Source organism: Afipia sp. GAS231, assembly GCF_900103365.1.
GTDB lineage: Bacteria > Pseudomonadota > Alphaproteobacteria > Rhizobiales > Xanthobacteraceae > Bradyrhizobium.
This window is the reverse complement of sequence record NZ_LT629703.1, coordinates 5,049,978-5,163,883: the sequence shown is the minus strand read 5'-3', so window position 1 is coordinate 5,163,883 and position 113,906 is coordinate 5,049,978. Positions and strand designations below refer to the sequence as shown.

Sequence of the window (113,906 nt, the reverse complement as noted above, 5' to 3'; positions counted from 1 at the left end):
TTGACCGAGGTCGTCACCGCGATAGCGCCGATGCCCAGCAGTACCCGAAGCTTCTGCTCAGCGAACACTTTGGTAACGACGGACTCGTTCTTGGCAGCGGGAGGCGCTGTCGCATCGTCGATATTGTTGCGGATATAGATGCCGATCGGCCCGATCAGCACGCCGAACAGGAACGGAATGCGCCAGCCCCAGGATTCCAGATCGGCTGATGTCATGGCCGAGGTGAGCCAGACGCCAAATCCCGACGCCAGCAATCCGCTCAGTCCCTGGCTGGCGAATTGCCAGCTTGCGACGAAGCCGCGCCGGTGCGGCATATGCTCGACCAGAAACGCGGTCGAGCTGCCGAACTCGCCGCCGGCGGAAAAGCCCTGCAACAGACGTGCGAGGATGACCGCGATCGGAGCGAGAATGCCGATGGTCGAATAACTCGGCATCAGTCCGACCGCCAGCGTGCCGAACGTCATCATGACGATCGAAACCATCAACGACGCCTTGCGGCCGAAGCGATCGGCATAGGCGCCGAGCACGACGCCGCCGATCGGACGCGCCAGATACGACAGGCCGAACGTGCCCAGCGTCAGCAGCAGCGACGCGGTCTGGTCCTCATTCGGAAAGAACGCTTTCGACACATAGATCGCGAAGTAGCCGTAGACAGCGATATCGTACCATTCCAGCGCGTTGCCGATCGACGTCGCGACGATCAGCTTTGTAACGTCCTTTTGCTTCGACTCGGAAGCTACCCCTCGCACTTCGGCTTCTGACAACGCCATCTACGATCCCCTTTTCCATTCCATGTCGTCGCGCCGCATCCCGCTAGCCGTTGCGCGGCGTCTCGCCGAGATCCCAGAACAGCCCCGCCATGATCGCCAGAGCTTCCTCGGTCAGCGGCAGCAGAATGTGTTCGTCGGGCGCGTGCTGCGAACACCCGGGATAGGAATGCGGCACCCAGATCGTCGGTAGCCCAAGCCCTTCGGCGAACACGCCATTGGGCAGCGAGCCGCCGATATTCGGCAGGATCGCCGGCGGCTTTCCGGTGGTCTTGCGGATCGAATTCGCCGCCCAGTTCACCCAGGGGCTGTCGACATCGGTTCGCGAAGCGCCAAACCGCTGCTGGCCGGAGACTTCGACCATCGCAAAGCCATTGGCGTGCAGGTAGTCCCTGACGGCATCGACGACCTTTTCGTATTCGGTGCCGACCACGAAGCGAAGCTGCAGCACCGCGCGCGCGCGTCCCGGGATCGCGTTGGCCGGCTCCTCGATATTGCCCGACGACATCGCCAGCACTTCCAGCGTGTTCCAGGCATAGACGCGTTCGGCGGCCGTTAGATCATCCTCGCCCCAATTGTCGGAAAGCTGCGGCTCATCCGGCGTCGGCTTCACCTCCACTTCGGCCAGAACCGAGCGAATCTGGTTCGTGATGCGCGGCGGCTTCATGATTTCAAGCTTCATCCGCCCGCGGTGATCGACCAGCGCAGCGATGGCGTTGGCCAGGATGGTCGCGGGGTTGGCGAGCAGGCCGCCCCAATTGCCGGAGTGATTGCCGCCTTCGCGCAGGTTGACATCGAGCGCAATGCGGACGCCGCCACGGCAGCCGAGGAAGACGGTCGGACGATCCGCCGATAGCCGGGGACCGTCGGAAGCCAGCAACAGGTCGGCCTTCAATTCCTCATGCAAGGACGCGCAGACCTGCGCCAGATCCGGCGAGCCGATCTCTTCAGAGGTCTCGATGATGAACTTGGCGTTGAAGCCGAGCTTGCCGCCCCTGGCGTCGTGCACCATGCGCAGCGCCGCCATGTTGATGCTGTGCTGCCCCTTGTTGTCGGCGGTGCCGCGGCCATAGACCCGCTCGCCTTTGGTCGTGGTCCGCCATGGGTCGAGATTATCCCGCCATTCGCCGACCATGCCGCCGACGACATCGCCGTGGCCATAGGAGAGCACGGTCAGCAGCGACGGATCCTCGCGATAGTCGGCCAAGAGATAGGGTCCCTTGCCGATCGGCGATTCCACGATCCGCGTCGTAAATCCCATTTCCTCGAATGCCGGCGTCAGCCCCTCGACGAGATAGGCGCGCATCGGATCGCCCGGCAGCGGTTCCTGGCTCTGCGTCCTGAATCCGACCCTGCGGTTCAGCTCAGTGATGAACGCGCCGGAATGAAGATGCTCGCGCGCTTTCGCAATCGCGTCGGCTCTGGTCGCCATGGTCTTTTCCTTGGTACTCGTGATTGTAGGGGTGCCAACCTATCGGGATAAATCGCCCGCTGGAAGTGGCTGGCGAGCGGCCGAATGGGCCTTGCTAAAATCGCCCGGAATGCAACAATTTCGCCGTGCAGCCCGGCGTCCGATCGGGCGAATATTTGGGGAGGCCGTCCATGAAAACGATCCTGCGTGCGTCTGCGATCTGTCTGTTGTTTGCCGGTTCGGCCATGGCGCTCACCGGTGAGCGCATGGCAGAAATGCCGCTCGACAAGATGACGCCGGCCCAGCGCGCGGTGGCCGACGCCATCATGTCGGGTCCGCGCAAGGGGATCGGCGGCCCGTTCAACGCCTGGCTGCGCAGCCCCGAATTGGCAGACCGGCTGCAGAAGGTCGGCGAATATATCCGCTTCAACACCTCGCTCGACAAGCGCATCAACGAGATGGCGATCATCATGACCGCGCAACATTGGGGCTCGCAATATGAGTGGTTTGCCCACGCCCCGCTGGCGATCAAGGCGGGCCTCGACCCCGCCATCGTCGCCGCGATCGGCGCCGGCAACAAGCCCGACAAGATGAAGGACGACGAAGCCATCGTCTGGGAGTTCACCACCCAGCTTCGCAGGGATCACGGCGTCGACGACGCGATCTATGCCCGGGCGCTCGAAAAATTCGGCGAACAGGGCATCATGGACCTGGTCGCGGTCAACGGCTACTACGACGTGGTCTCGATGACGCTCAACGTCGCCCGCGTCGCCCCGCCGGCCGGTGAGCAAATGCCGTTCAAGCAGGCCGGGCGCTAGGCTGCTATTCTCACCCTCGTCGCGCGGCGCCGCCGCGCGACCGTCCCTTAGAAGTTGCCACCTATGACAAAACAGATCCGGCTCAACGCCTTCGCCATGAACTGCGTGGCGCACCAGTCGCCGGGGTTGTGGACCCATCCGCGCGACCGCACCCTCGACTATAACCGCCTGCCCTACTGGATCGACCTCGCCAGGACACTGGAACGCGGGCGGTTCGACGGGCTGTTCCTTGCCGACGTGCTCGGCGTCTATGACGTCTACGGCAACAGTCCGGACGCGGCGTTGCGCAATGCCGCGCAGACGCCCTCGAACGAACCGCTGATGCTGATCCCGGCGATGGCGGCCGTGACCGAGCATCTGGGCTTCGGCGTCACCAGCAATCTGTCCTTCGAGCCGCCCTACCCGTTCGCGCGCCGCATGTCGACGCTCGATCACCTCACCAACGGCCGCATCGGCTGGAACGTGGTGACCGGCTATCTCGACAGCGCCGCGCGCGGCGCCGGCAAGGACAAGCAGACCGCGCATGATGACCGCTACGACATCGCCGACGAATATATGGAGCTGGTCTACAAGCTCTGGGAAGGCAGCTGGGAAGACGACGCCGTGCTGCGCGACCGCGCGCGCGGGATTTTCGCCGATCCGTCGAAGGTGCATCGCATCGAGCACGAGGGTAATCATTACAAGCTCAACGCCATTCACCTCAGCGAACCGTCGCCGCAGCGGACGCCGGTGCTGTACCAGGCCGGCACCTCGCCGCGCGGGCGGCAGTTCGCCGGCCAGCATGCCGAATGCGTGTTCATGTCGGGACCGTCGGCCAAGATCATCGGCCCACGCGTCGCGGCGATCCGCGCGCAGGCCAAGGAGAACGGACGGAATCCAGCCGAGATCCTGATGTTCAGCATGATGACGATCATCCTCGGCCGCACCGAGGCTGAAGCGAAAGCGAAGCACGCCGACTATCGCCGCCATATCAACCCCGAAGGCGCGCTGGCGCTGATGTCGGGCTGGACCGGCGTCGACTTCTCCGGCTACGACCTCGACCAGGAAGTGCGCCACGTCCAGAACGATGCCGGCCGCAGCGCGATGGACAATGTCACCCGCGGCGACCCGGACCGGGTCTGGACCGTGCGCGAGGTCATCGAACATGTCGGCATCGGCGGCGCCGGGCCGGTCGTGGTCGGCACGCCCGAAAAGGTCGCAGACGATATCGAGAACTGGTTCGAACAGACCGACGTCGACGGACTTAATGTGCCGTTTGCGGTCTCGCCCGGCGACTTCGAGGACATCACCGAGATGCTGGTGCCGGAACTGACCCGCCGCGGGATTTACAAGGACGCCTACGCTGAGGGGACGCTGCGCGAGAAATTGTTCGGCGCCGGGCGGGCGCGGCTGACGGAGCAGCATCCGGCGAGCCGGTACCGGCCACATGCGGCGGCGAAGGCGGCGGAGTAGGATGGCCGCCGTCCCGTCATTGCGAGCGAAGCGAAGCAATTCATTCTTTCTTTGCGTGGCAAGATGGATTGCTTCGTCGCTTCGCTCCCTTGCACAAACGCTTTTGCGTTTGTTGCAGGCAATGACGGCGGAGGAAGCCGTCAATTCACCGCGTTGTTGACCACCACCTCGATCAGCTTGGCGCCGGGGCGGCTGAAGGCCGATGACAGTACCGACTTCAACTGGGTTGGATCGGTGACGCGCGTGGCTTCCAGGCCGAGCGATTTGGCCAGCGCCGTGAAATCGACCGGCGGGTCTTTGAAGTCCATGCCGACGTAGTGATCGTCACCGTGGAAGGCGAGCAGGCGCTGCTTGATGATGCGGTAGCCGCCGTTGTTGACGATCACGAACGTCAGCGGCAGGTTTTGATTGGCAGCGGTCCATAGCGATTGGATCGAATACATCGAGGAGCCGTCGCCGGAGTAGCACACCACCGGCCGGTCCGGATTGGCGAGGCTGACGCCGACCGAGGCCGGCAGTCCCCAGCCGATGCCGCCCGAGGCCAGCGCGTGATAGCCGTAGCGGTCGCGGTGCGGGCGCAGCGCGATGATCTGTCGCGACGAGGTCAGGCCCTCGTCGACCAGGATGGCATTGTCAGGCATCGCCTCGATCATCTGCAGCGCCAGCCAGTCCGGATCGATCGGCGTGGTGGTGGCGGATTTCGAGATATGATCGACCACCATCTTGCGTTTGGCAGTCCAGTTCTTCGACGCCAGCGCCGCCAATCCCTGCTTGGCGCGGGTCTCCAGCGCACTGCCGCCGGCTGCCTTCAACGCCGGGATCAGCGCGCGCAGGGTCTCCTTGACATCGGCCTTGAGCGCGATGTCGACGCCGTAGTTCTTGGCGAGGTCGTGATCGACGAGACCGACCTGAACGATCGACATCCCGTCCGGCAACGGATCGACTTCGCTGTAGACCGACATCCGCAGCGGATCGCCGCCGACGGCAATGATGAGGTCGTAGGGCGTCAGCGCATCGCGGGCCAGTTTCTGGATCCGCGCCAGCGCGCCCATGAAGCACGGGCTTTCAGACAGGAAATGCGCGCCGAACGGCGTCGACGACTGGTAGGCCGGACAGCCCAGCGTCTCCGCGAACTCGGCGGCTTCCTTCAGCGCGTCGCTCTTGACCACCTCGTCGCCGACGACGATCACCGGCCGCTCGGCCTTGAGGATGCGCGCCGCGAACGCCTTCAACGATTCGTCCGACGGCCGGACCCGGGTGTCGACGCGGGTCGAACGGCCGAGCTCGATGCCGGCTTCGGCATTGAGGATGTCGCCCGGCAGCGAGATGAATACCGGACCGGTCGGCGGCGTCATCGCGATCTTGGCGGCACGGCGCACGATCCGCGGCAGATCCTCCAGCCGCGTCACCTCGACCGCCCATTTCACCAGCGGCTCGGCCATCCGCACCAGCGGCCCGAACAGCACCGGCTCCTGCAGGCCGTGGCCCTGCTCCTGCTGGCCCGCGGTGAGGATCATCGGCGTGCCGGTAAAACTCGCATTGAACAGCGAGCCCATCGCATTGCCCAAGCCGGGCGCGACATGGACGTTACAGGCGACGAGCTTTCCGGAGGCTCGGCTGAAACCGTCGGCCATGGCGACGACCAGGCTTTCCTGCATCGCCATCACATAGGTGAGGTCGGGATGGTCCTTCAGCGCGTGCATGATCGGCAGTTCGGTGGTGCCGGGATTGCCGAACAGATGGGTAATGCCCTCGTCCTTCAGCAATGCGAGAAATGCCGAGCGCCCGGTGATGCGGTTCTTCATGTCTCCTCCACGCCCGTTGGCTCGTTGGTCTCTCGGGGCACGGCATCATCACCAAACTCGCGTCGCGGGCAACTGTGCCCGCACTCATGGCTGCCCTGCAGCTTGCTTCGCCACCCCCGCTCCCCTACTGTCGGCGCCGGCTGGAAGTTGCGGAAATCCTCACCGACCATCGCGGATAGCGCCGATGCCCTATGACGAGAAGCTGGCCGCGCGGATTCGCGCACTGCTGTCGGACGTGAAGGATGTGTCCGAGCGGAAGATGATGGGCGGCGTTTGCTTCATGGTGCAGGACCGCATGTGCTGTTCCGCCAGCGGCAAGGGCGGAATGCTGGTGCGTGTCGGTCCGGACGCGCAGCGGCTGGCATCGAGCGAACCGCACGTCACGCCGATGCAGATGGGCGCGCGCACTATGAAGGACTTCGTACGTGTCACCGCCGAGGGCTATCGGACCGACGCTGCACTGAAGAAGTGGATCAAACGCGGCCTCGATTTTGTGGCGGCGATGCCATCGAAGCCGCCCGCACGGAAAAGGGCATCAGCCAAGGCGGCGCCGAAGCGCGTACCGATGGCGCGCTAAATATCATCGCGCTTCTAGAACATCCCTTCCCGCTCCGACGCCTTCTTCTTTTTCGAGCGTTGCCAGACCACGCCCGGAAAGCCTTTCAACGGCACCAGCGGTTCGCCGGTCCAGGCCCACTCCTGCAACTGCTCGATCGCGATGTGATAGAGCGGCTGGCGGCCGGTGCGGCCCGAGAACAGCGCGCGGGGAATGTTGACCATATGCGGCGACCGGCTGCGCTCGTAGATGACGGGCGTGCCGCACTGCGCGCAAAAGCTGCGCGTGGTCTTGGTGGACTTGTCCTCAAAGCGGGTGAGGCTGTTTTCACCCTTGGTGATGCGGAAGCGCTTGCGCCAGCTTCCGACATAGGTCGCGTAGACCGCGCCATGGGCACGGCGGCTCGATGGCGAATGATCGTGCCAGGCCCAGCGCGCCGGCACGTCGATCTCGAAGGCGACCTTGCCGCACAGGCATTGGCCCGCGGCGGGTTTGCCGGCGGAGACGGCTTTGGATTTCTTCTTGGCTGGTTCGGGTTCGTCTTCGGGAAGCATGTTGGCTTGTCCTCAGGTTTCGTCAGTCTCCGTCATTCCGGGGCGCGAAGCGAACCCGGAATCTCGAGATTCCCTGATGCGCAATTGCGCATCTGAGGTTCGATGCTTCGCATCGCCCCGGAATGACGGAGAGAGAGTTACGCCTTCTCCAACTCGCCGTGCTCGGGATAATCCGTATACCCCGCCACATCCCCACCATAAAACGTCGCGCGATTATACGGCGTCAGCGGAAAACCCTGCTGCAGGCGGCGTGGCAGATCGGGGTTGGAGATGAAGATGCGGCCGAACGCGACCGCGTCGGCATGGCCGTCGCGGATCGCGGCATCGGCGGTTTCGCCGGTGAAGCCGCCGGCGGTGATCAGCACGCCTTTCCAGATCGGGCGGAACAGCACCATCGCCGACGGCACGTTCTGATGGTTGACCTCGGCGCGTCCGGCGCCGGAGGAGCGCGGCTCGATGAAATGCAGATAGGCAAGCCCGAGCGGGTTGAGCTGCTGCACCACGTGGGTGTAGAGCGGCATCGGATCGGGTTCACCGGAGCCGTTCGCAACGCCATAGGGCGACAGCCGCACGCCGACACGATTCGAACCCCAGACTTCGACCACGGCGTTCGTGACTTCCATCAGGAAGCGCGTGCGGTTCTCGATTCCGCCGCCATATTGATCGGTGCGCAGGTTGGTGTGCGACTGCAGGAACTGCTCGATCAGATAGCCGTTGGCGCCGTGGATTTCGACGCCGTCGAAGCCGGCCTTCAGCGCGTTCTTCGCCCCTTGCCGGTAGGCATCGATCACATCAGGGATTTCCGAGGTCTCCAACGCGCGCGGGGTCTCGTAAGGCGCCGACTTGCCGTCCGCCGTTCCGGTCTTGAGATCGGCGATCGCGACCGCCGAGGGTGCTACCGGCAGCGCGCCGCCAGGCTGGAACGAGGAATGCGAGACGCGGCCGACGTGCCAGAGCTGCAGGAAGATCACGCCGCCCTTGGCGTGAACGGCATCGACCACCTCGCGCCAGCCGGCGATCTGCGCATCGGTATAGATGCCGGGAACACCGGGGCTGCCGAAGCCGGTTGCCATCACAGGCGAGGCTTCGGCGATCAGGAGCCCGCCCGGCGTCGCGCGCTGGGCGTAATATTCCGCGTTCAGCGGCCGCGGCGTCAGCGAAGGTTTTGTCGCGCGCATCCGTGTCAACGGCGCCAGCGCCAGACGGTGCTTGAGTTGATACGGACCGACCTTGAGTGGCGAAAACAACGCTGGAAAATTCATGACTGCCCCGGAACTCCCGTGAATGTACGGATATGTAACTGGCTCACCTTGTTCGTAAAAGGCTTATGGTTCAAGTACGACGCGTTTTCTTCAAGCGAGCCGGGACCACTTCGCTCGAAAACGCTATTGGTGGCAATCTCGTATGCCAAGATCAGAGAGCACGTCATCCATGCAGAAATCGAGCGCCCGACCGCTTCCCTCCCTCAGCGTCCGCATCGATCTCGATACCGAGGGCCGGATCGGGCCGGGCAAGATCGCGTTGCTGGAGAATATCCGTGAGCACGGCTCGATTTCGGCCGCCGGCCGCGCCATGGACATGTCCTACAAGCGGGCGTGGGATCTGGTCGACGAAATCAACCGCATCTGCCGGCAGGCGGCGGTGGAGCGGCAGACCGGCGGCAAGAACGGCGGCGGCGCGGTGCTGACGCCGTTCGGCCTCTCGCTGGTCGCGCGTTATCGCAAGATCGAGCGGGATGCCGCCAGCGCCGTGCGCAAGGAACTGCAGGCGCTGCGCAGCGAGATCGGCAGCGCGAAGAAGCGGGTGGGAAGGTAGGAGACGGTCGGCTCCCTCGCCCCGCTCTTGCGGGGAGAGGGTTGGGGTGAGGGGCTCTCTCCGCTGGCACTACTCAATCGATAGGCCTGTACCCCCTCACCCGGATTTTCCGCTGCGCGTAAAATCCGACCTCTCCCCGCAAGCGGGGAGAGGTTAAGAGGCACCTAGCCGGTCTTGATCCAGACCGCCTTGACGTTGAGATACTCCTCGACGTGCTGCTTGCCGGACTCGCGGCCGTAGCCGCTCATCTTGTAGCCACCGAACGGCACTGCCGGGTCCATCGCCTGGTAGCAATTGACCCAGACCGAACCGGCGCGCAGCGACTTGGCGACCTGGTGCGCCTTGCTGACATTGGTGGTCCAGACGCCGCTGCCGAGCCCGAAGGTGGTGGCGTTGGCGCGCTTGATCAGGTCGTCACTGTCCTTGAACGAGATCGCCGAGATCACCGGGCCAAAAATCTCTTCCTGGGCGATCCGCATGTTGTCCTGCACGTTGGCGAACACCGTCGGCGGCACGAAATAGCCCTTCGACAGCGCGCCTTCGGTCAGCGGCGCACCGCCGGCCAATGCTTTCGCGCCTTCCTTCTGGCCGATCGACAGATAACCGGAGACGCGCTCCATCTGCTGCGCCGAGACCAGCGGGCCGATCTGCGTGTTGGGATCGAGGCCATTGCCGACCTGCAGCTTCTTGCCGAACTCGGCAACGCGGCCGACGAATTCGTCATAGATCTTGCTCTCGACGAACAGCCGCGTGCCGGCGCTGCAGATCTGCCCGGAATTGGCGAACACCGCCATCGCAGCCCCCGGCACCGCCGCGTCGAGGTCGGCATCGGCGAACACGATGTCCGGCGACTTGCCGCCGAGTTCGAGCGAGACGCGCTTCAGATTGCCGGCGGAAGCGCGGACGATGGATTGGCCGGTCATATGCGAGCCGGTGAAGGCGACCTTGTCGACATCCGGATGCGACGCTAGCGCCGCGCCCGCGGTCTCGCCGTAGCCCGGCACCACGTTGACGACGCCGGGCGGAATGCCGGCTTCCATGCAGAGTTCGGCGAGCCGCAGCGAAGTCAACGGCGCTTCTTCAGCGGGTTTCAGCACCACCGTGCAGCCAGTCGCAATCGCGGGGCCGATCTTCCAGACGCTGGCACCGAGCGGACCGTTCCACGGGATGATAGCGCCGACGACGCCGACCGGCTCCTTCAGCGTGTAGGAGAAGATTTCGCCCGGCAGCGAATTCTCGATGGTCTCGCCATGCAGTGCGGTGGCCTGGCCGGCGTAATAGCGCAGCATGCCGAGCACGCGCAGCTTGTTGCCGCGGGTGCGGCTGATCGGCGCGCCCATGTCGAGCGTGTCGAGCTGCGACAATTCCTCGAAATTCTTTTCGACGATATCGGCCAGCCGCAGCAGCATTGCCTGGCGCTCGAACGGCTTGACCTTGCTCCACGGCCCCTCGAAGGCGCGGCGGGCGGCGGCGACCGCACGGTTGATGTCCTCGGCATCGCCCTCGGCGACGGTGGCGAGCAGTTCGCCGGTGGCCGGATTGTGCGTCTCGAACTTCTTGCCGGACGCGGCATCGACCCATTTGCCGTCGATCAGCATCTTCTTGTAGGAACCATCCGCGTAAGGATGACGCGTCATCGGTATAGCTTGCGTAACAGCCATGTTGGCACTCCCTGGGGTCGGCATCGTTATATTTCAAGTAATATAGCGTTGGGCCGGAATCGTAAAGCAGACCGGCCCTTCGGCGCAAGCCGGAAACGAGGACCTGCCATGTCGGTTCGCGCATGGTAGGGTCGGATAGCTGCTCAAAGAAGACATCAGCTATTTGTCAGGAGGAAGACCGATGCCCCATCCCGCCATGTCGCCCCATCATGTTGCCGTGATCACCGGAGGCGCGTCGGGAATCGGCCTCGCGGCCGCCATGCGCTTTGCCGGATCAGGCATGCGGGTTTGCATTGCCGACATCGGCGCCGAGCGGCTCGCAGAAGCCGGCGCCAAACTGGCTGCCGCCGCCAAAGGCGGCGCTGCCGATGTCATGACCGCCGCTGTGGATGTCAGCAAGTTCGAAGAGGTCGCGGAGCTGGAGGCTTCGGTACGGAAGAAATTCGGCGGCACTGACATCTTGATGAACAATGCCGGCATCGGCCCCGACAGCAACAGTTTTGGGCGGCTGGAAAACTGGCAGCGCATCCTCAACGTCAACCTCTGGGGCATCATTCACGGCACGCAGGCGTTCGCGCCGAACATGATCGAGCGCGGCCGCGCCGGGTTGATCATCAACACCGGCTCCAAGCAGGGCATCACGACGCCGCCGGGCAATCCCGCCTACAACGTCTCCAAAGCCGGCGTGAAGGCGCTGACCGAGGCGCTGCAGCACGAGTTGCGCAACAAACCAGGCTGCCGCATCAACGCGCATCTGATGATCCCCGGCCATGTTTTTACCGGATTGACGGCGCGCGGCCGCAGCGAAAAACCCGACGGCGCCTGGACGCCGGAGCAGACCGTCGATTTCATGATCGAACGCATCGACGCCGGCGACTTCTACATCCTGTGCCCCGACAACGACGTGCCGCGGCACCTCGACGAGCGCCGCATGGCCTGGGCCGCCGGCGACATCATCGAAAACCGTCCCGCATTGTCGCGCTGGCATCCGGATTATGCGGAAGCTTTCGCGAAGTTCGTGAAGGGGGAGTAGCTGCCGTCAGTTCACCCGCATCGCCACCTTGGGCGCCGGCTGCGCCACCTACGAAACTGGTCCTTCAGACCATCCCGGAACAACGATCACGTTATTCGGCAGGCGATTCGCTGCCGTGATTGCCCATGACGATATTTTGTCGCACAACGTCGAAGTGATCCACCAGGGAAATGTACTGTCATGAAGCAGGCTTTTGGTATTCCGGTTCCACAAACCCTCGAGGATGTCTGCGATCCCTCGCGGCTGGCGCTGCTGGTCTATGACATGCAGGTCGGCATCGTCAGTCAATTGAAGGGCTCCGGAGCCGTCAGCGCGCGGGTGGCGCAGGTGCTGGTGTCCGCCCGCAATGCCGGCGTGCGCACCTTCTTTACCCGGCATATGTCGCTACCCCTGGAATTGATGGGCGCGTTTCAGTACCGGATGGCGATGGCATGGCAGCGCCTCGACGATCCCGCAAAGGTCCAGCCGTGGTTCCTGCGGGACTCTCCGGGATTTGCCATCGTCCCCGAACTCACGCCGCGCCCGAGCGAGGCAATCTTCGACAAGCTCGCGATGTCTGCCTTTGAAGGCACCCCGCTGGAGATGGCGCTGCGCGACTGCGGCATCACGGCGGTAGCCATTGTCGGCATCGCGACCGAGATCGGAATTGAGCCGACGGCGCGGCACGCGGCCGACCTTGGCATCATCCCCGTCATTATCGCGGACGCCTGTGGCGCCGGTCACGAAGAAGCGGCGCAACGCTCGCTCGAATCTCTGAAATTTGCCGGTGACGCCATCATCACGGACACGGACGCATTCTGCGGCGTGTTGAAACGGCCGAAGTGAATCAGCAGGAAACAGATTGAACGAATTTGTTCACATCGTTGCACTCTCCATCGGTATCAGCCTGACGGCGACATTCGCAGCTGCGGCGATCAGCCTGCCTGCGGGAGCCGCGCTTGCGATCTTTCCGTTTCGCGGCCGAAGGGCCGCCGTCGTTTTGATCAACGCGTTCTTCGGGCTGCCTCCTGTCGTGGTCGGCCTCGTGCTTTATCTGACCCTTTCTCGTTCTGGACCATTGGGTTTTCTGCAATTGCTGTTCACCCCCGCCGCGATGATCATTGCACAGGCCGCACTGGCAACACCGATCATCACAGCGCTGGTTCACCGCGCCAGTGAACGGGCCTGGGCACGATATGGCGACGAGTTGACCTGCGACGGTGCGTCGCGGTTTCAGGCCATGCCACAGATTCTCGCGATCATCCGGGCAGACCTGCTGACGGCAGTCCTCGCGGGATTTGGCCGCACTGTTTCCGAGGTCGGCGCGGTGATACTCGTTGGCGGCAATATTCGAGGACTCACGAGGACCATGACGACGGCAATTGCGCTGCAAACCAGCCAGGGCGACCTGCCATTGGCCCTGGCCCTCGGCGCGGTGCTGGTTGGAATCAGCATTTCGATCAGTGCCACCATGTTTGCATTGGCCGGCACTGCAAGAACCGCAGGGAGCGATGAAGTATGATTCCAAATCGATGGGCGCTTGCCTTCTTCGCTACTGTTCTTGCGATCGGACCGGGTTGGAGCGCGGACAGCGCCACTGTTCTGGCGTCCACGACGTCGGTCGAGGCCTCCGGATTGCTGGCGAATATCCTGCCGCAGTTTACCGCCAAGACCGGCATCACCGTCAACGTCGTCGCGCAAGGCACCGGAAAGGCACTCGACACCGCGCGCCGTGGCGACGCCGACGTGTTGCTGGTGCACGACCCGGAAGCCGAGCAGCAGTTCATGGATGAGGGCCATGGTTCGGTTCGACGCCAGATCGCCTGGAATGATTTTATCATCGTCGGACCGTCCGCCGATCCGGCGCGCGTTCGCGGCGGCAATGACAGCGTCAAGGCACTGAAGGCTATCGCCGCGGCGCAGGCACCATTCGTTTCCCGGGGCGACAAGAGCGGCACCAATGCCGCCGAACTGCGCCTTTGGAAAAGTGCCGGTCAAAGTCCCGATACGCTTGCGAAGGAAAAATGGTATCGCGACGTTGGCGGAGGGATGGGTCAGGCACTCAATGCTGCCAGCGCCATGAACGCCTACACGCTGTCCGACCGCGGGACATGGCTCAGTTTCAATAACAAGGGGTCGCTTGTCATCGCTATCGAAGGCGATGCGCGTCTGCTCAACCGGTACGATGTCATCGAGTTGAATCCGCAGAAGCATGCGGGCTCGAAGCTCGATGCAGCCAAGGTTTTTGCCGATTGGCTGGTGTCGCCGGACGGTCAGCAGGCGATCGGTGCATATCAGGCCAATGGCGAAAAGTTGTTCAATCCGTCCGCCGCAGCGCCAAAATAGGGCTGAGGCCTGCAAAACCCTCACATGCGCGCTGCCGTAGGGTGGGCAAAGCGAAGCGTGCCCACCATTCAGTTCAGCGATACCGGATAGAATGGTGGGCACGGCGCTGCGCGCCTTTGCCCACCCTACGAAGCTTTCATTCCGGGGCGATGTGCAGCATCGAACTACGATGTGCAATTGCACATCGGAGAATCTCGAACTTCCGGGTCTGGTCCTTCGGACCATCCCGGAACGACAGCCAGCTACGACGGCGAAATCTTCACAGCGTCTCTTGCTTGTGGCCGCACTGCTTGCAGGCGAACTTGACCCGGGTGGCGCCTTTTTCGGCCTGCAGGCGGTTGGGCGCGCCGCATTTGCCGCAGGTGGTTTCGATCCTGGTGTTGCCCTGTTTGATGGTGAGGGCTTTCTTTTCCATGGTCTCGCGGATCAGGCGCTCGGCCTCCTCGCGCATCGCTTGCTTATCCATCGGCCGCACCTGTCATAGAGAGCGTCCGCTGCGCTCCAATACAGGCACCTAACACAGATTGGGGCCGGCCGTCACGCCGCTTCCGGCGTCAATGCCAGCAGGCGCCGCACCAGCGCCAGTGCGGTCTCGGTGGCCGGATCGGCGGAAATAACGGGAACCGCGAGCGCCAGCACGTCGACCGGATCATGCGACAAAATGATCAGATGGGTGGCATTGCCGGCCTTCATCAGGGAAACCACGCGCTCGACCGCGGGATCGGACGCGGCCAGCCCCCAGGGCGCGTCGGGGCGGCGCAGCACGCGGCGCGCGGACAGGAAATCGCGCAACAGCGGCGGATCGTAGGCAGCGAGATCGCCTTCACGATAGCGCCGGGCGCTTTCGAACATCGGGTGGCGCGCAAGTTCCGCGATCAGTTCGTCACGGGTCCGGGCGGAGGACGCCGCGACCGAGTTCAGCACGCCCGGCACCTCGGCCTCGAACAGCGCCCGTAACGTATCTGTCATCAATCCGATCGTCAGCACGCCCGCGATCGCAATTGCGCTGAAGCGCATGATCTGTGCAGCATCGACATCATCAGAGACGCAAGCGGCGGCCGCGCCCAGCAGCGCCGAACTCATCAGCCGCAACGCCGCCAGCAAGATGCCTTGCCGCCGGGTCTCGGCGCCACTGCCCGCAATCAGCACGGCGGTGACAACCAGCAGCGCGCCGAGGGCACCGAGCCTGACCGGGATATCGGGCACCAGCGCCCGAAAGTCGGTGACGACGAACGGGATCGCGATCACCGCGCCCGCCACGAGGCGGCCGATGCTGCGGTTTTCGGAAGCCAGCAGCGAATTGCGGTTCCGCATCGCCAGCAACCACGCGCAGCAGGCAAAGCCCGCCAGTTGAAGCGCCGCCAGGAGGACGGCGAAAGGTCTGGCGAAACTCTCCGGCCCAAAGATGCAGCCAAGACCGATCAGGACGGCGCCGGCCAGCGCCGCGATCTTGAGGATGCGCGGTGCATGGCGCCGCAAGATGCCTTCGGTAACGACCAGCGCACCCAGCGGCACCAGAGCAGCCGGAATCGACGACAGACGATCGAGCCAGTCGCTGCCGCTCCACCACGCAATGCCGCGCGTCAGAAACAGGACGGCCACAACGCCGAGCAGAAACAGCAGGCGGAGGGTCAAGGGACTGCGCGGATCGCGCCGATGCAGCGCGAACATCGCAACGCCAAGGCCGAGCGCGCCGCAGAGGTTGACGATGGAATCCGCGATCACGCCCGATGTCATCGGCCACCTCGCCACGGCCGCAAGCTGCCGAACGCGCGCGTGTCGTCCATCCAATGCATCAGGGGAAGCACCAGCCGCTGCAACGCCAGCACGGCTGACGCCGCCAGCAAGGCCGGCAGCGAACCGGCCGGCACGTCGCGCTGCAGATAACGGCGCGCGCCGGCGAGGTCGATGCGGCCGAGCTGCAGCAGGTCGTCGCCCCTTCCGTAATCGAGCTCGCGGGCGCAGAACGCATTATATTGCTCGTCGCGGTGCTTTGGCGCGGCGTGATAGGTTTTCTTCAGCGCATCCGATCCGCCGGTATAGGCGTCGGTGATGACGAAGCGTTGCTCGTCGAATCCGGCCTCGTCGCCGACGCCGAACACGGCGCGGTGGTTTTTCATGATTCCACGCGCCAGCTGCAGGTGGGCAAAACTTTGCCGCACGGCCGCATCCGGCGACGGAAACACATCCGTGAACGTCTCGCAGACCATGCCGGCCACGGCTGGCACCTGCGTCACGTTCGAGATCCATTTCGCCCGCAAGCCGTCGCGGGCAAACAGCACCAGCGTGGTCAGGCCATAAAGCACCCACGACAGCCCCTGCCCCTGCACATCAGGATCGACCATGACGAGGCCGAGATGCGTGACCTGCTCCACCTCACCGTCGAGTTCGACGTCCATGACCGACAACGCGTTGAAGGCAATCGGGCATCCCGTCCCTTCTTCAGAGATGAGCGTGACGATGGCGCGCGACAGCCGTTTGCGCTCGCCGGAGAAGATACCGTAAGTCAGGCTGCCGGCCGGCAGCGTCTTGCCGGCAATGGTGCGCAGATCCGCGACTAGTTCGTCGAGGTCTTGCTGCGACAGCGACAGGCCCGGACTTTCGACGATCCGCGTCGTCATGCCGGCATGGGTGCGCAAGGTGAGATCGATGGTTGGCTGCGAAAACGCTTTCAGCCAGAACGCCACATGGCCGGGCACACGCCCGATCGCGCCGCGGAGCCGCGCCAGGCCCGCGCTGCGACGCATCGCCGAAATGCCTTTCCCAAGAGATGCCATGCCACTTGCCTTTATACAGGCAAGCGTTGTGCGCGGCGCCTGTTAAGGAGCCATGAGTGCGGCGAAACAGGGTTGCGAAAGGGTAAAAGATGTTTGAACGGCGGCGTCGGAAAGCCATCGCCGGACAAGCGAACGGCGGATGCGCAATGCACCCGCCGCCCACCTTCGCCAGCGCCACGTCACAGGTTACGCGGCCTTGGAAACTTCCATCAGCAGGCGTTCGGCCTTGGCATCCTCGATGCGGTTCACCATCCGGCCGCTCTCATGCATGTCGCGGATGGTCTTGGTCAGGGTGACGCAGGATTGAATCAGCATCACGATGCCCATCGAGAGATAGCCCTTCATCCAGAGGTCGATCGGCAAATAGAACACGCCGAGGGCGACCATGAAGGCGGAGGCGGAGAACGAAACGTAAGTGAAGGTGACCCAGGCGTTGCTGTGGGGTTGGACATTCTGGTTCATGACAATCTCCTGTTGTTGAAGGTTGGGTTGATCAGTTTCGGGTTCAGGCAGCTTGCGTGCGTTTGGCATTCAGCCGCGCGAGCACGTCATCGGCGGTTGATTTGAGCCGCGGTCCAAAACCCTGTTCCGCGAGCTTTTCGGCGGTCGCCAGCGGGCCGCTGGCGGCATCGAGTTCGACCAGGGCCTCGTCGGCGGCCTGGGCTTCGATCTGCCGTTCGCGAAGACGCTTCAAAGTGCGTTCCGCCTCGGGCAGCGTGGCTTCGTAAGGCCGCGCCGCTTCGATGCCGCCCCGCCGCAGCGCGCGAACCGCTTCCGCCGCGCGGGCCAGACGACGGCCGCGGTCGAGGTCGGTGATCCGCGCCTCGGCGCCGGCGACCTGGCGCTTCAGGCGCGTGATCTCCGAAGCGAACAGCGTCCGCGCGGTCATCGCAGCGTCGCGGTCGGCTTCGAGATTGGCGATCTGCTGCGCGGCTTCACGGGCGAGATCCTCGCGACCACCATCGAGCGCCGCTGTGGCGCGGAGTTCGAGATCCGCGATCCGGGCATTGGTGGCGTCGAGGCGGCGGCCCTCCTGCTGGTCCTGGGCGATCGCCAGCGCCAGCGTGCGCTTGGAACGCTCCACGGCGGCGGCCGCATCGCGCATCTGCTGGTCGAGGATCAGAAGCGCCGAGCGGTCTTCCAGTTCTTCTCCGGCGGCGGCCACGCTGCCCCGGAAGAGCGTCAAAACAGTTTTGAACATTTGCAGCTCCCTGTGTTATGAGCATTGCTCATGAATCAGTCGTATCATATCTTGAGCATTGCTCAAGTATTTTTATGAGCAACGCTCAAAAATGTGATCGATGTGTCTAAAGCACTGGAAAGACGAGAGAAACTTCGAGAGTCCCTGATCCTGGCGGCGGAAAGAAGCATTTCGGCCGGAGGATTGGCGGCGCTCAAGACCCGGGAATTGGCGCGGGAAATCGGCGTCGCCAATGGCGCGGTCTACAATCTCGTCGAGGACGTGGATGAACTGATCCTGCGGGTGGGATCGCGCACGCTTTCAAGGCTCGACGCAGCGCTGAGCTCAGCCGAAAGCAACGGCCCCGCCTCGCCGGCCGAAACACTGGTGCGCATCGCGGTCGCCTATTGCGATTTCGCCGCCGATAACCTCGAACTCTGGCGCGCACTGTTCGAACACCGGATGACGCCGGGCAAGCCCGTTCCGGAATGGGCGATCGGCGAACAGATGGAGTTGTTTCGCCACATCTACCGGCCGCTCGCCGCGTTGTTTCCAAAGCGATCGGCGGACCAACTCGGCGTCACCGCACGCAGCCTGTTCTCGGCCGTGCATGGCATGGTGCTGCTCGGGCTCGAGCAGAAACTGATCGCGGTGCCGGTCGAAGCGCTGCGCAAGGAGATCGCGGCCATCGTGCGCGCGATGGTCGACGGGCTGGCGGCCTCCCCGTCACCCTGAGGAGCGCGTAGTGCGTCACGAAGGGGGGCGGGCCGGTGCGTACATCCTTCGAGGCTCGCTAACGCTCGCTTCGCAATTCCTCTGTCATGCCCGGGCTTGTCCCGGGCATCCAGGTCTTGAATGCATCGGCCCTGGCAAAGACGTGGATGGCCAGGACATAGGCGAGCGGAAGCGACGCCGTCCTTCGGACGGCTATGCCCGGCCATGACGGAGAGTGTTGCATTACACCGTCAGCACCGTCGAGCCCGTGGTCTTGCGCGCGGCGAGATCGGTGTGGGCTTTGGCGGCGTCCTTGAGTGGATAGGTCTGGTGCACCTCGATCTTGACCGCGCCCGATTTCACCACCTCGAACAGCTCGTTGGCCATCGCGACCAGGTTGGCGCGCTTGGCGGCATAGGTGTTGAGCGTCGGACGGGTGACGTAGAGCGATCCCTTCTGTGCCAACAGGCCGAGGTTGAGCGGATCGACGTTGCCGGAGGAGGCGCCGAAAAGTGCGGCGACGCCGAGCGGGGCGAGACAATCCAGCGATTTCAGAAAGGTGTCCTTGCCGACCGAGTCATAGACTACCGGCACCTTGGCGCCGCCGGTGATTTCGTCGACGCGCTTCACGAAATCCTCTTTGGTATAGATGATGGTGTGGGCGCAGCCATGGCTTTTCGCGAGCGTAGCCTTCTCTTCGCTGCTGACGGTGCCGATCACGGTAGCGCCGAGATGTTTTGCCCACTGGCTCAGGATCAAACCGACGCCGCCGGCCGCGGCATGCAGCAAAATGGTGTCGCCGGATTTGACGCGATAGGTCTGGCGGATCAGGTATTGCGTGGTCAGGCCCTTCAGCATCATCGCCGCCGCGGTCTTGTCGTCGATGCCTTCCGGAATTTTGAGCAGCCGGTCGGCCGGGATCAACCGCGCCTCGGCATAGGCGCCGATGGGTGCTGCGCCGTAGGCGACGCGGTCGCCGGGCTTGATGTCGGTGACGCCAGCGCCCACTTCCTCGACCACGCCGGCCGCCTCGCCGCCGAGCCCGCTCGGCAGTTGCACCGGATAGATGCCGGAGCGGTTATAGATGTCGACGAAGTTCAGGCCCACGGCGGTATGGCGGATGCGCGCCTCGCCCGGACCGGGCTTGCCGACCTGCACTTCCTCCCAGACCAGAACATCTGGACCACCGGTCTTGTGATAGCGAATGGCGTGCGTCATGGGAGGGCTCCTTGGGATGAGATAATGCTGGATAGAGGGTGTAGCCGAAACCGAAGGCGCCGTGCCTCACGTCTCGATGATGACGTAGCTGTCCTCGACATGCACCGGAAACGTTTCGGCTACGTAAGGCCCCTTCTGCAGTTCCTCGCCGCTTTCGACCGCCACCGGATAGGAACGGATTTTTACCCGCGCCGGATCGAAGTATGATTGGCCGTTGCGCATGTCGAATTCCCAGCCGTGCCACGCGCAGCGCAGCAGTTCGCCGACCCGCGAGCGCTGGTAGACGCCGGGCTCCGGCGAGGTCAGCCGCGCCACGCAGGCCGCCTTCTCCAGCGGCGCGCCGGCATGCGGGCAGCGATTGAGCAGCGCGAAGAATTCGCCATTGACGTGGAACACAACGATGTCGCGGCCTTCGACGCCGACGACCTTGTTGCCGCCGGGCGGAATCTCTGAGGTACGCGCAACGATGTGACGGGTCATATCAACCTGTTCAGAACTTGTAGATCGATCGTGCGTTGCTGCTGAAGATCTTGGTGCGCTCGACTTCCGTCAGCGGCGTCCTGAACGCGTAGCGCGGATCGTCGAAATCCCAATGCGGATAATCCGACGAGAACAGCAACCTGTCGGCGCCGACCCAATCGATCAGCGCGCGCAGATGCCTGCCTTCATCGGGCTCGTCGATCGGCTGGGTCGTGAACCAGAAATTCTCCTTCACATATTCCGACGGTTTGCGCTTCAGGTGCGGCACCTCGCTGCGGAAGGCCTCGAAATGCCGGTCCATGCGCCAGGTCGCCGACGGGATCCAGCCGAAGCCGCCTTCGATGAAAACGATCTTGAGATTCGGGAAACGTTCGGGAACGCCTTCGAGCACCAGGCTCGTCAGCTGCGCCGCCATCGTATGCGCGTTGCTCTGGTGCTCCTCGGCGTAATAAGACGGCCAGCCGCCGCCGGTCGGCGCGTGCCCGCCATAGCCGCCGACGTGAATGCCGAGCGGCAGGCCGAGTTCCTGGGCGCGCGCGTAGATCGGCCAGTAGCGGCGACGCCCGAGTGGCTCGTTGGCGCGCGGGCAGACATTGATCTGCACATAGCGGCCGACCTTGGCGCAGCGTTCGATTTCGGCGATCGCGAGCTGCGTGTCGTCCTGGCCCGCGAGGATCGAAGCCTTCAGGCGCGGGTCGCGGTCGGACCAGAACGCCAACTGCCAGTCGTTGATGGCGCGCTGGATCGCGGCGCCGAATTCGAGATTCTGTTGCGAGAAGATGAAGAGATCGAGCACCTGCAGGATGCCGAACTCGACATCGAGCGGATCGAGGTGCTGCTTCTGCATGAAAGCGAGATCGGAGCCGGGCGGTCCACCGGTCGGCGGCCAGGCGTCGCGGCGCGCGATCAGCGGCGAGGAGCGCGGATACGGCGTGGTGCCGATATAGGGCGTGCGCAGATGGCTGCCATAGGTGCGCAGGTGCTCCTGCCAGCGCTTGGGCAGGAACTGATCGAGGTCGCTGTGCGCGTGAATGCTCGGATGCACGTCGCAATCGATGATGCGCAGCCGGCTTTTGGCCGCAACTTCCTGGTCTAGAATCGGGCGGTCGATGACGTCGCTCATGCGATCCTCCTGGTGGATGTTCAAGCGGCCAGCTTCAGCCGCGGAAAGGTTTCAAGCGGATTGTCTTCGCACACACGCGAGATGAGACTGGCCGGCAGGTGCGCCGGCATCGGATCGTCGCCGTCGAACTGCCAGTGCGGATAATCCGACGCGAACAGGAACATCTTGTCGGAGCCGATCTGCTCGATGATGTCGGCGACGCCAGCCGCATCCGGCGGCCCGTCGAACGGCTGCATGGTGACGCGGAAATGATCGCGAATGATCGAGGCCGGCTCGCGCTCGACCCAGGGCACCTCGACGCGCACGCCCCGCCAGGTCTTGTTGGCGCGCCACATGAAGGCCGGCAGCCAGCTCACGCCGGATTCCATCAGCACGACTTTCAGGTCGGGAAATTTGCCGAACACGCCTTCATAGACCAGGCTCAAAATCTGGGCCTGCATCGCCTGCGCTTCGGCCAGGTAATATTCGTAGCGATAGGACGGCCAGCCGATCGAACTGGGCGATCCCCGGTACTGGCTGCCGGCATGGATCGCGATCGGCAGCTTGTGTTTCTCAGCCGCCTGCCAGACCGGCCAGAAGTGCCGCTTGCCCAGGAGATGGTCGCCCTGCGCCAGCACCAGCACCGAGACGAACCTGGTGTCGCCGGCGAGCCTCTCGATCTCTTCCACCGCGAGATCCGGCGCCTGCAGCGGCACCACGATCGAGGCACGGAGTCTTGAATCCTTGGACAGCCATTCAGCCGCGATCCAGTCGTTGATCGCCTTGCAGAAAGCGGAGGCCATGTAGGGATCGAACACCGCCTGCGCGCCGTACAGCACATTGCAGATGGCGTGGCTGGCGCCGAGCTGGTCGAACGCGCCGCGCTGCACCATCGCGAGATCACTGCCCGGCTTGCCCTGCGCCGGCCGCCAGTCGGCGCGGCCGGAAAACGGCATGTTGGGCGGATAGGAATTGAGGTCGAGGCCGTCGATCGCCCGGCTGACCACCTGTTCTTTCCAGTGGTCGTCGAGATAGGGCAGCAGCGTGGTGCGGGTTCCGCCTACCGCCGGATGGATGTCGCAGTCGATCCGCGTGGCCGCCATGGAGGTTCCTCGGGACTCTTTATATTTGACGCGTTCTCTTCATATTTGACGCGTTCTCTTCACGCGAACCGGGGTCCACCCCGATCAAGTCCGGGGCAGGCTTTCGCTTGAAAACGCTACGCCTTCGCGATCTTTGCGTCGCGCCTCGAATGTGCCGCTGACGGCCTTCCGGTGCAAGTGTTTATGCCACAACAGGAAGTCAGGGCCGGGACCGCAAAACGCATAATGCGGTGAATTTGTCCGGCAACAGCGCAATGCGACCGCTCGCCCATTGTTTTTTCACTCAACCAAAGCGAGAATGCCGTCCAGCCATCCGCAAAGCCGTTCAGCTCTATTTTTTTGACCGTCCAGGGGCGATTGAATTCGCAATGACGGCGGCAATTGACGAATTCCCGGACAGTATCGAGGCCTCGATGACACAAACCGTTGATTTCAAAGCCGTCTTCAGCGCGGAGCTTGACGCCATTCGCGACCGCCATAACCGGACTGCACACAAAACAATTGAGCCGAACGACACCAGCGATCCAAGCACGACGAAAGAATTGACCGGCATCACCTGTTCGGGCGGCGGCATTCGGTCCGCATCGTTCTGTCTCGGCGTATTGCAGGGCCTTCAATCGAAGCAGACCCTCGAGCAAATGGATTATCTTTCGACCGTTTCGGGCGGCGGATATATCGGCACGACGCTGACGATCGGAATGTCGTCGCATAACGTGTTTCCGTTCGGCCGACTCGATCAGGAGAACCGCGAAACTCCGGAAGTCCGTCACCTTCGCGACAATTCCCGATACCTGGTGCAGAACGGACTGCCCAGCGTCATCAGCGCGATAGCGATCTATCTCCGCGGCATCATGATGAACATCCTCGTGATCCTGCCGATCCTGCTGTGCGCGGCCGCAGCCCTGGTGTGGCTCAACCCGGATACCAAGGAACTGACGATCCATCGTTTCCTGTGGCTCGATCTGACCGGGGTGTTCGGTGAAAGCCGGTTACCGTTCACCATCCTGACGCTGCTGGTCGTGGCGGGATTGCTGATCGTCTATGCGATGCTGGTTTCGGTGATGCGGATCAAGCCCCTCGCCGAGCGGCGGAAATCCGCACGATTAGCCGCAAGCATCTTTGTGTTGGCGCTGGTCGCTATATTTCTCGAAGTCCATGCCGCATTGCTCGAGCTGGTATTCGAGTCGCAACAACTGATCAAAACCGCTGGCGCCGGCGCTGCCGGCAAGGGTTCGTTTTTCGGATTCTTCGAGTTCATATTCAATAACGGAAAGGCCTTTGTGCTCTATATCAGCCCGTTCGTCCTGCTGGTCCTGCCGTTCATCAAAGGCCTGATCACAAAAGCGACGACCACGCAGAGCACGAGCTGGGGCGACTTCGCGCGCAAGCTGGCCAGCCGGGGGCTGCTGCTGTTTGCCGCCGCGGTGGTCCCGCTATTGCTGTGGCTCGGCATGATGCAACTGGCGTATTGGGGAACGGAAATTTCCCAATGCCCGGGCACCGACAAGGTCCTGAGCTGCGCGCGAGAGCAGATCGTGAACGGCGGCTGGCCGCATGCCCCTGCCTTCCTGGCGGGGTATTTTGCGAAGACGGCCTACTACCACGGCGCCTTCCTCTCGTTTGTGATGGCCGCCGCCATCCTGTTCCTGTTCTGGTTCTTCCTGAGCGTCAATTCCAACTCGCTGCACCAGCTTTATCGCGACAGGCTGGGTTCGGCGTTCCTGATCAAGCGCGAGAACGCCGCCGGGACCGGCGATGAGATCGCCTATGCGGACGATTTCGAGCTCACCGCCATCGACCCCTCACGCACGCCGTATCACCTGCTCAATACCGCGCTCAACGTTCCCGGTTCGACATTCGCCAATCGCCGCGGGCGCAACGCAGATTTCTTTGTGTTCAGTCAGGGCTATATCGGCAGCGAAGCGACCGGCTATGTGGATACCAAATCTGCCGAGGACGTCGTCGATGGACTGAATATCGGCACCGCCATGGCGATCTCCGGCGCCGCCGCGGCGCCGAACATGGGGATGGCCTCGATACGGCCGCTCTCGCCGACGATCGCGCTGCTCAACGTCCGGCTTGGCCGCTGGGTGCGCCACCCCCGCGACATCGCACATCGCGCGACCAGGCTGGAGGCCAAGCGGGCGAAGAGCGCGGCGAAAGCCGGCGCTCCCGCCGGCGAAGCGCAGCTCCGGCGCATACCGGGACCAATTCACTTGCTGTACGAGGCATTCTCCAAGACCGGGGTATCGGTGGAGCGACTGGACGCCAAGACGCTTCATGAGCGAAGCGGCTTCGTGTTCCTCACCGATGGCGGCCATATCGATAACCTCGGCATGTATGAATTGCTGCGGCGGCGCTGCAAGCTGATCATCGTGATCGATGGTGAGGCCGATCCCGATTTCCATTCGGGATCGCTGGTCCAGGTCGAACGCTTCGCGCGGATCGATCTCAATGTCATCGTCCGGATGAACTGGGAGCCGATCGGCGCGCGAACCCGCGGTGTCGCCGCTGAAATCAGCAACAACCAGTTGACGATCGAAGCGGGCCCGCATGTCGCTCTCGGCTCGATCAGCTACCCTCCCCTCGCGCCCGGGGGTGACCGCGAGAAGGGCGCGCTGGTCTACATCAAGGCTTCGCTGAGCGGCGACGAGAGCGACTATATCCTCGCCTACAAAAGGGCCAATCCGGCATTTCCTCACGAGACGACGCTGGAGCAGCTCTTCAGCGAAGAACAGTTCGAAGCCTACCGGGGTCTCGGCGAGCATATCGCCCGGCGGTTTCTGGACGGCCGGGACGGCGTTGCCGCGTATTCCGACGAAAAGGACGAACTGCTGGCAATCGTGCGCGCCATGTTGCCCGCCTCGACCCTGACCTGAGAAACCCGCGTGGCCGCCTGCCCGAAAAGCCCATCGAGAGGGGCTGGCGCTTGCACCGTGGCGTATGAAATATTCGCCACTGGCGAAGCGCGCCGCCTGTGCTACCGACGGCCGCGCATGGCGATGTTCGACCTTGAGGAAACGAAGATGAAATCTGGCAACCTGGCGGTCCTCACTGCCCTTCTCATGACCGGCGCATCCGTGGCCCACGCGGCCCCGGCAACCGTCAGCGGTCCTAATGCGCTGGCGCTGGCCGGCGTGGTGGCGCTGTATTCGCCGCTGCTGTCAGGCGACGAACGGGAAACCGCCGCCGCGCTGTTCGTCGGCGAAAAGGACGTGCCCTACGCCAGGAAGATCACGATATCAGCCGACAAGATCGTCTGCCGGGTCAGCAATGTCGACATCACCGCGCGCTCCTGCGAGCTGACGTTCAGAGGCAAGAAGCAAACCATCAACGGCCGCCGGGCCAGCGAAGTCTTCGCCACCGAAGCCTTGGCCGGCGTCGCGTCCGAAGGCGCCGCCGGATCGGTGTTCGAGAGCCTGTCGAACCTGAACTGCACGCTCGATCCCAAGGCGATCAAGCAAAAGGACGGCAGCGGCGCGAGTTGCACGTTCGATCCGGGGAATTGAGGAAGGAGCGAGCGCCGCGAAAACAGCCTTACAGCGTTCTGATCGCGCCGGGCATCCGTCTCGGCTATCACCGCAACTGCGGCGCCGGCACATGGTCAGTGAAGTGCAATGGCCGGCTCAAGCGCTTCGCTCTCGCCGACGACTCACGAGGACGCCAAGGGCGAGAGCATGATGAATTACCGGCAGGCACCGAAGCACGCCAAACCGCCAAGCCATCGCGATGAAAGTCGATCATTAAGCTAACCGATCAACCTTAACTAGCGATCACGAGCCCCGGACGAGAGTCCCAGTATTTCACCGGGAAGACGGAACCTGAAAAGGATCACATATTCTAACAATGGCAAATATTCTAACTGGGCTACCCATGGTAGAAGTCACCGCGCCCGATGGGCGGAGGTCGCTTTGGGTAGCGGCAGTGGCGCCGCCGGACGCTGTGGCCGCTGTCGCACGGATAATTCCAGCGAACTATGCTGCCGCGCTCTCAAGGCGCCGCCTATCGCTCGGCCGGAAGACAGACGAACTTCGGCACGGAGAAGTCCGAAGGGTTTTGCTGTGACGAACCACAGCTTGTTCGGCCGGTCCTTTGAACTGGCTTCTGCCCCGTCCTAGCCAGAACGCACTACCTCATTAGGGCGCTTGCTGGTTCCGCAATTTCACGGGTTAGTGAGAGGTGACTGCGTGCGTCGGCTCTAGCCACCCGATGCGCTGGCAAACGACCTCAGCCACTAACGCCAGCCCCTGGCTGAGGTCGTTTTTTTGCGGATGTTGCCAGCGAACCGGACTTTACGGCGCGCTGAGGACGAACCGGATTGAAAAGGCGACGCAGACGGCGATACCAGCGCATGGGATTGCGAGGCGCATCGGAATTCCCCCTCTACCCAATCCAAAGTGGGACGCTGCCAACATAGTCGGGGCGCCTTTCCCGTCCACCCGAGGGAGGGCTTTAGGGTGCATCCATCGGTTTGCGCTGATCGCAATCGAATGGCTGCAATGATCGTCCGAGCAATAGATCAACAGGCTACAGCGGTCCCTTCTCCCACAAGGGGAGAAGGGAAGACCCCCGCGATTGACAGGGCAATCGATCCCCACCCAAATGGCCACCCGAAAAAGAAATAACCAGGGCGGATCGCGTGGCGGATCAGATACAAGAAACCTGGGAATGCGATGCGCTGGTGGTTGGCTCCGGCTGTGCCGGGATGTCGGCGGCAGTGACCGCGGGGCATCACGGCCTCAACGTGCTGATCGTGGAGAAGGAGCCGCGCTTCGGCGGCACCACCGCGCGCTCCGGCGGCTGGCTCTGGATTCCCGGCACCTCGCTGGCGCGCGACTGGGGCATTGCCGAAAGCCCGGACCAGGCGCGGACCTATCTGCGCCATGAGGCCGGCAACAGCTTTGACGCCGCGCGCGTCGACGCGTTTCTGACCAAAGGCCCCGAGGCGGTGGATTTCTTCACAGCCAAGACCGCGCTGCGCTTCGACATGCCGCTGACCTTTCCGGATTACCACGCCGAAGCGCCCGGCGGCGCGCAGGGCGGCCGCTCGATGGTGACTCGGCCGTTCGACGGCCACGAGCTTGGCCCCAAGCTCAAGGATATCGGCAGCCCCCTGCCCGAGCTCACCGTGTTCGGCATGATGCTGGGCTCCGGCAAGGAGATCATCCATTTTATGCGCGCGACCAAGTCGCCCGTGTCAGCCTGGTACGTCGCCAAGCGCCTGAGCCGTCATGCGCTGGACGTGATGCGCTACGGCCGCGGCATGACGCTGACCAATGGCAACGCGCTGGCCGGGCGGCTGGCGAAATCGGCGTTCGACCTCAACATTCCCCTGTGGCTGTCGTCGCCGGTGCGCGAATTGATCGTCGAGGACGGCGCGGTGCGCGGCGCCATCATCGAACGCGACGGCAAACGCGTGCGCGTCACCGCCAAACGCGGCGTCGTGCTGGCCTGCGGCGGCTTTCCGCATGATGTCGAAAGGCGCAAGGCGATGTTCCCGCACGCGCCTGATGGCACCGAGCATTTCTCGCCGGGACCGGCCGGCAACACCGGCGATGGCTTGCGATTGGCGGAAGCCGTCGGCGGCCACGTCGAGGATAGCTTGCCGAATGCCGCGGCCTGGGTGCCGGTGTCGGTCACCACGCGCAAGGATGGCAGTAAGGGCGTGATGCCGCATTTCATCGACCGCGCCAAACCCGGCGTCATCGCGGTGACGCGTGACGGCGTGCGCTTTGCCAACGAAGGCAACTCCTACCACGACTTCGTGCAGGAGATGATGAAGGCGGCGAAACCCGGCGAGGAGATTGCGGCATTCCTGTTGTGCGATCATCGCGCGCTTCGAAAGTACGGCCTCGGCTGCGTGCCGCCATTCCCGATGCCGCTCGGGCACCACCTCTCAACCGGCTATCTCAAGCGCGGCGAAACGCTGGCCGAACTCGCTGCCAACGTTGGCATCGATGCCAAGGGATTGGAAGCGACGGTCGCCGCCTTCAACGAGACCGCCGCCGGCGGGCAGGATCCCGCCTTCGGCAAGGGATCGCGCGCCTATAACCGCTATCAGGGCGATGCGCTGCATGGGCCGAACCCCTGCATCGCGCCGATCAAGGACGGGCCGTTCTACGCCATCAAGATGGTGATCGGCGATCTCGGCACCTATGCCGGCATCAGGACCGATGAGAACGCGCGCGCTCTCGATGGCAACGGCCAGCCGATCGCAGGCCTCTATGCGGCCGGCAACGACATGGCCAGCATCATGGGCGGTAACTATCCCGGCGCCGGCATCACGCTCGGCCCGGCGCTGACATTCGGCTACATCGCGGGCCGGCATATCGCGGGTCGACGCCCGCCCGAAGATGCTATGCTGCCGCAATGACCCGGTTAAAATAAAAGTCGCCAACAGGAGGAACCCGATGCTGAATGTCAAAACAGTCGCCGTTGCCGTCACGCTCGGATTGGCCACGCTGGCCGGCCCGGCAGAGGCGCAAGACAAAGGCACCATCGGGATCGCGATGCCGACCAAATCGTCGGCGCGCTGGATTGCGGACGGCGACAACATCGTCAGGGTGTTGCAGGCCAAGGGCTACAAGACCGACCTGCAATATGCCGACAACGACATTCCCAACCAGCTCGCGCAGATCGAGAACATGATCACCAAGAAGGAGAAGGCGCTGGTGATCGCCGCGATCGACGGCACCACTTTGTCCGACGCGCTGCAGCGCGCGGCCGATGCCGGCACCAAAGTGATTTCCTACGACCGCCTGATTCGCGGTTCGGCCAATGTCGACTACTACGCCACCTTCGACAATTTCCAGGTCGGCGTGCTGCAGGCGGCCAGCATCGAAAAGGGACTTGGCTTGAAGGAGGGCAAGGGCCCGTTCAACATCGAGCTGTTCGGCGGCTCGCCCGACGACAACAACGCCTTCTTCTTCTACGACGGCGCGATGTCGGTGCTGAAACCCTATATCGACGGCGGCAAGCTCGTGGTGCAGAGCAAACAGGTCGGGATGGACAAGGTGTCGACCTTGCGCTGGGAAGCCTCCGTCGCCCAGGCCCGCATGGAAAACCTGCTCAGCGCGTTCTACACCTCTAAGCATGTCGACGCGGTGCTGTCGCCCTATGACGGGCTGAGCATCGGCATTATTGCAGCACTCAGGGGCGTCGGTTACGGTTCCAAGGAAATGCCGATGCCTGTGATCTCGGGCCAGGATGCCGAGGTGCCGTCGGTCAAATCCATCGTCAATCACGAGCAGTATTCGACGATCTTCAAGGACACCCGTGACCTTGCCAAGATTGCAGCCGGCATGGTCGACGCGGTGCTGTCCGGCGGCCAGCCGGAGATCAACGACACCAAGACCTATAACAACGGCGTCAAGGTGGTTCCGTCCTATCTGCTGAAGCCGGTGGCGGTCGATCTCGATAACTGGAAGACCGCACTGATCGACACCGGCTATTACAAGGATGACCAGTTCAAGTGAGCGCTGAGGAAATCGTTGTGGTCGGGTTGACGGGTCGGCAATGACCGCCATTCTGGAAATGCGAGGCATATCCAAGAGCTTTCCTGGCGTGAAAGCGCTGCGCAACGTCAATCTCACCGTTCAGGCCGGGGAAATTCACGCGATCTGCGGCGAGAACGGCGCCGGCAAATCGACGCTGATGAAGGTCCTCAGCGGCGTCTATCCACACGGCGCCTACGAGGGCGACATCTTCTATGACGGCGAGAAGCGGCAGTTCGCCACTATCGCCGACAGCGAACGGCTCGGCATCATCATCATCCACCAGGAGCTGGCGATGGTGCCGCTGCTGTCGATTGCGGAAAATATCTTTCTCGGCCACGAACCCGGAACGATGGGCATCATCGACTGGGACGAGGCCTTCCGCCGCACCCGCGAGCTGCTCGCCAAGGTCGGATTGAACGAAACGCCGGATACGCTGATCACCCATCTCGGCGTCGGCAAGCAGCAACTGGTCGAGATCGCCAAGGCGCTGGCCAAGAAAGTCCGCCTGCTGATCCTGGACGAACCGACCGCCAGCCTGAACGAAAGCGACAGCGAAGCGCTGCTCCAGTTGCTGAAGGAATTCAGGAGCCAGGGCATCGCCTCGATCCTGATTTCCCACAAACTCAACGAACTCGCCGAAGTCGCCGACTCCATCACCGTGATGCGCGACGGCTCTACGGTGGAGACCATCGACGCCCGCAGCGGCCCGATCAGCGAGGCACGCATCATCAAGAGCATGGTCGGCCGCGAAATGTCGGAACGCTATCCGTACCGCGAAGCAAAAATCGGCGACACGCTGTTCGAGATCAGGAACTGGCGCGTCGAGCATCCGCAGCATGCCGGCCGCGAAGTGATCAAGGGCGTCAGCCTTCATGTCAGGCGGGGCGAGGTCGTCGGCATCGCCGGCCTGATGGGCGCCGGGCGCACCGAACTGGCCATGAGCGTGTTCGGCCGCGCCTATGGCCGCAACGTCACCGGTCAGGCCTTCATACAGGGCCGCGAAGTCGATCTCGGTTCTATACAAAAGGCGGTCGCCGGCGGCCTTGCCTACCTGACGGAAGACCGCAAGAACCTCGGCCTGATCCTCGGCGAAGACATCAAGAGCAACATCACGCTCACCAATCTCGCCGGCGTCTCCCGCTACGGCGTCATCGATGACGACAGGGAAACCGGGGTTGCGGAAAAATATCGTTCCAAACTGAATATCCGCTCGTCCGGCATTTTGCAGAAGGCGCTGACGCTGTCGGGCGGCAATCAGCAGAAGGTGGTGCTCGGCAAGTGGCTGTTCGCCGATCCCTGCGTGCTGATTCTCGACGAACCGACCCGCGGCATCGATATCGGCGCCAAGTACGAGATCTACACCATCATCAACGACCTCGCGGCGTCAGGCAAAGGCGTGATCGTGATTTCGTCGGAAATGCCCGAACTGCTCGGCATCTGCGACCGCCTCTATGTCATGAACGAAGGCCGCATCATCGATGAGATGCCGGTCTTCGAGGCCAGCCAGGAAAAAATCATGGCCGCGATCATGCGACAACACGGGACCGCGCCATGAAACAGGACGCGGCCAAAAATTCCGGCAACAATACCAACGGCGCCGGCGTCTGGACCAGCAATTTGCGCGACTACGGCCTGCTCGGTTCATTGCTGGTGATCATGGCGCTGTTCCAATATCTGACCAACGGTGTGCTGCTGGCGCCGGTCAACATCACCAACCTGATTCTGCAGAACAGCTATATCGTGATCATGGCGCTCGGCATGCTCTTGATCATCGTCGGCGGCAACATTGACCTGTCGGTCGGTTCGATCGTCGGCTTTGTCGGCGCCATCGCCGCGACCATGATGGTCGATTACAAGATCCCGTGGGTTCCGGTGGTCGGCATTTCGCTGGTGGCCGGCGGCCTGATCGGCGCGGCGCAGGGCTATTTCGTTGCCTACGCCAGAATTCCGTCCTTCATCGTGACGCTCGGCGGCATGCTGGTGTTTCGCGGGCTCACCGGCAACATCCTGCTCGGCCAGTTCGTCGGTCCGTTCCCGAAGGATTTCCAGAGCATCAGCTCCGGCTTCATCCCTGATTTCGTCAGCGCGCCGCTGCTGGCGCTGTTCGGCGACGCCTTGGGCGCCAACTTCCGCTGGACCTCGATGCTGATCGGCCTCGTCGGCGCCGCCTTGCTGATCTTCACCAGCGCGCGCCGCTGGCGCCGGGCCAGGGCGCATACGATGGAGACCGAACCGCTGGCGCTGTTCATCGCCAAGAACGCCGTGTTCGCCATTCTCATCGTTGCATTTTGCTATCTGCTGGCCTCCTATCGCGGCCTGCCCAATGTGCTGATCATCATGAGCGCGCTGATCCTGCTTTATATGTTCGTGACGCAGCGCATGACGATCGGACGCCGCATCTATGCGCTCGGCGGCAACCGGATGGCGGCGCAGCTCTCCGGCATCCGGACCGAGCGGCTGATCTTCCTGACCTTCGTCAATATGGGCGCGCTGGCCGGCCTTGCCGGGTTGATCGTCGCGGCACGATTGAACTCGGCAACGCCGAGCGCCGGCAATTCCTTCGAACTCGACGTCATCGCGGCCTGCTTCATCGGCGGCGCCTCCGCTTCCGGCGGCGTCGGCAAGGTGATGGGGGTCGTGATCGGCGCCTTCGTCATGGGCGTGATGAACAACGGCATGTCGATCCTCGGCATCGGGATCTACTGGCAATACGTCGTCAAGGGACTGGTGCTGCTGGCGGCGGTCTATGTCGACGGCTACCAGAAGAACAAGGGATAGCGTCCAGGGCGTCGATCTTTGGGATCAATGCGTGACTTGCCGAGCCGTAGCTCGCGGCCGAAAGCCCGCTTTCGCCAAGTGGCTTCGGCTGAGGAAGTCCGTCTACGCTTTCGCTTCGCTACAGCTACGCCGGACACGCCTCGTCCTGGCGGTCTCTTGCGTGGCTGCGCCACGCGTAGCCCGTCAGGGCGAAGCGTGGTGGGCGCGACAGGGATCGAACCTGTGACCCCTACCATGTCAAGGTAGTGCTCTCCCGCTGAGCTACGCGCCCTAGCCCAGGATGACCTTGGTCATCCCAACCTAGCTATTAGTCCGTATTGGGTCGGGTCCGTATATCGGCTCCAAAGCGCCCCGGCAAGGACGCTTGGAGCTAATTTCTGCAGTGTTTTCGACCCGAAATGGCGCCGAATCAGGCCGCCAGCATCTTGTTCACTTCGCTGACCAATTCGCGGAGGTGGACGGGCTTGGCCAGCACCTTGGCGTTCTTCGGCGCATCCGAATCGGAGTTCAGGGCGACTGCGGCAAAGCCGGTGATGAACATGATCTTGATGTCTGGATCGAGTTCCGAGGCGCGGCGCGCCAGCTCGATGCCGTCCATTTCCGGCATCACGATGTCGGTCAGCAGCATCTCGAACGGCTCCTCCCGCAGCCGTTGATAGGCCGACATGCCGTTGTCGTGGGGCGAGACCTGAAATCCGGCGTTTTCCAGCGCCTTCACCAGGAAGCGGCGCATGTCGTTGTCGTCTTCGGCGAGAAGGATTTTATGCATGGTACTCTGACTACTCTGACTGTCGTCGAATCCGGCTGGAAGATCGCTCCGCCCACTAAGCCCGACAGACGGTAAATATCGGGTGAAGGGGCGGCACGCAGAGGATGGCGCGAGCGGCTATTTCTGTACCCGAATGCACCTGAGATCAACATTGGCGGGCGGTTTGGCGCGTTTGAGACCTGTTCCAACAGCTTTGCGGCTTTTTTCGCTTGGCAGAATGATTGCGATTACCGACAATGCCGCCCACATAAAACTTCCGTTTTCCGGCAGAATCGGCTGGTTTGTCGATTAAGCTCAGGGAAATGCGGATCTCAGGGATAGCGCCCGGCGATGACCCAGTTTGAAGGTGAATTATCGCCTCCGTTCGAGATCATGGAGCCGGCCGACTGGCGGGCGCCGATCATCTTCAACTCACCGCATTCCGGCTCGGTCTATCCGCCGGATTTTCTCAACGCTTCCCGCATCGACCTCGCGAGCCTGCGCCGCTCCGAGGATTCCTTCATGGACGAGCTGATCGCCGATCTCTCCGACCGCGGTTTTCCGACCGTGCGGGTCAATTTCCCGCGCTCCTATGTCGACGTGAACCGGGAGCCCTATGAACTCGATCCGCGCATGTTCAACGGCCGGCTGCCGAGCTTTGCCAACACCCGCTCGATGCGGGTCGCCGGCGGGCTGGGCACCATCCCGCGCGTGGTCGGTGACGGGCAGGAAATCTACCGCGAGCGGATCAATGTCGACGAGGCGCTGGGACGGATCGAGGCGCTCTACAAGCCCTATCACCGCGCGCTGAGGCGGCTGATCAACAAGGCCCACCAGGCGTTCGGCACCGTGATCCTGATGGATTGTCATTCGATGCCGTCGGTCGGCGTGTCGCGCGACGAACCGCGGCGGCCCGATATCGTGATCGGCGACCGCTACGGCACCAGTTGCGCCAGCGTGCTGCCTGACCTCGTCGAGGAAATCATGAGCGGGCTTGGCTATTCGATCGGGCGAAACAAGCCCTATGCCGGCGGCTTCATCACCGAGCATTACGGCAACCCGGCGAGCGGATTGCACACCGTGCAACTCGAACTCAACCGCGCGATCTATATGGATGAACGTCGCCGCGAACGATCGGCGCGCTTTGCGCAGGTGGCCGCCGATTTCACCACACTGGCCGACGCGCTGGCAAAAGTTCCGCTCGGCGATCTCGGCCCGTTCCAGGCCGCCGCGGAGTAGAGACTCTTGGTCGTCGTTCCGGAGCGATGCGAAGCATCGAACCTTAGATGCGCAATTGCGCATCGGGGAACCTCGACATTGCGCATCTGAGGTTCGCGCTACGCGCGCCCCGGAATGACAACTAGCCCAAAGAAAAAAGGGCCGCTTGAATGAACAAGCGGCCCAAGTCTAGGGAGGAAACGCCCAAGGAGGGCAGCGATAGCGCGAGGCGCTACCGCACCGCAACAATATGCGACCGCGCTGCACAAAACGCAAGAGTTTTCGAAACATTTGCTGCGCATTCCTGGCCGGGCTGGCGAATATGCAACAGGTCGGCTAAATGATATTTTCTTTAGTATTTTCAAATACTTATTTTCACATTTGTCGCCCCGCGGGTGTTGCAGATCAGCCATGATCCACAGACATCTCGCTTTCGTGATTGACGGAGTCACTGAAAATAAACGCCAAAGCGAAGCTGATTCGAAAGCCAGACATCCCCGATGGGGGTGGGAAAACGCACCGTTATTCGTGCGCACGCCGCAGGATTGAGCTAGGCAAGAACGAGAATTCGCGCGCGCGGGCCCCCCGCGCTTTTCCAGGGATCAGCCGTGACGGTCATCGATTTTACAGCCTTCATCGGCCGCCTTGCCACCTCCTCCGGCGAAACCATTTTGCCGTTTTTCCGGACTTCGCTCCTGGTCGACAACAAGAGCACCAGCGATTTCGATCCTGTCACGGAGGCCGACCGCGCCGCCGAAGCCGTCATGCGCCGCCTGATCAAGGCCAACTTTCCCCAGCACGGCATCGTCGGCGAGGAATTCGGCAGCGAGCGCGAGGATGCAGAGTATGTCTGGGTGCTCGATCCGATCGACGGCACCAAATCCTTCATCGCGGGCTTTCCGATCTGGGGCACACTGATCGCACTGCTGCACAAGAGCACGCCGGTGTTCGGCATGATGCACCAACCCTATATCGGCGAGCGCTTTTACGGCGACTCTGGCTCGGCGCATTATTCCGGACCGTCGGGCGAACGAAAATTGTCGGTGCGGCGCTGCGCCTCGCTGAAGGAAGCGACCTCCTACACCACCAGCCCGCTATTGATGAACGCCGCCGACCGCGAGGTTTTCGGCCGCATCGAAAAAGAAGTGCGGCTGTCGCGCTACGGCGGCGATTGCTACTCCTACTGCATGCTGGCAGCCGGCCACCTCGACCTCGTGGTCGAAACCGAACTGAAGCCCTATGACATCGCAGCCCTGATCCCGATCATCACCGGCGCCGGTGGCGTCGTCACCAACTGGGAAGGCAAGCCCGCCCAGAACGGCGGCCGCATCGTCGCCGCCGGCGACGCCCGCGTGCACGAGGCAGCGCTGAAACTGCTCAATAGCTAGGGCCCCCGACCAAACAGGTACCCGATGGACGCAATGCTCGTCGTCGATATGCAGGTCGGGCTTCTCAGCGGCGCCCCCAAACACGACCTGCCCGGCGTCATCGATCGCATCAATCGGCTCGCCGCCCGGGTTCGCAACCAATCCGGCACGGTCATCTTCGTTCAGCACTGCGGCGACAAGGGCGACGACTTCGAGCCGCAAAGGCCGGGCTGGGCGCTGCTTCCCGAACTGGTTCGCGATCCAGCCGACATCGTCGTTCAAAAGACCATGAACGATCCGTTCGCCGGCGCCGACCTGCAGGCCCGCCTCGACGCCATCGCGCCGGATCGGGTCCTGGTGACCGGTTGGGCCACCGATCTGTGCATCGATGCGACCATCCGGTCGGCGGTCTCCCGCCATCACAACGTCGTCGTGGTGACCGACGCCCATACGCTGAGCGACCGCCCGCATCTCGACGCGATCGGCGTCATGCGCCATCATCATTGGGTCTGGAGCAACCTCATCACGCCAAAGCCGGTCCGGCTCGCTGCAACCGATGAACTCCTGCGCGATTAGCGAGATGACGCAACCCATCGGCTGAAATTTGCTATACAGACATCGACGCGACAGACGCATCAGACATCTGCGCAGGGAGGCTTGCATGAGGATTTTGGGGGCACTGGCGGCCGGATTGTCGCTTGTGCTGTTGCCGGCGCTGGCCGCAGCGCAGGATTTTCCGACCAAGCCGATCAAACTGATCGTGCCGTTCCCGGCCGGCGGACCCAACGACATCATCGCGCGCGTGGTCGGCCAGCGAATGTCGGAGATCACCAAGCAACCGATCATTATCGACAACCGCGGCGGCCAGGGCGGCGTGCTCGGCACCGATGCGGTCGCGAAGGCGGCACCCGACGGCTACACGATCGGAATCGTGAGCGCGAGTTCGCTCGTGATCAACCCGACCATGGAAAGGGTGCCGTATAACGTCAATACGGATTTCGCGCCGATCACCCTGGTGACGACGGTGCCGGAGATGCTGGTCGTTGCCAGCAACGTTCCCGCCAAAAACATGGACGAGCTGGTCGCGCTCGCCAAAGCCCAACCCGGAAAGCTCAATTTCGCGTCCGCCGGCGTCGGCGGCCTGCCGCATCTGGCCGGCGAACTGCTCAAGCTGACGGCCAACATCGACATCGTCCACATCCCCTATCGGGGTGCCGCGCCCGCCATCAACGATCTGCTCGGCCAGCAGGTGCAAATGGCGTTCCTCGACCTGCCGGTGATCTTGCCGCACATCAAGGCCGGCAGCCTGCGCCCCATTGCGCTCGGTGCGCCCGAACGCGCGCCGACCGCGCCCGACGTGCCGACCACCGCCGAGGTCGGCATGCCGGATCTCCTGATCCAGAACTGGTACGGCATGATCGCCCCGGGCGGGACGCCTGAAAATATCGTCAACATCCTCAATGCCGTCGCCAACCAGGCGATGGACGATCCGCAGGTGAAGCAGAAACTGGCCGATCAGGGCCTCACGGTCGCCGGTGACCGGCCGAAGCATTTCCGTGATTACATCACGGCCGAGAGCCAAAAGTGGGCGCGGGTCATCAAGGCGGCAGGGCTTGAGACGGCGATGAAGTAAACGTTACGGTGCGGCCGCACGCAGATGGTCGGCGAGCTGTTTCGCCGGCCGCGGCAGTGCCTTGAAGCTGCGGGCGCAAATCGCCAGCCGCCGGTTGGCCCAGGGATCCCTGATCCTGACAACGTTGATCTTCATCGCGCGCGCGCAGCGCTTCGCCGCGACCTCCGGCATCACCGCGACGCCGATGCCGGCGGCGACCATCTCGCCGATGGCGTCGAAATTGTTCATTCGCGCCCGAAACCGCAGCCGGGCGCCGAGCCGCGCGGCATGGCCGGTGACATGGGCGTGCAGCGCGCTCGAAGTGATCAAGCCAACGAAATCCCGCTCGACCACCTCGCTGAAATCGACCTGCCGCCTGCCCGCCAGTTCGTCGCCGCGCGCGGTGACCAGCACCAAGCGGTCTTCGCTGAACGGGATGCGTTCAATATTGTCCGGCAGCGCGTGCTCGGCGGCGAGGCCAAGATCGGCGGCGCCGGTCAGGATGGCATGGGCGATGTCGCCGCTTTCGCGCTCCTCGACGTCGATCGAGATGTGCGGGTGTTGGCCGAGGAAGGCCGCCAGCGTCTTCGGCAGATATTCCGACAGGCCCGAGGTGTTGGCGAGGAAGCGCACGGTGGCCTTGACGCCGCGGGCAAACGCCAGCAGATCGCCGCGCAACGTCTCGACATTATGGATCACGATCCGGGCATGATCGAGCAGGCTTTCGCCCGCCGGCGTCAGTTCGACGCCGCGGCGGCCGCGCACCAGCAGCACGACGCCGAGCGCCTGTTCCAGTCCCTTGATCCGCTCACTGGCCGACGCCAGCGCCAGATGAAGCCGCTGCGCGCCGTTGGTGATGCTGCGCGTCTCGGCCACCGCGATGAAGAGTTGAAGGTCGACCAGATCGAAACGCAGGGACATGGCGCACTCCTTCACACGTTAGGCCGTCATTGCGAGCCAACGACGGTCAGGCTTCGGCCTGAACGAAGGCTATCTCCGTAATCTCCAGATTGTGCCGTCATGTTCGATCGGTCAATGTATCCGCCATGTTCGATTCCCTCCTCATTCTCATCGCGTTCGCTTTCCTGACGGCGGGCTTCGTCAAGGGCGCCCTCGGGCTCGGCCTGCCGACGGTGTCGATGGGCCTGCTCGCGGTGTCGATGCCGCCGGCCCAGGCCATCGCCATCGTCATCGTGCCCGCGATCGTCACCAATATCTGGCAGACCTTCGGCGGCCCCTATCTGCGCGACATTCTCCGGCGGCTGTGGCCGCTCCTGATCGGAACCGCGGCCGGCATCTGGCTGAACGGCGGTGCGCTGACCGGCCCCTATGCGCGCTATACGGCGATCGTGCTCGGCCTGTTGCTGGCGATCAATGCGATCATCAGCCTGAGCAAATTCAATTTCTCCGTCGCGCCGGCGAACGAGAAATGGGTCGGCGGCATCGTCGGCGTCGTCACCGGCATGATTTCGGCGGCGAGCGGCGTCCAGGTCATTCCCTCGGTGCCGTACCTGCAGGCGATCGGCATGGAGAAGGAAGAGCTGATCCAGGCGCTCGGCGTCTTCTTCACGGTCGCGACCCTGGCACTCGGCTTCAACCTGACCAGCGAGGGCCTGCTGACGTCAGCCACCGCGCTGCCGGGTGCGGTCGCGATGGTGTGCTCCTTCGCCGGCATGTTCGTCGGCCAGGCCGTCCGCACGCGGCTGCGGCCGGATATGTTCCGGGTCTGGTTCCAGATCGCGATGATCGTTCTCGGGGTCTATCTTGCCGGCAATGCGTTGCTGAAAATAACCACCTGAAACGTGACGGCCGAAACGAACGGTGACGGCTGACTTCAGCGCGTATCCATCATGGCGACGCGGACACCGAGATAGACGAACATCCCGCCGAGCAGGCGGTTGATCCAGGCCATCGCGCCCGCCGATTGCCGGATCCGGCCGGCGGCCCGCGCCGCGAACGCCGCCACGGTGAAGCACCATAGCGTGCCGTTGGAGATGAAGATCAGGCCGAGCGTCAGGAACGCGAGTGCCTTGTGCGGCGAATCCGCCGCGACAAATTGCGGCAGGAATGCGAGAAAAAACAGCGCCACCTTCGGATTGAGCGCACAGGTCAGGACGCCCTGCCAGAACACCCGGCGCAGTGACGTCTCGCCTGCTTTCGCCGAAGGCTCCGCGACGGGACGGGCCCGCGACAGCAGCATCTGGACGCCGGCGAACAGCAGATAGGCAGCACCGACCATTTTTACGACAGCGAACGCCGCCGAAGACGCCATCAGCAGCGCCGACAGGCCGATGGCGGCGCCAAACACATGAACCAGGCAGCCGCAACTTATCCCCAGCGCAGCCGCCGCCCCGCCGCGCCAGCCGAGCTGAACGCTGCGCCCGACAATATAGGCGGTGTCCGGCCCCGGTGTGACATTGAGCAGCAATCCGGAGAGGATAAAGAGCCACAATTGGTGAATACCGAGCGTCCCGTCCATCGTCTGACCGTTTCCCGGAACCCTTGTCCCTGCAGCCTTGCGCCCGATTGCCCCGTGCCATTTCCGGGCGAATTGCATTACTATCATGATACTATCGTGGCCGGATTGGGCTTCCCCCGGAAGCGACGTATTTTATAAGCATTGGAATCACGTAACCGACCACGTACTGGTATCTGCCGGTTCTGGAGCCTTTGGGATATCTTGGGGACATGGAAAGACGCCTGGCTGCCATCGTCTGCGCTGACGTCGCCGGCTATTCCCGCATGATGGGAGCCGACGAGGCGGGGACGCATGCCACGTTCAAGGCCCATCGCGGCGCGATCTACCCCGTCATTCTCAACCATGGCGGCCGGCTGGTAAAGAATACCGGCGACGGCTTCCTGCTGGAATTTCCGAGCATCGTCGGCGCCATCGAGGCGGCGATCGCGATGCAGGGGCTGATGGCCGAACGCAACAATCACATCCCCGGCGATCGCGTCATGCAGTTCCGCATGGGCATCCACATGGGCGACGTGATGGCCGACGAAGACGAGGTGTTCGGCGACGACGTCAACATCGCCGTCCGCCTCGAATCGGTCGCAGCCCCCGGCGGAATCGCGGTTTCCGGCAAGGCCTGCCATGAGGCCGGCAAACGGCTCAGCGTGACCCTGATCGATTCCGGGCCGCACCGGTTCAAGAACATCGAGGAACCGATCGAAGTCTGGACCTGGCAGCCCGAAGGCTCCGACAGCGCCGGCCGTGGATCCAGGCTGGTTCCCAGCGAGACCTCGAATCTCGCGGCCCAGTATCGAACCGCGATCGTGGGTGTGCTGCCGTTTGCCAATCTCAGCGACGGTGCCGACGAATATTTTTCCGACGGCCTGACCGAGGACCTGATCCACGCGCTGTCGCTGCAATCGTTTTACCGGGTGCTCAGCCGCAACTCGACCTTCGCGTTCAAGGGTAACAACCAGAGCACGCGGCTGATCGCCCGCGAAATCGACGCCACCTACCTGATCCAGGGATCGGTGCGGCGGGCCGGAACCAAGATCCGCGTCACCTCGGAGCTGATCGCACCCGAGACCGGCGAACAATTATGGACCGGCCGGTTTGACCGCGACATCGGCGACCTGTTCGCGATGCAGGACGAAATCACCACCAGCCTGTCGGCGGCGATCGCGGCCGAGATCTACCGCGCGGAAGCCTCCGCGCCGCCGCGGCCGTCCTCGAACGACCTGACGGCGTGGGATCGCTTCCTGAAGGGGCTGTCCTACTACTATCTGCAGACCAAGGACGACTGGGAAACCTCGATCGGCCTGTTCCGCGAAGCCATCGCGCTCGATCCGACGCTGTCGATCGCGCGCGCCTATCTCGCCACCATCCAGATCCAGGGCATCCAGTTCGGATGGATTCACAGCACGCGCGAATTGTGGGATTCCGCGATGTCGCTGGCGCAGAGCAGCGTCCGGCTCGATCCGCGTTCGTCGTTTGCGTTTCAGATCCTCGCTTATGTGAGCGCGGTACAGGGGCATTACGAGGCGGCGATGGACGCCGCCAAACGGGCGGTCGCCCTCAACCCGTACGACATGGGCGCCCGTGGCGTGCTCGGCATGTGCCATCTCGTGATCGGCGAACACCGGCACGCCATCGAAATGTTCTCGATGGCGGCGCAGCGCGGCAACTCCGACCCCCGATATCAATGGGCGGCCGTGAACGCGTTCAGTCATTATCTGCTGGGGCAATATGACGCTGCTTTGTCCTGGGCGCGCGAGGAACTGTATCTCAATCCCAACCAGATGCAGGCGCTGGCGATACGGTCGGCGGCGCTCGCGCAATTGGGGCGGACCGCGGAAGCGAAAAACGCAGCCGAGGTGCTGCTGAGCAACTATCCGAACCTGACGGTCGAGCGCATGATGCGGCATCTGCACTGGAAAGCCGCAGGCGACGTCGCCCATTACCGCGAGGGCCTTTTGAAGGCCGGCATCCCCTTCGGTAAGGTGGCGCTGATCGAATCTTCGCCCAGGCTCGCCGCGGATTCCTGATCGCGGATCGTTCCTGCCAAGCCTTGAGTTGTGAGGCCCTGAGTTGTGAGGCCTTGAGTTGACACGGCTTCGAATTCCGCGAAAACTTGGCTTGCATCCAGAAGTAGTGCGACGACCATAAATTCGCCTTTTCAACACCGTCCATCATCTCAGATGGATATTTTTCATCCGCTGCTTTTGAGGGATTTGGAGCCATGACAGACGCCGCACCTGCCGCCGCCGTTTCGCCCAACAATCCCTGCCCGTTCCTGCGCGCGCTGGTCGCGAACGGCTATGTCGGCGGCCACGTCGTGCCGCTTTCCAAGATCGCCGAAACTATCACCCTCGCCAGCGGCGAGACCGGCGCCGGCAAGATCAAGGTGTGGATGGAGACCTTCGGCGTCGCGCAGATGGCGAACGGCAATCCGTTGAAGAGCTTCATCTTCGGCGCGGTGCTGGACGAGTTGCGCAACGGCCCGCTCGACAAGCATGGCGCCGGCTCGCGCATTCTCGACGTCGAAGCGCATGTGCATGAGGACGAAATCGTCCGTCTCGGCACGTTCGGCAAGAATCGGCCTGACGGTGCCGGCGGCATGGAACTCGGACTCAACGCCAAGGAAATCGAAACCTACATGGCGGCCAATCTCGAGCGCGCCGGCGACGCAGCGCGCTTTTATTATCCCATACTGATGAAGGGCGAATGGCCGGTGCTGTTGCGTATCATGGGCAAGGGCGACGGCGACGAGCGTTATCTTAGCGTCGCCGAGGTCAAAACGCTGTTCGTCGAGCGGCGTTTCCCGGCCCGGATCGTCGCGCGCCTGCCGTCACCGCCGGCAAGTTGATCACTTGAACAGCGGCGTACCGGGCACGAAGGCGTCGAACGCCGCCCAGAATTGCGCGCGGTAGCGGTCCTGCTCCTGCAGGATTTCGTGCTTGGAGCCCGCGATCACCAGATGCGAGCCGGCGCGCAGGTGATAGGCGAACTCCTCGATCGCCGAGGTCGAGACGATGCTGTCGTTGCTGGCGGCCAGCATCAGGATCGGCTGGCGGATTTCCGACGGGTAGTTGGCGCCGCGAAAGGTGTGCATCGCCCGGAACGCGGTATCGGCCCAGGCCACCGTCGGCGAACCGATGCCGAGCGTCGGGTCTTCTTCGAGGATCGCGGCGTTGCGGGCGAAGCGCACGGGATCGCTGGTGAAGGGATTGTTGACGAAGGATTCCGAACCGGTCAGCGCGTCGCTGCCGCCGGGCACGTAGCGGCCGCCCTGGCCGGTCAGCCGCATGATCCGAAGCAGCGCACGCGCCGGAAACGAAGTGGCGCGGCCCGGCAGGTCGATCATCGGCGCCGACAGCACCATGCGATCGAACCAGCGTTTGCCCGCATGCGCGATCCGCAGCATGACGGCGCCGCCCATCGAATGCGCCAGCGCGAAATAGGGCGGCGGACAATCCGGCAGCACCACCTGCTGCACGAAGGTCTCGACGTCGACTTCGAAATCGGAGAAATCGCGGACATAGCCCTTGCGCGGATCGCGCAACCGCCGCGACGAATGCCCCTGGCCGCGCCAGTCGATCATCGCCACCGCAAAACCGCGGTCGCGCAGGTCGCGCACCGTCTCGAAATATTTCTCGATCGATTCGCTGCGCCCGGTGAAGACGCAGACCGTGCCCTTGCGGCCCGCCGGCGGCGCCCAGCGCGCAAACCGCAATTCGGCGCCGTCGGGCGTCTTGATGGTGCCCGAGACAACATCCTCCGGAACCGGATTGGCGGGAATCGAGACGAGCGTCATGACCGGAACCGGATAGGTGAAAAGGGCTGGAAATCAAGGCGGGAGGGCGAAAAAGGGAGGCCTTTGCGGCCCTCTTGAACGCCGTTTGTCCCCTCCCATATCACTTCTGTGCAGGCCGCTACCAGTGTTTCGGAACCGGGACCTGAAGGCTGCACAAGACGAAAGCCCGGCCCGATGGCGGGCGGGTTAATTGCAACAGTCGCTCAATGGAGGACTACCCTATGCGTACCTACGATCTCACCCCGTTCTATCGTTCCACCGTCGGCTTCGACCGCTTCTTCAACCTGCTGGATCAGGCCACCGCAGACGGCAGCCCCGGTTATCCCCCCTACAATATCGAGCGCACCGGTGAGAACGCCTACCGCATCAGCGTCGCGGTCTCCGGCTTCTCGCAGGGCGAGCTTTCGATCGTCGCCAAGGAAAACACCCTGACGATCAAGGGCGAGAAATCCGCCAACGAAAACGGCGCCGAGAAATCCGAAGTGCTTTACCGCGGCATCGCCGCCCGCGCCTTCGAACGCGCCTTCCAGCTCGCCGACTTCGTCCAGGTGAAAAACGCCTCGCTCGAGAACGGCCTGCTTCACGTCGATCTCGTCCGCGAGATTCCCGAGGCCAAGAAGCCCCGCAGCATTCCGATCTCGTCCAGCAACAAGGCCCCGCAGGTGGTCGACGCTTCGGTAGCCGCGTAACGCGATCAAGGCTTTCGGCAGATATTGGCCGAAACGAAAACGCCCCGGGAAACCGGGGCATTTTTTGTTGCAGCCGTCGTCCCTGCCTAGTGCGCAATTGCGCACGGGCGCAGGAACCCATAGCCACCGGCAGTCGTTTTACGAAAGGTCTCTCCCATCCCGCCTTATCGTTAGATCACGCGGTATGGGTCCCTGTGTGTGCAGGGTCTGTCATGATGGGGTGGGCGGGAAGCCGTTGGGTCCCTGGCGCATGACGCCGTAAGCCGGCTCGGTCTCCCGCCCGTTTCGACCATTAACCTGAACAGTTGCACGAGGCTGCGCCAACAGACCTCGCATCACAGGGACAGGCCCCATGATCTTATCCCTTCGCTGCGTCGGAATCGACGTCTCCAAGCATACGCTCGACATTTTTGATGATGCCGTCGGCAAACCCGAGCGCATCGCCAACGCGCTACAGGCCATCACGGAGCAGGTGGCGCGTTGGCGATGCGGCAATGTCTTTGTCGTATTCGAAGCCACAGGCGTCTACGACCGAGAACTTGCCGAAGCGTTGCATCGGGCCAGGATCCGGTTTGCCCGCATCAATCCCGCCCGCGCTCGCGACTTTGCCCGCGCGCGAGGACGGCTGGCTAAAACCGATGCGATTGACGCCCACATGCTCGCCGGCTTTGCGCGGACGATGGCGCCGGCTTCCGAACAGGCGCCAGATCCAGCCCGGAACGCCCTGTCACTCCTCGCAAAACGCCGCGATCAACTGGTCCACATGCGGGCTCAGGAGAAGAACCGGCGCAGCGAGACGCGTGATCCCGCCATGATCGAAAGCATTGCGCGCCTCATCGACTTCCTCAACGGCGAGGTCAAGGCGATCGAGGCCAGGATCAAAACCCTCATCAAGGCCGAGCCGACGATATCCGACGACGCGCGTCTGATACGATCGGCACCAGGCGTCGGGCCTGTCGCCTGTATGCAGCTCATCGCCCAGATGCCCGAACTCGGTCGCGTCGGGCCTAAGCAGGTGGCTGCGTTGGCTGGTCTGGCTCCGCTTAACGTCGATAGCGGCCTATATCGCGGCAAACGAGCCATCGGTGGCGGCCGCAAGCGGGTCCGCGACGCTCTCTACATGGCCGCTCTCAACGCCGTACGCCGCGATGGTTCGGTTAAAGCTTTTTACCAAAAGCTCCGCACCGCCGGTAAACCCGCCAAACTTGCCCTGATCGCCGTAGCCCGAAAACTCCTCACGACCCTCAACGCCATGGTGCGAGACCGGAAAGCCTACCTCGCACCACGGCCTTCATAACAGTTGCCTGCTTTCGCAGGGACGACAGCTACTCCAGCCCCTGCACCTTCGGCAGGTCCTTGGTCGGCGCAATCTCGGCCACGGGCTTTGCCGGAGCCTGACCGGTCGTGACGGCCGGCGGAGCCGCTGGCGCCTCCGCCGGCTTCGACTGCGCTGCCGCCGATTGCTGCTGTGGTTCAGGCTGGGCATCGGGCTTGACGTCCGGCTTGGCGGCGAGCGGGCTCGCCTTCGGCACCGGCACGGTGCGGCTGGCCACATGCGGGATCGCCCGTGGCGGCCGCGGCTCGCCCCTGACAGGGGTGCCGGGCGGCAACGGACCGCTTTGGCCGTGGATCACCGCCGGCTCCTCGCTGAAATTGTTCCCGATGGTGTAACCGGGCCTGAAGCGGATGATCCGCCCGTCACGGGCATCGACGATCAGCCGGCCGCTCTCACCGCTGCGATCGACCACCTCGATCGCGTAGACGAAGCCGCGCTGCCGGGGGATGCCCAGCGGCGAGAACCCGTTCTCGCGCACCACCGTATAAACCTCTTCCGGTGGCAGCAGCCGCGGGCCGGAGCCGTAAGGCGCGCCTGGGGCATCCGGCATCGCCGCATAGGGACCGCCAAAATCGGAGACGGGCGTATAGGGCGCCAACCTCTGCGCCTGCGCGCCGGCCGCGAACAGAACCAGGCTCGCCGCCAAACATCCGGTGAACAACTTCATCGTGAGTGCTCCTGTAAGTCCCAACGCCTCTGAATGCGAAGGCCCGAGCTTTTCGCCCTCTTGCCTGCCATTCCCGGGGGCGAATTCATTCGTCCCCCTCGCGAATTTCGTCGCAAAATCCGGCGGACCTTGGGCCGGATCGCGGCGCGTTTGCTTCAAATCCGGGGCGGCGGTTTCAGCCCGCGAACGGCACGGATCAGCCATGCGGGCAAGGACTCTCACGTGCTTGTGTGATAGACAAAAATTTGGCATGGTCAGAGTTAGGACAGTATCACTGTCTCAATTGCGCGGCGGTCCCGGCACAGGGATTGCAACGAAATCTGGGTGCTTCGAGCTCCAGGGAAGTACAGGCAAGGCCGTTCCTCAGGGACGTTGAACGCCCAAGCCTGAATTTAGGAAATTACGGCTCGCGGAGGACGAGCGGTGGCCCGGTGGGTGCCGCAAACGTCCAAGGTGCGTCGATCAAACGGTGGCCCTTACCTAGTTAAGAGGATTGTGATGAGCGGGTCGGAATTCGAGCGCGAAAACATCGGGACAGCAGCACTGTCGGCGACCGCGGCTTCGAAACCGGCCGACACCGATACGCCGCGCGAATTTTCTTGGCGTCCGCCGGCGGAGGGCATGTACGACCCGAGCCTGGAAAAGGATTCCTGTGGCGTCGGTTTCATCGCCAACATCAAGGGCGTGAAGTCGCACCAGATCGTCTCGGATGCGATCAATATTCTGTGCAACCTCGAACATCGCGGCGCGGTCGGCGCCGACCCGCGCGCCGGCGACGGCGCCGGCATCCTGGTGCAGATCCCGCACGCCTTTTTCAAGCGCAAGGCCGCCGAGATCGGCTTCCAGTTGCCGGAGCCCGGCGACTATGCGATCGGCGCGCTGTTCCTGCCGAAGGAAACCGCGTGGCGCAAAGTCATCCAGAGCATCGTCGCCGAACAGATCAAGGCCGAAGGCCTGATGCTGCTCGGCTGGCGCGACGTTCCGTCCGACAACTCTTCGCTGGGTGAAACCGTCAAGCCGACCGAGCCCTACCACATGCAGGTGTTCATCGGTCGCAACGGCGGCGCCAAGACCGAGGACGAATTCGAACGCCGGCTTTACATTCTGCGCAAGTCGATCTCGCAGGCGATCTACCAGCGCCGCGAGCGCGGCCTCGCCGGCTATTATCCGGCGTCGATGTCGTGCCGCACCGTGATCTACAAGGGCATGTTCCTCGCCGACCAGCTCGGCAAGTATTATCCCGACCTGCACGAAGCGGATTTCGAGAGCGCGCTGGCGCTGGTGCATCAGCGCTTCTCGACCAACACCTTCCCGGCGTGGTCGCTGGCGCATCCGTACCGGATGGTGGCGCATAACGGCGAAATCAACACGCTGCGCGGCAACGTCAACTGGATGGCGGCACGACAGGCTTCCGTGCATTCCGAACTCTACGGCAAGGACATCTCCAGGCTGTGGCCGATCTCCTACGAAGGCCAGAGCGACACCGCCTGCTTCGACAACGGCCTCGAATTCCTGGTGCAGGGCGGTTACTCGCTGCCGCACGCCGTGATGATGATGATTCCGGAAGCGTGGGCCGGCAATCCCCTGATGGATGAGCAGCGCCGCGCGTTCTACGAATATCACGCAGCCCTGATGGAGCCGTGGGACGGCCCCGCCGCGATCGCCTTCACCGACGGCCGCCAGATCGGCGCCACGCTCGACCGCAACGGCCTGCGCCCGGCGCGCTATCTCGTCACCAGGGACGACCGCATCGTGATGGCGTCCGAAATGGGCGTGCTGAAAATCCCCGAGGACCAGATCGTCACCAAGTGGCGGCTGCAGCCCGGCAAGATGCTGCTGGTCGACCTCGAACAGGGACGCCTGATTCCCGACGACGAGATCAAGGCCGAGCTCGCCAAGAGCCATCCTTACGCCGACTGGCTGCACCGCACCCAGATTCAGCTCGAGGAATTGCCGGATGCCGCCACCAAGGGCATGCGTTCCAACCTGCCGCTGCTCGATCGGCAGCAGGCGTTCGGCTATAGCCAAGAAGACATCACCATCCTGATGACGCCGATGGCGTCGACCGGCGAGGAAGCCGCGGGCTCGATGGGCAACGACACGCCGATCTCGGCGCTGTCGGACCGGCCGAAGCCGCTGTTCACCTACTTCAAGCAGAATTTTGCGCAGGTCACCAACCCGCCGATCGATCCCATTCGTGAAGAACTGGTGATGAGCCTCGTTTCCATCATCGGACCGCGGCCGAACCTGTTCGACCTGCAGGGCCTCGCCTCGACCAAGCGGCTCGAAGTGCGCCAGCCGATCCTGACCGACGCCGATCTGGAGAAGATCCGCTCGATCACCGATGTTGCCGACAGCCATTTCAAGTCGCGTACGCTCGACACCACCTTCCATGCCGGCTTCGGCGCGGCGGGCCTCGAACAGGTGCTCGACGAACTCTGTGCACGTGCCGAAGGTGCGGTGCGCGAGGGCGTCAACATCATCATCCTGTCCGACCGCATGGCCGGCTCAGACCGGATTCCGATCCCGTCGCTGCTCGCCTGCGCCGCCGTGCATCATCATCTGATCCGCACGGGCCTACGCACTTCGGTCGGCCTCGTCGTCGAATCCGGCGAGCCGCGCGAAGTACATCACTTTGCTTGTCTGGCCGGTTACGGCGCCGAAGCGATCAATCCGTATCTGGCGTTCGAGACCATCATCGCGATGAAGGACCGTCTGCCCGGCTCGCTCGACGACTATGAACTCGTCAAGCGCTACATCAAGTCGATCGGCAAGGGTCTGCTCAAGGTGATGTCCAAGATGGGCATCTCGACCTACCAGTCCTATTGCGGCGCGCAGATCTTCGACGCGGTCGGTCTCAAGGCCGATTTCGTCGCCAAGTACTTTGCCGGCACCCACACCCGCATCGAGGGCGTGGGTCTGGCCGAAATCGCCGAGGAAACCGTGCGCCGCCATGGCGACGCGTTCGGCGACGCACAGGTCTACAAGTCGGCACTCGATGTCGGCGGCGAATATGCCTACCGCACCCGCGGCGAAGACCACGCCTGGACCGCCGAGACGGTCGGCCTGCTGCAGCATGCCGCGCGCGGCAATTCGCTGGAGCGCTACAAGGCATTCGCCAAGGTTCTCAACGAGCAGTCCGAGCGGTTGTTGACCCTGCGCGGCCTGTTCCGGATCAAGACCGCCGAGGACGAGAAGCGCAAGCCGATCAAGCTCGACCAGGTCGAGCCGGCCAAGGACATCGTCAAGCGTTTCGCCACCGGTGCAATGTCGTTCGGCTCGATCTCGCGCGAGGCGCATACGACGCTCGCGATCGCCATGAACCGGATCGGCGGCAAGTCCAACACCGGCGAAGGCGGCGAAGAGTCCGATCGCTTCAAGCCGATGCCGAACGGCGACAGCATGCGCTCGGCGATCAAGCAGGTCGCCTCGGGCCGCTTCGGCGTGACGACGGAATATCTCGTCAACTCCGACATGATGCAGATCAAGATGGCGCAGGGCGCCAAGCCCGGCGAAGGCGGACAGCTGCCCGGCCACAAGGTCGACGCGGTAATCGCCCGCGTACGGCATTCGACGCCGGGCGTCGGCCTGATCTCGCCGCCGCCGCATCACGACATCTATTCGATCGAGGATCTGGCGCAGCTGATCTACGACCTCAAGAACGTCAATCCGGACGGCCAGGTCTCGGTCAAGCTGGTTTCCGAAATCGGCGTCGGCACCGTCGCGGCGGGCGTTGCCAAGGCGCGCGCTGACCATGTCACCATCGCGGGCTTCGAAGGCGGCACCGGCGCGTCCCCCCTCACCTCGATCAAGCACGCGGGTTCGCCATGGGAAATCGGCCTCGCCGAAACCCACCAGACGCTGGTGCGCGAACGGCTGCGCAGCCGGATCGTGGTCCAGGTCGACGGCGGCTTCCGCACCGGACGCGACGTCGTGATCGGCGCGCTCCTGGGTGCCGACGAGTTCGGCTTCGCCACCGCCCCCCTGATCGCGGCCGGCTGCATCATGATGCGCAAGTGCCATCTCAACACCTGCCCGGTCGGCGTCGCGACCCAGGATCCCGTGTTGCGCAAGCGCTTCACTGGCCAGCCCGAGCACGTCATCAACTACTTCTTCTTCGTCGCCGAGGAAGTCCGCGAGATCATGGCGCAGCTCGGCTACCGCACCTTCAACGAGATGGTCGGCCAGACCCAGATGCTCGACCAGTCCACGCTGGTGGCGCACTGGAAGGCCAAGGGGCTCGATTTCTCAAAGCTGTTCGTGCGGCAGAAGGAATTACCCGGCCAGAAGATCTATCACGCCGAAAACCAGAACCATCACCTCGAAGCCGTGCTCGACCGCCGGCTGATCGAAAAGGCGCGGGCCGCGATCGACCGCGGCGCGCCGGTCAGGATCGAAGAAGAGATCAACAACACCGACCGTTCCGCCGGCGCGATGCTGTCGGGGACGATTGCGAAGATCTACGGCAATGCCGGGCTGCCGCATGACACCATCCATGTCGGCCTGAAGGGCACGGCGGGTCAGGCGTTCGGCGCGTGGCTCGCCAAGGGCGTCACCTTCGAGCTCGAAGGCGAAGGCAACGACTATGTCGGCAAGGGCCTGTCCGGCGGACGCATCATCGTCAAGCCACCGAGGAATTCCGGCATCGTGCCGGAAGAGTCGATCATCGTCGGCAACACCGTGATGTACGGCGCGATCGAGGGCGAATGCTATTTCCGCGGCATCGCCGGCGAGCGCTTCGCGGTGCGCAACTCGGGCGCAATCGCGGTCGTCGAAGGCGCCGGCGACCATTGCTGCGAATACATGACCGGCGGCATCGTCGTGGTGCTGGGCAAGACCGGGCGCAACTTCGCGGCCGGCATGTCCGGCGGCATCGCCTACGTGCTGGATGAGGCCGGCGATTTCACCAAGCTCTGCAACATGGCGATGGTCGAGCTCGAACCGGTGCTCTCGGAAGAGACGATCAACGCGAATACCTATCACCACGCCGGCGACCTCGAAGCGCACGGGCGGGTCGACGTGTTCAAGGACCTGCTCGACTCCGACATCGAGCGGTTGCACATCCTGATCACGCGTCACGCCAAGCTGACCGATTCGAAGAAGGCCGCCGAGATCCTCGCGAACTGGAAGACGTGGCTGCCTAAATTCCGCAAGGTGATGCCGGTGGAATACCGCCGCGCGCTGAAGGAATTGAAGGCCAACGCCGACGCCGAGCCGAAGATCGCGATCGGGGCTTAGACATCACCACGCGTCGTTCCGGGGCACGCACCGCGCGAACCCGGAACCTCGCAAATCATCATCGAGATTCCGGGTCTGCGCCGGCGGCGCATCCTGGAATGACGGGAACGACGAAGCAGAAGTCGCAGGGGCGTTATGGGCAAGATCACAGGTTTTCTGGAAATCGACCGGCATGACCGCAAGTATGCGCCGGTCGCCGACCGCGTGAAGCACTATCGCGAATTCGTCATTCCCCTGAGCGAGAAAGACACCCGCGACCAGGCCGCGCGCTGCATGAATTGCGGCATCCCCTATTGCCACGGCACCGGTTCGGTTCAGCCGGGTACGCCGGGCTGTCCGGTCAACAACCAGATCCCCGATTTCAACGACCTCGTCTACCAGAACAACTGGGAAGAGGCCTCGCGCAACCTGCATTCGACCAACAATTTCCCGGAATTCACCGGCCGCATCTGCCCGGCGCCGTGCGAAGCGTCCTGCACGCTCAACATCGACGACAACCCGGTCACCATCAAGACCATCGAATGCGCCATCGTCGATCGCGCCTGGGACAATGGCTGGCTGCCGCCCGAGATCGCGGCGACCAAGTCCGGCAAGAAGGTCGCGATCGTCGGCTCCGGTCCTGCGGGCCTTGCCGCAGCCCAACAACTCGCGCGCGCCGGCCATGACGTCCATGTCTACGAGAAGTTCGCCAAGGCCGGCGGTTTGCTCCGTTACGGCATTCCCGACTTCAAGATGGAAAAGCACATCATCGACCGCCGCGTGGCGCAGATGGAGGCCGAGGGCGTCACCTTCCATTACGGCGTCCATGTCGGCGGCAACGTTTCGGGCGCGCTCGATCCGCGCGAACTCATGACCCAGTATGACGCGGTGGCGCTGACCGGCGGCGCCGAAGCCGGCCGCGACCTGCCGATCCCCGGCCGCGACCTCGACGGCATTCACTTCGCGATGGACTTCCTGCCGCAACAAAACCGCCGCGTCTCTTCGGAGCCGGTGAGCGGCGTCAAGGACATCCTCGCCGACGGCAAGCATGTCGTCGTGATTGGCGGCGGCGACACCGGCTCGGACTGCATCGGCACCTCGTTCCGTCAGGGCGCGAAATCCGTGACCCAGCTCGAAATCATGCCGGCGCCGCCCGAGCATGAGAACAAGGGCCTGACCTGGCCGAACTGGCCGCTGAAGATGCGGACCTCGTCGAGCCAGGCCGAAGGCGCGCGCCGCGAATTCGCAGTGCTGACGCAGAAATTTTCGGGCGTGGACGGCAAGGTGCAGAAGCTGCACTGCGTGCAGGTCGACGACAAGTTCAAGCCGATCGCCGGCACCGAATTCGATATCGACGCCCAGCTGGTGCTGCTGGCGATGGGATTCGTGCATCCGGTGCACGAGGGCATGTTGAAGACGCTCGGCGTCGACCTCGACCAGCGCGGCAACGTCCGCGCCAACCTGCAGGACTACCAGACCTCGCTGCCGAACGTGTTCGCCGCCGGCGACATGCGCCGCGGCCAGTCGCTGGTGGTATGGGCGATCCGCGAAGGCCGCCTCTGCGCCCGCGCGATCGATCAGTTCCTGATGGGGTCGACGACGCTGCCGCGGTAACTCTTCGCCTTACTTTATCCCTCCCCCTTGTGGGGAGGGTGGCGCGCAGCGCCGGGTGGGGGTCGCGCACGGCAGTGTGCAAAAAATGCCTTAGCTCAATCATCTCCGACCTTCGGCCAATCGCTTCCGGGAGGTTGACTTGGCCAACGAGAACGCCCGCGCACTTCGCAAGCGGCTGACGCCGCAGGAAGTCAAACTATGGGTCAAGCTGCGCGAAATCAAAACGCTTGGCTTTCATTTCCGGCGGCAGGCGCCGATCGGACCTTATATCGTCGATTTCGTTTCTTTTCGCTCACGACTCGTCATTGAAGCCGATGGCGGTCAACATGGCATGCCGGACGGCGCGCGGTCGGACCAGGAGCGCGATGCGTTTCTGAAATCACAAGGCTTCATGGTTCTTCGATTCTGGAATTCAGACATCGATGCCAATCTCACTGGCGTGATGGAAGAGATTTTGAGAGTGCTGAAGCAAGCGATGTGACGGATTGCGGTTCTCTCCGCATATTCACTTTTTCGCGCACTGCCGTGCGCTACCCCCACCCGGCGCTTCGCGCCACCCTCCCCACAAGGGGGAGGGATAGAGGGGAACTAATTCTGCAACCTCACACCCAGCATCACCACTGTCGACGCGGTGCTGTTGCCGGGCAGATTCGAATCCAGCCAGTCGCGGCGCAGGGTGCCCTTGAGCCAGATGTTGCGGCTCATCTTGTAGATCACGTCGCCGGACAGCGAGTAGAACTTGTCGTGGCGGCTGTCGCCCTGGTAGTCGAGCGAACCCCAGGTGAACCTGCCGATCCCGGTCAGCCAGCGGCGGAAGTCGTGATCGACTTCGACGGTGTAGGTATGCGTCAGCACGCCCGAAGTGCCGGGCAGCGTGGTCTCCGAGATCGCGGTGTCGGAATTGAATTTGGCCGTCGTCAGCGGCGTCACGGTCCAGGTCAGCGAGGATGACACCAGCAGGCCCTCGAGCCGGTTGAGCCTGGGATCGACATAGTCGCGCGCGGCGTAGCCGACGCCGATTTCGCCGATCAAGAGCCGCGAGAACTCGAAGCTGGTGCCGCCCTTGATGTAGCCGCCACTGGAGTCGCGCGCATAGCCGTTGCGATCGAGCCTGAGGTCATGCACGCGGCTGTCGCCCTCGACTTCCATGAACGGCTTGAGGCCCGGCATCAGGTCGTAGCTGACGCGGCCGATGCCGCCGAACTGGTTGAAGTTGCGGTCGTCGTTGCTGGAGAACGTGCCGTCGGTCAGCTTGGAGTCGGTGTAGGCGGTACGGTCAACGGTGGCGCCGGCCGAGATCTGCAGCCGGTTGAAGTTGTGGTCGACGCCGAAGGTGCCGCCGAACGACGCATAGACCGGATATCTGGCAAGCCCCGCCTGGATGTTCGGGCTGCCGGGATTGTCGGTCGCGACCTGCAACCGCGTCTGCGCCAGCAGGCGCGTATCGTTGGTGACGTCGAGGCGGCCGTCGACATGGCCGGTGAAATTCGGACGATCGATATTGACCGGCGCCGGCGAGACCGTGCCGTCGGCCGGCGGCGGAAAGGTGTTGCCGTAGCCGGTGAACGATCCTCTGAGGTCGGCGACCAGCGCGTGGCGCTCCCAGTCGGAGACGGCGAGGAATTCGGGCGCGACCACATAGAACGGCGAGCCGCGGGGCACCGCCGTGCGGGCCGGGTTGGTGTCGTAGCCGGCCGAGAGTTCGAGCGCCGATTTGATCAGGAAGGCGCCGGCGTAGTCGCCGACCGCGCCGAACGGATCGTCGTCGACCTTGAGCCGCTTGCGCAAGGGCTGGCCAACCACCGTGCCGGCCATCGCGGGTGCGATCGGCGTCTTGTTGGCGGACTGCGACGGCGGAACCGAAAGCCGCAGCGTGGCCGATGCCAGCGGTGGCGGCGGATTGCCGGGTCCGACCGGCGGCTTCGGTTTGGCCTGACCCGGATAGTATTTCGTCTGCCTGCGTTTGCGGTTCAGCGAGTCGTAGCCCCAGTCCGATGCGCCGCTGGCGGCGGCGTTGCCGTAGCGCGGGATCTGTCCAATCCGCGACGGCGCGGGCGCGTCCTGACCGCGCAGCCGCGTGTCGCTGCCGGCATCGCCGGTTTGGGTGCCGGCATCAGCCGTCGTCCGCCGCAACGGCGAATCCGCCGATGTGATCTGGCTGGAGCGGGTCGGGCTGAACAGGTCTGATGTGACGGTCTGGGCATGAGCCCTGGTGCCGCCCAGGGCGATCAGCACAAGGCATGACAAGGCCGCGCGAAGGGACAGCGCGCACAGGCCTCGGACCCTTGCTGGACCCGCCATCACGATAAAAAAATACCCCAACAACGTCAGATACTTGCGTGACGCACCCCGAATGCAGCGGAAAACGTCGTTAATGGAGTTAAAACAATTATGGTTAATGAGCCGTTGAGAGCGGGTGGGCGCGCGTCGCATCACCGCGCCGGCCATGCTAAGGAGGGGTCCGGGGGCTGCAGCCCCTCCTCCCTGGAAGCAGACATCTCGTTAAGGCAGACATGGCCAATCCGAATCCGCTGATGGCAAAATCATCCGGCACCGATCACGCTGACGCCGCCATCCAGTCGGCCCTGCGCACGTTGGACGCGGAAGGCAGCGGCATCGCCGCGATCACGGCGGCGCTGCAATCCGATCTGCGGGCGCCGTTCGTCGCGGCCACCGACCTGATCAACAACGCCAAGGGCCGGCTGATCGTCACCGGGCTCGGCAAATCAGGCCATATCGGCCGCAAGATCGCGGCGACGTTCGCCTCGACCGGCACGCCGGCATTTTTCGTCCACGCCGCCGAGGCGAGCCACGGCGATCTCGGCATGATCACCGCCGACGACGTCATCCTGGCGCTGTCATGGTCCGGCGAGCAGCCGGAGATGAAGAATCTGATCACCTACGCCAAGCGGTTCCGGATTCCGGTGATCGCGATCAGCGCGGAGCGGGAGTCCTCGCTCGCCAAGGCCGCCGACGTCGCGCTGACCTTGCCGAAGGCGCGCGAGGCCTGCCCGCATAATCTCGCGCCGACCACCTCCTCGCTGATGATGCTGGCGCTCGGCGATGCGCTGGCGATCGCGCTGTTGGAAGGCCGCGGCTTCACCTCGGTCGATTTCAGCGTGCTGCATCCCGGCGGCAAGCTCGGCGCGCTGCTGAAATACATCCGAGACCTCATGCATGCGGGCGATAGCGTGCCGCTGAAGCCGCTCGGCACCAAAATGTCGGATGCGCTGGTCGAGATGACGTCGAAAGGCTTTGGCTGCGTCGGCATCATCGACGGGCGCGGCCATATCGTCGGCATCGTCACCGACGGCGATCTGCGCCGCCACATGCTTCGGCCGGACCTGATGACCGCCAGCGTCGACGACGTGATGACCAAGAATCCGAAGACGATCGGCCGCGATATGCTGGCCAGCGAGGCGCTGGAGATCCTCAACTCCTCGAAGATCACGGCGCTGATCATCACCGACGCCGGCAAGCCGGTCGGCATCGTGCATCTGCACGATCTGCTTCGCGCGGGCGTGGCGTAAAGTCACCGACATGCTGCGTAGGGTGGGTTAGGCGAAGCCGTAACCCACCGCGTTATCAAATGCGCCGTACGTAGTTGGTGGGTTACGCTTCGCTAACCCACCCTACGTCCTCGCAACGACGGCTACTTCGGAAACCGCGCCGCGCTCGTCTCCAGCGGCAGCGCCATGGTGTTCGCCAGATACGACACGGTGCGATAGAATCCGCACAGCATGATGATTTCGAGAATCTGCGCCTCGTTGTAATGCGCCGACAGCGACTTGAATTCGGCATCGCCGAGCGTCGCCCGCTCATGCAGCGCGTCGACGGCTGCGATCAGCGCCTGCTCGGCGGGTGACCAGCACGCGGCATCGGCTTTATCCCGCACGGTGGCGCGGACCTGTTCTGTCGTCAGATCGGCGGCTTCCGCGAACGCCGCGACATGCACGCCCCATTCGTATTCGCAGGCATTTTTCGCGCAGGTGCGGTCGATGACGATTTCACGCTCGCGCAGCGACAACGGCCCGCGGTCCAGCAGGCTGCCGCCGCGAAACTTCTCCCAGGCACGGGCGTGCCCCGCCATCACCCGGAACAGCAGCAGCGGCGGCGCGCCGCGCATGATGCGGTCGAACTGCGCCTGGATCTCCGGTGCATAAGGCGGCTCCAGCGGCGCGAGGCGCGGCATGGCCTGTGACATCGTCGTCTCCCGTGCTACACTAAACGTAGCACTACGCTACAATATCTGTAGCAATACGCAAGAGGGCTTTCGATGGCGAAACCGGCCTCCACCCCGAAGAAACAAGCCGTGCGCGGCTCCCGATCGGGCCGGCCGATCATGGCGCTGCTCGATCTGCTCGGCCGGCGCTGGACCTTGCGGATCGTCTGGGAGCTGCGCGACGCCCCCTTGACCTCCCGCGCGCTGCGCACCGCCTGCGACGACGCCTCGCCGACCATCGTTCAGGCCCGGCTGACCGAACTGCGCGAAGCCGGCCTGGTCGAACTCGAACAGGGCGACGGCTATCGCCTGACGGCCCTGGGCCGCGAGCTCGAGCAGACGTTCCTGCCCCTCCACCGCTTTGCCGAGCGCTGGAGCAGGCACGTGAACGGCTCGAACTAGGCCGCCGCCACCGTCAGGCTGGCGCCGTCGGCCTGCACGATTCTAACCCGGCTCCCGGCCGGCGTGTCCGGCCCGGCGACGCGCCAGATGGTGTCGTCGATCCGCACCGTACCGGCGCCGTCGACGATCGGCTTTTCCAGCGTGAACTCCCGGCCGATCATGGCTTCGGTGCGCTTGTTGAGGAACGGATTGCTGACGCTGTGGCTGGAGGCGCTGCGGGCGAAGTAGCGCCATGCCGGCACGGCGGCAGCGGCGAATAGCGCAAACATCAGAAGCTGCGTCTGCCATGCCGGGTTGATCGCAAACGACAGCAGCCCGACCAGCAGGGCGGCGAGCCCGAGCCAGAACAGGAACACACCCGGCGCGAGCAGCTCCAGCGCCATCAGGACGAATCCGAAGATCAGCCAGTTCCAGGTGCCTAACGTCACAAACATCTCGGCCATGACACGACCTTTCAATTATCTTGTCAGTCGATCTCGATAACAAAACGGCGGTGCGCTCCCTCTCCCGCTTGCGGGGGAGGGTCGGGGTGGGGGTGCCGCTACGAACACCGGCGCAAGTGGAGAAATTCCCCCACCCGCCGCGCTCTTCGAGCGCGTCGACCTCCCCCGCAAGCGGGAGAGGTAAGCAGAGTTCGGAGATAGACTGAACAAGATCAATTCCTCCTCACCGCTGCGGCGTGAACGGCGGCGGGGTCGGGCCGGCCGGCGGCACTGAACCGCGCCGGGCGGCGGCTGTGGCCGAGGCTGCGCTTTCGCCGAAGGTGGCCTTGGCGATTTCACCGATGCCGGCGAGCGAGCCGAGAAGGCTGGTCGCCTCGATCGGCAGCATGATGATCTTCTGGTTCGGCGAATCCGCAAACTGCCCGAACGCCTTGATGTACTTGTCGGCGATAAAATAGTTCAGCGCCGCGACGTCGCCCTTGGCGATGGCGTCGGAGACCATCTGCGTCGCCTTGGCCTCGGCTTCGGCGGAGCGTTCGCGCGCCTCGGCGTCGCGGAACGCGGCTTCCTTGCGGCCTTCGGCCTGCAGGATCTGGCCCTGCTTGGCGCCTTCGGCACGAAGGATTTCAGATTGCCGCTGGCCTTCGGCCTGCAGAATGTCGGCGCGCTTGACGCGCTCGGCCTTCATCTGGCGTCCCATCGCCTCGACCAGGTCGGCCGGCGGCACGATATCCTTGATCTCGATGCGGTTGACCTTGAGACCCCACGGTGACACCGCGGCATCGACCACGCGCAGCAGGCGCTCGTTGATCTCGTCGCGATGCGACAGCACCTGGTCGAGATCCATCGAGCCCATCACCGAACGGATGTTGGTCATGGTCAGCACGATGATCGCCTGATCGAGATTGGAGACCTCATAACTGGCCTTGGCGGCGTCGAACACCTGGAAGAACGCGACGCCGTCCACCGTCACGGTGGCGTTGTCCTTGGTGATCACTTCCTGCTCGGGAATGGAAATCACCTGCTCCATCATGTTCATCTTGCGGCCGACGCGGTCGAAATAGGGAACGATGATGTTCAGTCCCGGCGACAGCGTGCGGGTATATTTGCCGAACCGTTCGATGGTCCAGTCGTAGCCCTGCGCCACCGTCTTGACGCCTGCAAACAGCGTGACGATGACGAGCAGTACAAACGCAATCGCGAAAATATCGAAACCAGTCATAAAGTCCTCCAAAGCCGCATCACCATGTCCGCGGACGTATTATATTATTTGGTCTGAATGCCCGCCGCGACGGTTCAGTGCAACTTCACCAATATAGGTAAGGGGGAGTTTCGGGGCCGCCAGATGTATCCGCCCTGAAGAACAGCGGCCAAGAACAGCGTCCAAGTGCCTCGTTTCGTTCATGAAGCAACCGGCTTCACATAATCGTCAAATCCAGCGCTCTTGTTTGAGCATGATCTTTTCGGAAAACCGGTATCCACTTTTCCGGATCATGCTCTAAATCCATCCCTGTAGCTCGCGCAGCACGAGCTGGCGGATGACGTCCATGCCGGGATCGCTGTCGTTGAGGCAGGGGATAGCCGCGAATTGCTCGCCGCCATTGTGCTTGAAGATCTCGGCGTTTTCCTGCGCGATCTCTTCCAGCGTCTCCAGGCAATCGGCGGAGAAGCCGGGCGTCACGACGGCAATGCGCCGCACCCCATCCTTGGCAAGCTGCGCGATGGTCTTGTCCGTATAGGGCTGCAACCACGCGTCGAAGCCGAAGCGCGACTGAAACGTAAGCATCAGTGTTGTGGCATCAAGCCCCATGCGCTTGCGCAGCGCTTCCGTTGTTGCGACGCACTGCGCCTGGTACGGATCGCCTTTGTCGACATATTTCTGCGGCATGCCGTGAAACGACGCCACGATCAGTTCGGGTTGAAACGGCAGCGTCGCCAGATGGGCGTTGATCGATAAAGCGAGCGCATCGATATAGTCGGGATCGTCGTAATAAGGCGGCGTCACCCGCAACGTCGGCTGCGCGCGCATGCCGGCCAGCACCTTGAACACCTCGTCGCAGACGGTGGCCGAGGTCGCGGCCGAATATTGCGGATAGAGCGGCACCACCAGCAGGCGGTCGCAGCCTTGCGCGGTCAAAGCGTCGATGCGCGAGCGGATCGAGGGATTGCCGTAGCGCATCGCCCAGTCGACGACGACATGGTCATGGTCGGCGATCCCGGCCGCGAGCTTCTCGGCCTGCGCCCGCGTAATGGTCTTGAGCGGGGACTCGTTCTTTTCGGTGTTCCAGATCTTGCGGTAATCGCGGGCCTTGCGGCGGGGGCGGATGCGCAGGATGACGCCGTTGAGGATCAGCTTCCACTTCAGGCCCTGGTCCTCGATAACGCGCGGGTCGGAGAGGAATTCCTTCAGGTAGACCCGCACGCCCCGGGCATCCGCCGTATCGGGCGTGCCGAGGTTGACCAGCAGCACGCCGACACGCTCCGGCCGGGCGGCCGGCTCAGGCTTCGCGCTTCCAATGGGAACGACCACGGTCATGATTTCAGTGGCTTCGCGCGTTGCACCATCCTTGTCAAGATAACCGTCCGTTCGGTACGCTTGCGCATATTGCCGCGGGCGGGAGGAACCATGACGGTCGCCGAATTCTGCGTTTTCGGGGTGGTGGCGCTCTATCTCTTGACCATCGTGCCGGTCAAATGGATCGGCTATCGCAAATATGACAACGCCAAGCCGCGCGACCCCGCGTTTTACGACGACGCCATCCGCGCCCGCGCGCTGGGCGCCCACCTCAACGGCATCGAGGCGTTTCCGTTCTTTGCGGTCGCCGTGCTGCTGGCGGAGTTTCGCCTCGGGCCGCTGCGCCTGATCGACGAACTGGCGGTGTTGTTTCTGATCGTGCGGATTGCCTATGTCTTCACCTATCTCGGCAACCGCCCGCGGCTGCGATCGATCCTGTGGAACATCGGATTCACGATCAATGTCGCGATTTTCTTTCTGCCGCTGATCAAGGGATATTTGCCGGGGTGATGCCTCCGCCCTCTCCACGTCATTGCGAGCGAAGCGAAGCAATCCAGTCTTTCTTAGCGCGGCAAGATGGATTGCCGCGTCGCTTCGCTCCCTTGCACAAACGCTTTGCGTTTGTTGCAGGCAATGACGGATGAGAGAGTGGAGGCTCCCCATGTTCGTCATCCCCCGCGAAGGCGGGGGATCCAGTACGCCGCGGCTTATCGGTTCAATCACAAGCGCCTCTGGAATACTGGGTCGCCCGCCTTCGCGGGCGATGACAGCGGAGATTGTTCTCGCGGCGCGATGCGCCCGGAGTTTTGCAAGAAAACCTTGCCCTCGATATCAGAGGGCGCAGGGAAGACCGGGTGCGCGCCGCACCCGCGGTCTCGTACGCGATAGTTGCAACAAGATTTGCGCACGAGCATACAGGTTTGGCGGAAGCCTCCGGCCTTCCCTGCGCAATGGCTTTACGGCTTATACGTAATCGTCCTGGTGACCGGCTTTCTTGCCACCATCGTCGGCATCGGCTTTCGCTTCCGCCGACTTGACGCCAGCACCGGGGCGTCGGACCCAAACGATTTCGCCGTACGCTGCAGCCCGTTCGTCTCGCGTGCTGCCGCGTCCACCGCTCCCTGTCCCTCGTTTGCGACGATGGCCAACGCCCCTTGTGTCCAAAAAATTTGGCAGAATGAGCGAACGGGCGGTTGCGGACCAACCGCCCGTTGCTGGAACTGAGCCCGTACGCCCCAAAGGCGACAGAGCCTGTACCAGAGCGAGGGACAGCTCCGGCGTCTTCCTCAACCCGAACAGTTGCAAGGGCTTCGAGCCCGTACCGAGCAAGGAAGGGAGTGGATGATGGCACAAGATGATCGCATTGTCGTGGGCATCGATGTGGCAAAGGACAAGGTGGATGCGTGCATTCGCTCGCTGTCATTGCGTCAGGTCTGTCCGAACACGGGACAAGGCCACCGCAAGCTGGTGGCCTGGCTTCGCAAGTACAAGGCAACCAGGGCTGTGATGGAGGCGAGCGGCGGTTACGAGCGTGACTGGGCCAAGCTACTGCGCCAGGCCGGTGTCGAGGTGCGGATCGTCGACCCCAAACGCGTCCGCAGCTTCGCGCTATCGGCCGGCCGGCTGGCAAAGAACGATGTGATCGACGCGGAGATGATCGCCTGGTTCGCCGAGATATTTACCGAGGCGCCGAGCCAGACCCACGATGCCGCACGCGAGGAGTTGCTGGCGCTGGTGAAAGCGCGCATCGGTCTGGGTGATCTCAAGACGCGCTTGCAAAGCCAAAACGAGCATGCTGCACCAGGACTGGTTCAGAAAACGCATGCCCGCGTCTTGAAGAATCTGGTCAGTGAAATTGCCAAGCTCGAGGCGGCAATTGCGGCCAAGATCAAGGCCTCGCCACACCTTGCCGAGCGTGCCGAGATCATCGAGAGCGTGCCGGGCCTCGCCGAAACGACCTCCGCCAACCTCATTGCGGGGATGCCGGAGCTTGGGCAGGTGAGCAACAAGATCGCCGGTGCGTTATTAGGCGCCGCCCCGTACGACGACGATAGCGGCCATCGGCGCGGTGAGCGTCATATCAAGGGTGGCCGCCGCTGGGTCCGCAACGCCATCTACATGCCCTGCCTCGGCGCAGCCACGCAGAACAACCCGGTGCTCAAGGCCTTCTACGACCGCCTGATTGCCAAGGGAAAGAAGCCGAAAGTGGTGCTTGTCGCCTGCATGCGCAAGCTCATCGTCATCCTCAACATCATGATCGCACGACGGCAGAAATGGGATCCCAGCCGTTACGCACTGAACTGAGCGAGCGCACCTCACCGCGCTCGGTCGATGACCGAGCGCATGCCAAGCCAACAGACCGGAGAGCGGACGGGGTCAAGGCCGTAAGCCGCCGAAGGCGGGGCGCGCCCCGCACCAGCCTTGAGGCCCGGCCGATCGCCGGTTTACTTCAGCACAGTTGCTCTGGTGGGACAGGATGGCGGGAGTCCTAGATCTGATTTGCCCGACGGAGCCAGCGGAATATTTTTATCCGAAGGACTGGACAGACTTTTGGTGATTTGCCCGTCGGGCTAGTTTGTCGCAGCGGCGCCCTCAACATCGTCCTTGCCAGCGCACGCGACTCATGACCTCACGCGCCAGCCCATTTCCCAGAAATCGGCCTCGAGCCGGGTGGCTTCCCGGAAGATCGCGATCAATTCAGCCTCGCGGGCCGGCGTAGCGTAGCGATCCGCGAGCCCCTCCAGTTGCGCGCGCGCATGGGCCGCGACCTCCTGGTATGGCGCACCCGCATATTCCGCGATCCAGACGCTGTAGGGATTCGTCGCTGCGAGGGCACCGGGCTTTGAGGCGAGCCGGGTTGCAATCTCGGCGTAGCCGATCACGCAAGGCGCTAGCGCCACCTTGAGCGCCAGCAGATCGCCGCGCATGCCCGCATCGAGCACATACCGCGTATAGGCCAGCATCTCGACCGCGGGCGGTGCGTGCTCGAGGTCGGCGGGCGACAGCCCCCAGCCGGCGCAGAGTTTGATGTGCAGGTCCATCTCGACGTCGAGGATGGCCGAAAGGCCGGCCGCCGACTCCCGCATATCGGCGAGACCCGGCGACTTGTAGATCGCGAGCGCGTAAGCACGGGCGAACTCGATCAGGAACAGATAATCCTGCACGAGGTAATGACGAAACGCCGCCTCGGCGAGCGAACCGTCGGCCATCGCGTCGGTGAAGGGGTGCCCGGTGTAGGCCCGCCATTCGGCCGACGCTGCCGTCTTGAGGCGCTCGAAGAAACTCACAGTCAGTGCTCCCGCGTTGCGATCGTATCAACTCCTCATGGTGAGGAGGCGCGCAGCGCCGTCTCGAACCATGAGGCCCGTGGCCATCCTTCGAGACGCCGCTTCGCGGCTCCTCAGGATGAGGACCGCAGAACTATAAACACGTCACCCGCTCGGCCGCGAGATAGCCGAACAGCAGGCCGATACCGAACAGCAGCACCAAACCGGCCGCAGCGAATTCGATGCCGCGCATGATCAGCGTGCCGCGGCCGTTGCTGCCGCCAGAGAGGCGCTGGGCGAGGCCGCGTGCGGAGACCGCGAGTACGGCGATGGTGGCGACCGTGATCGCGGTGCCCAGCCCCATCACGAAGGTGGCGGCGATGCCGGCCCAGAACAGGCCTTGCGCCAGCGCAAACACCAGCACCAGGATCGCGCCCGAACAGGGCCGCAAGCCTACCGCGAAGATCGCGCCGAGCCCGCGCTGCCAGCCGCCGGGGCCGGCGAGCTGATCCGGCGTCGGGCCGTGCGAGTGGCCGCAATGCTCGTCATGCACGTGGGCGTGGTCGTGGTGATGATCGTGATCATGTCCATGATCGTGATCATGGTGGTGATGGCCGTGATCGTGATGGCCGTGCGCGTTGTCATGACCATGATGGCCGGGCGCCGCCGCCATCGCTAAGGCCGGCTCTGGCTTCGCGGAAAGCGCGCGCATAAAACCGCCGCCCTTGGTCCAGACCAGCCGGGCGCCGAACGCCACGATCAGCGCGTAGCTTGCGATCTCGATCGCCTTCTCCGCCCCGCACATGGTCTTGGCGGTGGCGTTGAGCAGCCAGGCGCAGATGCCGACCACCACCACCGCGACCAACGCCTGCAGCAGCGCCGAGGCAAACGACAGCACAATGCCGCGCCGAGCGGTCTCGCGGTTGGCGACGAGGTAGGACGAAATGACAGCCTTGCCGTGGCCGGGGCCGGCGGCGTGGAAGATGCCGTAGGCAAAGGAGATCGCCAGCAGCGTCCAGACCGCCGAGCCGTCGGATTTCGCGGCGCGGATCGTCGCCGACATCTCGCGATAGAATTCCGACTGTTTTGCCAACAGCCATCCGACGATGCCGCCGACCTGTGGTTCGGCGGCGGCCGGACGCGGGCCGCCGAACGGATTCTGCGCCAGCAGGACATGCAGCGCTCCGTCGAGAACAAGAACGGCAGCAAGCGCCGCTACAAAGACCGCCAATGCGCGATGAAATTGAATTGAGGTCCGAACTGCACCGACATCGGCACTGCGCCCCCTCTCCCGCTTGCGTGGGAGGGTTGGGGTGGGGGTGCTTCCACATCGGGATTCCCCGTGTGGAGAGAGCCCCCACCCGCCACGCTCTTCGAGCGCGTCGGCCTCCCCCGCAAGCGGGAGAGGCGAAGCGACCAAGCCGACAAGCCTCGCGTACACCGTCACGGGCAATCCACCGTGATCTTGTTGGCGAACATCATTCCGAAATTGCCACCCTCGCCGCCCAGAAAATTCTGCTCGCCGAGTTTTTGCGCACTGGCCGTGCCGTCGTTCGGCCGCTGGAACTGCATCCGGCACGCGGCGGGCGCACCAACGAGCGTCACCGGATCCGTCTCGACATATTTGAAGTCGATGAAGAAGGCGCGGTCGAATACTTCGAGCTGGAGTTGCCTGGCCTTGAACGGCGTCTTCGCCGGCAGCGTGAAATGCAGGGTCAGGAGACTGTCCTTGTAGTCGAGGAAGTAATCCACCGGCTCGAGGAAGCGCTGCTTGCTGCCGTCGGCCTTGGCAAAGGTAAAGAAGCCGAACTCCTTGAGCGATTCCACATTGGTCTGCGCCAGCGGCGCCAGCTCCTCGTGGCTGTAGGCGCCTTTGACCTTGGGCTCGAAGCCCTGCAGCGCGTAGGTTGAGAACATGTCGTCGAAGGTCCAGGCGTGACGCACGCCGGTGATCGTGCCGTCGGGGGCGTAGAGGATCTGGCTTTTGGCTGTGATCCAGACGTGGGGGTGGGCGGCGGCGGGGGATGGGCTGGCCGATAGAGCGACGATGAGCGCCAAGACGCCGAACAACATACGCAGCGTGTCGTCCCCGCGAACGCGGGGACCCATACGCCGTGCCGTCGTTGTTAGGCGATGTGGCAGAGGCCTTCCTTCACGACAAACGCCGCGGAGTATGGGTCCCCGCTTTCGCGGGGACGACGGATGGGGCAAGCTCACGCCGCTTCCGGCGTTTCGAGCAGGCCGCGGCGGCGCAAGAGCGCGTCGGGCTCGGGCTCGCGGCCGCGGAAGGCGACGTAGGCGTCTTCAGGGTCGACCGAACCGCCCGACGAATAGATGTCGTCGAGCAGGCGCTTGGCGGTGGCGGGGTCGAAGATGTTGCCGGCTTCCTCGAAGGCACCGAACGCATCGGCGTCCATCACTTCCGACCACATGTAGCTGTAATAGCCGGACGCATAGTGATCGCCGGAGAAGATGTGCCCGAACTGGGTCGGCCGGTGCCGCAGCGCGATTTCCGCGGGCATTCCAATTTTTTCCAGTTCGGCCTTCTCGAACGCTCCGACATCGCGGCTGGCAGCGGCCGGCTGGGTGTGGAATTCCAGATCGATCAGCGCCGAGGAGACGAACTCGACGGTGGCAAAGCCCTGGTTGAACTTTCGCGCGGCCAGGAAGCGCTTGAGCAGGTCGTCGGGCAGCGGCTCGCCGGTCTGGTAATGCTTGGCAAATTGCCGGAGCACCTGCGGCTGCTCCTGCCAGTGCTCGTAGAGCTGCGACGGCAGCTCGACGAAGTCGGTGAATACTGAGGTCCCCGACAGCGACGGATAAGTCACATCAGACATCATGCCGTGCAGGCCGTGGCCGAACTCGTGGAACAGGGTTCGCGCGTCGTCGGGCGACAATAGCGACGGTTCGCTGCCACTTCCCTTGGAGAAGTTGCAGACATTGATCACCAGCGGCGCGATCTCGCCGTCGAGCTTCTGCTGGTCGCGCAGCGAGGTCATCCAGGCGCCGGAGCGTTTCGAGGGCCGGGCGAAGTAGTCGCCGTAGAACAGCGCCTTGTGCTTGCCAGCGGGATCCCTGACCTCCCAGACCCGCACGTCGGGGTGCCAGACCGGGACGTCCTTGCGCTCGGAGAAGGTGACGCCGAACAGACGCGTGGCGCAGTCGAAGGCGGCGTCGATCATGTGGTCGAGCACCAGATAGGGCTTTATGGCGGCGTCATCGAAATTGGCGCGGCGTTGCCGCAGCTTCTCGGCGTAGTAGCGCCAGTCCCATGGCGCCAGCGCGAAATTGCCGCCCTCCTCCGCGATCAGCGCCTGCAGGGCGTCGCGGTCGGCGAGCGCCCGGGCCCGCGCCGGCTTCCAGACCCGCTCCAGCAGGCTTCGCACGGCGTCCGGCGTCTTGGCCATGGAATCCTCCAGCCGGTAGGCGGCGTAGGTCGGATAGCCCATGATCTTGGCTGCTTCCTCGCGCAGGCTGAGGATCTCGACGATGGTGGCGTTGTTGTCGTTGGCGTTGCCGTTGTCACCGCGCGCGGTGAATGCCCTGAACGCCTTCTCGCGCAGGTCGCGGCGGGACGAGCTCTTCAGGAACGGCTCGACCGAGGAGCGCGACAGCGTCACGATCGCCTTGCCGGCCAGCCCGCGCTCTTCCGCCGCGGCCTTCGCCGACGCGACGAACGCTTCGGAGAGGCCGCCGAAGTCGTTCTCGCCGAGCTCCATGAACCAGTCCTGTTCGTCGCCGAGCAGATGGTGGCTGAAGGACGTCCCGAGCTCCGCCAGCCGCTCGTTGATCGCGGCGCGGCGCGCCTTGGCGGCCTCGTCGAGGCCGGCGCCGGCGCGGTGGAAGTTGTTGTAGGTGCGCTCCAGCAGCCGCATCTGCTCGGTCGTGAGCCCCAGCGTGGCGCGGTTGTTGTGGATCAGCGCGATCCGGCCGAACAGCACGGCGTTCATCATGATCGGGTTCCAGTGCCGCGCCATCCGTGGCGAGACCTCCTTGTCGATCGCAAGGATTTCCGGATTGGAGTTCGCCGAAACCAGGTCGTAGAACACCGCCGATACCTTCGAGAGCAGTTTTCCCGAGCGCTCCAGCGCGGTGATGGTGTTGGCGAAGTCGGGCGTGGACGGATCGTGGGTGATCGCCGCGACCTCGGCCGAGTGGTCGGCAAAGGCCCGCTCGAACGCCGGCAGGAAGTGCTCAGGCGAAATCTCGGCAAACGGCGGCGTCTCGAACGGCGTCTGCCACGGCGTCAGCAGCGGATTGGCCTTGGGATCACCGGCATTTTGCGGGGTTTCTGACATCTCGCTTCCCATTCTTACCGCGGAGCCCGCGTGGGCTTCCGCCTTGGTTTTGACGCGTTTCGCTTCACGCGAAAACGCCCTGAAATCTGCGGCAATCTATATCACGCGATGCGGCCTTTTTGGGCCTTTTGCGCTTGATAGAGAGGGGCTTTTCGGAGAGATTGCGGCCTCAAACAGGACCTGATCGATGAGCCAACTGCCCGCCTCCAAGCCCACCCGCGAGATCGTCTGGCCGAGCGTCGTCACCGTGCTTTCGGCGGCGATCCTGATCGGCGCGGAGGTGTTCGGCGCGGCGTTTGCCGGCGGCTGGGCGCTCGCGATTCTGTTCGGGCTCGACGACACCGGCGCGCACATCCTGCAGGCCGTGCTGTTTGGGCTCGGCGTGCTGATCATGGTGGGCTTCATCCGCGCGGCTCAGCGCATCGAGCCGTTTTTCAAGCGGGCCTGAACGCTCTCCAAGCGCGACGGATTCTACGAATCCGAGAAACCGCTGCGGCACAGGCGCAAAATGCACACGCGCTCGCCGGCAAAATCTTAACAGCCGTTCATGTTTGACTCAGCAAGCAGGCCGCGCACGCGGCGCTGTAAGCAGGTGTTAGGTAAATTTGCCATCAACCTAAAAAAAATGTTGCGAAGCGGATTCAAATACCTTATTTGCACTTTTGCCCAATTTCGCACGTGCCTGTGGTCGTGTGTCAGTCGGTAGGTATCCGGACAAGAGGCCGGACAGCCGCCAAGGGATGAAGAACCGAGGGTCCTCCTCATTGGATGGCCAGCATCTCTCTCAAGAGATGCCGTTGAAGGTCTCTTCATCTGTTGCAACCGTGACTGGCAGCCGGAGGCGAACCGGCGCACCCCGCTCTCAACGGGGGACGCGACTTAAAGCAACGACGGATCGGGCTTTTTTGGTCTCTACCGGCATTCCAACGCCGGCGCGGGCTACTGAAAAGGCTTGTCCTTCATTGCCAGGTGTGCGGGCGGGAAAATTCCCAACCAATCCACGGCAGCACAGTCTGGTCTGAGTTTTTTGGCTTCGTTGCGCCTCCATCGCGCAATTGGGCCGGGCACTCATACCCGACATCATTTTTTGAACGGGACCCCGTCGCTGGGCCGTTTGGGAGAGTGCTATGACCGAACGTATTCAGGAATTCCTGCGCAACCGCCGCAGCGAAGGCCAGGACACCGAGCCGTGCCTCGTGGTCGACCTCGAAGTCGTGCGCGACAACTACCAGACCTTTTCGAAGGCGTTGCCGGACAGCCGCGTGTTCTACGCGGTGAAGGCAAATCCGTCGCCCGAGGTGCTGCAGCTTCTGGCCTCGATGGGCTCGTGCTTCGACACCGCAACCGTCGCCGAAATCGAAATGGCGCTGGCTGCCGGTGCGACGGCGGACCGCATCTCCTATGGCAATACGATCAAGAAGGAGCGCGACATCGCGCGCGCCTTCGCGCTCGGCATTCGCCTGTTTGCGGTCGACTGCGCCGCCGAAGTCGAGAAGATCGCCCGGGCCGCCCCCGGCGCCAAGGTGTTCTGCCGCATTCTCTATGATTGCGCAGGCGCCGAGTGGCCGCTGTCGCGCAAGTTCGGCTGCGATCCGGAGATGGCGGTCGATGTGCTCGACCTCGCCAAGCGCCTAGGGCTGGAGCCGTGCGGGATCTCGTTCCACGTCGGCTCGCAGCAGCGCAAGGTGAAGGCGTGGGACCGTGCGCTGTCGATGGCCTCGACGGTGTTCCGGGACTGCGCGGAGCGCGGGATCAACCTCACCATGGTCAACATGGGCGGCGGATTCCCGACCAAGTACCTCAAGGACGTTCCTCCGGTCGTGCAGTACGGCCGGTCGATCTTCCGTGCGCTGCGCAAGCATTTCGGCAACCAGATCCCGGAAACCATCATCGAACCGGGCCGCGGCATGGTCGGCAATGCCGGCATCATCGAGACCGAAGTCGTCCTGATCTCCAGGAAGAGCGACGAGGACGAGGTGCGCTGGGTGTATCTCGACATCGGCAAGTTCGGCGGTCTCGCCGAGACGATGGACGAGTCGATCCGTTACGCCATCCGCACCCCGCATGACGGCGCGGACATGACACCGTGCGTGCTCGCAGGTCCGACCTGCGACTCGGCCGACGTGCTGTACGAGAAGATGCCGTATCCGCTCCCGGTGACGCTCGAGATCGGCGACAAGCTGCTGATCGAAGGCACCGGGGCCTATACGTCGACCTACTCGTCGGTGGCGTTCAACGGCATCCCGCCGCTGCGGACCTACCACATCTGAGTCCTCTTACCTCTCCCGCTTGCGGGGGGCGAGACGAGCGAAGCTCGCTCTTAGGTCGGCACGCTCGCAAGAGCGTGCCGGGTGGGGGAAACTCTCTCCGCTGGCTTCGTGCTTGCGGAGGCACCCCCACCCCGGCCCTCCCCCGCAAGCGGGAGAGGGAGCAGAAAAATCAGGAGCCGGTGCGCCGGCTCCCTCCCCTTCTTTTGCTGTTTTTTCGACAACGCTCCCTGCGGTGTGAACCGCCGTCGGGAGTGGAGACTGACGTGCCATGACTGCTCTGCGGAAGACCACCATCGCCCTCTCCTCCGATGCCGCTCCGTTCGCGATCCGTGCGGAACGGGCATCGGACGTCGTTGCGCGTGAAGCGCTGCTGGATGCCTGCTTTGGCGAGAATCGCCTTAGCCGCACCTGCCAGCGCCTGCGCGACGGACGTGCGCCCGCCGAAGGCCTTGCCTTGTCGGCGTTGGTGCGAGGCCGCCTGGTGGGCACCGTGCGGTTGTGGCACGTCAGCGCCGGGGGCATCCCGGCGCTCATGCTCGGCCCGCTTGCGGTAGAGGCATCCTCCCGCAAGTCTGGTGCTGGGGCTGCGCTGATGGACCACGCGCTCGCGGCGGCGAAAGCGCGTGGCCATCGCGCGGTCATTCTGCTCGGTGACGCCCCCTATTATGCGCGCTTCGGCTTCTCGACTGAGAAGACCGGCGAGCTGTTGCTGCCGGGTCCGTTCGAGCGCGACCGGCTGCTCGGCCTCGAACTCGTCGAAGGCGCGCTCGACGGCGCCTGGGGCATGATCTCGGCGACCGGCAGGCCGGTGGCTAAATCGCGGGCAATCCGCGCCCGCAAGGCGCTGCTGGGCGTGTCGCACGCGGCCTGATCCCGGGGTTTCGCTGCAGTCCCCGGGGTTGCGCGACCGGGCGAAAAGCCCTTAAACCGCGCCCTATCCGCTCTTTCAGATCATTCCCCCGGATCGAGGTCCCGATGCCCCGACGCCTGATTTCCACCGGCTCGCCGCTTGAGAAGACCGTCGGCTACAGCCGCGCCGTGATCGACGGCGATTTCGCTTTTGTCGCCGGCACCACTGGTTACGACTACGCCACCATGATCATGCCATCCGATGTCACCAGCCAGTCACGGAACTGCTTCAAGACCATCGAGGCTGCGCTGAAAGAGGGCGGCTTCGCGATGGCCGATATCGTCCGCGCGACCTACTACGTCACCGACGCTGAGTATATCGATGCCCATTTCGCCGTCTGCGGCGAGTTCCTCAGCGAGATCCGCCCCGCAGCCACCCTGCTGGTCGTCGCCGCGCTCGCCAGACCCGAGATGAAGGTCGAGATCGAAGTGACCGCCAAGCGCCGCAGCGCCTGATCCACCCCTCACCCGTTGTCCGCCAGCCATTTCCGGAGAAACCATCCCATGAGTCCCGCCTCGCAGATCTACGCGAAGATCACCGGCCCCATCGTTATGGTCGGGTTCGGCTCCATCGGCAAAGGCACATTGCCGATGATCGAGCGGCATCTCGATTACGACAAGTCGCGCATCACCGTGATCGATCCCAAGGACGAGGGCCGCAAGGCACATTGCGAGAAGCACAATGTCAGGTTCATCCAGCAGGGCGTGACCAAAGACAATTATCGCGACTTGCTGACCCCGCTGCTCACCGAAGGCGGCGGCCAGGGTTTTTGCGTCAATCTCTCGGTCGATACCGGCTCTACCGACATCATGGAGCTCTGCAACGAACTCGGCGCTCTTTATATCGACACCGTCAACGAGCCCTGGCTCGGCTTCTATTTCGATGCTTCGAAAGGCCCGGAAGCACGCTCCAACTACGCGCTTCGCGAAGTGACGCTGGCCGCCAAGAAGGCGCGCCCCGCGGGCTCGACGACGGCCGTCTCCTGCTGTGGCGCCAATCCCGGCATGGTCTCCTTTTTCGCCAAGCAGGCGCTGCTCAATGTCGCCGCTGATCTGAAGCTCAATGCCCCCAAGCCGAAGACCAAAGCCGAATGGGCGGACCTGATGCGGCAGGCAGGCGTCAAGGGTATCCACATCGCCGAACGCGACACCCAGCGCTCCAGGTCGCCGAAAGAGCCTGATGTATTCGTCAACACCTGGTCGGTGGAAGGTTTCCTGTCGGAAGGCGTGCAGCCGTCCGAACTCGGTTGGGGCACCCATGAAAAATGGATGCCCGAGAATGCGCACACCCACGAAGCCGGCTGCGGCGCCGCCATCTATCTGATGCAGCCCGGCGCCAACACGCGCGTGCGCACCTGGTGCCCGACCCGCGGCGCGCAGTATGGCTTCCTCGTCACCCACAACGAGTCGATCTCGATCTCCGACTACTTCACGGTGCGTGACGCATCGGGCACGGCGATCTATCGGCCGACCTGCCACTATGCCTATCATCCGGCTGACGATGCCGTGCTGTCGCTGCATGAAATGTTCGGCCGCGCCGCCAAGATGCAGGAAAAGCACCACATCCTCGATGAGAACGAAATCGTCGATGGCATCGACGAACTCGGGGTGCTGCTGTACGGCCATGACAACAATGCCTACTGGTACGGCTCGCAGCTCTCCATCGAAGAGACCCGCAAACTCGCGCCCTATCAGAACGCCACCGGCCTGCAAGTGACCTCCGCCGTGCTCGGCGGCATGGTGTGGGCGCTGGAAAACCCGAACGCAGGCATCGTCGAAGCCGACGAGATGGATTTCGATCGTCTGCTGGAAATCCAGATGCCCTATCTCGGCCCGGTGAAGGGCTATTACACCGACTGGACCCCGCTCACGGACCGGCCCGGCCTGTTCCCGGAAGACATCGACACCTCGGACCCCTGGCAGTTCCGCAACGTCCTGGTGCGCTGAGGGAACCCGAAACCCGGCTGTGCACGACACAGCCGGGCCGTTAACTGGCTGATTCGACGGGTAGAACTACCGATCCGGGCGGCATTTCGCCGTAACGGTCGCTTAATCTGTTCGCGCCACGCTGAGGGGTAAATTCATTGCGGGGGCCAAGGCCCGTCGTCGCAGCTCCATTTGAGCCACGGCTCCCTCAGCGGAGCGAGCACCATGCGCGCCATCATCATCATCGTGTTGTGCGCAGCCGCGTTGGCTGCCTGCACGCCCGAAAACAGCAACGAGATCACCGGCTCGATCGGAATCTGCACCCGGCAGCTTTACAGCGCCTTCAATCCCAAGGACATGAAGCAGTGCGTCGCCGCGTGCATCGCCTGCGAGCGCGGCGTGACCACGACCTGCTACACCTCCTGCACGCTGAAGGGCGCGCACTGAGGGACTAGTTGTCATTCCGGGGCGATGCGCAGCATCGAACCCGGAATCTCGAACTTCCGGGTTCGCGCTTTGCGCGCCCCGGAATGACTCGCAACTATTTAGCCAGATAATCGAAATCGACTGTACCGAGGCCAAGCGTCAGGTCGGCCTTGAAATGCGTCGCGGAGACGACTTCGCGCACCGGCAGCCGCGCCACGTCGGCGAGCGCATGCGGGAACAGCCCGAGCGCGCCCGGACCGGTCCACGCCTCCTTCAGCGTGATGTCCTCGAGATAATAGCGCACCAGTTCGCAGATCCGCGGGGTGCCGTCGACATGCGGGATGATCTTCAGCATGAAGTTCGGCGCCTTCATCGACTTCAGCACCGCGTCGTGGTCGATCTTGCGGTGTTTGTAGCCCATCGTCGCGCTGGCGCAGAGCACCGAGCCGTAATGCAGCGTGCCGACCAGCACGTCGCTCTCGACCGCGATCTTCGGCGACGCCAGTTTCTTCGGAAAACCCCACAGCTCACGGCCGCCTGCAATCGGCGCTTCGTCGTCCAGATACATCGAATGCACGTAGCCGCCGTCCTCGCCCTTGTAGCGCACCGGGATCACCTGCCCGGTTTCGGTGTAGTCGCCGAAGCCGGTCGAGTCGGGCATGCGGATGAACTCGTATTTGACCAGCGGCTCGGTGACTTCGAGCGGCTCAGGCACCACCGCAGCCAGCGCTTCCGGATCGGTGCGATAGGTGATGATGAAATATTCGCGGTTGAAGAAGCGATAGGGCGCCGGCGGAAATGACGGGTTGGTCAGCGGCATCGAATAAGCGGTTCGCCTGACGTCGTCGATCTTCATGGCTGCCCTCGTTTGTCGCCTGCGCGTACGCGCCGATCGGGAGATTATGGAGCAACCGACGGCGGCAGGCGAGGCTGTAAAACCGGCAGACGATCAAATCATCGCCAGCCATTCATCGCCCTGTCACAACGGTCAGGCGACGCCGCCGAGATAGAGCCGCTTGACGATGTCGTTGGCTTTCAGCTCGTCGACCGAACGGGCCGCCACCGCGATCTCGCCATGGACGATGATGTAACCGCGGTCGGCGATCCGGATCGCCTGATTGAAATTCTGCTCGGCCATCAGCACCGTCAGCCCGACGCGCTCCTTGAGCTCGCCGATCTTGGCGATGGTTTGCGACACCAATAGCGGCGACAGCCCGACCGACGGCTCGTCGATCAGGAGCAGCCGTGGTGACGACATCAGCGCACGCGCGATCGCCAGCATCTGCTGCTGTCCGCCGGACATGGTGCCGGCGAGCTGGTTGGCGCGCTCCTTCAGCACCGGAAAGGTCTCGAAGGCGAGCGCGATGTTGCGGTCGATGGCACCGCGGGCGATCTTGCGGAAGGCGCCGAGCATCAGGTTTTCCGTGACCGTCAGTTTTGGAAACAGCCGCCGTCCCTCCGGCACCAGCGCCACGCCGAGATCGACGATCTGCTCGGTCGAGAGTTTGGTCAGGTCATGCGCCGCGCCGTCGACAGTCAGCGTGATGGTGCCGCGCTCGGGGCGGACCAGGCCCATCACGCATTTCATCAACGTGCTCTTGCCGTTGCCGTTGGTGCCGAGCAGGGCTACGGTCTCGCCGGCCTCAACACCGAGCGTAACGCCGCGCAGCGCCTTGACGGCGCCGTAGCCGGCATGGAGACCATCGATGGCGAGGCTAAGTGCCAAGGTAGGCCTCCTGCACCCGCTTGTTCGCCATCACCTCGTCCGGCGCGCCGAGGGCGATGATCCGGCCGGCATCGAGGCACATCATCCGCTTCGAAAAGCGCATCACCGCCTGCATGATGTGCTCGATCATGATGATGGTGATGTCCTCGTCGCCGAGGCTGATCAGGAGGTCCAGCACCTCGTCGACCTCGGAATGCGACAGCCCGGCCATGGCTTCGTCTGATATCAACAGCTTTGGGCGCATCGCCATGGCGCGCGCCAGCTCCATCTTGCGCAATTCCACCTGGCTCAGCGTATCCGTGGGCGCGCCGGCCTTGGCCGCCAGCCCCATCCGCGTCAAAATCGACATTGCCGCTTCTTCTTCCGGCAGGCCCGAGACGCGATGCCCGGCGGTGAAGTCGAGGCCGACCATGAGATTTTCCAGCACCGTCATGCTCTTGAACGGCCGCGGAATCTGGAACGAGCGGGCGATACCGCGGCGCGCGCGCAGGTGCGGCGGCAATTGGGTGACGTCCTCGCCGCAGAACATCACGCTCCCTGCATTTTGACGCAACGCGCCGGAAATGCAGTTGATCAGCGTGGTCTTGCCCGAGCCGTTCGGGCCGATCAGACCGAAGCGTTCGCCTTTTTTGATGTCGACGCTGATATTGTCGAGCGCGGTGAAGCCGCCGAAGGTCTTGGTCAGGCCTTCGATCTGCAGCAGGGGGGTGTCGACCGACGTGGAGTCGTGCGTCATGTCTTGCCTCCCGCGCGCAAGCGGTAGCGCGGCCGCAGCAATCCGATGATGCCCTTGGGCGCCGCCACCACGAACACGACCAGCATGATGCCGAGCACCAGCACGTTGACTTCCGACGAGATGGTGACCGCCAGAAGCTGCTGCGTGGTGCCGAGCAGGATCGCCCCTAATACCGGGCCGATCCAGTGCGCGGTGCCGCCGATCAGCGCCATCGCCAGCACCGAGACCGAGTAGCTGAGATTGAAGGCCGACGACGGGTCGGCGTATTGCAGATACATCGCCGCCGGCGCGCCGGCCGCCGAAATCAGCCCGCCCGAGATCATGCAGGCGACCAGTTTGAGTTTCAGCGTCGGCACGCCGGTGCATTCGGCGGCGAGTTCGTCGTCCCGCAACGCCTGCAGGCCGCGGCCGATCCGGGAGTTCTGGATATAGCGCGCGATTGCGACCGCAATCACCACCAGCACGCCCTGCACGAAGAACAGCATTTTCACGTAACTGTCGAACGGCGCCGTGACCGGCGGCCGCGCCAACTGGATGCCGGCCGCGCCGCCGACGAACCGCCAGTTCATGACCGTGGTCTCGATGATGATGGCGAGCGCAATGGTCGCGATCGAAAAGAAGATGCCCCGCATGCGCAAGGTGAGCAGGCCGACCGCAAGCCCGAGCAGCATGCCGACGACGGCGGCCGCTGATATCTGCACCACCAGCGGCGCGCCCGACACCTTGAACAGCGCCACCGCAGTATAGACCCCGACGCCGAAGAAGGCGTTGGTGCCGAAATTGACGTAACCGGCGTAGCCGCCGAGGATGCTCCAGGCGACCGACAGCGCGACGAACTGCAGGATCACATAGCCGGCAAAGAACGGGTATTCGTTGCGGACGATCTGCGTCATCGCCACCACGGCGACGAGAAACACCGCAATGCCGGCCCAGAACGCGATGCTGTTGCTTCGCTTGGTCATCGGCCGAGCAACCCTTGCGGCCGGACGGCGAGTACGGCGAGCAGCATTGCGAACGAGATCGCCGGCGCCCAGGAGGCCCCGAACAGGGTGAGCACGATAGTTTCGGCGACACCGAGGATGATGGCTGCGACCAGCGTGCCGGTCATGCTGCCGAGCCCGGCCATCACAACGACGCAGAACGTCCGCCCGATATAGGCGCGGTCGAGCGTCGGCTCGACCGGCGCCACGATAATCAGCAGTGCGCCGGCCATGCCGAGAACCGCCGTGGCGATGCCGAAGGCAAATTGCTTGATCCGGACCGGGTTGGCGCCCATCAGCCGCAGCGCTTCTTCGTCCTGCGCGACGGCGCGGATCGCGCGGCCCATGAAGGTTTTCGACAGATAAACCGCGAGCACGCCCGTGAGTCCGAGCGCCACCGCGAACGCGACCAGTTGCCGGATCGGGATCCGGAACTCACCGAACCGCCACGACTTTCCAATATAGCTCGCCGAGACCGATTGCTGGTCGACGCCGAACTGCAGGATGATCAGCACCTCGATGATGAAGGCAATGCCGAAGAAGAACGCGATGCCACGGACGGCGGCATCGGTGCCGCGTTTCTCGAAGATTTCGTAGTAGATCCGATAGGCGACCAAGCCGAACACGAAGAACAGCGGCGTGATGATCAGCCCCGCGACCAGCGGGTCGATGTCATAGCGGTCGTTGAGCAGGAACACGCCATAGGAGGCCAGCACCAGAAACGCCGGATGCGCGACATGGGGCACGTCGAGCAGTCCGAACGAAACGGACAGCCCGACGCTGACGGCTGCATAGAAGCAGCCGAGCAGCACCCCGAGCACCACCGCTCCCAGCAGCAGGTCCATTGAAAACACGTCAGATCCCCCTTAGAGCCTGACCGGTCCTGACGGCATCAGAACCGGGCTCTAGTCCTCTGTCTTTAACGCGCTTCTTCCCGCGAACCGGAGTCCACTTCGTTCGAAGACGCGATTGGCTTTTCCCTACCTGGGGAAAAAAGCCCTTGCGGCCTATGAGCGCGCAGCCTCGAACGGGCTGACGAGCGTTCCGGTTTTCAGTCTGTCGGGGAACAGGATCACCTGCTTGCCGGAAGACCTGAACTGTTCGACATCCTTGTCCTTGACGCCACGGAACTGGGCCTGCAACGTCGCGGTTTCCTTGCGCTCGCCATCGGCCGAAAATGAGATCGGCCCGACGATGGTCTTGTGCTCGTTCTCCCGCAGGTATTTTGCCAGCCCCTTCTGGTCGAGCGACTTGGTGGCGTTGACCGCTGCCTCGATCATCTGGCCCTGGGCATAACCGAACGGCGCCAGGTAATAACCGAGCGGATCGATCTTCGCCTCCACCGCACGCTTGGTGTAGGTCTCGAAGAAGGTCTTGGTGCCGTCGAAATACATGCTCGGCTCGGGCAGCCAGGTATTGTAGTTGACGACGCCGTTGAGCAGCGATCCCAGATTGGCCATCACGGCCGCGAACTGCAGACCGACCATGCCGCCGCCGAAGATCTTGACGTCGTTGCCGATCCCGATCTCGTTGACGGCGCGCAGAATGCCGGCCGAATCCGGCGGATAGGACGCGACATAGACCATGTCGGGCTTGGCGGCCTTGAGCGAGCGGATGATCGAGGAGAATTCCACCGTGTTGGGCGGATAGTTCTGGTCGAACACGACCGGAATGTTGCGCTTCTTGGCGACATCCCGCGCGGTCAGCACGAGATTCTGGGCAAACTCCTGATCTGACGAGAGCAGCGCCATGGTCTTGCCGCCGGCGCCCTGGCCGATATCGAGGAACGAGGACGCCCAACTGTCGGCCGGCCCCCATGGCGCATTGTTGAACCACATGTCGTGGCCGACCTTGCTGTTCACCTGGAACGAGAAATTCCCCATCAGCAGCAGGCCACGCTGCTTGACGAACGGCATGATCGGCGCGGTCGGCACCGTCGCATAGGGCGCGAACAGAATATCGACCTTGTCGACGTCGACCAGCTTGGCGTAGATCGCGGGCGTCTCGGACGCGCTCGACTTGTCGTCATAGACGATGAGTTCGACCTTGCGGCCGAGCAGGCCGCCCTTGGCATTGATGTCGTCGCGCCAGATCTCGGTACCGAGTTGCGAGGCCTTGCCGCCGCCCGCCAGGCCACCGGTCTGCGCCATCGACATGCCGATCTTGATCGGCGGCTGCTGCGCCGAGGCGATTGAGCCCTTGCCAAGCGCCGCGACAGCTACTGCTCCGCCGAGAAACGTTCTGCGTTTCATTGATCTCCCCTTATTCCCATTGTCTGTTGTCGTTGCGCCGGATCTCGGTCCGGCTGTTGAGTAGGATGGTATGGTATCAGGCTGTCGCTTTCTCGCTGCTGCGGGCCTGCTTCATGATCGCCGCCGGATCGGCGCCGACGCGTCCTGAGGTCTTGTCGGCTTCGCTTTCGCGCGACAGCCGCATGTCGAAGCGGATGCTTGGCATGCCCTTGATCGGGCAATCCGGATCACTGGGCACGACATCGACTGCGAGATCGCCCGACGAACCGAACACGACGTCGTCGGCCAGATGCGGGTCGTCGCGCAGATAGAGCGCCGTCACCAGTTCGCGATAGCCTGGCGCGCCGACCAGGAAATGAATATGCGCCGGCCGCATGCCATGGCGCGCCTGCGCCTTGACCATGGCGCCGACCGGCCCGTCCATCGGGATCGAATAGCCGAGCGGCCTGACGGTGCGCAGCACGTAGACGCCCTCCGCGTCTGTCGTGAATACGCCGCGATAGTCGACCGAGGTGGCGCTCGACTGAATGTCATAGAGACCGTCGGCGCCGGTCTGCCAGATCGAGACCGTGGCGTTGGCGACCGGCTGGCCGCCGGCGTCGGTGACGTGACCGTAAAGCACGCATTCGCTGCCCGGTTTCGGATTTTGGGCGATCGAGCTGCCGGCCTGCAGCGTCGGCGTCGCCTCGCGGTAGAACGGGCCGAGCAGGCTGGTATGGGTGCCTTCCTCGATCGCGGTCTTGTCATGCAGGCCGTTGACCAGCGCCGACAGACCGAGCGTATCGGAAAGCAGGATGAATTCCTGGCGTTCCGGCGAGCACATCTTGCCCGCCAAAGTCATGAATTCGATGCCCTTGATCCATTCGCCGGGGGTCAGGTTGACCTCGCGGGCGAAGGCATGCAGGTGCTTCACCGCCGCCGCCATGATCGCCTTCAGGCGCGGGTCCGGCGTTGTCGCCATCTGGTCCAGAACGGCGTCGGTGATCGTTTCCGGCGTCAGCTCGCGCACACGCGTCTCCCCTAACCTCCCGGCTGTTCGCCGGCTATTGTTGCCGTAAGCCTAACCGGGGATTGGGGATTAGCACAAGGCTTCGCGGGCTGCGCCGACGCCTCCTTGGACCAATTGCTAGCAGCCGACCGCCGCCGCATCGCGGCGAAGCCGCGCACGCACAAAATGCGCGGCGCCATCCCAGTATTCTTGCCCACAAATCTTGCAGGTCGGAAGAGTCGAGGGCCGGATTATTTTTGCTGGATCGGTGGCGCGGTCTTTTCTGCCGGCGCCGGCGGTAGCACCGGCTGGGCGCCGGCCTTCTGTGCCTCGGCATCTGGCCGGGCCGGTTCCGGCGGAACGCCGGATGGCCGGCTACCTGTCGTCACCGGCTCGGATGGCGCCGACGGCTTGCTCTCCGCGCCCGGCGTGGACTGCAGCGGCGGCGTCGCCTGCGCCAGATGATGCCGGTCATTGGCCCTGATCTGGTTCAGCGAAAGCGCCGATATTGCGAGCCCTGCCGCGATCAGCGTGGACGCGAACATCAGTTTTTCCCGGTACTCGCGCTTGCGGTCGTCGGCAGACATGTCGTTCGCCTCGCAAAAATCGTTCGCGAGATCAACGGCCGGCGAAACGAAAGGTTCCGATGGCAGGAACGCCAGCATTTGTTTTGACGCGTTTTCTACCGCAGATAAGTCTACGCAATCTGCGTAAACTTGATTGCTATGCGAACCGGGTCCACTTCGCTCGAAAACGCTACTAATCCTTCGTGCTGGCTTCCCAGGTGACATGGCGCACGCGAGGCTTCTGCCGCAAATCAGCCACCACCTGATCGAGTTCCTTGGCTTCGACGGCCGTGCTGACGAGGGTTGCGATGATCTCCTGCAGATCGCCACGCTCAATCGCTTCGACATCGGCCACCGGGTAGTGCGCGGCTTCGAGCCGCTCGACCACCTGGTCGCGCAATCCGGCGCCCGCCGGCGCATCCACCAGCAGCTTGACGAAATAGGTCGCTTCCGACGCCTGCTCGTCGATCGGCGCGCGGTTGATGGCATTCACCAGCGGCCGCAGCAGGGTGTTGCCGGCGAGTACGAACACGGTCAGCGCCGCCGCCTGTGCCAGCATGTCGGCGCCGGCGCAGCTTCCGACCGCGGCGGAGGCCCACAACGTCGCAGCCGTATTGAGGCCGCGCACATTGGTCCCCTCTTTCATGATGACACCGGCGCCGAGAAAGCCGATGCCGGAGACCACATAGGCGATCACCCGTACCGCGCCGTCGGCGGCGGCCAGATGCATCGCGAGATCGACGAATGCCGAAGCCCCCACCGCGACCAGCACGTTGGTGCGCAGGCCCGCGCTGCGCAGCCGGTATTGCCGCTCGGCGCCGATCAGCGTGCCCAGCACGAATGCCGCGCCGAGGCTGACCAGCGTGTCGATGAAATCGGCGGTCTGGAAGGTTTCGAGAAAACGCATTGGCCCTTCCTAGATTCTTCTATTTGACACGTTTTCTTCACGCGAACCGGAATCCACTTCGCTCGAAAACGCTACGCGGATGACAATCGCGCTAAAGCTCGACCATCCCCGCATCGCCGTCCTCGGTCGCGAAAGCAAGCTGGGTGCCCTTGGCGCCCCAGGCCAGCGCGGAGACGGCCTCGCCGCCGTTACGGCGTACCAGAATTTCCGCGCCGTCCTCAAGCCGCACCATCAGCACGGTGCCGTCGCTGTAGCCGACCCCCATGACGTCCTGCTTCGGATGGCAGGCCACCATGGAGACCCGCGCCTGCAACGGCGCCAGCATCGCCGGCTCCTTGCCCATCGGGCCGTCCTTGCTGGTGAACGGCCACACGATCACGGAGTCGGCGCCTGACGTCGCCAGTCCCTTGCCGCCTGCGCTCCACGAGATAGAGCGGACCCGACCGGGATAGCCCGACATCCGCATGTGCCGGTTATCCGCCAGCCGCCAGCCATGCAGCGCCGGCTCGTGCATCATGGTGACCAGGAACTTGTTGTCCGGGCTGAAGGTGACGCCGAGATGCGAGCCGGCCCATTCCAGGAATTCCGGCTTGGCCGCCATGTTGGGAAACCACAGCGTCACGCCGTTGTAATGGGCGATGGCCAGGCGCAGGCCTTTTGGCGCAAACGCCAAACCGCCGACCGTCGTCGGCGCATCGAAGGATTTTTCTTCGCCTTTGCCGCTGCGAACGAAGGCGGTCTTGCCGGATGACCACGCCACCGCGCCGTCGGGATGCAGCGCGACATTGTCGACCCAGCGCCGCTTGGAGTCGGTCGCCAGCACCGTCACCGCGCCCTTGGCATCGAGCGCCACGACCTTGCCGTCATCGCCGCCGGTGACGATGCGTCCGCCGTCGGAGGCCGCGCACAGAATGGCGCCGCCGTGAATGGCGACGGATGAAATTTCACCGGCGGCACTGACCAGCGCCGCGTTCTCTTCGGTGCCGACGAACACCGCGGTATCGCCGAGGAAATGGATCGCGCTGACCGGCATGCCCACGGCAAGCGGCCGCACCTTGTCGGTAATCGAAGCGATGGAGGGGCTGTCGCCCGGATCGAACTGTGTCATCACGTGGTGATACAGCTTTCAAAACCGTCGCGGATCATCTGCTCCGGCAATTCGCGACCGATGAAGACGACGCGGCTCTCGCGCGCCTCGCCGTCCTTCCATTTACGCTGATGATCGCCTTCCAGCATCATATGCACGCCCTGGAACACGTAGCGGTCGTCATCGTCGCTGAAGGCGAGGATGCCCTTCGAGCGCAAAATCTTCTGACCCTCGCTGGCGACGAGGTTCTGCAGCCACGGCATGAATTTCGTGGCGTCGAGCGGCTTGGCCGAGCGCAGCGACAGCGATTGCATGTCCTCGTCGTGGTAATGCTTGAGGCCGCCGTGATTGTGATCGTGGTGATGGTCGTGGCCATGGCCATGATGATGATCGTGGTCATGGTGATGATCGTCGCCGGCGTCGAGGAATTCCGGCTCGATTTCGAGAATGCGATCGAGATCGAACGCGCCGCGCTCCAGCACGTCTGATATCGCGACCTGGCAGCGCTCGGTGCGATGCAGTTTGGCATAGGGGTTGATGCCGCGGATCCGGGCTTCGACCTCGGCGAGTTCGGCCTTGGAGACCAGATCGGTCTTGTTGAGCACGATGACGTCGGCGAACGCGATCTGGTTCTTGGCTTCCGGCGCGTCCTTGAGGCGATCGCTCAGCCATTTGGCGTCGGCCACCGTGACGACGGCATCGAGCCGCGCGTTCTTCTGCACGTCCTCGTCGACGAAGAAGGTTTGCGCCACCGGCGCCGGATCGGCCAGCCCCGTGGTCTCGACGATGATGGCGTCGAACTTGCCCTTACGTTTCATCAGGCCGTCGAGAATGCGGACGAGGTCGCCGCGCACGGTGCAGCAGACGCAGCCGTTGTTCATTTCGAACACTTCTTCGTCGGCGCCGATGATCAGGTCGTTGTCGATGCCGATCTCGCCGAATTCGTTGACGATGACGGCGTATTTCTTGCCGTGGTTTTCCGACAGGATCCGGTTCAGCAGCGTGGTCTTGCCGGCGCCGAGATAGCCCGTCAGCACGGTCACTGGAATTTTTTGGGAAGTAGTTTCAGGCATCACAACTCCGAGGGAATTTCTCGCAACGCCAGCTCTGGCAGGGAGGCCCCTGCCTATTGGCCCAGCGCGCTGGTCAGGGCCTTTATATTGTGCCTGACCATGTCAATGTAAGTGGGAGAATCGCCCTTTTCGCCGGTCAGACTGTCCGAATAGAGGGTGCCGCCGACCCTGGCGCCGGTCTCGGCCGCGATTTGGCGGATCAACCGGGGGTCGCTGATATTTTCCAGGAAAACCGCCGGTATTTTCGCTGATCTGATCTGGGTGATAATCCCGGCAATATCGCGGGCGCTGGCCTCGGATTCGGTCGAGACGCCCAGGGGCGCGATGAACTGGACGCCATAGGCGGCCTCGAAATAGCCGAAGGCGCGGTGGGTCGAAATCACCTTGCGGCGGTTTTCCGGAATTTGCGCCACCGCCTGCCGCACCTCGCCATCCAGCGCGTCAAGTTTCGCCAGATAGGCGTTCGCATTGGACTTGAACGCCTCGGCATCGGCGGGATCGGCCGCCATCAGCGCATCGCGGATATTGCCAACATAGATTTTGGCGTTGAGCGGCGATTGCCAGGCGTGCGGATCGGCGTCGGAGCCAAGCTTGAGCGGCGCGATACCTGAGGTCGCGGTGATGATCGTGGCCTTGTTGCCCGCCGACTGCACCAGCCGCGGCAGCCAGCCTTCGAGGCCGAAGCCGTTGACGAACACCAGTCTGGCGTCGGCGATCTTCTTGGCATCCGCCGGTGTCGGCACATAGACATGCGCATCGCCGTCGGGGCCGACCAGCGTCGTGACATTGACGCTGTTGCCGCCGACATTGCGGACGAGATCGCCGAGGATCGAAAAACTGGCGACGACGTTGAGGCGCTCGGCCCGCGCGGGAGCGGTGACCGCTATCAGGGCGAGAACGATGAGCCAGAACCTGCGCATCGTTACGCCTCGAGGTGGCGGCCGGGAAACAACTGCCGGACCAGGCCGCTGACATTGCCGAACAGCACCGAAACCACATAGATCGCCGCCGCCACCAGAATGATCGCAGGCCCTGAGGGAATCCGGGTCTGGAACGACAGCACCAATCCAAAATAGCCGGAGACCATGGCGCTTGCGACCGCGATGCAGATCATGCCGGTGATATCGCGCGACCAGAACCGCGCGATGCCCGCGGGCAAAATCATCAGGCCGACGCCGAGCAGCGTGCCAAGCGCGTGAAAACCGTTGACGAGGTTGATCACGACCAGCGCCAGGAATGCCAGATGCGCGGGCGCGCCGGCGCGGCTGACGGTGCGCAAGAACACCGGATCGACGCATTCGATCACCAGTGGACGATAGATCACCGCCAGCAGCAACAGCGTGATGGTGGCGTTGAAGGCGATCACCAGCAGCGTCTGGTCGTCCATCGCCAGGATGTTGCCGAACAGCACGTGCAGCAAATCGATATTGGTGCCCTTGATGGAGACGATGGTAACGCCGAGCGCCAGCGACACCAGGTAGAACGCCGCCAGCGAGGCGTCTTCCTTGATCTCGGTGTTGCGCGCGACGAGGCCCGCGAGCAGCGCGACCGCAAAGCCCGCGATCAGTCCGCCGGTCGTCATCGCGAACAAATTGAGCCCCGAAATCAGGAAGCCGATCGCCGCCCCCGGCAGGATCGCATGCGCCATGGCGTCGCCGACCAGACTCATCCGCCGCAGCATCAGGAACACGCCGATCGGCGCGCCGCCGAGCGACAGCGCGATCACGGCCGCGAGCGCGCGGCGCATGAATTCGAATTCGGTGAAGGGCGCGATCAGCGCGTCAAAGATCATGGGAGCTCAAGCCGCCCGCGACGGTAGATCGTGCACCACGCAGGCCCCGGCCGTATCGTCGAACGCCTCGCACATCCGCCGCGCCTCCGCGAGATTTTCCGCGGTCAGCACTTGCGCCGTTGCGCCCCACGCCACCGGCCCGCGGGCCAACAGCAAGGTTTCCGGAAAATTCGCGCGCACCAGTTCCATGTCGTGCAGCGCCGCCAGCACGGTGCGCCCCTCGGCGTGCCAGCGCCGCACCAGCGCCACGAGGTCGGCCGAGGTTTTGGCGTCAATGGCGTTGAAGGGTTCGTCCAGCACGATCAGCCGCGCGTCCTGCAGCAGCACCCGCGCGAACAGCATGCGCTGCATCTGGCCGCCGGACAGCGTGCCGATCGAGCGGTTCTCAAAGCCGTTGAGACCGACCGCGGCCAGCGCCTGCGCGATTTTGTCCCGCGCCGCCTTGCCCATGCCGCCGAAAAATCCGGTGGCGCGCCAAAGACCAGTGCCGACGAAATCGAACACCGAGATCGGAAACGTGCGGTCGATATCGGCGGTCTGCGGCAGATAGGCGATGTCGCGGATGTCGAGCGCGCCGAGATCGATCGATCCCGCCAGCGGTTTGAGGATGCCGGCGAGCCCGCGAAACAGCGTCGATTTGCCGGCGCCATTCGGCCCGATCACGGCCAGCAGCGCGCCCTGCGCGACCTCGCCATCGAGGTGATGCACCGCCGGGTGGCGGTCGTAGCCGAGCGTGACGTCGCGAAATTGCACTTGGGCTGCCATGCTCACCTCATCGCCAGCCACACGACCGCCCACAGCCCGGCGCTGACCGCCACGGCGGCGCCAAGCCGGGACAGCACCGTCATCCGCAGGATCGACCAGGGCGCCGGCTGCGACGGATGCGGCGTCTCCGGACCATGGCTATGGGCATGGCCGTGGTGATGGGAGTGGTCGTGAGGGTGGTCGTGGGAATGGGAGTGAGCCATCGAAAGATGTTATATTATAACATAACTCAAGTCTACCGACGCCCCCTCACGGCTTCCCGATCGCCATCGCCAGGGCCGCCGCCAGGAACGGAAATGGCAGCGACACCGCGGCGCGGAACCAGACGAATTTGGCCGGCATGAACGGGATTTCCCATAGAATCAGCCGCTGAAAGGCAAACAGCGCCCAGGCGACGACATAGGCGATCACCTGTGGTGGGCCGCCGCCGACCTTCAGGGCCACCGCACCGATCGAAAAGCCGACCACCGGGCCGCCGGGGGTCGCCGCACCTGCGATCACGGCGGTCAACACGCCGAGCCAGCCAGAGTCCGGCCCGAGCCAGCCGGTGATGACCTCCTGGGGAATCACGGCGGCGATGTAGCCCGATCCGATCACGCCGAGCCCGATCCGGGGCACGATGTTGATGAAGTCCATGGTGCCTTCGCGCGCCGCCGACACCAGCACCGGCCGGCCGCGCCGCCAGACCAGAAACGCCAGGGCTGCGACCGAGCCCCACAGCGTGAGATCGATGATCAGCGCCGCGGTCATGACGGCGGCTCCGCGCCTTTCGGATACATCCGCGCGAAAACGAAACGCCCGAGCGCGCCGGCCAGCACCGGGATCGGCAGCGAGATCACGATCCGCCACAGCGTGAAGTCGACGCCGAGGATCGGCAGTTCCCAAGCCACCGCCCGGCCGTAGCCGATCAGCGTCCAGCTCACCACCATCGCGATGGTCGCGCCAAAGTCAGCGCCGACCGTGAGCAGTGCAGCCGCCACCGGATAGGCGGTGAACGGACCACCGGGCAGGATGGCGCCGAACGCGGTTCCGATCAGCAATCCCTTCAAGCCGGAATTCGGCCCGAGCGCTCGCGATACTTTCTCGTGCGGCAGCACCTCGGCGATGAACGCGCCGAGCAGGCAGCCGGCCAGCACGCGCGGCAGGATGCCGCCGAACAGCGCCAGATCATGAAAGAGAATTTCCAGCACACCATCGATGCCGTCGCGCCGCCAGACCAGCGTGGCCGAGACCACGACCAGCACGCCGATCATGATCATCGACCAGCCGACCGGCTTGCGGGCGCGCCGCGGCCGCTGCTCGGCGTCTGCAGCGTCGTCGGCAGGCGCCGGGTCTTTGACGGGAGATTCGGACAAGGCCAAGTTCTGAAAGGCAATGAGTCGGGCGGGTGATGAGAATTGACCTTGCTTAGTCCCGGCCCCCTACCGAAGCAAACGGAAGCTGGGCTCCACCCATGCGCCTTCAAGGCATGCCCATGCGAAGGCGTCACACAGGCTTAATCCAACGTTCAGGTGAGCGAGCGCACCAGCGCGAGGCCTGCGAAAAGGCCGGCGATCGAGAGCACGACCGATCCCAGCACGTAGATTGCCGCCAGCATCAACTCGCCCCGCTCGTAGAGCAGCGCGGTGTCGAGCGAGAAGGCGGAAAACGTGGTGTAGCCGCCGAGAATACCGGTCATCACGAACAGCCGCCACGGCTGCGACGCCTCGCCCTTGAAGGCGAGATAGCCCGCAATCAGCCCCATCACGGTCGAGCCAGTGATGTTGATGATGAAGGTGCCCCACGGAAATCCAGTGCCGATGCAGCGCGCGCAAGTGACGTTGATGAGATGGCGCAGCATTGCGCCAAGGCCGCCACCGAAAAAGACCAACAGATAGCTCATCGCAGCATTCCCGCCTCAGCGAATGTCATCCGGCGCTAAGCTTGTGCCGCAAGCGCGCGGCCGCGGCAAGGATTGGCAAACGCCTGAAACGAAAAAGGCGGCCGCTTGTGCTGCCGCCCCTTGCGAATTTTTCCATCACGTCATTCCGGGATGGTCCGAAGGACCAGACCCGGAAGTTCGAGATTCCGGGTCTGGTGCTAACGCACCATCCCGGAATGACGGCGTGGCGATCAAACCTTGCCGAACAGCTCGTCGACATAGTCCCAGTTGACGAGATGATCGACGAACGCCTTCAGATAGTCGGGACGGCGATTGCGGTAGTCGATGTAGTAGGAGTGCTCCCAGACGTCGCAGCCGAGGATCGGCGTGGCGCCATGGACCAGCGGGCTTTCGCCGTTCGCGGTCTTGGAGATTTCGAGCTTGCCGTTCTTGACCTGGAGCCAGCACCAGCCGGAGCCGAACTGGCCGACGCCGGCGGCGGCGAAATCGGTCTTGAACTTTTCAAGCCCGCCGAGGTCCTCGTTGATCTTCTTTTCGAGACGGCCGGGCAGCTTGCTGCCGCCGCCATTCGGCTTCATCCAGCTCCAGAAATGCAGATGGTTGTAGTGCTGGCCGGCATTGTTGAACACGGCCGGGTTCTTGCCGAACGAAGCCTTGACGATTTCCTCGAGGGATTTGCCCTCGAATTCGGTCCCCTTGATCGCGTTGTTTCCGTTGGTCACGTAAGCCTGGTGATGCTTGTCGTGGTGGAATTCCAGCGTTTCCTTGGACATATAGGGCGCAAGGGCGTCATGGGCATAGGGCAGATTGGGCAGCGTGAAGGTCATGGGGTGATGTCCGAACTGGTGGGAGACGTGATCTAACGGGGACCCTTATAGAAGGTTCCATCGGTCTTAAACACAAGCAATTTGGGCCAACCGAGCGCCGCCGGCGGCATAGCGAGCGGCCGATATTGTCAAAGCCCGCGAGATCGAATTAAATCCAAAATACTATTGAAATTGAATTGTTTATGGAATTTGCCAGTGAAAATCAGCACGATCTGCGCAAGTGCGGCGATCATCGTCGCTATCCTTGCAATCCCGGTATCCGTTGAAGCCGCCGGCGCCACCATCCGGGGGCGCTTCAGCTACGACGGCATCGCCAACTGCCAGCAACCGGCGATCCGGAATTTTCCGATTCACGCCGAAGGCACGGCGGTGCTTTCCACCGATCGGAACGCCAGCATCGACATGACCTCTAGCACGGGTGGACGTTCGCAGCTGAAAGCGACGCTGGGCGGCAAGCCCACCGAAGCGCCGGGCGGCTCAACCAGTCTGAAAGTCATCGGCAGTCACACCCTGCGGGCCGTGCGGGATTACCCGAACAACGTTGCGATCGTGACGATGACCATCCGCGGATCGTCTTGCGCCATGACCCTCGATAACCGGCTCAAGCCGGGCAAGAAGGTCTACACCTTCGTGAGCGGCTCAGGCAGCGTGTCATACTGCGCGCGCCCGCAGATTACCCGAACCGAATGCGTCAGTTTTTGATGCCTGTGTCACCGATGTCGTCAACCAGCAATATTGTTGAAACCCGATACTTCAAGGATTGAAGCCATGAAAACCAGAATTGCTTTTGCGATCGCAACGCTTGCCGCCCTGATATTGCCGATGCTGCCGGCTTCCAGTGAGGCCGCGGGACAATTGCGGGTCAAATTCACCTTCGATGGCCTCGCCACCTGCCAAAATCCGCCGGTCACCAATTTTCCCATCCATGGCGAAGGCACCGGCGTGCTGTCGGCCGATCGCAGCGCATCGCTGGACATGAACAGCACCATCGAGGGACGGGTGGAATATCGCGCGAAGCTCGGCGGCGCGCCGCAGGAAGCACCCGCCGGCTCGGCGGCGCTCCATGTGGTCGGAAGGCAGACCTTGCGCGCGGTGCGGGATTATCCGAACAACCAGATCATCATCACCATGACCGTTCGCGGCGGCGCCTGCACGATGAAGATCGACCAGCGGCTGAAGCCCGGCAAGCGGGAATATACCTTCTATAACGGTTCCGGGATCTCGATCTGCACGCGTCCAACCATTACGCAGACTGCTTGCGAGAGTTATTGAGCGAACCGCGATCGAAGGCGTCGGCGCAAACGCCGGCGTCCTGGTTATTCGCAGAATGACGTGCCGTTATACATGAAGCACTTGCCGCCGCGGCGCCCCGCCGCGGCCGGTGCCCGGCGCTCGCGTTGGGCGACCGCCGGCTTGCGCTCGGGGCGCTTCTCGCAACTGCCGCTCGATCCGAGCACATAGCCGTCGTCGCAGGTAATCTTCACGCAGCTATCGCCATTCGCGCGGGTGCCGCGCTCGCATTCCAGCGGACACACGCGGCCGGGCTTCGCCTTGACCGCATCCAGTGCATCGATACTGGCGACCTTGACGTCGAATTTGGTGCCGGCCTTGTCGTTGAAGGACGCCAGCGCCTGGCGCGACGATGCGTTCCATTCGCCGTTGATCTCGCCGGTCTTGCAGCCGACCCGTTTCAGTTCGGACTGCAGCAATCGCGGAATATCCTGCGCGGGCCCATCTGACTTCACCGTCTCTTTGGCGGGTTCAACCGCAGCGACCTTGGCCCCTTCGAGTTTGGCCCCTTCCAACTTTCTGGCTTCTTCCGCTGCGCGGTTCTGCTGCTCGACAGCTTTCGCCTGCTCCGCCGCGGCGAGCTTCGCATCCTCCGTCTGCTTTTTCTTCTCGGCCGCGAGTCTGGCTTTTTCGGCCTCTTCGGCGGCTTTGGCCTGCGCCGCGACCTTGGCCTGTTCGGCGGCGACAACTTTGGCGTCCTCGACCTGCTTCTTCTTTTCGGCTGCGAGCCTTGCCTCTTCGGCAGCCTTCGACTGTGCGGCAGCCTTGGCCTGTTCGGCGGCCTTGGCGCCTTCGGCGGCAAGCCTCGTCCGCTCTTCCGCGGCCTCGCGGGCTTTTTCGGTCGCGGCAATCCGCGCGGCTTCGGCGGCGAGCTTGTTGCGCTGCGCCTTGGCCAGATCAGTATAGAAGCCCGACGGGTTGGCCAGAATGAAGGAGTCCCAGGCCTCCTTGGTGCCGACGCGTTCGGCCAGTTCATAGTCGCGGCGAAGATCGGCGTTGGCGTTGGCGTTGCCGGCCGGGGGCGGCGCGGCAGGCGCGGGCACCAGCGCCACGTCGTTGCCGCCGAGCGAGCCGTAGACGAACGGCTCCTGCTTGTTGGCGGTGGCATTCATGACGTCATCCCGCACCAGGCGGAACGCCTTGCCGAGTTCCAGGCCCGGCTTGACGAGATATCTCAGCAGCGCTGTCGTGAACGGGCTGTTCTTGCTGTCGCCATCGGAAGCCGTCGAGCCGCCCTTCGCCGCGAACGCGATCAGCGTGTTCGGCCTCGACGGTTCGACACCGGCAAGGCCGCGGCCGAGCGAGCGCGACGCCACGGTCCGTTTCATGCTCTTGGCGAACGGATTGTCGCGGCAGGCATCGAGTATGACGAGGCGCAATTGCTTGGCAGGTTCGATCGCCTGCAGGATCCGGTCGAGCGCGATCGCCTCGTCATAGGCGTCGGTATCGCGCTCGAGCGCGGCGTCCACCGGAATCAGATAGTTGGTTCCATCGACCTCGATGCCGTGACCGGCATAGTAGATCACCGCGATGTCGGCATCGCGCGCCTTCTCGGTGAAGTCGCGCAGCGCGCGTCGCATCTCGGTATTTTTCAGGTCGCGCCGGGATTCGACGACGTCGAACGCGGCCTTCTTGAACATCTCGGTGATCGCGGCGGCGTCATTGGCCGGATTGGTCAGGGCGCCGACGTTCTGATAGTTGGAATTGCCGATCACGAATGCGACGCGCTTGTCCGCCAAGGCCGGTTGGCCGGCCAGGCAAGCGATTGAAGCCATGAATAAAAAGGCGGCGAGCCGACGCATCGACGTTCCCAAGTCCCGATCGCGACAACCATAGCATTTGGCATTATGACAGCAAGGCGCACGGCGCGGGTCTGTGATTGCGATCACGGATCGCGATCAAGACCACGGTCAACGCGCCAACAGAGGGCTAAACCGGCATGAGCATTGAGATCGACGTCCTGAACGGGGACGCGTCGTGGAAAACGGTCGAACCGCTGATGAATGCGGTCTGGCCGCGCCATGTCGTCGAGAGGCTGCCCTGGGGTCATATCGAGTGGGCACATGCGGATTTGCGGGTGCTGATCGATGCGCCCGAGGAATCACCGAAAGCGGGACTTGCCTGCCATGTCGGGATCCACTTCCGCACCGTCACCTGGGACGGGCGCAAGGTGGATATCGGCGGCATCGGCGGCGTCGCAACCCGCGAGGATTTCCGGGGGCGCGGCTACGCCACCCTCGCCCTCAACGCGGCGGTTCAGACCATGCGCGACCACGAAGCGATCAAGTTCGCCCTGCTGTTCTGCGAGCCGCACAACGAAGCCTATTATCAGGCGCGCGGCTGGCATCCCTTCAAGGGTGAAATCTACGCCGAACAACCGGGGGGACGGGTTCGCTTCGACGCGATGGCGCCATTTGTGTTCGATTTCACCCGCAAGCCGCGCGACGGCGTCATCGACCTATGCGGCCTGCCGTGGTGACCCCTGCACCGGCGGCGGGTGGCTTGCGCCGGCCCCGTCGCATAATATTTCATCCGTAATCTATACGGATCCGGCTGAAAGCACGTGACGCATGACGATTGACGCCCCGCTCGACATGCGCCCGGCGGCCGTGCCTCCGATCGCGGTCAACAGCCTGCTGATCGCGCCGATCCTGCCGACGCTGTTGAAGCTCGCGATCCCCAACACCATCGCGATGTTCGGCACCGCGCTGGTGGCGGTCGCCGAGACCTCCTATATCGGCCGGCTCGGCACCGAACCGCTGGCCGGAATCGCGCTGGTGTTTCCGTTCGTGATGCTGACCCAGATGATGTCGGCCGGCGCGATGGGCGGCGGCGTTTCCTCCGCCATCAGCCGCGCGCTCGGCGCCGGAAACCGCGATCGCGCCGCGACGCTGGCGCTGCATGCCGCCATTATCGGCCTCTGCGCCGGACTGTTCTTCACCGTGATGATGCTGATCTTGGGCCGCCAGTTCTATTCGCTGCTGGGCGGACGCGACGGCGTGCTCGAACAGTCCATGCAATATTCGCACGTGCTGTTCTCCGGCGCGGTCTCGATCTGGCTGGTCAACACGCTGGCCTCGGTGGTGCGCGGCACCGGCGACATGCGCATACCTTCGGTGACGCTGATCGCCACCGCCATCGTGCAGGTCCTGGTCGGCGGCGGATTTGGTCTCGGACTGTTCGGCCTGCCGAAGCTCGGCATGGCGGGTGTCGCCACCGGCCAGCTCACCGCCTTCACGCTCGGCGCGGTTTACCTCACCTGGTACCTCACCAGTGGCCGCAGCCGGCTAAAGCTGAATTTTGCAGCCTTCACGTTTCAGCGCGACATGTTCTTCGACATCCTCAAGGTCGGCGCGGTTTCCTGCCTGTCGCCGCTGCAGACCGTGCTGACGATCCTGATTTTCACAAAAATCCTGGCTTCCTTCGGCACCGAGACGCTGGCCGGCTACGGCATGGGTTCGCGGCTGGAATTTCTGCTGACGCCGATCGCCTTTGCTTTTGGGGTTGCCTCGGTGCCGATGGTCGGCATGGCGATGGGCGCCGGTCTGGTGGCGCGCGCGCGTCAGGTGGCCTGGACGGCGGGCGCCGCGTCCAGCCTGATCGTGGGCCTGATCGGCATTATCGTGGCGATATGGCCGACGCTCTGGATCTCGCTGTTCACCAGCGATCCCGGCGTCACCGCCGCCGCCAATTCCTATTTCGCGTTGGCGGGACCGGCATTCGCCTTCTTCGGAATGGGTGCGTGCCTTTATTTCTCGTCGCAAGGAGCAGCAAAAGTCGGCGGTCCGGTGCTGGCCGGCACCGCGAGATTGCTGCTGGTCGGCATCGGCGGCTGGTGGCTGGCGGCGTCGGGCGCACCGGCCTCGGCACTGTTTGCACTGGTGGGCGTGGCGATGGCCGTTTACGGACTCGGTACAGCGCTCGCCATTCGCCTGACGCACTGGGGAAAATCCCCGACTTAATCCGGCGTTGCACAAATCTGATTTGTTGTTATGCAGGCCTGCCTTTTTCTGAGGAATGATTCATGACCTGCAGGTACGTTTTCACCACCGCGATTTTGGCGGCATTGCTCACCGCGCCGTCCGCCCGCGCGCAAGGCGCCGGAGATGCAACCGGCACCTGGCTGACCCAGGCCGGCGATGCCCGGGTACGGGTCAGCAAATGCGGTAGCGGAATTTGTGGGGTCATCGTCGGGCTGAAAGATCCGCTCGATCCCGCCACCGGCAAACCCCAGGTCGACGACAAGAATCCCAATCCGGCGCTGAAGAAGCGTCCGATGATTGGCCTTCCCTTGTTCAGCGGCATGCACCCGACCGGCACGAGCAAATGGTCGGGCCAGATCTACAACGCCGACGACGGCTCAACCTATGCGAGCAATATTTCGGTAACGGCGGCGGATACGCTCCGGGTCGAAGGCTGCGTCGGCGCCCTGTGCGGTGGCGAGAACTGGACGCGTGTGGGGCGGTGAGCCCGCGCTACCTCGCGAGACTGCCGATGCCGCGAGACCCCCACCCTAACCTCGAGAGCGAGCTCTGCTCGCCTCGGACCCCCGCAAGCGGGAGAGGGGATAGAGCGCGTCTGGAGCAACTAGCTTCCTTGCAATGACGAACTGCGCGCCGCGCAGACAGCCGGACTCCCTCTCCCGCTTGCGGGGGAGGGCTGGGGTGGGGGTGCCTCCGCATATTCCATCTTGATCGAGCATCGCCTCGAGCCACAAAGTTACCTACGGCATCTCAACCCGCCGTCGCCTTCAGCGCCGTCGCCGCCGACGCGTAACCGCCGCGGGCGCCGTCGATGAAGTGGACGTGGTCGCTGCGCATCACCGACGGCGTGAAGCAGGTCATCATCGCCGCATCCTGCCGGTGCAGGCCATAGCGCACGATCCCGTTTGAAGCGGCCGCCGCCAGTAGCTGCGTCAGCGCGCGCTCAAGTTCCGGGGTGCAGTCGAGAATCATCCGCAGACCGTCGTCATATTTGCGGAAGTCGGAATTCTCCACCACCTGCTGCACATAGGTCTTCGGCACGAAATTCCCGACCTTGATGCCAAAGCGCATCACCACGAACGCCCACAACGTCACCGCCAGAACGACGGTACGTCGCTTCAACAGCGATCCGCCGCGCGCGGCGCGTGCTTCGTACTCGACGCCTGCCGGCGGCCAGTTCAGCGGCGGTCCGCCCGGCGGCACCGGCCGCCCCGCGTCGGGACTTTTCTCGACGAGGTTGATGACGTCCTCGATCAATTGACGGAAGGCATGCGGATCGGCGCCGGGAGCCGGCATCACCAGCACGGAAAGAATGAGTCCGCGGGCCGAGGGAATTTCCTCGAACCGGCATGAAAGCCCGGAAAGGTGGGGCTGCGTGCCGGGCGAGGCTTTTGGCACCGCGAATTCGCCGCGCTTCATCGCCGCATCCGCCCAGCCGAGGCCGCCGCCGGAGAACATCGCATAGGACAAATTGGGCGACGGCCCGAAACGGGCGACACGGACATCGAGGCCCTGCGCGCGGATCGAAGCGACCGGTATCAGGGCGACCCGCAACACCAGATTGAGGCTCTCCTCGACCCAGATGGCGGTTGCCGCCAGCGCATCCCGGGCCCGTTCGAGATCGCCGGGCGACACCGCAAAGCTGGCGCCGTCGCCGCCGAACACGAACGGAAACTCGCGGCCTTCGAGCGCATTGGTGACGGCGGCGATGACAGACGCGCCGGCCATGTTGACGGCCTTGTAGCGTGCCTCCGCAATCGCTTTGGTCGATTCCACGATGTCGGCGACGCCGACGCTCCAGTCGTCGGGCAATGCCGAATACAGCGCCGGGTCCATCAGGCGATCGAAGCCGCGAAAGACCGGAATCGAGCCGTAGAAGATGTCGGTGCCCTCGGCGCTGGTCATGGCAGCTTGTTGCATTTCCCGGTTTGAAGACTGTGTAGCAGATACGGCCGGCTTTGGAATCGGGTTCGGGGAAACGGCAGCCAGACCGCCCGTCAATTCCGCACAGCAAATGTGGGCTATTTCACCAACACGTCATATCTAAGGTTGTACTACTTCACCAGACCCGTTTAGCCCGCCGGCGATCCGCCGATGAGGTAGCCGCGAGGTAGAGATGGCACATTCTCACAAGGCCGGCGCAGCGAGCCTCCCGGCGCGCAGGATTTTCGCCTGCGCTGCTGCGATACTGGCCGGCCTAACGCTGACGCCGACCTGGGCGCGCGCCAGCCAGATCACCGCCTGCACCAGGCTCGACATCTGTTACTGCGTCAACACCGACTATCGCGATGCGATCAGCGACAACGTGGCGCGCGTTCGCCAGTTGATCGCCAGCAACAAGACAGCAGGCAAGGCGATCGGCTATCTCAGCGTACCCTTGTCGCCCGCCGGCGGCGGATCGTTTGCGGTCAACGCCGAGGCGGCGGCCAAAACGGCGGACAATGTCACCGCGCGCCTGGGCGCCCAATCGGTATGGCTGCTCAATCCCGGCGCGGAAGGCGGCAGCAAGATGAACGGCGCCAGCGGCGCCGACTACATGTACATGTGGACGCAAATTCTCGAGGGCGCGGGTGGCCTCGGCGAGGATTTCGATTTCTTCTATTTTGCCGGCCCGAGCGATTTCGCCCGCTATTTCGGATTGACCGGCACCGCCGATCTCGACCGGCTCCAGGACTGGTTCGACAACCGCGTGGCGCAGGATCCGGCGTTCAAGCAAGCCGTCGATGCCGGCAGCGTCACCAAGGCCGGTTTCCGCAACTATTATGGCCTGCGCGCCTCGGTGGCATTCAGCTACGGCTCGCACGACGAATGGAACATCGCGCGCCTGATCAACGACCGCCGGCGCAGCGCCACCGACTTCGGCATCGCCAACCAGCTTTCCATCCTGTTCGACGGCCATCCGGTGTCGCCCGGCGGATATGAGAATCCGACCACCTCCGGCGATGTCGGCCGCTGCATCAAATAGCACCAGACCAGTCTTACCAGCGTCCAACCATTCATCCGGGAGTGTGTCATGCGAAAGCAGGTACGTGGAAACGGCCTCGTGTTGCAGGCGATAGCCGGCACCTATGTGGTCACGATGGGATGGGACGTCGCGGCTCCGCAGCAGGCCGGGCTGCTCGGCTTTGCGATCCAGCGCGCTGACCACACCGAGAACGAGACGTACTTCATGCGCGGCATGAAGACGTTTCCCAACACCGCGCCGCCATTGCCGCCGGGCGGCAATGCGTCAAGCCACGAGCAACCGTTCCAGAGCTTTCAATGGGCCGATTATGCGGCCAAGCCCAACCATTCCTACACCTACACCCTGATCCCGATGTATGGCCGGCCGGGTGCGCTGACCGACGGACCATCGCTCGCGGTGGACGTCCAGACCGAGTCCGAACTCGACGGTACGCACAGCATCTTTTTCAATCGCGGCGCCATCGCTTCGCAGGAATATGCCCGCCGGTTCCAGAACCAGCGCCCAAGCGACGTCGGACAGGCGGCCTATGACTGGCTGTCGCGCGGACTGATCGAATCCATCCTCACCTTCATCAAGAAGGCAACCGGGCCCGGCTTCGGCCTGCGGGTCGCGATCTACGAATTCCAGTGGCCCGCCATTCTCAAGGCCATACACGACGTCGCCGCGCTCGGCGTCGACGTCAAGGTGCTGTTCGACGCCATCGAGAACGCCGAGGAATCGCCGGTTCATCCCAACGAGGAGGCGATCGCCACGGCCCAGATTGACGGTCTTTGCCAGGGCATCACCGAGGGCAAGATCATGCACAACAAGTTCATCGTGCTGTTGCACAACGGGCAACCGGTCGAGGTTCTCACCGGCTCGACCAACTACACCGAGAACGGCCTGTTCGGTCATCTCAACTGCAGCCACATCGTCAATGACGCCACGGTGGCCACAAAATACATGGGCTACTGGACCGAGCTCGAGAAAAATCTGCCGCTGGCGCAGCTGCGCACCTTCAACAACCACAACACACCGGCGCCGGCCAACCCGCCGCCATCAGGAACGCTCGAAGTCTATTCGCCGCAAACCGCTACCGCGACGCTCAAGCGCTATGGCGAGATCTCCGACAGCGCGCAGCGGGCGCTGTTCATGACTTTCGCATTCGGCATGGACAAGACCGTCTTCGTACCGGTCTACATGCAGGAAGACAGCGTGCTGCGTTTCGCACTGATGGACAAGGAGGGTTCGGGCAAGGGCCTCGCGGAGGCCAAGGCGACGATCGCGCAGATCCGCGCGCTCAAGAACGCCGTGATCGCCGTCGGCCAGAACATCGAGCTCAACGAGTTCGACCGCTGGCTCAAGGAAATCAGCGGCATATCCGCCAACGAACACGTGCGCTGGGTGCACACCAAGTTCATGCTGGTCGATCCCTTGTCCGACGATCCCGTGGTCATCACCGGCTCGGCGAATTTCAGCGGCGCCAGCGTCAGTACCAACCACGAGAACATGCTGGTGATCCGCGGCGACAAGCGCGTCGCCGACATCTATCTCGGCGAGTTCATGCGGCAATTCTCCAGCTACGCCTTCCGCGATGCCGCCGCCAGCCAGGGCGGATCGGCGAACTTCCGGCCGCAGGACCTGCTCACCGACAATTCGTGGATCCAGCGCTATACGCAGCCCGGTTCTTCCGGCGCGCTGCGCCGGCTGTATTTCTCCGGCCAGTGACGGCGGCCGGGCTCTAAAAGAAATCCCGCGATGACCCTCGCCTATGGCTATGTCAAAACCAAAGTCACCTCCGAACCGAAACTGAAGCCATCGCACCACGGCCACGAGACCCAGTATCACCTGCACTGCAATGTGGCCGTCGATGGCAGCACCTGGGACGTCGCCGTCAACGTCGGCACCAACGACGCCGACGACTTGCTCAAATACAAGCTGGCGTTTGATTTCCGGCATCCCATCGTCCAGACGCTGGCGGCAGCGGATGCGGGCTCCCACGACCTGACCGGTCAGGCCGCGCTTCCCGCGCTCGATTTCCTGCGCAGCGACTTGCTCGCCAACACCGGCAAGTGGCGCGACAGCGACGTGATGGACGGCTCGGACGAAGTCGAGCCCGCGGGCACGCTGAAGCGCCTATTGTCGCGGGCGCATCAGAACAATTTTGACGTCTATATCTTCGGCCGCTTCTACAGCCAGGGCGGCGGCCTGCACGACGTTCACCTCAATCAGGGATCGAGCAAGAGCTTCATCCATCGCCCGGACGACGACTCCAACGACCACAACGACATCTGGCAGGATGGTGCCGTGCTGGTGGATATCGGCGAGGCGGAATGGGCGGCGTATTTCTCGGCGTTCAACCAGCAACTGGTGCCGACCGACGACCTCGGCAATTCCCTGCCGGGTGGGACGACGATCTGAACGTACCATCGGGGCCGCGATAGCTTTTTCCGTCATGCCTGGCCATCGCAGTCTGCATTTGCGCAGACTGCGTAAACTTGTCTGCGGTGCAGGGCATCCATGTCTTTGCGCTGAGCCGGTGGCGCTTCCATCCGTCACATTCGACGCCGGCGACCGGCGAAGCCCGACTTGCAGGGAGCATCATTCGGTTGCAAGCTCGGTGAACCGCTCCGCAATCGACCCGGCCCGAATCGGCTGTGGCGTTGACGGCAAAAAAAGGCAGAGGAAATGAACAAGAGCCTCCAACAAGCCGTCCGGCCATTGCTTCTCGCCGCGGCCATGGCAATGACCGCCGGATCCGCTGCGGTCGCGCGCGAACAGGAAGCCCTGGCTTCCGCGGCGCGCCTTTCGAGCAGCAGTGTCGCAGGCCTGAAGGCATCCGGAACGATTCTGGTCGACGTCTGGGGTATTCCTCACATTTATGCGGCCAACGAGCGCGATCTTTTCTTCCTGCAGGGCTTCAATGCGGCCCGGGACCGGCTTTGGCAGATTGACCTGTGGCGCAAGCGCGGCCTCGGACTTCTCGCCAGGGATTTTGGTCCCGCCTACGTCGAGCAGGACCGCGCCCTTCGGTTATTCCTCTATCGCGGTGACATGACGACCGAATGGGGATCCTACGGGCCCAAGGCCAGGGACTATGCCGAGGCTTTCGTTGCGGGCGTCAATGCCTATGTGGCCGACGTGCGGGGCGGATCCCGGCCACGCCCGGTGGAGTTCAAGATCGCCGGAACGATGCCGGATCTGTGGACCGCGGACGACGTCGTCCGAATTCGCAGCCACGGGCTGACGAGGAATGTTGCCTCCGAAGTGAGACGCGCGCAGGTCGCCTGCGCTGCCGGGCTCGAAACCGATCGCCTGCGCGTCAAGCTGCAGCCGACATGGACGACCAAAATCCCTGACGGTCTCGACCCCTGCAGTATTCCGAAAGACGTGCTCGCCGCCTACCTCCTGGCCACGCGGCCAGTCACGTTCGCGCGCCCAGGCGAGAAGGCGGCATCGCTCGATCTCGATACGCTTCTCGCGCAAGCCGACGAGCAGCGTGACACCATCGGCTCCAACAACTGGGTGGTCGCCCCGGCGCGCTCCGCGACCGGACGTCCGATCCTCGCCAACGATCCGCATCGCGAACACAGCGTTCCGTCGCTGCGCTACATCGTCGGGCTGAATGCGCCGGGGCTGTCGGTAATCGGCGCCGGCGAACCTGCGCTGCCCGGAATATCGATCGGCCACAACGGGACGATCGCCTTCGGCCTGACGATCTTCAACGTCGACCAGGAGGACCTCTACGTTTACGAACTGAACCCCGCCGACATGAACCAGTACCGCTATCGCGACGGCTGGGAAACGATGCGCGTCGTTCACGAAACCGCGGAGGTCAAGGGCGAGGCGCCGAGGGACATCGAGCTGAAATTCACACGGCACGGCCCCGTCGTGTTTATCGATGCCGCGAACAAGCGGGCCTTCGCCATTCGCTCGGTCTGGTCCGAGCCGGGCACGTCGGCGTATTTCGGCTCGTCCGACTATATGACCGCCAAGGACTGGAATGGTTTTCTGGCGGCGATGCGACGCTGGGGCGCGCCGTCCGAAAACCAGGTCTATGCCGACGTGAAAGGCAATATCGGCTGGGTGGCCGCCGGCAAGACGCCGCGCCGCGCCAACTATGATGGGCTGCTGCCGGTACCGGGCGACGGCCGCTACGAGTGGCAGGGGTTTCTCGGACTGGATGAATTGCCGCGTGTCTATCGCCCCGAGCAAGGATGGTTCGCGACCGCTAACCAGATGAATCTGCCGGACGGCTATCCGGTCGCGGAGCGCAAGGTTGGCTTCGAATGGTCGGACGAGGCGCGCTGGCAGCGCATTGTCGAGGTGCTCAAGGCCAACAGGAAGATGACGCTGGCGGACGCCATGGACTTGCAAAATGACGACACGTCGATGCTGGCCCGGCGGCTCATGGTCCTGCTGAAACCCCTGACCTCCGAGGATCCCAACGTCAAAAAGGGACTGGAGTTGCTGAAGGCCTGGGACGCGCGCGATACCGCGGACAGCGCGGCGGCGGCCGTGTTCGAAGTCTGGATCGCCAACCATCTCGGGTCCACGCTGGTCAAGGCGGTCGCGCCAAAGGTCGTCGACATCATTGCACCCGACCCGGCCAGCATTTCGGCGATCATCGCGGCCCTCGAAAGTTCCGGCGATCTGCTGGGGCCCGATCCAGCCGCCACGCGCGATCGCGTCCTCCGCGACAGCCTGGGCACTGCTGTCGCCGAAGTCGCCAGCCGGCTTGGCCCGGACTCCTCCGGGTGGGCCTGGGGCAAGCTGCACAAGGCGCAATTCGATCACGCGCTGTCACCGCTGGCCGACAAGGCAACGGTGCCGCAGCTTAACGTCGGGCCGTTGGCGCTTGGAGGCGCGGCCAACGTGCCGCGCGCGGCGACCTATCGCCGTACCGACTATCAGCTGACGGCGGGCGCCTCGTTCCGCATGGTGCTCGACGTCGGCAACTGGGATGCGAGCCGCGCCATCAACACCCCCGGGCAATCCGGCGATCCCTTCAACGGGCATTATCGCGACCTCGCCCCGCTGTGGGCGACCGGCCAATATGTTCCGCTGCTCTACAGCCGTACCGCCGTCGAAGCCGCGACGTCGGAAGCGATCACCCTGACGCCGCGATGAGCGTTCAGGGTCCGCTCAGCCCTGCCCCTTTGCTATCCCGCCCAGCACCAGCCGGTTGAGCCGGCTGGTGAAGCCGGCCGGATCGTCCGGCAGCTCGCCGTCGAGGATCTGCGCCTGCTCCAGCAGCAGCAGTGACAGATCCGCTGCCGCATCGCCCGCGGTGGCGACCGCCGCGACCAGCGGATGGCGCATGTTGATTTCAAGGACCGGCTTGGTGATCGGAGCCTTGTTTTGCATTGCCAGCAGCCGTTCGAGCTGACGGTCGCGGCCGTCGCCGCCGGCGACCAGGCACGACGCACTCGATGTCAGCCGCTGCGAGGCGCGTACGTCGGAGACGCGTTCGCCGAGCGCGTCCTTGATCAGCGCGATCGTCGTGGCCGCGTCGGCGCCGGTAGCGTCCTGGTCGTCAGCCTTGTCTTCCAACAGCGGGATCAGGCTGAAATCGATGTCGCCCTGGCTCAGCGACTTTAGCGGCTTGCCGCCGAAGTCGGTTGGAGCCGAAGTCCAGAATGCATCGACCGGATCGGTCAGCAGCAACACCTCGATGCCGCGCGCCGCGGCCGATTCCAGCTTCGGGTTCGACTTCAGCCGCTCGACGCTGTCGCCGGTGAGATAATAGATCTCGGTCTGGTTGGGCTTGAGGTCCTCGACATACTGCTTGAGCGAACGCTTCTCGCCTTTGGTGGTGGTGAAGCGCGACAGCGCCAGCACTTTCTCGCGCCGCTCGAAGTCTTCCCAGATGCCTTCCTTGATGACCGCGCCGAACGCGTCCCAGATTTTGACGAAGGCTTCCGGCTCCTTGTCGCCGAGCGCCTCGAGCTCCGAGACGACGCGGCTGGTGACGGCTTTTCGGATCTGCGTCAGTTGCGGATTGTTCTGCAGCATCTCGCGCGAGAGGTTGAGCGGCAGGTCTTCACTGTCGATCACGCCGCGAATGAAGCGCAGATAGGCCGGCAGCAGGTCGGCGTCATCGGCAATGAAGACGCGGCGGACGTAGAGCCTGACCTTGCCCTTGCGCGCCTGGTCGAACAGGTCGAACGGTTTTGTCGACGGCGCGAACAGCAGCACCGCATAGGACTGCCGGCCCTCGGCGCGGTAATGCAGCGTCATCGCGGGATCGTCGAACGCGCCGGCGATCTGCTGGTAGGCCTGCTTGTAGTCCTCCGGCGTCAGTTCGGATTTCGAGCGCTGCCACAGCGCGCTGGCCGAATTGATCTGGCGCGGCTCGCCCTCTTCCGGCACCAGCAGAATCGGAAACTGGATGTTGTCGGAATAGGCGCGGACGATGCGTTCGATCTCCTGGGTTTCGAGATATTTTTTGGCGTCCTCTTTCAAGTGCAGGACGATCTCGGTGCCGCGGGCGACGCGCGCCGCGTCTTCCTCGCTGCCCGGCGCAATTTCAAAGCCGCTGCCGCCCGACGACGACCAGACGAAAACCTGGTCCGATCCGGCGCGCCGGCTGGTGACGACGATGCGCTCGGCGACCATGAAGGCCGCGTAGAAGCCGACGCCGAACTGGCCGATCAGGCCGGCGCCGTCCTTGGCTTCGGTCAGCCGTGACAAAAACGATTTGGTGCCGGAGCGCGCGATGGTGCCGAGATTGTCGATCAGTTCCTGCCGGTCCATGCCGATGCCGGTATCGACCACCGACAAGGTGTTGGCCTTCTTGTCCGGCGCAATGCGGACGACAGGCGGCGCGCCGTCGGTGATCAGTTCCGGCGCCGATATCGCCTCATAGCGCAGCTTGTCGCAGGCATCCGAGGCGTTCGAAATCAGTTCCCGCAGGAAAATATCGGTCTCCGAATAGACCGAGTGCACCATCAGGTTCAGGAGTTCGGCGACCTCGGCCTGGAACGGCTGGGATTCGGGGGCGGCGGTGGCGGTCTCGGTCATATCGGGCTCACAGCGCAAACACGTGGATGGAAAGCCCTGATACAGCAATGCCATCTTGCGTGGCAAGATTTACGCCGACCAGCCGGAGACAGATGCGCCCCTCACCTTTCGACAAAGGCGCGCTGCAGCTGGTCGAAAATCGGCTTGAAGAGGTAGCTGAACATGGTCCGGCTGCCGGTCTGCATGAACACTTCCGCGGGCATGCCGGAGACCAGTTGCAGGCCGGCCAGCCGGCGGCGCTCGTCATCCGGCAGCATGACCCGAACCGTGAAATAAGGCGCGTTGGTCTGCTGGTCGTGGCTGATATCGGGCGAGACGTAGGCGACCTGTCCGGCGAGCTGCGGCGTGGTGCGCTGGTTGAACGCGGAGAAGCGGACATAGGCCTGCTGCCCGGTCCGCACCTGGTCGATATCGTTCGGCTGCAGCCGCGCCTCGATCTGCAGGTCATCCGAATCGGGCACGATTTCCATGATGGCGTCGCCGGCGCGAATGACGCCGCCCAGGGTGTGGGCGGCGAGCTGGTGGATCACGCCAGATGTCGGCGCGCGCAGTTCGATGCGCTCCAGTACGTCCCTCGCGGCGACCCCGCGCTCACTGAGCTCGGCTTCCTTGCCCTGCGACTCGCCCAGTTCCTTGACGACATCGGAGCGGAAATCCTGGTCGAGCTTGACGATCTGAAGCTGGGCCTCGCCGATCTTTGCCTTGGTCTCGGCGATCGCCGAGACCAGTTGCCCGCGCTCGCCTTCGATCCGAGCACTCTCGCGCTGCAGGGTCGTGAGCCGCGTCAGCGGCACGAGATGCTTGTCGTAGAGCTCCTGCACGCCCGACAGTTCGCCGGTGATCAGCTCGATCTGCCGAGCCTTCGACGCCACCTGCGCTTCAAGGCCACCGATCTCCTCGCCGAGCTGCGACACCCGGCTCTGCAACAGATCCTTCTGGCTGTCGCGCGCGGTCGCACGCGCCCTGAACAGCGAAGCCTCGGAGGCGAGCAGCGTCTTGACGTTGGGCTCATCGAGCCGCGCGGCCAGCTCGGTCGGCACGACCGGCCGCGGCAGGCCGTCGCGCTCGGCGACCAGGCGCGCCATGCGCGCCCGCGCTTCATCGAGTTGCTTGCTCACCACCTGAAGGCTGGCCTGCGCCTGCGTCGCGTCCAACCGCAGCAGCAAATCGCCGGAACTGACCCGCATGCCGTTATGGACCGGAATCTCCGCGACGACGCCGCCGGTCGGATGTTGAATGGTCTTGACGTTGGACTGCACCACCAGATTGCCCGGCACCACCACAGCGCCCGCCAGCGGCACCAGCACCATCCAGCCGCCGGCGAGCACGCCGACGACCAGCAGCGCCCGCAACCCGGTGCGCAACTCGCGCTCGAAGGCGCGGCTGGCGCGGGGCACAATGCCCTCACCCGGCACGTCGGGCGTGTCATTGCGATTGACCAGGAACGAAACGCCCGCGATCAGGCCATCGCGGCCTTTCGCGATCATCCGCGCCGTGGAATCGTTGCTCTCCGCGGCGCCGGTAATGTCCACGGGAGCCAATCGGGGAGCGTCGACATGTATCGGGGGCTGTCGGTCTTGCGCCGAGGGTGCCGGCCCGGCCACCGGCACATTCAGCAGCGAGGGATCGTCGGGTGCGATGATCGGGCTTCGCGCGCGGCGCGGGTTCGTGGCGGCCGGCTCACGCACGGCGTGGCCGCGATCGCTCGCCGGAGCATCGCCAAGAGATTGTTCGCTATCAGATCGTTCACCATGAACCCGCTGGACATGAGATCGTTGGCCACGAGATCGTTCGTCATGAAGTCGTCGTTCGCCGCGAAATCCATCACCACGGAATCCGAGCGCATCCAGCACCCGCCCCATCTTACCCTTCGGCTTGGCCGCGCGCGGACGCGGCGTCAAATGCTGGTCGCCGCGCGACGGACGGCCAGACCTTGGCGGATGCGGTTGCGGCGGATGGCCGTCGTCGAGATTCTCCAGGTCGAATGCCCGGCGAAGCCGCTGCAATTCAAGGATCAGCGCCGCACCCTGCGGCCCGACCGTTCCGTCATCCAGTGCGCCGGTCCGGCGCGGCGCCATTGCTTCGTGCTCGGGTGGACGATCTACGATCCTCATGACGGAACACCTTCGGCCAGCCTCTTCGGCTGATTTGCCTTGGCCGACGGCGCTGCCGCCGGCCTTGCCGCGGCGGCCTTGCTGTTGAGGTTGCGGACGCGCGCGAACACTTCCTCGCTCGGACCGAACGCGATCGCCTTGCCTTCGTAGAGCACCAGCATCATGTCGAGCGCGGTAAGCGCGCTCGGACGATGAGAGATGACGATGACGATGCATTTGTTGTGGCGCAGGATCTGAATGGCGCGGGTCAGGGCATTCTCGCCGTCGGCATCGAGATTGGCATTGGGCTCATCGAGCACCAGCAGAAACGGATCGCCGAACACCGCCCGCGCCAGACCAATTCGCTGCCGCTGTCCCGCCGACAACGACATGCCGCCCTCGCCGATGCGCGTCGCATACCCCTCCGGCAACCGCAGGATGATGTCATGCACGCCCGCGATCCGCGCGGCCCTGAGGATGGCATCGGAGTCAGCCAGCGCGTCGAAGCGGCAGATGTTTTCAGCAACGGTGCCGTCGAACAGCGCCACGTCCTGCGGGAGGTAACCGATATGCCGGCCGAGATCCTCGTTGCGCCATTGATCGAGCGCGGCGCCATCGAGCCGTACGACGCCATGCTGCGCCGGCCAGATTCCGACCAGCGCCTTTGAAAGCGAGGTCTTGCCCGATGCGCTGGCGCCGAGCAGCGCGAGGCCAGCACCGGCCTTGAGCGAAAACGAAATGTTCGACACGATCGCCGTCACTGAGCCCGGTGCGGTCACGGTGAGGTCCTGCACCGACAATTCGCGGCTGGGACGCGGCAGCAGGACCGGCGGTGCGGCAGGCGGCGCAGTGACCTTGCAGATGTCGCGCAGGCGCTTGAGGCCCTGCCGCGCCGCGACCAGTTGCTTCCAGCTGCCAAGCGCGATTTCGACCGGCGCCAGCGCGCGGCCCATCATGATCGACGACGCGATCATGATGCCGCCCGATGCCCGGTCGGCCACAACAAGATAAGCGCCGATGCCGAGCATGCCGGATTGCAGAATGTAGCGCAGCACCTTCGCGCCCGAGCCGAGATTGGCATAGACATCCGTGGCGCGGATATTCTCCTGCAGGTAGCGCTCGTTGGCCTGCGACCAGCGTGCGGTCAGTCGATCCGTCATGCCGAGCGCGCGAATGACTTCGGCATTTCGCTGCGTGATGTCCGCCAGCACCTGCCGTTGCGCGCTCATGTCCATCGCCGCTTTGGCCGCACCACGCGAAATCCGTTCGGTGAGCAAGGTCATGGCGATGATCGCCGCGGTGCCGAGCAGCGCCGTAAAGCCGATCGCCGGGTGGAATAAAAACAGCGCGACCAGAAACAGCGGGATCCACGGCATATCCAGGAACGCTGTCGGCCCCATGCTGGACATGAAGCCGCGCACCTGATCGAGATCGCGCAGCGGCTGCTGCATCAGGACCGGCTTCACCCCGCGAAGCGGCAGAGCGGCGAGCGCGCCGTGGATCGATCCCTGCAAGGCGCCGTCGAACAGCGTCGCGATCCGGCAAAGCATCCGGGCGCGCATCGCGTCGAAATAGCCCTGCACCAGATAGGCGAACAGCACGATCAGCGACAGGCCGAGCAGGGTCGCGATGTTGCGGCTCGGAATCACCCGATCGTAGACCTGCAACATATAGAGTGAGCCGGACAGCATCAGGATGTTGATCACGCCGCTGAACACGGCGACGCCAATCATGCGCCGCGCGCTTTCGCGCAGCGCCAGCGCCACCGGATCATCGGACGCCAGCGTCGACAACAGACTGGAGATGACGCGCGATGGCGTCGCGGCCTGCGGATGGCTTTGAGCAATACTCATTGAATTACGTCTCCCCTCGGAATTACGTCTCCCCTCGCTCGACAATCAATTCTCCTTGACGGGCGATACGGACCATTCTTCGGCGAAAATGCGACGATGGCCGGCAATTGCGGGGCGCATCGGAATAAAACGAATGCGGGCGCGTCTCTCTTAACGGGCTGGGTGGTCGCATCGCTGCGCACAATTCCGACACCGCAAATTCTCATTTCAGACTTCTGCGGCAAATGTCGACAATACCTGCATTTTTTTCAGCAGGCGCGCACAACATCCAGCTTCAAGGCAATTCGACGTCACGGATTCGTCCGTCTATCACCTTGCTTCCGCGGCGCATTGGCCGCGGTGTCGGCCGAATGACGCCACGAAGGTAAACAATTCTTCATCTCGCGCATCACCGCAGCCGCTCTGCGGATGATCGCGCACATACGTCGACGAACTTGACTGAACAACAGGGGACGAAAATGGCATTGACAGCAACCGATCTATTCAACGACGCAACAACCCGCGAGATTGGCGGCGTCGGCCCGGATCAGGTCAACTTGATCGTCTCGGACCTTATCGGTGTGCAGCAGATGTTGAGCGCGGCTGATCCGCAGATCAACAACCTCACCGATCTGCACACCCATGTCATCATCAATCAGCTCAATGAAGAAATTGCTTCCGTCGAGAACGCGAACTCTCCGACGACGGGCACGCTGACAATAGGAACAGACCTCGGACAATATGTCGGGCGTTCGATCAATGATATCCATCGGGACATTATCGACATCGCTCAAGGCGACGCGGGGGTTCAGGCGCTGTTCAACCCGACGCCTCTGCCGGCCGTGAACACCCCTGCTGCACCATTCCACGACACTGCAGCCCAAACGACTTTCCTTACTCAATTTATCCAGGACAGCAACCATCTTGGGCAGGCGGCGACCACGATCGAGAACAATGGCTTCAAGGGTGACGTCGCCGGACTGGTCCAGCAGATACAGACTTTCGAGACCAATGCGAACGCCTTCGACCAGTCCCAGGGCAGTCTGTATTCGGCGCGCTTCTGGAACGAATTGCGGGCGGATGGCACGGCGGGCACGGCGGCGAACGCGGTGATCGAGGGATTGCAGACGCACAACGCCGGCGAAGTCAACGCGGCGGTAACGCAGCTGGCTGCGAACGCTTCGGACGTGGCTGGCAACAACCTGATGACGAATGGTGGCAACTATGCGGATGTGGTGGCCGCGGCGCAGGCCACGGCCGTGACGCCCAACACCGCCGCGGCCGCAGCAGTGGCACCCGCCGCGGCAGAAGCGCCTGCTGCCGCAGCGGCCCCTGCGGCAGGCCTGACGGCAACCGATCTGTTCAACGATGCAACGACCCGCGAGATTGGCGGCGTCGGCCCGGATCAGGTCAACTTGATCGTCTCGGACCTTGTCGGCGTGCAGCAGATGTTGAGCGCGGCCGATCCGCAGATCAACAACCTCACCGATCTGCACACCCATATCATCATCAATCAGCTCAACGAAGAGATTGCTTCCGTCGAGAACGCGAACTCTCCGACGACGGGCACGCTGACAATAGGAACAGATCTCGGACAATTTGTCGGGCGTTCGATCAATGATATCCATCGGGATATTATCGACATCGCTCAAGGCGACGCGGGGGTTCAGGCGCTGTTCAACCCGACGCCTCTCCCGGCCGTGAACACCCCTGCTGCACCGTTCCACGACACTGCAGCCCAAACGGCTTTCCTTACTCAATTTATCCAGGACAGCAACCATCTTGGGCAGGCGGCGACCACGATCGAAAACAATGGCTTCAAGGGTGACGTTGCCGGACTGGTCCAGCAAATACAGACTTTCGAGACCAATGCGAACGCCTTCGACCAGTCCCAAGGCGGTTTGTATTCGGCACGCTTCTGGAACGAATTGCGGGCCGATGGCACGGCGGGCACGGCGGCGAACGCGGTGATTGAGGGACTGCAGACGCACAATGCCGGCGAAGTCAACGCCGCGGTAACGCAGCTGGCTGCGAACGCTTCGGACGTGGCGGGCAACAACCTGACGGCGGGTGGCGGCAGCTATGCGGACGTGGTGGCCGCGGCGCAGGCCACAGCCGTGACGCCAGGGGATGGCGGCGCTGGTACCGGGGGTGGCGGCGGTGGCGGCGGCACGGGTGGTGGCGGCGGCGCGGGTGGCGGCGGTGACGCGGGTGGTGGAGGCGGCGGCGCCGGTGCTGGCGGCCAGCTCGTTGCCGGCGATCTCTATTTCGGAAATATGTTCAACGACGCGACCAGAATTCTTGAAGGCGGCCTGTGGCACAACAACGTGCCGGTGGGGAATCAGGGCCATGGCACCGACGGCAGATACGTCGCGGATCTCACGGCGGTTCAGACCGGCCTGACCGCCGACGTCGCGGCCGGCGATTTCACCGGCGACCAGCTCACCCATGTCAATACGGTGCTGGCCGACATTCAGACGGCGCTGGCCGCAATACCGGGCGCCGTCAACAACGACGCTGCGGCCGAAGCCAGCTTGCGCACCGCGCATCTCGACATCATCAACACCATCGAGCACGATCCTGTGCTCCAGGCGCTGAGCATCAAGGACGGCAATCCCGGCTTCAATTTCGCGCCTGCCGAGTTGGCGACGCCCTTGAACGCCAACACACCGCACGCGACGTTCGCGGAACTCGGCGCCATCTTCGACGATGCGCAGTCCAAGGCCCTTGGCGGCATCAACGCCGATAATATGGCGGCGATTCAGGCGGACCTGCAGACGGTGCATGATGGACTTCTGACGCTGATGCAGGACCATCCGCAGATGTTCGGCGGCACCACCGGAATACACGCCTCCACCATCGTCGATCAAATCAATCTCCAGCTGACCAATTTCGACCATCAATACGGGTTCAACCCCGACGCGGCGAAGGCGACCAACGATAATCTCCTCGACATCACCGACATCGTTGCTGGCGACCCCAACCTTGCCAACATGGCTTCCGGCAATGGCGTCCACGGATGGACCCCCGCTCCGGCCACCGACGTCGTACCGACGCCCTATCAGGACAACGCCGCCCAGACCAACTTCTGGGCCGACTTCATCGCCTCCGGCAACTCGCTCGGCGCCCAGGCAGAGCACCTGGTCGCCAGCGGCAACGCACAGGCGATCGGCGCCTTTATCCAGACGCTGCAAGGTTTTGAGAACAACGTCTCGAACTTCGACGCGGCCCAGGGCGGCATCTTCGAGGCGCGGTTCGACAACGAGTTGCTCGGCAAGGACTCCACTGTGGGTGCGGACGTCGCCGCCATGATCCAGGGCCTGCAGACCGGCAACGCGGCACTGGTCACGGCGGCAGCGGAAGGGTTTCACGCCAACGCCGCTGACGTTAGTGGCAACAACGTTCCGCTCAACGGCGGCACCTACAACGCCGACGGCCTTACCGTGGCGGATGCACTCAGCACGGCGACGGCGCCCCTGCCGCCCGCACCGGTCACGCCGCTGACGCCGGCGGCACCGGCCGCCGCACCCGCTCCAGCCGTTGTGGCTTCAGCGGCGGCGGCAGCTGCGGGCGCCGACGACGCGGCGCCCGGCGGCGCAATAGACCACCAGCATTCGGCCATGCCCGAAATGGCGCAGCATTTTCACCAGATGTGGGCATAGCGGCGCGCGGCGCGACTTCCAGCGCCCTCCATATCGTTCGGGGGGCGCTGGAGGCCGGCGCGCATTTCGTCATCGGCCGGCGCGGGCATCACGATGATCTCGATGATGATTTTCTAAACGATGGTCTTCCAAGCGGCGGTCTTGGGGACCATCGCGGCAGCAACAGCGTTGGCACCGACGCCGCTCGTTGCTGTCTTATGTAGCGGGGCGTAGGCGTGAGGCATCGCAAGACAGACTATGGAACGATCATCCTGCACTGGTTGTTCGTCGCGGCATTCGCCGTGGCGCTATTCAGCGGCTTGCGCATCGCAACGGAGTCACCCGACCGAACCTGGATCAATCTGTTCGACGTCTTCCTGCCGCGCGACAGCGTGTGGACCGCGCATATGCAGGCTGCCGTCGTGCTGGTCGCGGTCGCGCTCGGCTACACCATTTACATGATCAGGTCCGGCCTCGGACGGCGCGTCCAGCTCGACGGGGTTCGCCTGCGCGGCCTTTTCAGCCGCGGTCAGGCGAGGCTGAGTGCCGTGAATGCGCTGCTCTACTGGATATTCTTTGTGTCGATGCTGACGCTGCTGCTCAGCGGCGGTCTGCTGTATTTCGGCTTTTACTCCGGCTACGACGTGGCGATGCTGCACTGGGTCGGGACCTGGGTGATCCTGGCCTTCGTCGTGCTTCATATCGTGGCTCAATTCAGGATCGGCGGCGCAGCGCAGCTGTTGCGTATCTTTCGCCCTGCCCCGCTGCCGGCGCCACCGCCGCGGCTCGATGCCGTCGAATTGCTCGGCATGCTGGCCGAACAATCGGCGCGGATGCGACAGCCACCGCCAGGGTTCAATCCGCCGTCATCTGAACCAAAGCCCGCCGCACCTGCCAAAACCCGCCCCGCAAAATCGAGAAGCCCGACGCTGCAGGCCAATGCCTTCGTGGTCGCGGCGGCCGTGGCGATCACCGGCGCTTCGGCGATCGTGGCGGCGGATCGATTGACCGTCGACCATCTGCAGGTCCACCGCATCAACTCAGCCAATGCACCGCTGCT

The 113,906-nt window shown here is 63.6% G+C and carries 104 protein-coding genes and 1 tRNA gene (2 of these 105 cut by a window edge); 49 read left to right on the top strand and 56 right to left on the bottom strand.

Annotated elements, in window-relative coordinates; all coding sequences use genetic code 11:
* Together BLS26_RS24375 and BLS26_RS24370 are read right to left on the bottom strand one after the other, a co-directional pair.
* On the bottom strand, positions 1-770 hold the 5' portion of the coding sequence (locus BLS26_RS24375) for an MFS transporter (protein ID WP_092515145.1). 529 nt of this gene lie to the left of the window's left edge; 770 of the gene's 1,299 nt are visible here — the first part of the coding sequence; its start codon is at positions 768-770; the stop codon falls past the left edge of the window.
* Positions 771-813: 43 nt separating this feature from the next.
* Positions 814-2,199 carry a M20 family metallopeptidase gene (locus tag BLS26_RS24370; RefSeq protein ID WP_092515144.1) on the bottom strand — a complete coding sequence of 462 codons (1,386 nt, stop codon included), beginning with the start codon at positions 2,197-2,199 and terminating at the stop codon, positions 814-816.
* A gap of 170 nt (positions 2,200-2,369) precedes the next feature.
* On the opposite strand from BLS26_RS24370, the gene BLS26_RS24365 reads away from it, so the two are divergent.
* A complete protein-coding gene (locus BLS26_RS24365) occupies positions 2,370-2,996 on the top strand; it encodes a carboxymuconolactone decarboxylase family protein (RefSeq protein WP_092515143.1) in 627 nt (208 codons plus the stop codon).
* Positions 2,997-3,059: 63 nt separating this feature from the next.
* Positions 3,060-4,448 carry an LLM class flavin-dependent oxidoreductase gene (locus BLS26_RS24360; protein ID WP_092515142.1) on the top strand — a complete coding sequence of 463 codons (1,389 nt, stop codon included), beginning with the start codon at positions 3,060-3,062 and terminating at the stop codon, positions 4,446-4,448.
* Between the two features lie 140 nt (positions 4,449-4,588).
* Here the strand turns inward: BLS26_RS24360 and BLS26_RS24355 are convergent, their stop codons facing one another.
* On the bottom strand, positions 4,589-6,253 hold the full coding sequence (locus BLS26_RS24355; protein ID WP_092515141.1) for a thiamine pyrophosphate-binding protein: 1,665 nt from the start codon (positions 6,251-6,253) through the stop codon (positions 4,589-4,591).
* A 184-nt stretch (positions 6,254-6,437) separates the two neighbouring features.
* On the opposite strand from BLS26_RS24355, the gene BLS26_RS35950 reads away from it, so the two are divergent.
* Positions 6,438-6,830, top strand: a complete 393-nt coding sequence (locus BLS26_RS35950) for a TfoX/Sxy family protein (RefSeq protein ID WP_157676575.1) — start codon at positions 6,438-6,440, stop codon at positions 6,828-6,830.
* 14 nt (positions 6,831-6,844) lie between these two features.
* Here the strand turns inward: BLS26_RS35950 and BLS26_RS24345 are convergent, their stop codons facing one another.
* Positions 6,845-7,363 (bottom strand): GFA family protein, encoded by a 519-nt coding sequence (locus tag BLS26_RS24345; protein WP_092515140.1) that lies wholly within the window; start codon positions 7,361-7,363, stop codon positions 6,845-6,847.
* A gap of 137 nt (positions 7,364-7,500) precedes the next feature.
* Positions 7,501-8,625 (bottom strand): alkene reductase, encoded by a 1,125-nt coding sequence (locus BLS26_RS24340; protein WP_092515139.1) that lies wholly within the window; start codon positions 8,623-8,625, stop codon positions 7,501-7,503.
* A 169-nt stretch (positions 8,626-8,794) separates the two neighbouring features.
* Here BLS26_RS24340 and BLS26_RS24335 point away from each other — a divergent pair, with 169 nt between their 5' ends.
* Entirely contained in the window at positions 8,795-9,178 is a 384-nt protein-coding gene (locus BLS26_RS24335; RefSeq protein WP_092515138.1) for a winged helix-turn-helix domain-containing protein, read from the top strand.
* Between the two features lie 164 nt (positions 9,179-9,342).
* Here BLS26_RS24335 and BLS26_RS24330 read toward each other — a convergent pair whose 3' ends face one another.
* Positions 9,343-10,839, bottom strand: a complete 1,497-nt coding sequence (locus BLS26_RS24330; protein WP_092515137.1) for an aldehyde dehydrogenase family protein — start codon at positions 10,837-10,839, stop codon at positions 9,343-9,345.
* Between the two features lie 181 nt (positions 10,840-11,020).
* On the opposite strand from BLS26_RS24330, the gene BLS26_RS24325 reads away from it, so the two are divergent.
* From BLS26_RS24325 to BLS26_RS24310, 4 genes are all read left to right on the top strand, one after another.
* Positions 11,021-11,872, top strand: coding sequence for an SDR family oxidoreductase (locus tag BLS26_RS24325; protein WP_092515136.1), 852 nt, complete (start codon positions 11,021-11,023; stop codon positions 11,870-11,872).
* A 180-nt stretch (positions 11,873-12,052) separates the two neighbouring features.
* On the top strand, positions 12,053-12,697 hold the full coding sequence (locus tag BLS26_RS24320; protein WP_092515135.1) for a cysteine hydrolase family protein: 645 nt from the start codon (positions 12,053-12,055) through the stop codon (positions 12,695-12,697).
* A 16-nt stretch (positions 12,698-12,713) separates the two neighbouring features.
* Entirely contained in the window at positions 12,714-13,373 is a 660-nt protein-coding gene (locus BLS26_RS24315; protein WP_092515134.1) for an ABC transporter permease, read from the top strand.
* Positions 13,370-14,197: a substrate-binding domain-containing protein gene (locus BLS26_RS24310; RefSeq protein WP_092515133.1), complete on the top strand. Its 828-nt coding sequence runs from the start codon at positions 13,370-13,372 to the stop codon at positions 14,195-14,197. Before BLS26_RS24315 ends, BLS26_RS24310 begins: the two co-directional genes overlap by 4 nt.
* A 259-nt stretch (positions 14,198-14,456) precedes the next feature.
* Here BLS26_RS24310 and BLS26_RS24305 read toward each other — a convergent pair whose 3' ends face one another.
* The 5 genes from BLS26_RS24305 to BLS26_RS24285 all read right to left on the bottom strand — a co-directional run bounded on the left by BLS26_RS24305 (position 14,457) and on the right by BLS26_RS24285 (position 18,175).
* The gene (locus BLS26_RS24305) at positions 14,457-14,663 is read right to left on the bottom strand and encodes a hypothetical protein (RefSeq protein WP_092515132.1); all 207 of its coding nucleotides are present in this window, start codon (positions 14,661-14,663) and stop codon (positions 14,457-14,459) included.
* A 71-nt stretch (positions 14,664-14,734) separates the two neighbouring features.
* Entirely contained in the window at positions 14,735-15,934 is a 1,200-nt protein-coding gene (locus tag BLS26_RS24300; protein ID WP_092515131.1) for a hypothetical protein, read from the bottom strand.
* Entirely contained in the window at positions 15,931-16,944 is a 1,014-nt protein-coding gene (locus tag BLS26_RS24295) for a hypothetical protein (RefSeq protein WP_092515130.1), read from the bottom strand. The genes BLS26_RS24300 and BLS26_RS24295 overlap by 4 nt, the downstream gene beginning before the upstream one ends.
* A 216-nt stretch (positions 16,945-17,160) precedes the next feature.
* Positions 17,161-17,436: a YiaA/YiaB family inner membrane protein gene (locus BLS26_RS24290; protein WP_092515129.1), complete on the bottom strand. Its 276-nt coding sequence runs from the start codon at positions 17,434-17,436 to the stop codon at positions 17,161-17,163.
* Between the two features lie 43 nt (positions 17,437-17,479).
* Entirely contained in the window at positions 17,480-18,175 is a 696-nt protein-coding gene (locus BLS26_RS24285; protein ID WP_092515128.1) for a PspA/IM30 family protein, read from the bottom strand.
* A gap of 102 nt (positions 18,176-18,277) precedes the next feature.
* On the opposite strand from BLS26_RS24285, the gene BLS26_RS24280 reads away from it, so the two are divergent.
* Entirely contained in the window at positions 18,278-18,889 is a 612-nt protein-coding gene (locus BLS26_RS24280) for a TetR/AcrR family transcriptional regulator (protein WP_092518512.1), read from the top strand.
* 222 nt (positions 18,890-19,111) lie between these two features.
* On the opposite strand, the gene BLS26_RS24275 is transcribed toward BLS26_RS24280, so the two are convergent.
* From BLS26_RS24275 to BLS26_RS35945, 5 genes are all read right to left on the bottom strand, one after another.
* Complete coding sequence (locus tag BLS26_RS24275; protein WP_092515127.1) at positions 19,112-20,086, bottom strand: quinone oxidoreductase; 975 nt, start codon at positions 20,084-20,086, stop codon at positions 19,112-19,114.
* 66 nt (positions 20,087-20,152) lie between these two features.
* Positions 20,153-20,566, bottom strand: coding sequence for a Rieske (2Fe-2S) protein (locus BLS26_RS24270; RefSeq protein WP_092515126.1), 414 nt, complete (start codon positions 20,564-20,566; stop codon positions 20,153-20,155).
* 10 nt (positions 20,567-20,576) lie between these two features.
* Complete coding sequence (locus BLS26_RS24265) at positions 20,577-21,689, bottom strand: amidohydrolase family protein (protein ID WP_092518510.1); 1,113 nt, start codon at positions 21,687-21,689, stop codon at positions 20,577-20,579.
* Positions 21,690-21,709: 20 nt separating this feature from the next.
* Entirely contained in the window at positions 21,710-22,771 is a 1,062-nt protein-coding gene (locus tag BLS26_RS24260) for an amidohydrolase family protein (protein WP_092515125.1), read from the bottom strand.
* Positions 22,772-22,887: 116 nt separating this feature from the next.
* Positions 22,888-23,409: a hypothetical protein gene (locus tag BLS26_RS35945; RefSeq protein WP_157676574.1), complete on the bottom strand. Its 522-nt coding sequence runs from the start codon at positions 23,407-23,409 to the stop codon at positions 22,888-22,890.
* Here BLS26_RS35945 and BLS26_RS24255 point away from each other — a divergent pair, their 5' ends adjacent.
* The 6 genes from BLS26_RS24255 to mmsB all read left to right on the top strand — a co-directional run bounded on the left by BLS26_RS24255 (position 23,410) and on the right by mmsB (position 33,045).
* Positions 23,410-25,650 carry a hypothetical protein gene (locus BLS26_RS24255; protein WP_157676573.1) on the top strand — a complete coding sequence of 747 codons (2,241 nt, stop codon included), beginning with the start codon at positions 23,410-23,412 and terminating at the stop codon, positions 25,648-25,650.
* 147 nt (positions 25,651-25,797) lie between these two features.
* A complete protein-coding gene (locus BLS26_RS24250) occupies positions 25,798-26,280 on the top strand; it encodes a hypothetical protein (RefSeq protein WP_092518509.1) in 483 nt (160 codons plus the stop codon).
* Positions 26,281-27,476: 1,196 nt separating this feature from the next.
* Positions 27,477-29,144, top strand: coding sequence for an FAD-dependent oxidoreductase (locus BLS26_RS24240; RefSeq protein ID WP_244542030.1), 1,668 nt, complete (start codon positions 27,477-27,479; stop codon positions 29,142-29,144).
* Between the two features lie 37 nt (positions 29,145-29,181).
* Complete coding sequence (chvE, locus tag BLS26_RS24235; protein WP_092515122.1) at positions 29,182-30,246, top strand: multiple monosaccharide ABC transporter substrate-binding protein; 1,065 nt, start codon at positions 29,182-29,184, stop codon at positions 30,244-30,246.
* 40 nt (positions 30,247-30,286) lie between these two features.
* Positions 30,287-31,822 carry a multiple monosaccharide ABC transporter ATP-binding protein gene (gene mmsA / locus BLS26_RS24230; protein ID WP_092515121.1) on the top strand — a complete coding sequence of 512 codons (1,536 nt, stop codon included), beginning with the start codon at positions 30,287-30,289 and terminating at the stop codon, positions 31,820-31,822.
* The gene (mmsB, locus tag BLS26_RS24225) at positions 31,819-33,045 is read left to right on the top strand and encodes a multiple monosaccharide ABC transporter permease (RefSeq protein ID WP_092515120.1); all 1,227 of its coding nucleotides are present in this window, start codon (positions 31,819-31,821) and stop codon (positions 33,043-33,045) included. Before mmsA ends, mmsB begins: the two co-directional genes overlap by 4 nt.
* 196 nt (positions 33,046-33,241) lie before the next feature.
* On the opposite strand, the gene BLS26_RS24220 is transcribed toward mmsB, so the two are convergent.
* Both BLS26_RS24220 and cpdR read right to left on the bottom strand, forming a co-directional pair.
* Positions 33,242-33,316, bottom strand: a tRNA-Val gene (locus tag BLS26_RS24220).
* Between the two features lie 138 nt (positions 33,317-33,454).
* The gene (gene cpdR / locus BLS26_RS24215; protein WP_057852005.1) at positions 33,455-33,814 is read right to left on the bottom strand and encodes a cell cycle two-component system response regulator CpdR; all 360 of its coding nucleotides are present in this window, start codon (positions 33,812-33,814) and stop codon (positions 33,455-33,457) included.
* A gap of 330 nt (positions 33,815-34,144) precedes the next feature.
* Here cpdR and BLS26_RS24210 point away from each other — a divergent pair, with 330 nt between their 5' ends.
* The 4 genes from BLS26_RS24210 to BLS26_RS24195 all read left to right on the top strand — a co-directional run bounded on the left by BLS26_RS24210 (position 34,145) and on the right by BLS26_RS24195 (position 38,011).
* Positions 34,145-35,032 (top strand): N-formylglutamate amidohydrolase, encoded by an 888-nt coding sequence (locus tag BLS26_RS24210; RefSeq protein WP_092515119.1) that lies wholly within the window; start codon positions 34,145-34,147, stop codon positions 35,030-35,032.
* Positions 35,033-35,619: 587 nt separating this feature from the next.
* Positions 35,620-36,399 carry a histidinol-phosphatase gene (hisN, locus tag BLS26_RS24205; RefSeq protein ID WP_092515118.1) on the top strand — a complete coding sequence of 260 codons (780 nt, stop codon included), beginning with the start codon at positions 35,620-35,622 and terminating at the stop codon, positions 36,397-36,399.
* A 24-nt stretch (positions 36,400-36,423) separates the two neighbouring features.
* Positions 36,424-36,954: an isochorismatase family protein gene (locus BLS26_RS24200; protein WP_092515117.1), complete on the top strand. Its 531-nt coding sequence runs from the start codon at positions 36,424-36,426 to the stop codon at positions 36,952-36,954.
* A gap of 85 nt (positions 36,955-37,039) precedes the next feature.
* On the top strand, positions 37,040-38,011 hold the full coding sequence (locus BLS26_RS24195) for a tripartite tricarboxylate transporter substrate binding protein (protein WP_092515116.1): 972 nt from the start codon (positions 37,040-37,042) through the stop codon (positions 38,009-38,011).
* A gap of 3 nt (positions 38,012-38,014) precedes the next feature.
* Here the strand turns inward: BLS26_RS24195 and BLS26_RS24190 are convergent, their stop codons facing one another.
* Positions 38,015-38,905 carry a LysR substrate-binding domain-containing protein gene (locus BLS26_RS24190; RefSeq protein WP_092518506.1) on the bottom strand — a complete coding sequence of 297 codons (891 nt, stop codon included), beginning with the start codon at positions 38,903-38,905 and terminating at the stop codon, positions 38,015-38,017.
* 131 nt (positions 38,906-39,036) lie between these two features.
* Between BLS26_RS24190 and BLS26_RS24185 the strand changes: the two genes are divergently transcribed.
* Positions 39,037-39,789 carry a sulfite exporter TauE/SafE family protein gene (locus tag BLS26_RS24185; RefSeq protein ID WP_092515115.1) on the top strand — a complete coding sequence of 251 codons (753 nt, stop codon included), beginning with the start codon at positions 39,037-39,039 and terminating at the stop codon, positions 39,787-39,789.
* A gap of 35 nt (positions 39,790-39,824) precedes the next feature.
* Here BLS26_RS24185 and BLS26_RS24180 read toward each other — a convergent pair whose 3' ends face one another.
* A complete protein-coding gene (locus BLS26_RS24180) occupies positions 39,825-40,469 on the bottom strand; it encodes a LysE family translocator (RefSeq protein ID WP_092515114.1) in 645 nt (214 codons plus the stop codon).
* A gap of 209 nt (positions 40,470-40,678) precedes the next feature.
* On the opposite strand from BLS26_RS24180, the gene BLS26_RS24175 reads away from it, so the two are divergent.
* Positions 40,679-42,490 carry an adenylate/guanylate cyclase domain-containing protein gene (locus tag BLS26_RS24175; protein WP_092515113.1) on the top strand — a complete coding sequence of 604 codons (1,812 nt, stop codon included), beginning with the start codon at positions 40,679-40,681 and terminating at the stop codon, positions 42,488-42,490.
* Between the two features lie 194 nt (positions 42,491-42,684).
* Positions 42,685-43,311, top strand: coding sequence for a hypothetical protein (locus BLS26_RS24170; RefSeq protein ID WP_092515112.1), 627 nt, complete (start codon positions 42,685-42,687; stop codon positions 43,309-43,311).
* Here the strand turns inward: BLS26_RS24170 and BLS26_RS24165 are convergent, their stop codons facing one another.
* Positions 43,312-44,259: an alpha/beta fold hydrolase gene (locus BLS26_RS24165; protein ID WP_092515111.1), complete on the bottom strand. Its 948-nt coding sequence runs from the start codon at positions 44,257-44,259 to the stop codon at positions 43,312-43,314. It abuts the gene before it with no gap.
* 221 nt (positions 44,260-44,480) lie between these two features.
* On the opposite strand from BLS26_RS24165, the gene BLS26_RS24160 reads away from it, so the two are divergent.
* Together BLS26_RS24160 and BLS26_RS24155 are read left to right on the top strand one after the other, a co-directional pair.
* On the top strand, positions 44,481-44,948 hold the full coding sequence (locus BLS26_RS24160) for an Hsp20 family protein (RefSeq protein ID WP_172804678.1): 468 nt from the start codon (positions 44,481-44,483) through the stop codon (positions 44,946-44,948).
* Positions 44,949-45,300: 352 nt separating this feature from the next.
* On the top strand, positions 45,301-46,245 hold the full coding sequence (locus BLS26_RS24155) for an IS110 family transposase (protein ID WP_092513248.1): 945 nt from the start codon (positions 45,301-45,303) through the stop codon (positions 46,243-46,245).
* Positions 46,246-46,273: 28 nt separating this feature from the next.
* Here BLS26_RS24155 and BLS26_RS24150 read toward each other — a convergent pair whose 3' ends face one another.
* Positions 46,274-46,951, bottom strand: coding sequence for a hypothetical protein (locus BLS26_RS24150; protein WP_092515109.1), 678 nt, complete (start codon positions 46,949-46,951; stop codon positions 46,274-46,276).
* Positions 46,952-47,449: 498 nt separating this feature from the next.
* On the opposite strand from BLS26_RS24150, the gene gltB reads away from it, so the two are divergent.
* From gltB to BLS26_RS24135, 3 genes are all read left to right on the top strand, one after another.
* Positions 47,450-52,189 carry a glutamate synthase large subunit gene (gltB, locus tag BLS26_RS24145; RefSeq protein WP_092515108.1) on the top strand — a complete coding sequence of 1,580 codons (4,740 nt, stop codon included), beginning with the start codon at positions 47,450-47,452 and terminating at the stop codon, positions 52,187-52,189.
* Between the two features lie 135 nt (positions 52,190-52,324).
* Positions 52,325-53,782, top strand: a complete 1,458-nt coding sequence (locus BLS26_RS24140; protein WP_092515107.1) for a glutamate synthase subunit beta — start codon at positions 52,325-52,327, stop codon at positions 53,780-53,782.
* A 139-nt stretch (positions 53,783-53,921) separates the two neighbouring features.
* Complete coding sequence (locus BLS26_RS24135) at positions 53,922-54,263, top strand: endonuclease domain-containing protein (RefSeq protein ID WP_092515106.1); 342 nt, start codon at positions 53,922-53,924, stop codon at positions 54,261-54,263.
* 107 nt (positions 54,264-54,370) lie between these two features.
* Here the strand turns inward: BLS26_RS24135 and BLS26_RS24130 are convergent, their stop codons facing one another.
* On the bottom strand, positions 54,371-56,083 hold the full coding sequence (locus BLS26_RS24130; protein ID WP_092515105.1) for an outer membrane beta-barrel protein: 1,713 nt from the start codon (positions 56,081-56,083) through the stop codon (positions 54,371-54,373).
* 212 nt (positions 56,084-56,295) lie between these two features.
* Between BLS26_RS24130 and BLS26_RS24125 the strand changes: the two genes are divergently transcribed.
* A complete protein-coding gene (locus tag BLS26_RS24125) occupies positions 56,296-57,312 on the top strand; it encodes an SIS domain-containing protein (RefSeq protein WP_092515104.1) in 1,017 nt (338 codons plus the stop codon).
* Between the two features lie 122 nt (positions 57,313-57,434).
* On the opposite strand, the gene BLS26_RS24120 is transcribed toward BLS26_RS24125, so the two are convergent.
* On the bottom strand, positions 57,435-57,986 hold the full coding sequence (locus tag BLS26_RS24120; protein WP_092515103.1) for a carboxymuconolactone decarboxylase family protein: 552 nt from the start codon (positions 57,984-57,986) through the stop codon (positions 57,435-57,437).
* A 72-nt stretch (positions 57,987-58,058) separates the two neighbouring features.
* Here BLS26_RS24120 and BLS26_RS24115 point away from each other — a divergent pair, with 72 nt between their 5' ends.
* Positions 58,059-58,406, top strand: a complete 348-nt coding sequence (locus tag BLS26_RS24115; RefSeq protein ID WP_092515102.1) for a helix-turn-helix domain-containing protein — start codon at positions 58,059-58,061, stop codon at positions 58,404-58,406.
* On the opposite strand, the gene BLS26_RS24110 is transcribed toward BLS26_RS24115, so the two are convergent.
* The 3 genes from BLS26_RS24110 to hemH form a co-directional block, all read right to left on the bottom strand.
* The gene (locus BLS26_RS24110; RefSeq protein ID WP_092515101.1) at positions 58,403-58,849 is read right to left on the bottom strand and encodes an NfeD family protein; all 447 of its coding nucleotides are present in this window, start codon (positions 58,847-58,849) and stop codon (positions 58,403-58,405) included. The genes BLS26_RS24115 and BLS26_RS24110 overlap by 4 nt on opposite strands.
* Positions 58,850-59,072: 223 nt before the next feature.
* Positions 59,073-60,071: an SPFH domain-containing protein gene (locus BLS26_RS24105; RefSeq protein ID WP_092515100.1), complete on the bottom strand. Its 999-nt coding sequence runs from the start codon at positions 60,069-60,071 to the stop codon at positions 59,073-59,075.
* 276 nt (positions 60,072-60,347) lie between these two features.
* Complete coding sequence (hemH, locus tag BLS26_RS24100; protein WP_092515099.1) at positions 60,348-61,385, bottom strand: ferrochelatase; 1,038 nt, start codon at positions 61,383-61,385, stop codon at positions 60,348-60,350.
* A gap of 90 nt (positions 61,386-61,475) precedes the next feature.
* On the opposite strand from hemH, the gene BLS26_RS24095 reads away from it, so the two are divergent.
* On the top strand, positions 61,476-61,874 hold the full coding sequence (locus tag BLS26_RS24095) for an MAPEG family protein (RefSeq protein ID WP_092515098.1): 399 nt from the start codon (positions 61,476-61,478) through the stop codon (positions 61,872-61,874).
* 831 nt (positions 61,875-62,705) lie between these two features.
* On the top strand, positions 62,706-63,668 hold the full coding sequence (locus BLS26_RS24085; RefSeq protein ID WP_092509475.1) for an IS110 family transposase: 963 nt from the start codon (positions 62,706-62,708) through the stop codon (positions 63,666-63,668).
* 317 nt (positions 63,669-63,985) lie between these two features.
* Here BLS26_RS24085 and tenA read toward each other — a convergent pair whose 3' ends face one another.
* The 4 genes from tenA to BLS26_RS24065 all read right to left on the bottom strand — a co-directional run bounded on the left by tenA (position 63,986) and on the right by BLS26_RS24065 (position 68,928).
* On the bottom strand, positions 63,986-64,651 hold the full coding sequence (gene tenA, locus BLS26_RS24080; RefSeq protein WP_092515096.1) for a thiaminase II: 666 nt from the start codon (positions 64,649-64,651) through the stop codon (positions 63,986-63,988).
* Between the two features lie 133 nt (positions 64,652-64,784).
* Positions 64,785-65,861, bottom strand: a complete 1,077-nt coding sequence (locus tag BLS26_RS24075) for a nickel/cobalt transporter (protein ID WP_371360662.1) — start codon at positions 65,859-65,861, stop codon at positions 64,785-64,787.
* Between the two features lie 212 nt (positions 65,862-66,073).
* Positions 66,074-66,703: a DUF1007 family protein gene (locus tag BLS26_RS24070; protein WP_092518492.1), complete on the bottom strand. Its 630-nt coding sequence runs from the start codon at positions 66,701-66,703 to the stop codon at positions 66,074-66,076.
* Between the two features lie 140 nt (positions 66,704-66,843).
* Complete coding sequence (locus BLS26_RS24065; RefSeq protein WP_092518490.1) at positions 66,844-68,928, bottom strand: M3 family metallopeptidase; 2,085 nt, start codon at positions 68,926-68,928, stop codon at positions 66,844-66,846.
* Positions 68,929-69,115: 187 nt separating this feature from the next.
* Between BLS26_RS24065 and BLS26_RS24060 the strand changes: the two genes are divergently transcribed.
* From BLS26_RS24060 to BLS26_RS24030, 6 genes are all read left to right on the top strand, one after another.
* Positions 69,116-69,376 (top strand): hypothetical protein, encoded by a 261-nt coding sequence (locus BLS26_RS24060; RefSeq protein WP_092515095.1) that lies wholly within the window; start codon positions 69,116-69,118, stop codon positions 69,374-69,376.
* Positions 69,377-70,055: 679 nt separating this feature from the next.
* The gene (locus tag BLS26_RS24050; protein WP_092515094.1) at positions 70,056-71,198 is read left to right on the top strand and encodes a type III PLP-dependent enzyme; all 1,143 of its coding nucleotides are present in this window, start codon (positions 70,056-70,058) and stop codon (positions 71,196-71,198) included.
* A gap of 268 nt (positions 71,199-71,466) precedes the next feature.
* On the top strand, positions 71,467-72,069 hold the full coding sequence (locus BLS26_RS24045; protein ID WP_092515093.1) for a GNAT family N-acetyltransferase: 603 nt from the start codon (positions 71,467-71,469) through the stop codon (positions 72,067-72,069).
* Positions 72,070-72,173: 104 nt separating this feature from the next.
* Positions 72,174-72,563, top strand: coding sequence for a RidA family protein (locus BLS26_RS24040; RefSeq protein ID WP_092515092.1), 390 nt, complete (start codon positions 72,174-72,176; stop codon positions 72,561-72,563).
* A 48-nt stretch (positions 72,564-72,611) separates the two neighbouring features.
* Entirely contained in the window at positions 72,612-74,054 is a 1,443-nt protein-coding gene (locus BLS26_RS24035) for a homospermidine synthase (RefSeq protein WP_092515091.1), read from the top strand.
* A gap of 204 nt (positions 74,055-74,258) precedes the next feature.
* The gene (locus tag BLS26_RS24030) at positions 74,259-74,480 is read left to right on the top strand and encodes a hypothetical protein (protein ID WP_092515090.1); all 222 of its coding nucleotides are present in this window, start codon (positions 74,259-74,261) and stop codon (positions 74,478-74,480) included.
* Between the two features lie 94 nt (positions 74,481-74,574).
* Here BLS26_RS24030 and BLS26_RS24025 read toward each other — a convergent pair whose 3' ends face one another.
* From BLS26_RS24025 to BLS26_RS23935, 19 genes are all read right to left on the bottom strand, one after another.
* Positions 74,575-75,315, bottom strand: coding sequence for an acetoacetate decarboxylase (locus BLS26_RS24025; protein WP_092515089.1), 741 nt, complete (start codon positions 75,313-75,315; stop codon positions 74,575-74,577).
* Between the two features lie 132 nt (positions 75,316-75,447).
* Positions 75,448-76,185: an ABC transporter ATP-binding protein gene (locus tag BLS26_RS24020; protein WP_092515088.1), complete on the bottom strand. Its 738-nt coding sequence runs from the start codon at positions 76,183-76,185 to the stop codon at positions 75,448-75,450.
* Complete coding sequence (locus BLS26_RS24015; protein WP_092515087.1) at positions 76,175-76,921, bottom strand: ABC transporter ATP-binding protein; 747 nt, start codon at positions 76,919-76,921, stop codon at positions 76,175-76,177. Before BLS26_RS24015 ends, BLS26_RS24020 begins: the two co-directional genes overlap by 11 nt.
* A complete protein-coding gene (locus BLS26_RS24010; RefSeq protein WP_092515086.1) occupies positions 76,918-77,883 on the bottom strand; it encodes a branched-chain amino acid ABC transporter permease in 966 nt (321 codons plus the stop codon). Before BLS26_RS24010 ends, BLS26_RS24015 begins: the two co-directional genes overlap by 4 nt.
* Complete coding sequence (locus BLS26_RS24005) at positions 77,880-78,746, bottom strand: branched-chain amino acid ABC transporter permease (RefSeq protein ID WP_244542029.1); 867 nt, start codon at positions 78,744-78,746, stop codon at positions 77,880-77,882. The genes BLS26_RS24010 and BLS26_RS24005 overlap by 4 nt, the downstream gene beginning before the upstream one ends.
* A 162-nt stretch (positions 78,747-78,908) precedes the next feature.
* Positions 78,909-80,153, bottom strand: coding sequence for an amino acid ABC transporter substrate-binding protein (locus BLS26_RS24000; protein ID WP_092515084.1), 1,245 nt, complete (start codon positions 80,151-80,153; stop codon positions 78,909-78,911).
* A gap of 76 nt (positions 80,154-80,229) precedes the next feature.
* Positions 80,230-81,162 (bottom strand): dioxygenase, encoded by a 933-nt coding sequence (locus BLS26_RS23995; RefSeq protein ID WP_197681275.1) that lies wholly within the window; start codon positions 81,160-81,162, stop codon positions 80,230-80,232.
* Between the two features lie 230 nt (positions 81,163-81,392).
* Entirely contained in the window at positions 81,393-81,728 is a 336-nt protein-coding gene (locus tag BLS26_RS23990) for a hypothetical protein (protein WP_092518486.1), read from the bottom strand.
* A 172-nt stretch (positions 81,729-81,900) separates the two neighbouring features.
* On the bottom strand, positions 81,901-82,614 hold the full coding sequence (locus BLS26_RS23985) for an MgtC/SapB family protein (RefSeq protein ID WP_092515083.1): 714 nt from the start codon (positions 82,612-82,614) through the stop codon (positions 81,901-81,903).
* Between the two features lie 91 nt (positions 82,615-82,705).
* Complete coding sequence (locus tag BLS26_RS23980; RefSeq protein ID WP_172804677.1) at positions 82,706-83,722, bottom strand: WD40 repeat domain-containing protein; 1,017 nt, start codon at positions 83,720-83,722, stop codon at positions 82,706-82,708.
* Positions 83,722-84,774, bottom strand: a complete 1,053-nt coding sequence (locus tag BLS26_RS23975; RefSeq protein WP_092515081.1) for a GTP-binding protein — start codon at positions 84,772-84,774, stop codon at positions 83,722-83,724. The genes BLS26_RS23980 and BLS26_RS23975 overlap by 1 nt, the downstream gene beginning before the upstream one ends.
* 53 nt (positions 84,775-84,827) lie before the next feature.
* Entirely contained in the window at positions 84,828-85,694 is an 867-nt protein-coding gene (locus BLS26_RS23970; protein WP_092515080.1) for a metal ABC transporter substrate-binding protein, read from the bottom strand.
* Between the two features lie 2 nt (positions 85,695-85,696).
* Positions 85,697-86,566 (bottom strand): metal ABC transporter permease, encoded by an 870-nt coding sequence (locus BLS26_RS23965; RefSeq protein ID WP_092515079.1) that lies wholly within the window; start codon positions 86,564-86,566, stop codon positions 85,697-85,699.
* Positions 86,567-86,572: 6 nt separating this feature from the next.
* Positions 86,573-87,331, bottom strand: coding sequence for a metal ABC transporter ATP-binding protein (locus BLS26_RS23960; RefSeq protein ID WP_172804676.1), 759 nt, complete (start codon positions 87,329-87,331; stop codon positions 86,573-86,575).
* A 2-nt stretch (positions 87,332-87,333) separates the two neighbouring features.
* Positions 87,334-87,534, bottom strand: a complete 201-nt coding sequence (locus tag BLS26_RS23955) for a hypothetical protein (protein WP_092515077.1) — start codon at positions 87,532-87,534, stop codon at positions 87,334-87,336.
* A gap of 46 nt (positions 87,535-87,580) precedes the next feature.
* On the bottom strand, positions 87,581-88,081 hold the full coding sequence (locus BLS26_RS23950; protein ID WP_092515076.1) for a hypothetical protein: 501 nt from the start codon (positions 88,079-88,081) through the stop codon (positions 87,581-87,583).
* Positions 88,078-88,686: a permease gene (locus BLS26_RS23945; RefSeq protein ID WP_092518484.1), complete on the bottom strand. Its 609-nt coding sequence runs from the start codon at positions 88,684-88,686 to the stop codon at positions 88,078-88,080. Before BLS26_RS23945 ends, BLS26_RS23950 begins: the two co-directional genes overlap by 4 nt.
* 152 nt (positions 88,687-88,838) lie before the next feature.
* The gene (gene crcB / locus BLS26_RS23940) at positions 88,839-89,213 is read right to left on the bottom strand and encodes a fluoride efflux transporter CrcB (protein WP_092515075.1); all 375 of its coding nucleotides are present in this window, start codon (positions 89,211-89,213) and stop codon (positions 88,839-88,841) included.
* Between the two features lie 230 nt (positions 89,214-89,443).
* Positions 89,444-90,040 carry a superoxide dismutase gene (locus BLS26_RS23935; protein WP_092515074.1) on the bottom strand — a complete coding sequence of 199 codons (597 nt, stop codon included), beginning with the start codon at positions 90,038-90,040 and terminating at the stop codon, positions 89,444-89,446.
* Positions 90,041-90,121: 81 nt separating this feature from the next.
* Here BLS26_RS23935 and BLS26_RS23930 point away from each other — a divergent pair, with 81 nt between their 5' ends.
* Together BLS26_RS23930 and BLS26_RS23925 are read left to right on the top strand one after the other, a co-directional pair.
* A complete protein-coding gene (locus tag BLS26_RS23930; protein ID WP_157676572.1) occupies positions 90,122-90,742 on the top strand; it encodes a hypothetical protein in 621 nt (206 codons plus the stop codon).
* A 66-nt stretch (positions 90,743-90,808) separates the two neighbouring features.
* Positions 90,809-91,312 (top strand): hypothetical protein, encoded by a 504-nt coding sequence (locus tag BLS26_RS23925; protein WP_092515072.1) that lies wholly within the window; start codon positions 90,809-90,811, stop codon positions 91,310-91,312.
* A gap of 44 nt (positions 91,313-91,356) precedes the next feature.
* Here BLS26_RS23925 and BLS26_RS23920 read toward each other — a convergent pair whose 3' ends face one another.
* Entirely contained in the window at positions 91,357-93,069 is a 1,713-nt protein-coding gene (locus BLS26_RS23920; RefSeq protein ID WP_371360661.1) for a caspase family protein, read from the bottom strand.
* Positions 93,070-93,269: 200 nt separating this feature from the next.
* Here BLS26_RS23920 and BLS26_RS23915 point away from each other — a divergent pair, with 200 nt between their 5' ends.
* The 3 genes from BLS26_RS23915 to BLS26_RS23905 all read left to right on the top strand — a co-directional run bounded on the left by BLS26_RS23915 (position 93,270) and on the right by BLS26_RS23905 (position 95,798).
* The gene (locus BLS26_RS23915) at positions 93,270-93,809 is read left to right on the top strand and encodes a GNAT family N-acetyltransferase (protein ID WP_092515070.1); all 540 of its coding nucleotides are present in this window, start codon (positions 93,270-93,272) and stop codon (positions 93,807-93,809) included.
* Between the two features lie 91 nt (positions 93,810-93,900).
* Complete coding sequence (locus tag BLS26_RS23910) at positions 93,901-95,292, top strand: MATE family efflux transporter (protein WP_092515069.1); 1,392 nt, start codon at positions 93,901-93,903, stop codon at positions 95,290-95,292.
* 62 nt (positions 95,293-95,354) lie between these two features.
* On the top strand, positions 95,355-95,798 hold the full coding sequence (locus BLS26_RS23905) for a DUF2147 domain-containing protein (protein WP_092515068.1): 444 nt from the start codon (positions 95,355-95,357) through the stop codon (positions 95,796-95,798).
* A gap of 265 nt (positions 95,799-96,063) precedes the next feature.
* Here BLS26_RS23905 and BLS26_RS23900 read toward each other — a convergent pair whose 3' ends face one another.
* Entirely contained in the window at positions 96,064-97,218 is a 1,155-nt protein-coding gene (locus tag BLS26_RS23900) for a DUF3095 domain-containing protein (protein WP_092515067.1), read from the bottom strand.
* 211 nt (positions 97,219-97,429) lie between these two features.
* On the opposite strand from BLS26_RS23900, the gene BLS26_RS23895 reads away from it, so the two are divergent.
* The 4 genes from BLS26_RS23895 (at position 97,430) to BLS26_RS23880 (ending at position 103,387) form a co-directional block, all read left to right on the top strand.
* Positions 97,430-98,278, top strand: a complete 849-nt coding sequence (locus BLS26_RS23895; protein ID WP_244541672.1) for a hypothetical protein — start codon at positions 97,430-97,432, stop codon at positions 98,276-98,278.
* A 48-nt stretch (positions 98,279-98,326) separates the two neighbouring features.
* Positions 98,327-99,985 (top strand): phospholipase D-like domain-containing protein, encoded by a 1,659-nt coding sequence (locus BLS26_RS23890; RefSeq protein ID WP_092515066.1) that lies wholly within the window; start codon positions 98,327-98,329, stop codon positions 99,983-99,985.
* Between the two features lie 30 nt (positions 99,986-100,015).
* Positions 100,016-100,678 (top strand): DUF2278 family protein, encoded by a 663-nt coding sequence (locus BLS26_RS23885; protein ID WP_092515065.1) that lies wholly within the window; start codon positions 100,016-100,018, stop codon positions 100,676-100,678.
* Between the two features lie 324 nt (positions 100,679-101,002).
* Positions 101,003-103,387, top strand: coding sequence for a penicillin acylase family protein (locus BLS26_RS23880; RefSeq protein WP_371360660.1), 2,385 nt, complete (start codon positions 101,003-101,005; stop codon positions 103,385-103,387).
* Positions 103,388-103,402: 15 nt separating this feature from the next.
* Here the strand turns inward: BLS26_RS23880 and htpG are convergent, their stop codons facing one another.
* From htpG to BLS26_RS36350, 3 genes are all read right to left on the bottom strand, one after another.
* Entirely contained in the window at positions 103,403-105,280 is a 1,878-nt protein-coding gene (gene htpG, locus BLS26_RS23875; RefSeq protein ID WP_092515063.1) for a molecular chaperone HtpG, read from the bottom strand.
* Positions 105,281-105,381: 101 nt separating this feature from the next.
* A complete protein-coding gene (locus BLS26_RS23870) occupies positions 105,382-106,812 on the bottom strand; it encodes an HlyD family type I secretion periplasmic adaptor subunit (protein WP_157676571.1) in 1,431 nt (476 codons plus the stop codon).
* 80 nt (positions 106,813-106,892) lie between these two features.
* The gene (locus tag BLS26_RS36350; RefSeq protein WP_172804675.1) at positions 106,893-107,126 is read right to left on the bottom strand and encodes a hypothetical protein; all 234 of its coding nucleotides are present in this window, start codon (positions 107,124-107,126) and stop codon (positions 106,893-106,895) included.
* Between the two features lie 55 nt (positions 107,127-107,181).
* Between BLS26_RS36350 and BLS26_RS36345 the strand changes: the two genes are divergently transcribed.
* Positions 107,182-107,427, top strand: coding sequence for a hypothetical protein (locus BLS26_RS36345; protein WP_172804674.1), 246 nt, complete (start codon positions 107,182-107,184; stop codon positions 107,425-107,427).
* Here BLS26_RS36345 and BLS26_RS23865 read toward each other — a convergent pair.
* Entirely contained in the window at positions 107,391-109,106 is a 1,716-nt protein-coding gene (locus BLS26_RS23865) for a type I secretion system permease/ATPase (protein WP_092518480.1), read from the bottom strand. The two genes, BLS26_RS36345 and BLS26_RS23865, sit on opposite strands and share 37 nt — an antisense overlap.
* Before the next feature lie 578 nt (positions 109,107-109,684).
* Between BLS26_RS23865 and BLS26_RS36340 the strand changes: the two genes are divergently transcribed.
* Together BLS26_RS36340 and BLS26_RS23855 are read left to right on the top strand one after the other, a co-directional pair.
* The gene (locus BLS26_RS36340; RefSeq protein ID WP_092515061.1) at positions 109,685-112,867 is read left to right on the top strand and encodes a hypothetical protein; all 3,183 of its coding nucleotides are present in this window, start codon (positions 109,685-109,687) and stop codon (positions 112,865-112,867) included.
* Positions 112,868-113,082: 215 nt separating this feature from the next.
* Positions 113,083-113,906 carry the beginning of an ethylbenzene dehydrogenase-related protein gene (locus BLS26_RS23855; RefSeq protein WP_092515060.1) on the top strand. The gene runs 1,012 nt beyond the window's last position, so the window shows 824 of its 1,836 coding nt (coding positions 1-824); its start codon is at positions 113,083-113,085; the stop codon falls past the right edge of the window.

What these genes read in the sequence shown, in the direction of transcription:
- BLS26_RS24370 (WP_092515144.1), bottom strand. Translation starts at nt 2,199, where the DNA reads ATGGCGACCAGAGCCGACGCGATTGCGAAAGCGCGCGAGCATCTTCAT.
- BLS26_RS24365 (WP_092515143.1), top strand. Translation starts at nt 2,370, where the DNA reads ATGAAAACGATCCTGCGTGCGTCTGCGATCTGTCTGTTGTTTGCCGGT.
- BLS26_RS24360 (WP_092515142.1), top strand. Translation starts at nt 3,060, where the DNA reads ATGACAAAACAGATCCGGCTCAACGCCTTCGCCATGAACTGCGTGGCG.
- BLS26_RS24355 (WP_092515141.1), bottom strand. Translation starts at nt 6,253, where the DNA reads ATGAAGAACCGCATCACCGGGCGCTCGGCATTTCTCGCATTGCTGAAG.
- BLS26_RS35950 (WP_157676575.1), top strand. Translation starts at nt 6,438, where the DNA reads ATGCCCTATGACGAGAAGCTGGCCGCGCGGATTCGCGCACTGCTGTCG.
- BLS26_RS24345 (WP_092515140.1), bottom strand. Translation starts at nt 7,363, where the DNA reads ATGCTTCCCGAAGACGAACCCGAACCAGCCAAGAAGAAATCCAAAGCC.
- BLS26_RS24340 (WP_092515139.1), bottom strand. Translation starts at nt 8,625, where the DNA reads ATGAATTTTCCAGCGTTGTTTTCGCCACTCAAGGTCGGTCCGTATCAA.
- BLS26_RS24335 (WP_092515138.1), top strand. Translation starts at nt 8,795, where the DNA reads ATGCAGAAATCGAGCGCCCGACCGCTTCCCTCCCTCAGCGTCCGCATC.
- BLS26_RS24330 (WP_092515137.1), bottom strand. Translation starts at nt 10,839, where the DNA reads ATGGCTGTTACGCAAGCTATACCGATGACGCGTCATCCTTACGCGGAT.
- BLS26_RS24325 (WP_092515136.1), top strand. Translation starts at nt 11,021, where the DNA reads ATGCCCCATCCCGCCATGTCGCCCCATCATGTTGCCGTGATCACCGGA.
- BLS26_RS24320 (WP_092515135.1), top strand. Translation starts at nt 12,053, where the DNA reads ATGAAGCAGGCTTTTGGTATTCCGGTTCCACAAACCCTCGAGGATGTC.
- BLS26_RS24310 (WP_092515133.1), top strand. Translation starts at nt 13,370, where the DNA reads ATGATTCCAAATCGATGGGCGCTTGCCTTCTTCGCTACTGTTCTTGCG.
- BLS26_RS24305 (WP_092515132.1), bottom strand. Translation starts at nt 14,663, where the DNA reads ATGGATAAGCAAGCGATGCGCGAGGAGGCCGAGCGCCTGATCCGCGAG.
- BLS26_RS24300 (WP_092515131.1), bottom strand. Translation starts at nt 15,934, where the DNA reads ATGACATCGGGCGTGATCGCGGATTCCATCGTCAACCTCTGCGGCGCG.
- BLS26_RS24295 (WP_092515130.1), bottom strand. Translation starts at nt 16,944, where the DNA reads ATGCGTCGCAGCGCGGGCCTGGCGCGGCTCCGCGGCGCGATCGGGCGT.
- BLS26_RS24290 (WP_092515129.1), bottom strand. Translation starts at nt 17,436, where the DNA reads ATGAACCAGAATGTCCAACCCCACAGCAACGCCTGGGTCACCTTCACT.
- BLS26_RS24285 (WP_092515128.1), bottom strand. Translation starts at nt 18,175, where the DNA reads ATGTTCAAAACTGTTTTGACGCTCTTCCGGGGCAGCGTGGCCGCCGCC.
- BLS26_RS24275 (WP_092515127.1), bottom strand. Translation starts at nt 20,086, where the DNA reads ATGACGCACGCCATTCGCTATCACAAGACCGGTGGTCCAGATGTTCTG.
- BLS26_RS24270 (WP_092515126.1), bottom strand. Translation starts at nt 20,566, where the DNA reads ATGACCCGTCACATCGTTGCGCGTACCTCAGAGATTCCGCCCGGCGGC.
- BLS26_RS24265 (WP_092518510.1), bottom strand. Translation starts at nt 21,689, where the DNA reads ATGAGCGACGTCATCGACCGCCCGATTCTAGACCAGGAAGTTGCGGCC.
- BLS26_RS24260 (WP_092515125.1), bottom strand. Translation starts at nt 22,771, where the DNA reads ATGGCGGCCACGCGGATCGACTGCGACATCCATCCGGCGGTAGGCGGA.
- BLS26_RS24255 (WP_157676573.1), top strand. Translation starts at nt 23,410, where the DNA reads ATGGATTATCTTTCGACCGTTTCGGGCGGCGGATATATCGGCACGACG.
- BLS26_RS24250 (WP_092518509.1), top strand. Translation starts at nt 25,798, where the DNA reads ATGAAATCTGGCAACCTGGCGGTCCTCACTGCCCTTCTCATGACCGGC.
- BLS26_RS24240 (WP_244542030.1), top strand. Translation starts at nt 27,477, where the DNA reads ATGTCGGCGGCAGTGACCGCGGGGCATCACGGCCTCAACGTGCTGATC.
- chvE (WP_092515122.1), top strand. Translation starts at nt 29,182, where the DNA reads ATGCTGAATGTCAAAACAGTCGCCGTTGCCGTCACGCTCGGATTGGCC.
- mmsA (WP_092515121.1), top strand. Translation starts at nt 30,287, where the DNA reads ATGACCGCCATTCTGGAAATGCGAGGCATATCCAAGAGCTTTCCTGGC.
- mmsB (WP_092515120.1), top strand. Translation starts at nt 31,819, where the DNA reads ATGAAACAGGACGCGGCCAAAAATTCCGGCAACAATACCAACGGCGCC.
- cpdR (WP_057852005.1), bottom strand. Translation starts at nt 33,814, where the DNA reads ATGCATAAAATCCTTCTCGCCGAAGACGACAACGACATGCGCCGCTTC.
- BLS26_RS24210 (WP_092515119.1), top strand. Translation starts at nt 34,145, where the DNA reads ATGACCCAGTTTGAAGGTGAATTATCGCCTCCGTTCGAGATCATGGAG.
- BLS26_RS24200 (WP_092515117.1), top strand. Translation starts at nt 36,424, where the DNA reads ATGGACGCAATGCTCGTCGTCGATATGCAGGTCGGGCTTCTCAGCGGC.
- BLS26_RS24195 (WP_092515116.1), top strand. Translation starts at nt 37,040, where the DNA reads ATGAGGATTTTGGGGGCACTGGCGGCCGGATTGTCGCTTGTGCTGTTG.
- BLS26_RS24185 (WP_092515115.1), top strand. Translation starts at nt 39,037, where the DNA reads ATGTTCGATTCCCTCCTCATTCTCATCGCGTTCGCTTTCCTGACGGCG.
- BLS26_RS24180 (WP_092515114.1), bottom strand. Translation starts at nt 40,469, where the DNA reads ATGGACGGGACGCTCGGTATTCACCAATTGTGGCTCTTTATCCTCTCC.
- BLS26_RS24175 (WP_092515113.1), top strand. Translation starts at nt 40,679, where the DNA reads ATGGAAAGACGCCTGGCTGCCATCGTCTGCGCTGACGTCGCCGGCTAT.
- BLS26_RS24170 (WP_092515112.1), top strand. Translation starts at nt 42,685, where the DNA reads ATGACAGACGCCGCACCTGCCGCCGCCGTTTCGCCCAACAATCCCTGC.
- BLS26_RS24165 (WP_092515111.1), bottom strand. Translation starts at nt 44,259, where the DNA reads ATGACGCTCGTCTCGATTCCCGCCAATCCGGTTCCGGAGGATGTTGTC.
- BLS26_RS24160 (WP_172804678.1), top strand. Translation starts at nt 44,481, where the DNA reads ATGCGTACCTACGATCTCACCCCGTTCTATCGTTCCACCGTCGGCTTC.
- BLS26_RS24155 (WP_092513248.1), top strand. Translation starts at nt 45,301, where the DNA reads ATGATCTTATCCCTTCGCTGCGTCGGAATCGACGTCTCCAAGCATACG.
- BLS26_RS24150 (WP_092515109.1), bottom strand. Translation starts at nt 46,951, where the DNA reads ATGAAGTTGTTCACCGGATGTTTGGCGGCGAGCCTGGTTCTGTTCGCG.
- gltB (WP_092515108.1), top strand. Translation starts at nt 47,450, where the DNA reads ATGAGCGGGTCGGAATTCGAGCGCGAAAACATCGGGACAGCAGCACTG.
- BLS26_RS24140 (WP_092515107.1), top strand. Translation starts at nt 52,325, where the DNA reads ATGGGCAAGATCACAGGTTTTCTGGAAATCGACCGGCATGACCGCAAG.
- BLS26_RS24130 (WP_092515105.1), bottom strand. Translation starts at nt 56,083, where the DNA reads ATGGCGGGTCCAGCAAGGGTCCGAGGCCTGTGCGCGCTGTCCCTTCGC.
- BLS26_RS24125 (WP_092515104.1), top strand. Translation starts at nt 56,296, where the DNA reads ATGGCCAATCCGAATCCGCTGATGGCAAAATCATCCGGCACCGATCAC.
- BLS26_RS24120 (WP_092515103.1), bottom strand. Translation starts at nt 57,986, where the DNA reads ATGTCACAGGCCATGCCGCGCCTCGCGCCGCTGGAGCCGCCTTATGCA.
- BLS26_RS24115 (WP_092515102.1), top strand. Translation starts at nt 58,059, where the DNA reads ATGGCGAAACCGGCCTCCACCCCGAAGAAACAAGCCGTGCGCGGCTCC.
- BLS26_RS24110 (WP_092515101.1), bottom strand. Translation starts at nt 58,849, where the DNA reads ATGGCCGAGATGTTTGTGACGTTAGGCACCTGGAACTGGCTGATCTTC.
- BLS26_RS24105 (WP_092515100.1), bottom strand. Translation starts at nt 60,071, where the DNA reads ATGACTGGTTTCGATATTTTCGCGATTGCGTTTGTACTGCTCGTCATC.
- hemH (WP_092515099.1), bottom strand. Translation starts at nt 61,385, where the DNA reads ATGACCGTGGTCGTTCCCATTGGAAGCGCGAAGCCTGAGCCGGCCGCC.
- BLS26_RS24095 (WP_092515098.1), top strand. Translation starts at nt 61,476, where the DNA reads ATGACGGTCGCCGAATTCTGCGTTTTCGGGGTGGTGGCGCTCTATCTC.
- BLS26_RS24085 (WP_092509475.1), top strand. Translation starts at nt 62,706, where the DNA reads ATGATGGCACAAGATGATCGCATTGTCGTGGGCATCGATGTGGCAAAG.
- BLS26_RS24070 (WP_092518492.1), bottom strand. Translation starts at nt 66,703, where the DNA reads ATGTTGTTCGGCGTCTTGGCGCTCATCGTCGCTCTATCGGCCAGCCCA.
- BLS26_RS24065 (WP_092518490.1), bottom strand. Translation starts at nt 68,928, where the DNA reads ATGTCAGAAACCCCGCAAAATGCCGGTGATCCCAAGGCCAATCCGCTG.
- BLS26_RS24060 (WP_092515095.1), top strand. Translation starts at nt 69,116, where the DNA reads ATGAGCCAACTGCCCGCCTCCAAGCCCACCCGCGAGATCGTCTGGCCG.
- BLS26_RS24050 (WP_092515094.1), top strand. Translation starts at nt 70,056, where the DNA reads ATGACCGAACGTATTCAGGAATTCCTGCGCAACCGCCGCAGCGAAGGC.
- BLS26_RS24045 (WP_092515093.1), top strand. Translation starts at nt 71,467, where the DNA reads ATGACTGCTCTGCGGAAGACCACCATCGCCCTCTCCTCCGATGCCGCT.
- BLS26_RS24040 (WP_092515092.1), top strand. Translation starts at nt 72,174, where the DNA reads ATGCCCCGACGCCTGATTTCCACCGGCTCGCCGCTTGAGAAGACCGTC.
- BLS26_RS24035 (WP_092515091.1), top strand. Translation starts at nt 72,612, where the DNA reads ATGAGTCCCGCCTCGCAGATCTACGCGAAGATCACCGGCCCCATCGTT.
- BLS26_RS24030 (WP_092515090.1), top strand. Translation starts at nt 74,259, where the DNA reads ATGCGCGCCATCATCATCATCGTGTTGTGCGCAGCCGCGTTGGCTGCC.
- BLS26_RS24025 (WP_092515089.1), bottom strand. Translation starts at nt 75,315, where the DNA reads ATGAAGATCGACGACGTCAGGCGAACCGCTTATTCGATGCCGCTGACC.
- BLS26_RS24015 (WP_092515087.1), bottom strand. Translation starts at nt 76,921, where the DNA reads ATGACGCACGACTCCACGTCGGTCGACACCCCCCTGCTGCAGATCGAA.
- BLS26_RS24010 (WP_092515086.1), bottom strand. Translation starts at nt 77,883, where the DNA reads ATGACCAAGCGAAGCAACAGCATCGCGTTCTGGGCCGGCATTGCGGTG.
- BLS26_RS24005 (WP_244542029.1), bottom strand. Translation starts at nt 78,746, where the DNA reads ATGGACCTGCTGCTGGGAGCGGTGGTGCTCGGGGTGCTGCTCGGCTGC.
- BLS26_RS24000 (WP_092515084.1), bottom strand. Translation starts at nt 80,153, where the DNA reads ATGAAACGCAGAACGTTTCTCGGCGGAGCAGTAGCTGTCGCGGCGCTT.
- BLS26_RS23990 (WP_092518486.1), bottom strand. Translation starts at nt 81,728, where the DNA reads ATGTCTGCCGACGACCGCAAGCGCGAGTACCGGGAAAAACTGATGTTC.
- BLS26_RS23985 (WP_092515083.1), bottom strand. Translation starts at nt 82,614, where the DNA reads ATGCGTTTTCTCGAAACCTTCCAGACCGCCGATTTCATCGACACGCTG.
- BLS26_RS23980 (WP_172804677.1), bottom strand. Translation starts at nt 83,722, where the DNA reads ATGACACAGTTCGATCCGGGCGACAGCCCCTCCATCGCTTCGATTACC.
- BLS26_RS23975 (WP_092515081.1), bottom strand. Translation starts at nt 84,774, where the DNA reads ATGCCTGAAACTACTTCCCAAAAAATTCCAGTGACCGTGCTGACGGGC.
- BLS26_RS23970 (WP_092515080.1), bottom strand. Translation starts at nt 85,694, where the DNA reads ATGCGCAGGTTCTGGCTCATCGTTCTCGCCCTGATAGCGGTCACCGCT.
- BLS26_RS23965 (WP_092515079.1), bottom strand. Translation starts at nt 86,566, where the DNA reads ATGATCTTTGACGCGCTGATCGCGCCCTTCACCGAATTCGAATTCATG.
- BLS26_RS23960 (WP_172804676.1), bottom strand. Translation starts at nt 87,331, where the DNA reads ATGGCAGCCCAAGTGCAATTTCGCGACGTCACGCTCGGCTACGACCGC.
- BLS26_RS23955 (WP_092515077.1), bottom strand. Translation starts at nt 87,534, where the DNA reads ATGGCTCACTCCCATTCCCACGACCACCCTCACGACCACTCCCATCAC.
- BLS26_RS23950 (WP_092515076.1), bottom strand. Translation starts at nt 88,081, where the DNA reads ATGACCGCGGCGCTGATCATCGATCTCACGCTGTGGGGCTCGGTCGCA.
- crcB (WP_092515075.1), bottom strand. Translation starts at nt 89,213, where the DNA reads ATGAGCTATCTGTTGGTCTTTTTCGGTGGCGGCCTTGGCGCAATGCTG.
- BLS26_RS23935 (WP_092515074.1), bottom strand. Translation starts at nt 90,040, where the DNA reads ATGACCTTCACGCTGCCCAATCTGCCCTATGCCCATGACGCCCTTGCG.
- BLS26_RS23925 (WP_092515072.1), top strand. Translation starts at nt 90,809, where the DNA reads ATGAAAACCAGAATTGCTTTTGCGATCGCAACGCTTGCCGCCCTGATA.
- BLS26_RS23915 (WP_092515070.1), top strand. Translation starts at nt 93,270, where the DNA reads ATGAGCATTGAGATCGACGTCCTGAACGGGGACGCGTCGTGGAAAACG.
- BLS26_RS23910 (WP_092515069.1), top strand. Translation starts at nt 93,901, where the DNA reads ATGACGATTGACGCCCCGCTCGACATGCGCCCGGCGGCCGTGCCTCCG.
- BLS26_RS23905 (WP_092515068.1), top strand. Translation starts at nt 95,355, where the DNA reads ATGACCTGCAGGTACGTTTTCACCACCGCGATTTTGGCGGCATTGCTC.
- BLS26_RS23900 (WP_092515067.1), bottom strand. Translation starts at nt 97,218, where the DNA reads ATGACCAGCGCCGAGGGCACCGACATCTTCTACGGCTCGATTCCGGTC.
- BLS26_RS23895 (WP_244541672.1), top strand. Translation starts at nt 97,430, where the DNA reads ATGGCACATTCTCACAAGGCCGGCGCAGCGAGCCTCCCGGCGCGCAGG.
- BLS26_RS23890 (WP_092515066.1), top strand. Translation starts at nt 98,327, where the DNA reads ATGCGAAAGCAGGTACGTGGAAACGGCCTCGTGTTGCAGGCGATAGCC.
- BLS26_RS23885 (WP_092515065.1), top strand. Translation starts at nt 100,016, where the DNA reads ATGACCCTCGCCTATGGCTATGTCAAAACCAAAGTCACCTCCGAACCG.
- BLS26_RS23880 (WP_371360660.1), top strand. Translation starts at nt 101,003, where the DNA reads ATGACCGCCGGATCCGCTGCGGTCGCGCGCGAACAGGAAGCCCTGGCT.
- htpG (WP_092515063.1), bottom strand. Translation starts at nt 105,280, where the DNA reads ATGACCGAGACCGCCACCGCCGCCCCCGAATCCCAGCCGTTCCAGGCC.
- BLS26_RS36350 (WP_172804675.1), bottom strand. Translation starts at nt 107,126, where the DNA reads ATGCGCTCGGATTCCGTGGTGATGGATTTCGCGGCGAACGACGACTTC.
- BLS26_RS36345 (WP_172804674.1), top strand. Translation starts at nt 107,182, where the DNA reads ATGCTGGTCGCCGCGCGACGGACGGCCAGACCTTGGCGGATGCGGTTG.
- BLS26_RS23865 (WP_092518480.1), bottom strand. Translation starts at nt 109,106, where the DNA reads ATGATTGGCGTCGCCGTGTTCAGCGGCGTGATCAACATCCTGATGCTG.
- BLS26_RS36340 (WP_092515061.1), top strand. Translation starts at nt 109,685, where the DNA reads ATGGCATTGACAGCAACCGATCTATTCAACGACGCAACAACCCGCGAG.